A 115,343-nucleotide genomic window follows, 5' to 3' on the forward strand; every position below is an offset into this window, starting at 1 on the left:
AGGTTGATAGGTTCGGGGTGGAAGTGCCGCAAGGTATGGAGCTGACGAATACTAATCGGTCGAGGGCTTATCCAAGAATACCTTCACAAAGTGGAGAGAAGCGTTAAAGCTGACTCCGAATATCTTGTGAGGAAACCGTGAAAAATATATAGCGTTGCTCGACGCTGCTTGTTTCGGATCTAGTTTTCAGGGTGCAATACGTTACCCCACAAAGTGAAGAAGAGCGCTGAAGCGTATTCCGATTACTTTCCGGGGGCCCCGAAAAATATAAATTCCGTTTGGTGATGATGGCGGAGGGGAACCACGCGTTCCCATCTCGAACACGACCGTTAAGCCCTCCAGCGCCAATGGTACTTAGACCGCAGGGTCTTGGGAGAGTAGGACGTTGCCAAGCAAAAACCCACACAATTTTGTGTGGGTTCTGTATTATTAACGCGGGGTGGAGCAGCCCGGTAGCTCGTCGGGCTCATAACCCGAAGGCCGCAGGTTCAAATCCTGCCCCCGCAACCAATTTTCTATCATTTAACGAAACTAACTTACGCTTACATACATGTTTAAACCCAGAAGAACCCACGAAATTTTCGTGGGTTCTTTGAACATTAGGGGAAGTTTAAAATATTGCAGCACTCAAGAATGAAGTTGAAATGGACAGTTGAAGGTAACTGGAATTTCTGGAGCTAATTTTCCCTTTTTAGCCTCGGTAAGGAGTCTAACTGGAATAGCTCCATCTAATTAAAGCAATAATTAGGGATATCCTGTTAGGCGGGTGGAATTAGCGTGATGATTTCCAGTTGTTTATAGATTTGGACCCACATGGACTATAATTAACAGTATGTTTTCCCGTTAGGAGCTCATGGCTGGTTGATGCCTTTCAACATACATCGATTTTGATGTAAAGCCGATGACAGAGTTTGAAATCTTTACAGGAGAAAATCTTTATCCGACCGCTCCAATGTGCATGAATTCCTAGCGTGCGTGCGGCGTTTCATGACGATGGGTTGACAACCCCCCGCGCAGAGTAATAAACAAGCAAGGAACCCTTATTTAAGGGTTCCTTGCTTGTCAGCTTACATATCTCTGCTTGCCATGGCTTGTGAATAAGTAAATTCGTTTGATTTGGCGATAACTTTATCCTTGGAATCTTTGACTATAATTTCAACCTTCAAAGGATAATTCATTTTCTTGTTAGGCGATAATTGAGCCGTTAACTCATGATTACTGGTCCATTGTGCCGGTAACAGCTCGCCATTAATAGTTACCATACTGTTATAAGGAAGGTCTTTACCTGTAATCTTTAGAACATTTCCACTAGTTGAAGCTTCTGTTTTTACCGCATCGATTACCATTCGGCCTTGACCCAGTATATAACTGCTGTCCTTAATTTTGCTGTTCATTTCCTCGTAACCGTACTGTTTTCCAAAAATAATGTCGTACTGCAGTTTTTCATAAGTTTTAAGGTCTTCCTTGTTTATGTTCATGTCCTCATAACGGTTTTCCGGAGGAATTACCGGGATGTTCTGCGACAGCTGGTACAAATAGTCCGTGTAGTAGCTGCCAGGTCTTTGAGCTAATTTTAATAAGTATGGAGCTACAAAGGAAGGGCTCATATTGAGCGTATCCTTTTGTTTAGGCAAGTAATTATTCCATACGAGAACGGGAACCCGATACATTTTATCAAGAAAGTCGGGATCATTTTCACTTAAGTAGCCGCTCTCTTTGTACGCCTTGTAGTTTTCCCCCAGACTAGGCAGATGATCCCCAAAGAACAAGAGGATGGTAGGTTCATCGATGCTTTCATAATGAGTTATCAATCGTTTCAGCATATCATCTGCGCCCAGTAATCCTTGTGCATAAGTTTCGAGCAGACCTTTTGTCTCACCTGTGACTCCCGTCACTTCAATTGTATTTTCCTTGAATTTACCAGGGTAATAGTGGTAGTGATTCTCCATTGTATTGGCAAAAATAAAGTCCGGTCCTTCTGTAAGCGTACTGGCATCAATAATTTGCTTGGCAACTTCTCTATCGGCTATATAGGGACCTTCGTATTCGGGTTTGAAAAATTCCATAGGCACATACTTGTTAAACCCGAAGTTTTCATACACCTTTTTACTATTATAAAACCAACTGTGGAAAGCATTAATGGCAGTAGATGCATAGCCTTGTCGGGCCAAAATACTCCCTAATGAATCGACATCTTTATTAATGTACTGATTATAAGGAATGGAGCCTTGCGGTAAGAAACGCATAGAGTTTCCTGTCAGCACTTCGAACTCTACATTGGCAGTCCCTCCACCGTACTGGGGAGAAAGCATGGTGCCGCTGCTGTATTTATCCATTAACTCATGAAAGAAAGGAAGCGGATCACGACTGAAGGTAACATCCTTAATTTGTGTCGCATCCCAGAAGGATTCACTAAGAACGACAATAATGTTAGGTTTACGTTCAGCAGGTACGGGTACAGCCGGTGTTACAGAATGATAAACGGAACGAATGGATTCTTGATCATAGCCTTCGGGTTGGTTCAAAAAGAGAAACTGTAAATTCATGATCGTTGATAGAAGAAATCCGTTTGTCCGAACGTTTTCCGTCTGGTCCCATGCTAGATTTTGAATATGGGCAAGTCTTTTTAGCGACATCGATCCATCCGTATAGATCAAGGTTAATAGGAGCAGCGAAGCAATCCCCATAGCTACACGATGTTTCCAGTGAAAAATAAACGAAATTCGGGGAAGCTTATACAACAGTAGAAAGCTGATGACTACAAACGAGATGGAGCCAGAAATGACGGTGAAGTTAAGCAGGCCTTTGAGATACTGCGCCATGTCTTTGGTCTCACTTGTTAAAAGCACATCCCAGGGCAGAAAAGGGACACCTAATATCTCCAGCTTAATGCCGCTGATTAACCCCAAAGCCAAACAGGTACTGGCCACCAGCCAGAACGAGAGATGAACTCTGCCGGTAATAGCTGTTAACAAAAATAGAAAGCCCAACACGACGACTGCATTTAGAACAAGCTCTGGTATTGCATGAAACGTCCAGCTAAAGGTTTCCCCCCAACCGCCTCTACTCATTAATTCCACTAGAAATACAATCCAGATTGACCATAAAAGCAATGGCATTCGTCTGGCTGCTTTCATACCATGATTTTGAATTGCAAGCTGTAAATCCCCCATATATATCACCACATTTGTATTATTAACATCTTGTAAATGCAGTCTTAAGTATAGCACACCTAGTAGAATGAATGATATTGGAACCTTTTTGCGATTTGGGAGTGCTTGCTAGCGCCAATCAGTTTTTTTTGAACCTGTTTGAATTGGCATGAATAACAATCATTTGATGATCAGAACATATAGGGGTAGAGGGAGATGAATGCCGTGGGCGAACAATTGCAGAGGTTTATTCAAGACCTGATGGATAGGAATCAAGGAGATTTTAAAGATGGTGATTTTAAGGATTGCCAGGGAGCTGCAGCTGATATTAAAGAAATGATTCAGAAACTTGAGAGTACGGAGGTCAATTTCAGGAGAAAGCTATCCGAGATTTCAGCCAAGCAGCCACCAGACAAAGAAAAAATCATTTATCTGCAAGGCTTGGTGGATGGCATGGGGCTGGCTATAAAACCGATGGAAATCCATTACGATAATGAACGGGTATACAGAAGTGATGAATAATGGTTGGCGAATAGACACGAATAAAGCAGGAGAGGAGAGAACCCTTAAAAAATAATCGTTCTAAGCAATCCTACACGGGATGTAAGGTCTTTACAACCTAGGGCAGAATGGTACTATCGTCCTAAATAGTCAAGGGTCTAAAACCCATTGTGGAGCTTCCACAAGCATGGGTTCAATTAACGGTCATATTAGAGCTTTATTATGACTATTATTGGAGCGATGGGAAATTCAGGGCCAATAGAAGATAAGGTGGGGGCCGAAAATATTTTTCGGTCTTTCTTCCTCATCCATTGCTGCAAACCCTGTTATATCAATTGATTGCCGCAATCTATGAATCTATAAATTTTTTGTAAAAATAGTTCATTTCCACAGAAATACATCTTGTGAATGATCCAATAAATATGTCATAATAAAAATCACTTACATCAATAAAACATATGCTGCCACTTGGAGACGTGTAAACAGTGCACCAACTAACCCAACTATTTCATAGGTACAAAGATCGAGACTTTATATTCATCATACCGTTTGCTCTGCTTTCTCTGGACGTGAGATTGCAGTATTTTTTTTACCTACTTAACTCCGGTAAAGGTTTTCCACAGTCTGACGACACCCAGTGGTACATCAATTATGCGAATTCTTTGTTGTCAAATTTTCAAATTGGACTGCAAATGAACGATATTATGTATATTGGGTATAATCTCCTTCTTGCTTTGCTCCTTGGAATATTTAAGGACCCTCTTGCTGTCATCTTTATTCAAGCGGTTACTGCTGGTCTTAGTATCATTTTTGTATACAAGATCTCACGAATGTTATTCAATAAAGCAACTGCAATCATAGCCTCATTTTTTTATTATTATTATTCGTGGACAATAACCCTTTGGTCGATGTACATCCTGTCTGACAGTTTTTTCATCAGCCTTCTTCTATTAAATGTTTATTTACTCCTCAAATTTATGCAGTCCAATAAAAGCGTATACAAAGTTCTGTTTATATTATCCTCTCTTTATATACTTGTATTTAGACCGACAGGCGTAGTTTCCTTGTTCTTTATTATGATCTATATCCTAATTAACCTTGATAAACAGAAGCTGTGGGGATTTGTAAAGAAGCACCGGTTTGTAATTGGAGGTTCCTTGACTACTGGCGTTATCGCAGGTATATATTTATTTTCCGGAAGTAAATTGGACCCATTCCTATCCTCTATGCAGTTTAATGCAAAAATGGTGTTATACAACGTTTATGCAAAAGGGTGGATTTATGACAGACCATCTCCCTATGACTATTTTTTCAAGCCGGATTATACAATTAATGTGCTGAATAGCTTGATACTAAGCTTTATTTTAAACAACTGGGATCATGTTAGTGTCTTATATGGAAAACGAATTATCGCATTTATAGGGAAATGGGCTTGGGATATTAAGTTAACCGGTGTACGGAGCTATGTAAGGTTGGGGTGGTATTTACTGCCGGCCACTCTGTTTTTGATCGGGACCATTGCAGCGATAGCGAAAGGCATTTTTAGAAAAGTGTCTATTCTGTGGCTGGTCATACTTGCTGTTTTTGTTTTTTGTATTATTTTATTTATTGATGGCATGTACAGGTACAAAGCGCCTAGCTTACCGTTTATTATGATAGTGGTTGCGTATGGGCTTGAGAGAGTGCTTCACGAAGCCTTTGTGATCGGCAAAAAATTAACGCTTAAACTGTTGGCGAGGACAAGAAGGAATACGGAAGTTGAGTCCGGTATGTAAATTAATTCTTGCCATTTTACGGTTCCGTATGTAATATTTATACATTGTGATACAACTTATGCTGTGACTTGGAGCTGTGTAATTAGTGTACCAACTATATCTTAAATACAGGGATCGCGAGTTCCTATATATTATACCTCTAGTACTATTCTCCCTTGCAATGAGGCTTGGGAATTTCATCCGTATATATGCCTCAGGCAAAGGCTTTCCTGATTCTGAAGATTCGCAGTGGTATATAGAATATGCAAACGCTTTGATGACCAACTTTCAAATCGGTTTGCATATGAATGATATCTTATATCTTGGTTACAATGTTCTGCTTACGCTGCTGCTAGCTATATTCAAAGACCCCGTCGCTATTATATTCATACAAGCGCTGACGGCAGGATTGAGTGTAATTCTGGTTTATAAAATCGCACGAATGCTATTTAATAGAAGAACGGCTGTTGTAGCATCCCTTTTCTATTCCTATTCATGGAATATTACCAAATGGTCTACTTATATCCTTTCAGACAGCTTTTTTATAAGTCTGCTCCTATTATGTGTTTATTTCCTTCTCATGTCTTTAGAATCGAAAAAAAGAATCTACACGATTTTATTTGTATTGACCTCGTTGTATATGATGGTTTTTAGACCGACTGGGGTCATATCGTTAGCTTTTATTATGATTTATTTTCTGTTTAGAATTGATAAGCAAGTGCTTCTGGATTTGGCTAAAAAATACAGGCTGGTTATCGGGGCCGTTGTGGGTGCTGCAGTCGCGGTTCTTATTTATATGATTGTCGGTGACAAGCTTAATCCGCTCATAGAATCTTTACAGTATAATGCCAAGCTTGTGTTGTATAATATTTATGCACATGGCTGGATCTATGACAAGGAATCTACACATGATTATACGTTCAAACCAGATTATACTATTAACATATTTGGAAGCCTTATTTTAAGCTTTTTAATAAATAACTGGGATCATGTGTTAATATTATACGGGAGAAGGGCTATTGCCTTCCTTGGTTGGTGGGTATGGGAGACAGACTTAAGTACTTTTCGTGGGATTACCCGTTTCTTCTGGTATGTTCTGCCAACAGTATTGTTCTTGACCGGAACCATTGCTTCCATAGTTAATGGGCTGTTCAGAAAGGCTTCAATTGTATGGCTGGTTGCACTTGCTGTCTATGGGTTCTGCATTCTTATCTTTATCGACGGAGTGTACAGATATAAGGCGCCTGCCTTGCCTTTTCTCGCTATTGCGGCTGCTTATGGCGTAGACACCATTATTCACGGAGCGAAGACTATTATAAATAATTATGCGGGGAAGCTGCTATGGGCCAAGAAAAAATACTAATTGTTGTTCCTGCTTATAATGAACAGAACAACATCCAGAAGGTAATTTGGGATATCCGGGAAAGTGGAGCCGATTATGATATTTTGGTTATCAATGATTGCTCTCTCGACGGTACCTCCGTTAATGCCAGGAAGGCGGAGGGTGTTAAGGTTGTGGATTTACCCTATAACCTGGGCATTGGAGGAGCGGTGCAAACCGGATTTAAATATGCTTGGGCTAATGGTTATGATTATATGGTGCAGGTTGACGGCGATGGGCAGCATATGCCCAAAGAGGTGATCAAGCTATATGAGGCTATGGTTCAAAGCGGCAGCGATATGGTTATTGGCTCAAGGTTCCTGGACATCAAATCTTTCCAAACTACGTGGTCCAGAAGATTGGGCATTAAGGTGTTCTATTATTTGTTCAGACTTCTGATAAATACCAGAGTTACGGATAGTACATCAGGTTTTCGGATGTATAATAGAAAAAGTATACAATTATTGTCCAAATACTATCCTGATGATTATCCAGAGCCGGATGCCATTATCCTGCTGAAAAAACACGGGCTCCGTATTAGTGAAGTAGGTGTTGAAATGAAGGAACGTGAGCATGGTACGTCCTCAATAACACCGATAAAAAGTCCATATTATATGGCGAAGGTTATATTGTCCATATTCTTCTCCTATACCAGGACAAGGTGGTGAAAGCGTCATAGACAGCGGACATTTCTACAATGTACAGCTGATGGGAGTAGCCTTCAGTCTGATCATGATAATATCGGTTTTTTTAATGGTTCGAGCAAGATTGCTTAGGGAAAAATATTCTTTGGTATGGTTCCTCATTGGATTATTTACATTAGTCATGTCTATTTTCAGGGAATTGATAGATTGGTTCTCTGAGCTGATTGGCATTGATTATGGGCCATCTGCTTTTTTTGCGATACTTATCGCCAGCGCATATTTGCTGCTGCTTAATATGAGCGTAAGTATATCGGGATTGAAGATGCATAACAAAGCATTGACTCAGGAATTAGGCTTAACCAAGCTAAGGCTGGAGCAGCTTGAGAAGAAAATTAGCGAGGGTGAACAATAATTAATTATTTATTGCTTTTTGGCAGTATGACTATGACAGTGATTGCAAATACAGTACTGAAGCTGGGCAGTAAATCGGTTCCCTTCGATGGACCTTTAATGGGGATTATACTTGGTTATTTGACATCGCCGCTTATCGTATCGGGCTTTGCTCTATATGCCATGGCTGCTGTTCTATGGATCTATTGCTTGTCCAAGTTCGATTTAAGCTATGTTACTTTTGTATCCAGCGCTCAATATGTTTTGCTGATTGCCGTGTCCCTTCTCGTGTTCAATGAGCAGATCAGTATGATGAAATGGGCGGGTACCGGCTTTATTCTAGTAGGTGTATTTTTTTGGTTGAAAGGATAACTATTCATGTTCAGGTGTGTTGCATATACCGACGCCATGAAGGATGAGTGGGATAGATTTGCATGGTCGAAGGGCACGGTGTTTCATACCACTGCATTCAGACAAATTCTGGTAAGCTCATTCGGCTACAGGTGCAAATATCATGTCATTCTTAATGAGCAGAACCGTATTTGTGCGATAATTCCACTTATAGCTGGCCGTAATCTAGGTCTGAAAAAAGTCGGTGTTTCGCTTCCTTTTGTTAACTATACCGACATTTGCGCTGACAGTGAGGAATCCTTCAAGTTTACTCTGGATTCTCTGATAAAATTAAAAGACAAGCATCGTCTTAATTACATTGAGCTGCGGTTAAAGGATCAAAACCTTGATAGCTCCGAGTGGAGCTTGAATCTTCATAATCATACCTTCGTGCTGTCTCTCTCTGACACTGAGGAAGAGGTGCTGTCACAATCTACTGGCAGCAATAGAAATCATGTTCGCAAGGTATATAAAAATAACTGGTTCTCGGTATCCTTCGACCCTGCACATATGGACGCTTTTTATAAAGTGTATGTGAAACGAATGAAGCAGCTTGGTTCTCCAGCCCAGGACATCCGCTTTTTCAAGAGCTTTCTTGAGTACCTGCCTGAGCATGCTTTCTTGTTGTCGGTTCTCGATAATCAGACCGGGGAAGTGGTAGGAGGGATGATTTTGCTTGCAAGCCCTTCGAACTCAACGCTTTATTATCCGTATGGAGCCAATCTATCCGAGTATAACAATAAGTACTTGAACAACTTTATGTACTGGGAAGCTGTCCGCTTGGGCATAAGAACCGGATTGAAGTTTCTGGATCTGGGGAGATCTCAGACGGGTTCGGGAACGTACAAATACAAGGAGCAGTGGGGAGCAAAACCCGAGCAGCTCAAGTATCTGGTTTATAATGGAAGCGGCAAGGAATCGGGTCCGCCCGATAGAGAAAGCCTGAGTTTTTTTGTTCAGCTCTGGAAAGTTACTCCGAGCTTCATTACCGACAGAGTAGGTAAACAGCTGATCAAGTATTTGTTGCCTTAAGAGCTTTCCAAAGGAAAGCTTGCTTCGAAAGGATAGTCTGGGCTTTCCGAAGGAAAGCTTGCTGCGTAGCATATTTTTTCATAATCGGAGGATGCAATAACAATGAGTAGTTCTAACTGGAAGCAGTACTTTGACAAAAAGGCAGAGGTTCATGGAGCGTCTGTCAAATCATCCGACTATTTCGATGACGAAAGCTTTTTTATGCAGAGAGATAATACCTTGCGCTGGCTGGGAGAATATAAAGGTAAGGAAATTCTGGATGCCGGCTGCGGAGTTGGAGCTTTCAGTGAGCCTTTAGTTAAACAAAATACCGTATATGGCGTGGACTTTTCAGAGAAAAGCCTTGAATTTGCCGCGGGCAGAGGTCTGAAAACATCAGCTGATGATTTGACGGCTTTGCATTTTGAATCCAAGAAGTTTGATGTAGTATTATGCATCGGCGTTATACAGCTAATTGAACAATATAAGGCTGTTATTGAAGAGCTGGCAAGGGTTACCAAGCCTGGAGGAACACTTCTTATTCAGACCTTAAATAAAGGCTCCCTTCAAAGAAAAATATTAAGATTATTTGAGAAGAGCAAGAAGTTTGACAAAATGTACGCAATGGATGAACTGAAGAAGGTATTCGAAGCTCACGGATTTGAACAAATACAGTTTTTAAACATATATCATCCTTTCAAATTTGTGACGACAGGCAATGGGACAGGGCTTTTCTCGAATACGCTGAGCACCTCGTTTGCGATAAAAGGGAGAAAGAAAATTGACTAAACAGGAAGCAACATATAGCGGAGCTTCTCAAGTATCCTCACGCAATCCAAGCGTTAAAAATATGCTGACCTTTGACATTGAGGAATGGTTTCACGCCAATTATGATGATGTGAAGCCCGATCTTAGCCAACCGTCCCATTTCAGATCAAACATGGATACGCTTCTACGATTATGCAGAGAGACAGGCTGCAAGGCTACGTTTTTTGTGCTTGGCTATATCGGGGAGCATTTTCCGGATGTTGTCAAAGCGATAGCGCGGGAAGGGCATGATGTTGCATCCCATGGTTATGCTCATGAGTTAGCGTACAAGCAGAACATTCAAGAGTTTAAGGCTGATGTGAAAAAGTCCGTGGATATTCTGGAGGATATAACCGGAACTAAGGTATTAGGGTACCGTGCACCGTCATGGTCCATTGTGGAAAGCAATCTGCATTATCTTGAAGCGCTTGAGGAGCTAGGGTTAAAGTATGATGCCAGTATTTTTCCGGTAAAGACCTTTCTGTATGGAATTCCCACAGCACCAACGGAAATTCATAAGCCAAGAGTGAATGGACGAGAGCTTAATCTGTATGAAGTCCCAATGTCGGTTATGAAGCTGACTGGAAAAAATATGGGTTACTCTGGCGGTTTCTATTTCCGCTTTTTCCCAAAATTTTTTATTAAACAAGTCATTCGCTCAGCAAATCGGCAAGGTAAAAGCTCTATTGTTTATTTGCACCCGAGAGAGGTTAATGTTAACGAAGCGAAGCTGATACTTCCGCGCAAGGAGCATTTTATCCACTATTATAATATAGGCGGAACTGAAGCCAAGCTGGAAGATATCCTGAGAAGCTTTAATTTTACATCGATTTCAGAGCATCTGAAGCATAACTTTAAGCTGGAAGTTTAAGATGTGATTAAATAAATAGTAATAGAGTGCACTTATGCAAAAATGGTTATGGAAGTGACGAAAGTCGCCATTATCCAGAGGAGCAAGGTGCTTTTTTTCATGGAGAAGCAATTGCGCTATAATAGGGAGAGTACGACAAGGGGCTTTGAACAACCTCTAACAGGAGTCTATCCGGCGATTTGATTTTTGTGAATATATATTCACGGATTTGCTTCCGTCGGACAGACTCCTAGGGGAGAATAACAGCAGGAGCGGAAGGGAAGAGGTATGTGTTTGCAAGAAGGGAAAGCTTAAAACAGTACGTCCGGTTGTATCCTGTTACGACCGTTATTATTGTGATCCATTTACTTGCTATGGCTGCAATGGAATGGTATGGATCATCTAAGGATAATGCAACCTTGCTTCATTTTGGGGCCATGTTCGATCTTCCTAATCTACGTCCGGAGCCGTGGCGTTATGTGTCATCGATTTTTCTTCATATTGGATTCCAGCATTTGCTGTTTAACAGCTTCGCGTTGTATGTGTTCGCGGCACCGCTCGAACGAATGCTGGGTGCTTGGCGTTACGCACTGTTCTATCTGGCATGCGGCATTATTGGCAATATAGTCAGTGCCTGGCTGCACCCGGGATATTATATTGGAGCCGGGGCATCAGGGGCTATATACGGTGTTTACGGGGCTTACTTGTACATGTCGGTACTCCGAAAGGATCTGATCGACTATCAGACGAAACAAACGGTAAGGATTATTGTCATTATGGGCTTTGTGTATTCGCTTGTTATTCCAAATGTCGATATTTATGCACATGCAGGTGGGTTTGTCGGTGGTTTAGCAGTTATGTCCATTATGACTCTGTTTATAAAGCGGAGGCAGCTTGTTCAGAATGATGAGGAACAGACAATGTACAGAGAACCGGAAGAGTAGAACGGTATATGTTGTAAAACAGGGGAGCAGGCACGGATTTGTTGTCTGCTCCTTTGGAAAAGCTAATGGGATTATGAAAGGTTTTAAATAAAATATAGCCAAGCTGTGGATAAAAGTAATGAAACAGGGATGAAATCTTAATACAGGATCTTGTTAAAACAAAGTGACTATGCTACATTATGATATGTAAACGTTATACTATATGGCGTACAGCTAAAAGGATCGAGGAATACAGTGTGGGCTCAATAACCATCAAAGACGTTGCACAAGCAGCCGGCGTATCCACTGCAACAGTGTCTCGCGTTCTTAACAGGAACGGCTATGTCAGTAATCAGGTACGCCTTCATGTGGAGCAGGTGATGAAGGGTCTTAACTATCAACCCAATGTACTGGCGCGCAGTTTGAAGCAGGAGAAGTCACGCACGGTAGGGATTGTTCTTCCGGATATGACCAACCCGTACTTCATGGGTGTAGCCCGAATTGTGCAGCAGCGGCTGTTAGAGAAAGGCTACCATCTGATCTATATGGATTCAGTGGAGGATCCTGATAAGGAGCTTAAAGCAATACAATTGCTCCAGGGCATGCGAATTGAAGCTTTGATTTTGGCCGGAACCGGTCAAAATGCGGAGATTGTGAAGCATTTGATCCAGTCCGGGACGACTGTTGTGCTGCTTGACCGTATCATTGAAGGCGTACACACGGATCTGGTCGTAGAAGATAACTCCGGGGCTGCTGAGGAAGCGATGGGTTATTTACTTAGCAAGTATGGAAGCAGACTTGGAGTCATCGGAGGTCCGCAGCAAATCAGCACGGCCAGAGAGCGATTGGAAGGTGCTCAAAAGGCTGTAAAGCTGGCAGCCGCACAATTTTCCGAGACTAACTATTATGCTGGGGATTATTCCAGAAGATCAGGCATTTTGGCATGCAACTTCTTTATGGAATCACTAGAGCCTCCAGAGGCTATTTTCTCTTCGAACAATGAAATGACGTATGGTTTTTATTTAGGCATGAAGGAACGGGGCATGGATCTGGACTCCGTAGAAGTGATTTCTTTCGGGGAACTGGACGCTGCACCTTTATTCTCTCATCGTCTGTCCATCATATATCAGAATCCCGCTCAGATAGGGGAAGCCGTTGCAGAGCTTACGCTTAAACGTTTGGCAAGAGAAGGCACAGGCAGGGAAAAACGTATTTTTACACCGCGTTTAGAGAAGCAATTCTCATAGCGGCTTTTCTTTTTTAGCATGTGTAAACGATAACACACATATTTTTCATGTTATCGTTTACATGCATTCATAAATTATTTTATATAGGAGGAATTATTCATGAGTAATGAAAATGTAAAAAATCGATTGGTGGGCGACATGCCCAAGATTGGCATTCGTCCTGCAATTGACGGTCGTAGAGGCGGAATTCGTGAGTCTCTGGAAGAAGTAACTATGAATATGGCGAAAGCGGTTGCTGAGCTGTTAAGCAGCAAGCTAAAGCATGCTAATGGCCTTCCTGTAGAATGTGTGGTAGCCGATACGTGTATCGGTGGTGTGGCAGAGGCTGCTCAAACCGCTGCCAAATTCGAAAGAGCGGGGGTTGGTGTGTCGATAACGGTTACACCATCATGGTGTTATCCATTGGAAACCATAGATACTTCACCGCATATTCCCAAAGCCATCTGGGGATTCAACGGCACGGAGCGTCCAGGAGCGGTGTATTTGGCAGCGGCCAATTCAGCGCATAACCAGAAGGGATTGCCTGTATTCAGCATTTACGGGCGTGACGTTCAGGATATGGGAGATGGCAGTATTCCGGATGACGTTCAGAATAAACTCATCCAATTTGCCAAAGCCGGCCTTGCAGCAGCCTCGATAAGAGGGAAATCGTATTTGTCGCTTGGCTCTGTATCGATGGGGATTGCCGGATGTATCGCAGACGAATCCTTTTTTCAGCAGTATCTTGGCATGCGCAATGAGTACGTAGACATGACCGAATTCGTTCGGCGTATGGAGCGGGGCATCTATGACAAAGACGAATATGAGAGAGCTTTGAAATGGACGAAAGAAAATTGCGGTGAAGGTATTGACGTTAACCCTGAGCATTTGAAAAGGACTGCAGATGAGAAGGTTCAAGATTGGGAAACGGTCGTTCAAATGACGCTGATCGCCAGAGACTTAATGATTGGCAACCCTAAATTAGCTGAGATGGGCTATGGTGAGGAAGCGCTTGGTCACAACGCAATTGCAGCAGGCTTTCAGGGACAACGGATGTGGACCGATCACTTCCCTAACGGGGATTTCATGGAAGCGATCTTAACTTCTTCCTTTGATTGGAACGGCATTCGCGAGCCTTATATTCTCTCAACAGAAAATGATACGCTTAATGCGGTTACGATGCTGTTCGGTCATCTGTTGACCGACTCAGCCCAGATTTTTGCTGATGTGCGTACTTATTGGAGCCCGGATGCAGTAAAACGTGTAACAGGCAAGGAACTGACCGGTCCTGCACAGAACGGAATTATTCATCTGACTAACTCGGGACCTGCATCACTCGATGGTACGGGACGTCAGACGAAGGATGGAAAACCGGCAATGAAGCCTTTCTGGGAGATTACGGAAAACGAAGTGCAAGAATGCTTGAAGGCTACCGCTTGGAGTCCGGCTGTTGACTTCTTCCGTGGCGGGGGATTCTCTACGGATTATCAAACACTTGGCGGGATGCCAGTAACGATGGCGCGTATCAACCTCGTGCAAGGCTTGGGGCCGGTTCTGCAAATTGCCGAAGGCCATACCGTGGACATTCCACAAGACATTCATGATGTGCTGGATCAAAGAACGAATCCAACTTGGCCAACAACCTGGTTTGTGCCGAGCTTAACAGGAGAAGGTGTATTCCGCGACGTCTATTCCGTCATGAATGCATGGGGCTCCAACCATTGCTCACTCAGCTATGGTCATATTGGCTCCAACCTTATTACGCTGGCTTCAATTCTGCGTATTCCTGTCAGTATGCATAATGTTGCGGAAGATCGCATTTTCAGACCAAGTGTATGGACAGCATACGGGACAGCGAATCTTGAGTCGGCGGATTATCGTGCATGCTCTCAATTGGGACCGTTATATAAATAGGGTAGAGCAGGAGGCAGGAGCTTTATGAGAGAAGCCGGAATTCAAAAATATACGATAGGCGTAGACTATGGTACGGAGAGCGGAAGAGCGGTGCTTGTTGATGTAAGCACCGGAGAAGAGATGGCCGCGCATGTGACGCCATATGCTCATGGCGTCATCGACCGGCAGCTTCCCGGCTCGCAGGTGCGGCTCCCGCACGAGTGGGCGCTGCAGCATCCAGGTGATTACCTGGATGTGCTGTACCAATCCGTGCCTGCTGTGCTTCAGCAGGCAGGGGTACAGCCCGATGCCGTCATTGGCATCGGGATTGATTTCACGGCATGCACGGTGCTGCCGGTGAATGAACACGGTGTTCCTCTATGTTTCCAAGAGGAACACCGGAACGACCCCCACAGCTGGGTTAAGCTGTGGAAGCATCATGCGGCTGCACCGCAAGCCGAGCAAATGAATGAACTGGCGAAGGCGAGAGGAGAAGCATTCCTTCCGCGTTATGGGGGCAGCATATCCTCAGAATGGCTGCTGCCTAAGATTCTTGAAACAGCTGGGCAATCGCCCAGCGTGTTTCAAGCGGCACATTATTTCGCTGAGGCAGCCGATTGGGTTGTATGGCAGCTATGCGGTGAGCTAGTACGCAACAGCTGCTGTGCCGGCTACAAGGGAACATGGCATAAGTCGGATGGCTACCCTTCGACTGAGTTTATGAAGCAGCTGGATCCCCGGTTAGAGCATTTGTATGAAACCAAGCTCGCCGGGTCCATATATCCGGTCGGTATCCGTGCCGGGGGACTGGAGCCCAAGATGGCGCAGAAGCTCGGGCTTCTGCCGGGAACAGCCGTATCGACTGCCATTATCGATGCTCATGCAGCTGTGCTTGGCTGTGGAGTGACTGAACCGGCCAGCATGGTGCTAGCAATGGGAACCTCGCTATGTCACATGGTTTTAAGCGATGAAGAGAAGCTCATCGAAGGTGTTAACGGTGTTGTTGAGGATGGAATTGTGCCGGGACTGTTTGCTTATGAGGCAGGTCAACCGGCGGTAGGGGATATGTTTGCCTGGTTCGTCGAGACTTCGATATCCGGTGAGATAAAGCATCAGGCAGCTGCCGAGGGGATCAGTGTTCATAGCTGGCTGGAGAGAGAAGCGGATAAGCTGAAGCCAGGCCAATCGGGGCTCCTCGCCCTTGATTGGTGGAATGGAGGCCGATCTCCGATATTGGATCCGCAATTATCAGGCCTGATGGTCGGACTTACATTAAGTACGACCCAGGCAGAGATGTATCGTGCTTTACTGGAAGCTGCGGCTTTCGGTACGAGACGTATTGTTGAGTGCTTTGAGGCCGGCGGGGTTAAGATTGAATCATTGTATGCTTGCGGCGGGTTGCCGCAAAAAAATAATTTATTAATGCAAATTTTCGCCGATGTGCTGGGCAAGGAGATTAAACTGGCCAAGTCCAGTCAGCCTGTAGCTTTAGGAGCTGCGATTTGCGGAGCAGCTGCAGCAGGGAAGGAAGCCGGTGGTTACGACAGTTTGACCGATGCTATTCAAGCGATGGGGCAAGTACAAGAGCGATACATTCAACCGAATAAAGAGGTCAAGACCAAGTATGACCAGCTATTCGCCAATTACCGTAAGCTGCATGAATCGTTCGGATTACCGACCGGGGCATTAGGAAATGTGATGCATGATCTGAAGCAGATGCGAAACGGATAAAATAGCGAAGCACGCTTCAGATAAAACGAGGGCAGTGTAATCGGATGAACGAAGCTCATCTTGCTATAGTATGAAGAATGTTGTTTAACAAGGAAAAACATTTAATAGAATCCGTATAAAAAAGCAGCGCCCGACGGAGATCTCAAGATCTCTGTGGGGCGCTCTTTATATTAGCCAGAAAGTTTAAGTTCATAACAGCACCAAAGTACGAAGCCGGGGTATCTTTCTAAGCGGATAACATCCAGGAATGCTTGAGTCTTTATGCATTCAATGGTCCGATGAGTTTATTTTATACTCTTCGGACAACGGGAAGGCGTAGCTATGTCGCTAAAAGAACTTAAACGGAATTGAAAGTTCCGTTATTTAATCTGCCGCCTCCAATTGAAGGCGATAGCGGAAGTCGGAATTCCGCTATGTGGGGTTGATGATGAATAAAATGCACAAAAACGAGAGATAACGGAACAAGGCCTTCCGTTATCTCTCTGTTTGTTGCGCTTTCCATGCCATAGCGGAATAATTACTTCCGCTAGCTAACAGTTTGACTCATTCATTATGGGTAGCAATAGCCACTGTAAAGAAAGCACTTGCCGGGGTATTGAAGTGCCGCCGCTGTTTGGGTGCGGAGTATTTTGCCTAACGATTAATCATTATTGGCAAGCTTAAGGATTTCAAGCAGCTTGAAAAATAAGCTCAGTATAATGGCGGAGATGGTAGCCAGAGCCATCCCTTTCAATTCGAAGTGTCCTAACTTCAACGCCGCGCCGCTAAGGCCGATTACAAGAACTACAGTTGTCAGAATAAGGTTGACCGGCTTGGAATAATCCACTTTGGTTTCTACAAGCATCCGGATACCGGAGGCAGCGATTACGCCAAATAGCAGCAAGGAAACGCCGCCCATGACAGGGGTCGGAATAGTTTGAATCAGCGCAGATATTTTGCCGACAAAGGATAGCACGATCGCAAGGATCGCTGCTCCCCCAATAACCCATACGGAATATACTCGGCTAATGGCCATGACGCCAATATTTTCACCGTAGGTAGTATTTGGAGTTGAGCCGACCAATGAAGATAGCATTGTGGAAATACCATTTCCCATTAAGGATCTGCTGAGTCCAGGGTCTTTGGATAAGTCCTTTCCTACCATATTTCCCGTTACGATCAAATGACCTATATGCTCCGCAATTACGACGAGAGCGGCAGGAGCGATTATGAGAATGCTCACCCAGTCAAAGGTAGGGCTGTAGAAAGTCGGAAGCTTAAACCATTCTGCAGTCGCCAAAGTTTCTCTAATATGCACCAAGCCTAATGAAGCAGCAATTATGTAACCAACAATGATGGATACCAAAATCGGAATGACCTTCAACAGCCCTCGAAATACAACGGAGCCGACAACACCAACGAGCAATGTAATGATAGATACCGTTATAACGGTAGGATCCGGCGCCCAGCCAGCTGGAGCATCGCTAGGAGCGATAAAGCCAGCCATACCGGCAGCCGTAGGCACCAGCTCTAAGCCTATGACGGATACTATCGCTCCCATGGCGGCTGGCGGAAACACAACATCAATCCAACGTGTTCCAACAGCCCGGATCAATAACGCAACGATTGTAAATATCAATCCCACAATGAGAAATCCGCCTAATGCCGCACTATAGCCTTTTGAGCCCAGAACGATGAATACCGGAGAGAGGAAGGCGAAGCTTGACCCTAAGAAGGCGGGGATTTTCCCTTTTGTCATAAAAATGTAAAGCAATGTACCGATCCCGTTCATTAACAGGATGGTGGCTGGATCGACCTTAAATAATATAGGTACCAGCACGGTGGAGCCAAACATAGCGAATAAATGCTGCAAACTAAGCGGAATGCTTTCCCCAATTGAGGGGCGTTCATCAACCTGAATAATGCGAGACACGATGGATCCTCCTTAGATCTTAGGCTTTAGCCTTCTTTGTAAGCAATAACTGAGTTTTGATTAGAAAACCTGCCCCATAATTATGGCTTCTAATTAACTTGCCGTACGATATTTTACCATAAAATCCATTTAAGAAAAGAAGAAAATATTAATATTTCGGAATAATCTCCGATTGTAGGTGTTCATCCATACCGATTCCATACGTTTTGGAATAAAGTATGTTGATTATTAATGAATTTAAAATCTACTGTAGAAGGGTGAAAAAGCAGTGCAGAAAAAGAAGGCCATTCGAACCCTGACTAGTAAATGGACTAAAACGCTAGCGCTTTTAAAAAGCAATAAGCTTCGTAGTCATGTGCCCGAAACAAGGCTGTTTAATAAATCCAGTGTTCTTTCTTTGCTAAAGAAGTATCAGATGGTTTATGTGAAGCCTGTTAATGGTTCATTCGGGCAAGGTGTCATAAGGGTGGAACAGCAGCATACTACGACCGGAAGGAAATACCGGTATCAACATGGGACAACATCCCGGAGCTTTGACAATTATGATGCCATGTATTCCTCACTCTCGAAATCAAAATTGAAACGCAGCTACTTAGTCCAAAAAGGCATACACTTAATTAAATATAATAACCGGGTATTTGACATACGAATTATGGTCCAAAAAAACAGGGAAAGGAAATGGGAAGCAAGCGGTTATATCGGTCGAGTTGCCCATCCTAAAAAGATAGTCACCAATTTCCATAATAGTGGAAAGCCATTACCGCTGGAGACTTTGCTTGAACGTTTTGTACAAGGTGAGCAGAAGCAAAAGTATATAAGTGATCTGAAAAGACTGGGTTATCAAATTGCCGTACATCTAAACAAGCATTACCCCGGCTTTAGAGAAGTTGGAGTCGATATAGGCGTCGATAAAGAGTTGAAGCCTTGGATTCTTGAAGTGAACACGGCCCCAGACCCTTTTATATTCAATCAGTTAAAGGATAAACGGATGTTTAACCAAGTAATTCATTATGCAAGAGTAAATGGAAGGTTTCGCAAAAAGTAAGCTCTTATCCGATGGAACAGCCAGAGCCCATTCCTTTTCGCCTACAACAGCATATCATAAACCAAACTTTGCTAAGTGGAGATGAAGCTATGTCCTCTAATGGAACAAAATCAATAAGCAGCAAGACCACAATAGATATTCTGATCCCGGCGATAGAGAAGGATTTAGGAACACTTCCCTATGTTATTGATGCTGTAAGAAAAAATGTTAAACATCCGATCGGGGACTTCATGATTGTTGCTCCAAGAAAGAAAAGAATAATTGATTTATGCATAAAAAAAGGATGTAAATTTATCGATGAAAATACAGTGCTCCCTATTACAAAATCGAATATCCATTATCGCTCCAAAAGATGGGATCGCTCAGGCTGGCTGTTTCAGCAGTTGTTGAAGCTGGGTGGTGATTCCTTGTGCAAATCCAATTACTATTTGGTTATTGACGCTGATACGGTGTTAATTCGCCCGCATGTATTTAAATCCGGTAAGAAAACAGTATTTTATTGCCGGAATTGGAGCCAGCCTGAATATTTTGCAACCTATAAAAAGCTGTTAAAAAGAAAGGCGCCATCACCGACATCTTTTGTTACCCATTATATGTTGTTTGAGAAAGCGAAGGTTGCCAAGCTTAAGAGGGATATTGAATCGAAGCATCCTAATCGAAGCTGGTATTCGGCTATCATACACAGTATTAACAAGTCGAAGCAATTTGGCTTTTCGGAGTTTGAAACGTATGCTAATTATGTGTACTCCAAAAACCCGGGAGCACTTCTCTTAAAGAAAGCAAGGAACAAAAGCTTAAATATGAACGTTACACAAATCTCCAAATCAAGGATAAACCAGTTAGCCCAAAAGTATAGATCGATCTCCTTCCACAAACGTAAAGGGTATGTAATCAGAGCAAAGGCGGGAGGGCGTTGACAAATTACAAGGTTGTCTGGAAAGGTCCTGTAGAAAGAGCAAGCGGTCTGGGCATAGCCAGCAGAGAATATGTAAATGCGCTAAAACGGCAGGGAGTCGATGTTACAGTTGGAGCTGCCCGTAATAGATTGTCCAATGATGGAAGCAACAGGAAGCGTAAAATATTAATCTATCATCATTCGCCTAATACGATTAACATGAGCAAGGAAAGAAAAGCTTACGATCGCATCATCTTGAATACGGTTTGGGAAACGACAAAGATTCCTAGACGTTGGTTATCCAATATGAATAAATTCGATGCTGTGTGCGTTCCCTCGGTTCAAAACAAACATGCTATGAGAAATAGCGGCGTAAGGGTTCCCATATTCATAGTACCGCATGGAGTTCATTCCCAATCGTATAATCCCGGCAATAAGAAGCTATCTATACCTGAGGCAAAAGGAAAATTTATTTTTGTATCTGTATTTGGCTTCCAGCACCGCAAAAATCCCGAAGCTTTATTAAGAGCTTACTGGGAAGCTTTTTCCGCTAGCGATAATGTACTTTTGGTAATAAAAACGAACGGATACGCCGCCTATGAGAATGAAGCATGGATTAAGAATAGAATAAAAAATTACAAAAGCAGACTTGGTATTCGTAAGGCTACGGCACCGGTGAAGGTCATCGCACGGCATGTTAGCTCCAAGCAGCTCAGAGGCATCTATACACTTGGTGATGCATTTGTTCTACCTACACGAGGAGAAGGCGTTGGATTACCGTTTCTTGAATCGTTATCCAGCGGAGTTCCGGTTATTGCAACCGACTGGGGCGGACACAAAGATTTTCTAACTCACAGAAATTCATTCCTAGTCTCGTATAAGCTGAGGAATCCTGCAAGCAGCATGAACAGCAGGCATTCCATATCTCGCCAATTTCGCGGCTTGTTTGCTGAGAAGGGGCAGCAGTGGGCGGAAGTGAATAGGAGCAGTTTAAAAAAACAGATGAGGACCGCTTATCAGAACCCTCATCTATGCAAGCAGAAAGGACGGCAAGGCAGACAAGATGCGCTAAAGCTAACTTGGAATCGGGCAGGTTATGCCTTAAAGCAGGCTGTAGAAAAGGTCATTCAGTCGAAAAAGGGCTTGTAGAGGTTGCTCGAAAATCCATGGAAGGAGGAAAAAATCTTGCGAATCGTTCTCCTGTCAGGCGGTTCCGGAAAAAGACTTTGGCCTCTGTCTAACGAGATAAGATCAAAAGCATTTCTTAAACTGTTAAGCTCAGAGGACGGCGGAAAGGAATCGATGATACAGAGAGTTTGCAGACAATTGGATTCGGTGGGTCTGCTGCAACATACGTCTGTTGTTACACATAGTAGCCAATTTGAAATTACGCAAAACCATATCGGTGACATGATCCCGATTATATGTGAGCCATATAAACGAGGGACATTTACGGCCATTGCTCTAGCCGCTGAATATTTTCATTCCAAGCTGAATGTTGACCCAAATGAAACGATATGTGTACTGCCTGTAGATGTGTTTGTGGAAACGGCTTTCTTCCAGCTGCTCTACAAATTAAATGATGCTCTAGCTAGTTCCCAAGCTGATCTTGCCCTTATTGGAACGGTTCCCGGACATCCCTCTGACCAGTTTGGCTACATCGTTCCTCATGTAAAGAGTGACACCTTTTACAACTCTATCGCTCAGTTCGCAGAAAAGCCCGATGAGGCGATGGCGATTCACCTAATTAATCAACAAGCGCTGTGGAATTGCGGTGTATTTGCGTTTTCTTTAAATTTCATGCTTTCCTATTTGAAAAATAAAGGACTGCCCATAGATTATGATCAATTGCTTGGAAGCTATGAAAACCTTCCTGAAGCAAGCTTTGATAAAGAAGTCGTAGAAAAAACAGCACATTCCGTCGTAATTCCCTATGAGGGAGCCTGGAAGGATCTAGGCAGCTGGGATACATTAACCAATCATCTGGAAAATACAGTTATAGGCGTAGGTGAGCTATGTAATAACTCAATAAATACACATCTGGTTAATGAGCTGCCTACTCCCATTCATATCATTGATGTACCGAATGTAATCGTAGCTGCAAGCCCGGACGGTATTCTTGTGGCCAGCAAAAAAAAGTCGAGCCAAATTAAACAAAGGCTCAGTAATGATTGGGTCAGCAGTATGTATGAGGAAAAAAGCTGGGGCACTATACGGGTATTAGACTATTCGAAATCAGGTAAGGAAATAGAATGTGTAACGAAAAAAATGGAGCTGTACCCGGGTAAAGCAATAGGCAGTCATAAACATATGAGCAGGAAAGAAGTCTGGACGGTTATCTCCGGTTCGGGTGAATTTATGTTGGATGATAAGGTAGATCCGATTCAAACCGGAGCTGTACTGCAAATTCCATGTGGAGTTAGCCATGGTGTGCGAGCTATAACCGCTCTTGAAATTATTAAAGTCCAGATTAGTACACACAAAGAGGCTGCCAACTAGTAGATTTTTCTACTTGCTTGGGAGCCTCTTTTTCCAATAATTATGTATTAAGCAGCATTAAATTGGCAGCAAACTAAGGTTATCCCTTAAGCACCCGTTACCTCCAGTAGTGTGGGCATGCCGTCCTGAGCTCCGAACTTGGTGACCGATAAGGAAGCGGCTTTCACTGCAGAACGAATGGAGGATTCCAGGGATTGCTGAGAAGCGAGTCCGCAGCATAACGCTGCATTGAAGGCATCTCCTGCACCTGTTGTGTCTGCAACCTGAACCCGAATGGCAGGAATAGTCATTAGTTTATCGTCTTCCAGATAGGAGACTCCCTTTTCCCCTCTTGTGACTATCAAGGTTTGCCGGTGCAGCTTCTCCCAGTTCCGCATCCCTTCGGCAAGCTCTTCTTCATTGGCATACGTTCTTTCGGAGAGCAGCTCGAATTCGGTTTCATTTGGCGTCAAAATATTGACTAGTTCATGGATTTCATTGGGAAGGATTTTGGCAGGAGCGGGATTCAATACGGTTCGCACCCCATTGGAGTGTGCAATTTCCAAAGCTAGCTTGACTGCCGCTGTCGGTATTTCCAGCTGCAGAAGCAATATATCAGCATTACGGATTACGGATTCATGCTCAGCAACAAGCTGTTCATTCGTGTGCGCGTTAGCTCCGGGGACTACTACAATACAGTTATCCTCGGCTGTATGTAAGATAGTGGCGGTTCCTGTAGGTACCTGCTCTATGACAGAAATATGTTCAGTTTTCACACCATATTGCGTTAATTGCTGAATAATCTGGTTGCCGAACACATCGTCTCCAACGGAACCGATCATAGTTGCAACAGCCTCCAGCTTGGCGCAGCCCACGGCTTGATTGGCCCCTTTGCCTCCAGGTAAATAACGAATATGTTGTCCTTCGATAGTCTCTCCGACTCGGGGCATTCTCTCTGTAGTAACGACCAGATCCATGTTCAAGCTGCCAACAATGACAATATGAGGATGACTCATAGCAATCCCTCGTTTCTCTAATTTGGTTAGTCAATTTGGTTCAACTCATTTAACTTGGTATATCTTATCATAACTCTTGGTTACGATAAACTCGATTTTATTACTATGGCATGTTTGGTGTAACACGCTTGGACAAGCAAGAACTAAGTAACGAATATCAGATTTGCAGATCTTTAGAGGTTATCTTTTTCTGAGAGCTGTTAATGGGTTAGCCTTATTTAGGATTGTCGAAGTTTTTTCTACGGTATGCTGTCGGGCTTATGCCAAAAAAGGATGAAAATTGCTTGGAAAAATAAAGCGGATCTCGAAATCCAACGTTATCGGAAACTTCAGCTACCGATAGCGTAGTGTGAGCCAGAAGGCGTGAAGCATGCCGCAGCCTTATTTTGAGCAACGTTTCAATAATGGAATCACCTGTTGCTGCCTTGAATAAATGGGCAAACCTTGAAGGGGAAAGCAGTACTCTGGAGGCCAGTCTCTCAACTGTATGCGTCTGCTGCATATTGTTGTTTAAATACTCCAAGGTGTTCAAAACTCGGGGGTCCAGGGTGCTGCGGTGAAACTGGGAATTGTACCTCGCGAGATGAAGCAAAAGCTCTTCCATTGCATTTTGTGCCAATCGCTCCTGGATGTTATCGGGCTCGATACAGTTGCGGATAACCCGCTGGAAGGCGGCAACCACCCTCCGGTGAACGTCATTTTTCGATATGTGCAGATGGAGCAGACCATCATCCAGTCGTGGCAAGTGGAGCAAGTCTGTCCAGGTCGGATTCGGAACAAAATGCGCCCACATAAAATGCCAAATCTCGTTCTCGGCTGTCCGGTAATCATGGGGAGTTCCAGGAGAAAGTATAAGTATGTCCCCGGGAGAGCAGCTATGCTTACGGTTATTGATGCTATAAATACCACTGCCCGAAAGTGTGTAAGTAATCAGCCAATCACGTGTACCGTTGGGCCGGTAAGTGTAATATCCGTATGGGGACCGGAAGGTACTGGCCAGCAATATGCCTGGAACCGGGCTTTCCGTTATTTTCGCAGCAGAATCATCCATATTTATGACCATTCCGAACATTCCTCCTCTACTGTATAAAGCTTATAATGACAATAGGAAATATGCAATATGACAGATTAGCAATAAGCAGGATTGTAGGTATCTGCATGATTGGCTACAGGTGCTAAGAGAAGGAAAATTCATTTTATTAGGATGAGGTGAGGTTCGGATGTCATATGAATTAGCTGTGCTAACAACAGAGCAGAAACAGAAGTTTGAAACAGAAGGTTATTTAATTGTGAATGGATTATTTTCCGAAGAAGAGCTGGAAGAGATCATGGTAACTTTTGAGCAAATAAGCGGGCAAACGATTCCAGGCCACTTTGAGCCGGATAGGAGTCCGGATACAACGGATGTGCTAAAGCGTTATCCCCGGGTCATGCAGCCACATCGGTTTAATGAGACAGCTCTTAAATATATGCTTCATGAGCCTGTTCTCCAAGTCCTTCATGATTTATTCGAGGAGAGCCCGCTGGGCGCTCAAACGATGTTTTATTACAAACCACCCGGTTCTCGCGGACAGGCGCTGCATCAGGATAACTTTTATTTGAAGGTGGAACCGGGGAACTGTATAGCGGCTTGGATGGCGGTTGATCCGGCTGATGAAGAAAATGGCGGGCTGCTTGTCGTCCCTAGAACAAGTGAGCACGAAATTGTTTGTCCAGAGCTGGCGGATGACAACGAATCCTTCACCAAGCATTTGGTTAAAGTGCCGCAAGGCAAACAAATCGTTCCTGCTATTATGAAGAAGGGCGACGTTTTGTTCTTTAACGGCAATTTGATCCATGGCTCCTACCGTAACAAATCGAAGGATCGCTTTCGTCGGGCATTTATTTGTCACTATGCCGGCGAGTCGACAACCCGGATAGCTAATTTCTACAGCCCGCTGTTTCGTGCAGACGGCACCAGGGTTGATGCGGAGGCGAATCCGGACGGCGGTCCCTGCGGTGTTGAATTTGATAGTCTTTACCCGCATTGAGTGTGGGGTTCGGGCGGGTCTTGGTTTTTATTTTCCAAGTAAGTAAGACCAGGGTAGAGTTTAAGAATGTTAAGCCAAGCTTCCAAAGATACTAATGGAGGGTTGGCTTTTTTGCCCAATTGGTTCTCAATAACATCACTAGATTGACAAGATAGCCATATGAATATAGACTTTGTGTAAACGATTACATATTGATAATTGAGATACTGCGATGCATTCTGTCAATTGTTTTGAATACTTACGAGCGGGAGTGATGCCCATGCAGTCTTTGATATCGGTACTAGGCAATATGAGATTAAGACCAAAGCTAATTGTATCCTTTGCCTTACTTATTGTATTATCCGCTTTAAGCATTGGAGTGGTTTCTTATGTCATTCTAAAAAGATCCATAGTCAATGAAGTGGGACAATCCATTCAAGAAGTGCTACAGCAAACGCTGCAAAATATTGATTACAAGCTTAAAGATATTGACGATCTTTATGTGAAAATGATTATGAACAAAGAGCTGCAAAGTATTATGGACGCAAAGAACGCAGAATTGAAGCCAAATGAGAAATCCGCCTATATAAACTTGTTTTACGAAACCGTTTATCCAAGTATATTTGGCGGCCGCTCGGAGCAGTTGTTGTCCGTTAGTATTTACGGAGAGAATGGAATGAATCTGACTTATAATACGGATATGCATGCATTAAACCGAACTAAGGACGATATACAGGCTACTTCCATTTATCGGCAAGCAGATGTGGCTAAGGGAAAACCGTTATGGTTGTTTGCAGAACAGGACATCTTTAACACAGAGGCGCAGCCGCCCAAGGTTATATCCAATGTGAGAAAAGCGTTGGCCCTCCTATCGTTCAAGGACTGGGGCCTGGTGGTTCTTAATGTCCGTGAAAGCTATATTTTCGACAGCTATAAGAATAATTTGAGAAATTTGCAAGCTGTCACGTTTATGGTTGATGACAAAGGCTACATTATTTCTCATGCCAATAAGGGACTTATCTCCACGAAAGCGGATGATCTTCTTACGGAGAAGCTGTCGCAAGCCCTTCATGGCAGTTCATTATTCCGGGTCGATGGAAAGGAGTATTCACTCCATTTCGTGACATCGGAATACACGGGGTGGAAGCTTGTAACGATAGTGCCGCAATCGGCGATTAATAAAAATATCGATCTCGCTAAAAATACGATTGTCATTATCGTAGCTATTACCATTGCAGCAGCTCTCATTCTTTCCGTTGCAATCTCATCGGGAATCACTCGTCCGCTCTTGAAGCTTCTGCGGCACATTAAAAGAGTAAGAGACGGGAATATGGATACAAAAGTTAATCTTGGCACACAGGAAGAATTCGGCGAATTATCGGAAAGCTTCAATGAAATGACCGTGGAGCTCAAAAATCTCATTTCCAAGGTTAGGGAGGACGAGAAACGAATCAGAACGGCAGAGCTTAGGGCCTTGCAATCGCAAATTAATCCTCACATGCTATACAACACATTGGACTCTATTTATTGGATGACTATCACGAAGGAGTACGAAGAAATTGGGGAAATGACAACGGCGCTGGCACAATTTTTCCGATTAATTCTAAACAAGGGCAATGAGCTGACTACGATTTCCAAAGAGGTGGAGACTGTTGAGCATTATCTTCGTATTCAAAAGCTGCAATTTAAAGATAAGTTTGATTACAAAATTGAAGTAGATGCTGATATACAGAGCGAATCGTGTATAAAGCTGCTCTTACAGCCGCTTGTAGAAAATGCGATTCTGCATGGAATTAAGCCTCTTAGACATAAACGGGGTTTCATTAGGATCAAGGGGAGAAGGGAAGGGAATGTCATGGTTTTAGAGGTTGTCGATAACGGCGTCGGTATGGATGACGTTCAAATTGAGGCGCTGCTAGAGCAGCCGCTTCATGATGACGGCGGTTATGGAGCTTATAATGTGAACGAACGCATTGGGCTGGCTTACGGAACGGAGTACGGAATCCAATATGAAAGTGACCCGCATCGGGGTACTACAGTTCGGGTTCTACTGCCTGGAGGTCAAAATGTATAAATTAATTTTGGTCGATGACTCTGAACGAGTGAGACGAGGGCTCCAATTGAGCCTTGATTGGCCTAGCCATGAAATCGAGATCATAGGTGAGGCCGAGGATGGCGAAGCAGCAATGGAGCTCATTTTGGAAGGGAAGCCGGATTTGATCATATCTGATGTCCTTATGCCCCACATGAATGGGCTGGAGCTGACAGAGAATGCCCTGCGAATCGTACCGCATGCTAAGATTATTCTGCTGAGCGGCTACGATCATTTTGATTATGTTCAGACTGCTATCCGCAACGGAGCTTTTGATTATCTTCTGAAGCCGACGAAGGTGGAGGAATTGCTGAACGTAATCAATAAGGCAAAGCAGAGCATTGAACAGGAATTGGGCCTGCTGAAGGGTGTTGAGGATTTAAAAAGGCAGCTTTATCAAAGCATACCTGTGATGAAGGAAAGATACTTGCGTTATTTGCTCACCGGGCGAATGACGCTGCAGGAAATCCATGACAGCTGCGATTATTTGCAACTTTCCATTGGAGGGAATCATTATTCATGTTTGGTGCTGGAGATAGATGAACCAGCTACGGTGACAGAGCGCAACCGCTTGAACGAAAAGCAGCTTTTATTATTTGCTTTTAAAAATATAGCGGAAGAGCTATTCAGAGAGCTATTTTACGCGGAGATCATTGAAAATGTAGATAACCAGCTCGTTATGATCGTAAGCGGCAAGGAACTGCAGTCTGTAAAACGTTATGTCGAGAGCGTTCAGGCCTTGGTTAAGAAGATGAAGTATTATATTACCTACTACTACAAGGTGCCTGTTTACATCGGTATTGGTGGTGTTTATGAAACATCAGATTGGATATCGAAGTCTTACAAGGAAGCCATGGAGGCGATGGAATATCGCATCTATTCGAGGGAAGAGGGAGTCATCTTCTACAGCGACGTTGGGTATACGCGCACTCAGGAGCACATAATCTATCCGTATGATTTAGAAAAAAAGCTGTGTCTAGCATTGAAAATCGGCGATAAAGAGGGGGCTTGCTCCTATGCTCGGCAGTTTCTACAGGCGATCATCGGCGATTATCCTCCTAACCCTGAGCAGCTGCGTAATATATGCCTCCAGTTGGTGTACACGCTGCTGCGTATGTTAATGGAATGGAACATCTCGGACGGTAAAGTGATGGACTTTGCCGCATTGGATGAGCAGCTCAAGAAATGGAAAACAATTGAGCATCTCGAAACCTGGCTGATCCAATATGTGACGGGATTAACCAACATAATTGAGGAGAAGATGCTGCAGCGCAACGTGTCGATTATACAAAAAGCGGTAACATTTATGGAGCAGCATTATAACAGAGACATCTCATTGCAGGAAGTGGCAGATGCGGTGTATTTAACGCCGAACTATTTTGCCAATTTATTTAAAGAAAGAACAGGGGAAACGATGCTGAACTTTTTGTCGGACATCCGGATTAGCAAAGCCAAAGAACTATTGAAGCAACCGGATATAAAAATATACGAAGTCTCTGAGCGGGTCGGTTATACGGATGCAAAGTATTTCGGCCAGGTTTTCAAAAAAATAGTCGGTTTAACGCCCGTAGAGTACAAGAAAGCTGTAAGTTCTTAAGATCGCAATCCGATCATAAGAATTTCACCTACTACCGACCCAATGATGCCCGCATAATGGGAATTAGGGAAAGGGGGTGAATGGAATGATCCTGATGAAATCAATGCTATCAAATAAGCAAGTAATCGGCTATTTGTTTCTTTTACCGTTAATTATTGGGGTTCTGGTATTTTCGTTGTACCCGATCGGTGAGGCGTTCCGCATCAGTCTGTATCATCATAACGGAGTGAGAGGTGTATGGGCCGGTTTTAGCAATTATGAATTTATTTTAAGCGATACCTCATTCTGGAAGGCTCTTCGAAATACGATCATAATGGGCGTGATGGGACTTGGTATCGGGCTGCCGTTAAGCTTTATTGTCGCCTCACTGATTAACAGCATAGTCAGGCCAGGTATGAGCGTGTTATTTAAAGCAATTTATTTTTTACCGAATGTGACTTCGACGATTGCGGCATCCATCGTATTTTTGCTGCTGTTTTATCCAACAGAGAAAGGGATAGCCAACACGGTATTGAACCTGTTCGGATTGAAACCGCTTGGTTGGATGTCTGATCCGAACTATGCCAAAATAAGCGTGATCCTGATGGATACGTGGCATGGAGTGGGCTACTCAGTGCTGATCTGGCTGGCCGGCCTGCAGTCGATTTCGCGCGATTTGTACGAGGCTGCGGAAGTGGATGGAGCCCGTAAGCTGCAGCAATGGCTGTATATCACGATTCCCGGAATGAAACCCGTCATCTTTTTTATGGTGGTTATGGGTACCATTAACGCTTTCAAAAGGTTCGGAGAGGTCTATGTGATCGGAGGCCCTGATGGCAATCCGGGCGGTTCTTTGTTTACGCTCATGCTGTATGTGTACCGTTACGGTTTTTATACTTATGATTTCGGTAAAGCTGCCGCCGCTTCGTACGTTATTTTCATCATTATTTTGCTGTTTACTCTCTTAAACTTCAAGGCGTTTAAGAATAAAGACTAACCGGAGTTGAAGCGTATGTCAGAGATTACTACCATATCACAGGTCAAAATAAGCATTCAGTCGAGAAGAAAATCTGATTTTGTTCGAAATACGTTCGTTATGGCTTTATTGCTAGCAGGTGGAATTCTCATCATCGTACCTTTTATAGTCATGCTCTCGATCAGCTTGGATAAGGATGCAGTGTTTGAATTTCCGTTCCCGTTCAAGCTGGTACCGGACAATATTGGTTTTGATAACTTTATAATGGCTATCGCCAATACGAAAATGCTGCAGCTGTATTTGAATACGTTTATGGTAGCTGGCGGGGTCATTGTCATTAATACATTTTCCGCATTATTGGCGGGATACGCTCTATCCAAGCTAAATGTTAAGGGAGGGAAAATCATTTTATTGATGGTGCTGGCCACGTTAATGATTCCGGGCGAGGCAACGCTCATTCCCTTGTTTATGCTGTTTAAGCAGTTGCAGCTTCTTAATTCATATTGGGCTTTCTATTTACCGGCCATCTCCTATGTATTTGGAACGTTTCTGGCTAAGCAATTTATGGATGGGGTTCCGGCTGAGTTAAGAGAAGCCGCGATTATCGATGGCGCAAACGAATTCCAATGCTTTTCCAAAATTTATTTCGTTTTAAGCATGCCTATTGTTGCTACATTAATCATTCTGACGTTCTTGAGTGTGTGGAACAGCTTCCTGTTTCCGCTAATCATCCTGAACGATCCTGCGAAGTATACGATTCAACTCGGCATTGCGATGCTGAAATCACGTACGGCAAGCGGGGAAGCACCTCCGGGAATGAATATGGCAGCTACGGTTATGTCCGTCATTCCGGTGCTGATCGTTTATTTATTTTTCCAGAGGTACATTATTCAAAGCATCGCCTATTCAGGAATCAAGCAATAAATAAGCTTTTAATTATAAGGATTATGCTTACGATGCAAGTTTTTCTCACGAAGACCCAAAGGAGGTCAAGAAAATGAAGCAATCTAAAATAAAGCTTTTGTTGAGCGTAACCATTTGTACGGTCCTGCTGTTTTTGACAGCATGTGGGGGAGGGAAAGAGGGAACTCAAAATAGTGCTAACGATGGAAGCGCATCCAAAGAACTTTCCGGTGTTGTGAAGGTAGCTGTATTCAGTTTCCCTGTAGATGATGGGATTAACCCTGCAACGGGTAAACCGGCTAAAGGTATCAAGGCGTTATTCGAGCCTTTTCTCGCCAAGCATCCCAAATTAACTATCGAATATAGCGAGGTCCCTACGGATGACAGGAAAGCGAAATGGCAAGCCCTGCTGCTTAGCAACAGTGTTGACGTTGTATTTTTGGATGCGTCCATAGATTTTTACAACCAAGGCTTCTTGATGCCGCTTGACGATTATTTGGTACGGGATAACTGGAAGCAAAACTTCGTGGAAGCGCTGTGGACGGACAAGGAGCGTTTGACCAATGAAGGCGACGGCAAAGTGATGGCGATGCCGGGTGGAATACTGACGAATACGATCGTTTATGACAAACAAATCTTTGACGATTTCGGAGTACAGCCATTAAGTGAAAAGCCTACAGCGGAAGAGCTGATTGAGAAAGGCAAGAAGCTGACAGGTATTAATCCGAAAACCGGAAAGCAATCGTTCGGGCTGTTTTATGATCCAAGAAAAACAAGCCACATGATGCTTGATTATTTCTCCGGCGGTCAGGGCGTACAGTTTGGGACTATTGATTGGAAAAATTTTGGAAATAGTAAACTGAATTTCAATACTCCTGAGATTAAGAAGAGTCTTCAAACGTTAATCGACATTAATCCTTACTTACCACCGGGTTATGAAATCGGCCGTGGCTTTGAGAATTGGGGCAAAGCTGATAATAACGTCGCTATTTGCCTATGGTGCGGCAATATGGATGAGGTACTAAAAAATAAACTGGAAAAACGGTATGTAATGACCAAGGGGATTCGCGACAAGAACGACAAAACCTCCTTCGGCACAGCCCGTGTCACGGCAATGGCGAAGCAAAGCAAAAATCCGGAGGCGGCTTGGCAGGTACTGAAATACATGACAGGCCCGGAGGGGCAGAAATTCATGTATGACAACTATAAGGAACTGCCTTCCTGGAAGGGCGCCGATTGGGTGAAGAAAGAAGAGGATCCTTATGCAGAGCAACTATTGGCCGTTGTGAAGGACACGAAAAATGTGCTGTTCCCGCCAATTATGTTCTCAACCATTCGTCCATGGATGGGTGATATTATTTCAAGGGCGATTCACGGACAGAAGTACAATCTCGATACGGAGCTAGCGCAAACCCAGGACAAAGTAAATAAATGGGTGGAAGAACAAAAGGCGATTGATGCTGCAAAAAAATAAATAATGAACGCAGCCTGAAGTGCTGCAATCTATAGTCAGGAGAACTGAATGAACACGAAACCATGGGGCATCAAGGATCAAAATGAGCTGTTTACCACGGCATTAGGCGTACATGAGCCAGGCAGGGAACTGCATATCACCCGGCTGGCACCCGGTGACGGCTGCGTTCAAATCGACTGGTTGTACGCAGGGGATGTTGCTGCATCCAGTCTGGAGTACAGAGTTGAGTACAACGAAAGGAACAGCAGTGAAAAAAGCGTTCTCGTTGTGGAAGGCCCAAAAGGCTCCTTTGCGTTAACCTCCCTCGAAAACGGCTGCGATTATGAAATTCGGTTAACCGCAGTTGAGCGCGGAACTGAGCGAATCGCCGCTGATAGCCCAATAAGATTGACAAGGCCGGGGATCGTCCCCGGCTCGGTGATCAATTACATCCATCCAGATGATTATACGTATAATTTCTCAGGCCGGTCTCCTGCCAGCCCCTCAATTGTCCGGCTCCCCGATGGGCGGCTTCTGGCTTCTCATGATGTGTTCTGGGGATTAGGAGGACAAAACCTGAGTGTTATTTTCCGTTCGGAGGATGAGGGGAACACATGGCGGTTCGTAACCTATCTGTATCCGTGCTTCTGGGGCAAATTATTCGTTCACCGCGGGCGCTTGTTCATGATAGCCACCAGCACCGAATATGGAGAGCTGATGATCGGCGGTTCAGATGACGGGGGTGAGACATGGAGCTCCCCACGTACCATTCTGCCGGGCGGATCCCGTGAGAACGGCGGTCCGCATAAGGCTCCCATGCCGGTAATCGTTCATAACGGGCGCATTTGGACTGCCGTAGAGCATGGCTCCTGGACATTACGCGGCCATAAAGCCGGCGTGGTATCCGCACCGGAGGATGCGGATTTGCTTGATCCCGCCAGTTGGACGGCATCGCCGTTCATTCCCTATGACAGCAGCTGGCCTGGAACCGTTCAAGGCGGAGACGCTCCGGGGGTGTTGGAAGGAAATGTAGTGATCACGCCGGAAGGCGGGCTTGTGAACGTATTAAGATATAATACGAAGGGCGGAACGCCCGATTACGGCAGAGCCATTATGCTAAACGTAGATAAGGAGAATCCCGGGGCGTCGCTTTCGTTCCGTCAAGTCATCCGATTTGAAGGAAATATGTCCAAATTCACGATTCAATTCGATCCTGAGAGTAAGCGCTATTGGTCGCTCGTGAATCGTGTTACTTCATCGAATATTCATCAGCGAAACATACTTACATTAGTCGCTTCGGATAATTTGGAGGAATGGACCACTATTCGGGATATTCTGGACTATGAGCATAACGAGTGGACAGAGGATAATACGAAGGTAGGATTCCAGTACGTGGATTGGTTTTTTGACGGAGATGTTATTTTAGTGGCTTCCAGAACCGCCATTAATGGGGCTTACAACTATCATAATGCGAATTATATGACCTTCCATAGAATAGAAGCGTTTCGGAAATCCTGTTAATGGAAATAAAGAATCGGATTGAGAGGGAGAAATGTATGAAAAGTATAGCTGGGGGAGTATGGCCGACCATGGTCACCCCTTTTACAGTTTCCAATGAAATTGACTACGATGCGTTGGAACGGGCAATTGAATGGTACATTCACAAAGGGGTGGACGGTCTGTTTGCCGTATGCCAATCCAGTGAGATGTTTGTACTAAGCTTGGAGGAGCGAGTGGGGCTGGCGGCATTTGTCAAAGAAAAAGCTGCAGGCCGGATACCAGTTATTGCTTCGGGACATATTGCTGACCAGTATGAGGATCAAGTTATTGAGCTCAGAGCGATGGCGGATACGGGTATTGATGCACTCGTACTGATTACGAATCGGCTTGCGTCTGAGAACGAGTCGGATGCTGTGTGGATTCGCAATCTGGAAAGACTTCTGAAGGAAATACCTGAAGATATAGCCCTAGGGTTCTATGAATGTCCTTATCCATACAAAAGAATTATTTCACCGGAACTATTGAAATGGAGTGCTGAGACCGGCAGGTTTCACTTTTTAAAGGATACGAGCTGCGATATTTCGAATATGAAAGCGAAATTGGAAGCAGTGAAAGGTACGGCATTGAACATTTACAACGCTAACTCGGCAACATTACTGGAGACGCTTAAGCTTGGAGTCACCGGCTACAGCGGCGTTATGGCGAACTTTCACCCCGAATTGTATGTATGGCTCATGCGCAATTGGGCTGAGAATACGGTGGAAGCGGAGCATGTCAGCAATTTCCTCAGTATAGCGTCATTAATTGAAAGGCAGCTGTATCCAGTTAATGCGAAGTATCACCTGATGCTTGAAGATGTCTTTACAACCGATTACTGCCGCTCTAAAAATCATCGTGAATTCACCGCTACGAACCAGTTGGAAGTGCAGCAATTACACCGCCTGTCCCAATCGGTCCTTCGTTGTAGCATCAATGGAATACATCAAGCAAAACTGTCAGGAGCGGCTGGAACATGATGAGGTTGCGCAAATGATTTCCATTGCCCGCAAGTTTAGCCAGATCACGTTCTTCATCAGTTTGAGCCGGCCCAAGAAATCATAATTCAAGATAATCACTCAGGTGAGAGTGGAATGAGGTCTAGTCATCGTTTATAGACAAGAGCCTCATTCCATCCATATGTTCAAAGTGTTTAACCTAATAATCCGGATTGCTTTACTTCAGCGTAGAAGCGATTGAACTCTTCAATGTTGAGCTGCTGGGCTGCATCGGACAGTGCGGCAGCAGGGTTGGGATGCACCTCGACCATGATGCCGTCCGCTCCTGCGGCTAAGGCAGCCTTCGCGCAAGGAGCGAAGATCGCTTTGCGGCCTGTTGAATGCGTGACGTCCACAAGCACCGGCAGATGGCTTTCCTGCTTCAGTATCGGAACAGCAGATATATCGAGTGTGTTGCGCGTCGCATTCTCGTACGTGCGAATTCCACGTTCGATCAGCATCACCTGTGTATTTCCCCGGGAGAGAATGTACTCGGCAGCATGAAGGAATTCATCAATAGTAGCAGCGATGCCTCGCTTGAGCAAAATGGGTGTCCGTACTTCACCTGCCGCCTTCAGCAGCTCGAAGTTTTGCATATTTCTGGCTCCGATTTGAATGACGTCTATATATTCGCAGGCTAGTTCAATATGAGCAGGGTCCACGATTTCACTGATGGTTTTAAGACCAAACTCTTGGGAGACCTCTTTCAAAATTTTCAAGCCGTCTATTCCTAAGCCCTGAAAATCATATGGTGAGGTTCTCGGCTTAAACGCACCTCCGCGCATTACCGTAATTCCCTCTTGTTTCAGAGCTGCTGCGACTTGCCGAACTTGCTCGTAGCTCTCGACTGAGCAAGGTCCCGCGACCATTACCGGGCGACCCCCTCCTACAGCAATATCCCCGATAGTAACAACGGTGTCTTCCTTTTGCCTTTTCCGGCTGACAAGCAGTTGATTTTCTCCGATTTCTTGAGTAATCAGAGCTTTCTCAGATAACAAGTCCTTCAATTGCAGATTGATTTCATCTAATCGTTCTCTTAATTGCACAGCATGTAATTGACTCATACCCATTCAGCTCCTTCAAATAAATGAATGTTGGAAAACGCAAAAAAACTCCATCGCAAGGGACGAGGAGCCGTGGTACCACCCTTATTAGAAAATCACCCTTTAGGACAAATTGAATGGAAGGAATGCTTTTCTCACTTTGAGCCCGGTAACGTCGGGATTACGGGTACTCCTAGAAGCTGCCGGGGAAAAAGCAACTGTTCAGAGACCAGCTCAGGAGTGAACTTCGGCGGACTGTTCGTTCGGGTGCTTTCAATCGGTGGCACTCCGTCCCTGTAATGAACCTGTTCCGCGTACTCTTTCCATCATCGCTTGTTTGTTAATGTAGTTGATTAATCTGGTTTTCGTATGATTAAGATGCATTGTAATCCAAAATGAGATGAGGATGCAAGAAGCTGAATTAACGCAGGTCTGCTTTATCGCTGCGAAGCAGCTAACTCATCCATGAAGGAGACAGGGCAGCCTGTTGTCTTAGTTTAGTATATGCAGGGGTTGGCAATAATGGAATTCATAATAACTGGAATATAGGTGAATTTTTTATGAATCCTCAACGTTTTTCTTTTTTACAAATATGCACCATTCTGATGCTTTCCATCGGCATGATGAACCATGTCATTGTAATCCCGGTTCTTATGGAGGTTTCAGGTCGGGATGCCTGGATAAGCGTGCTCGCAGCAACCATTGTTTTCGTTCCCATATTTTTTTTGATAGCCTACATTATTCAAAAGACGACTGGTGATCGGAATTTATCTATTATTGAGTGGCTTCGCGAGAAGTACGGCAAATGGGTAGCTGGCTGTATCGCACTCGTACTTACTCTTACACTGTTTACGTCAGCGCTGTTCACGGGAAAGGACTTTAAAATTTGGACGAACTCCTCTTATTTACCTCAAACGCCGCCTAGTGTCATTGCAATTATTCTTGTTGGGGTGGCGTACTACATATCGCTGCAAGGGATTCGTGCTATAGCTTATAGCTCTGCTATACTTTTGCCGCTTGTTATTATATTCGGCGAATTTGTCATGGTTTCTAACTATCCCCACAAAGATTACATGATGCTGTTTCCACTTTTTGAATACGGAAAATCGCAGGCCATGAACGGCATTCTTTTTGTAGGCACAGGGTTAATCGAGGTTATGTATTTAATTTTTTTGCAGCAGCACATTAAAGCGAAGATTAAGAAACGGCATGTCGTTATTCTAGGCTTAATAATGGCGGGATTGACTATTGGACCTGTGATGGGCTCTATCGCCGCATTTGGGCCTGTTGAAGCTCAAATCCAAAGGTATCCGGCTTTTGAAGAGTGGAGGTTGGTTAAAATTGGTAATTACATCGAACATGTGGACTTTTTGTCCATTTATCAATGGGTGTGCGGTGCTTTCATCCGAATAAGTCTCGCCTTGAATATGATAGGAGAGCTAATTCCCAAGTGGAAAAAGCTTCTCTCAGCTTTAATAGCCGTTGTAATGGCCGTATTACTCGTTAGCGAAATTGGAGATATTACCTTTCTCTATATAATGAAAACCTATTATTTTCCCATCACGTTTTATACTTTGCTCGGTCTGCTAATCATTTTATTCTTATTCGTTCTGTTTGCTAAAGGAGATGAGGTGCAGAAAAATTAATGAGTCTTAATTCACTTCAACTGGAATTTAAGGATTGCTCGGATGTTATTTTCTACTGCCACCCCTTTTCTGAATACTGCAAGGTGACTTTGGTATATTGCAGTACGCTTTGTGATGCGAAGCTTATTAACGATATGGTTCTGCCGGCATTGATGCGCATCTGGAGCTCCACTACATTCGCAAACGTTGATAGTATTAACACGGCTAAAGATATTAATATGCTCTACGAAACATCAGGCTCTGCATACAGCTCCAAAGTTTTTACCGGACATGTCATGATATGGTTTAGTCATTTGGAAGCTGTCTTTAGCTTAAATATTGAAAAAATTCCTAACCGCAACACGGAAGAAACCAATATCGACGTATCCATTCGTGGAGCTAAAGACGGTTTAGTCGAAAGTTTTGATACGAATGTTGGCTTGATCCGCAAAAGATTGCCCACATCAATGCTGGCTCTGGAAAGCTACAGGATTGGTGCAGATAGCCAAACCAGGGCAGGTTTGATGTTTCTTAAAGATAAGCTTGATGCAACGATTCTGGAAACCATCCGAGAAAAGCTGGCCAAGGTGCAGCATAAGCTGGATGATCTGTCCAGCGCTACGCAGCTGGAGGAAATTATTTCGGATAAGCCCTACAGTATATTTCCACTTACGGCTTACTCCGGCAGAGCCGATTTCATAGTCTCCTGCTTGATGAAAGGAAGATTCGTGATTCTATTGGATGGTGTACCGGGGGCTATTATAGCTCCTGCTTCCTTATCGTTGCTTTTAAAAACGCCGGAGGATATGCACTTTAATTTTATATCATCGACCTTCGGACGTCTTTTGCGTATATTCAGTCTTATTTTTTCGATTTTTTTACCGAGCTTTTTTGTCGCGCTGACTGGATTTCATCAAGACCAAATACCGTTTCCTTTATTAGCGACCATTGTTATGACAAGGCTTGGCATCCCCTTATCGTCACCCATGGAGATGTTTCTCATTTTATTATTGCTGGAAACGTTTAAAGAAGCGGGCTATCGGCTTCCATCGATGATCGGACAAACCTTGACGGTGGTGGGTGGATTAATTATTGGGGATGCAGCGATAAGAGCTGGACTTACCTCGCCCTCCATGGTTGTTGTAGCGGCAATATCGATTGTGGCAGGGTCGACCTTGATCAGCCAGACCCTATCGGGAACTGTGAGCGTGTTGAGATACTTCACTCTGTTGCTGGCTTCATTTCTTGGAATGTATGGCTTTATGGTTTCCTTGCTGTTGGTCACTGTCTATTTGTCAGGTTTAACGTCTTTCGGCGTGCCTTATTTAGCTCCTGTATCGCCCATTACTTTTAAAGATATGCTAAGAGCCTTTATTATGTTGCCAAGAAAGCTGGGAGGTTTCGTTCCTGCACATCTAAGAAGAAAAGACAAAGGATAGATGACCTTGAAAAAAATGGCTTCGATAATCAAATTAAAGCTGGTCATCCTGCTGATGTTTTTGCTCTCAGGCTGCTGGGATTATAAAGAAATTCATCAAATAACCTATGTAACGACCATTGGAATTGATTATAAGGATAAAGTGTTCACGGTATACCTCCTAGCCTTGAATTTTGCCAATATTGCTCAAAGAGAAGGTGTACGTCCACCTAAGCATAATTCTTTGGTAGGAACAGGAAAAGGGGCTACGGTTACCGAAGCGATGTTTGATTTGTATAACTCGGAGCAACAGCGTGTTTATTGGGGACATGTATCAACAATGATTATAGGGGAAGCCGCGCTCAAGGAAATTACAGTCGAGCAATTGACCGATACCATTAACCGATACCGTGAAATCCGCTACAACATCTGGATATACGGAACCGATGTGCCGATTTATAAATTATTGGATATTCAGCCGAACTTCGGTTATTCTCCCTATGATTCCAAATTAATGAAGCCGGATAAAACGTATAGTCAATTCTCCACCATAAAACCCATGTATTTATATCGTTTTTTATCCGAGTATTACGAGAGGGGAGTAACAGCTATGCTGCCCAAGCTTGTATACGAAAAATCCCATTGGACGGAAAACAGTAAACCAACGCCTCATCTTGTCATTGATGGAGCTTACTTTTACTCCTATAAAAAATTCCGCGGGGAAGTCTCTTTCTCTCAAATGAATGGTAAAAGGTATTTGGACATAGAGGCGGAGCGTATGCTTATAACGATTAAGCAGAATGGGCAAGCGACCGCTACCTTTGTATTAAATCGACCGGAAATAATAACCAGGCACACTATTCAAGATGGACAAGTTTATTACGATATCGAAATTCTTTTGACAGGTTATTTGGATGAACTAATCAAAGAGATGAGCCAAGCAACGATGAATTCACTTATTCAGAAAAAGGTGGAACAGGAAGTCAGGCAAACCTTTGAGGCTGGAAAGAAAATAAAAGCAGACATATTAAATTTGAATACGCCTGTATTTCGTTTTGATTTTCCAGACTGGAACGAATTTATTTGGCCGAATCCGGACATGGATAATATTCATATCAGAAATATTGATGTCAAAGTGCTGATCAAATATACGGGGAAATATAAGGGAAGAATTGATTGATAAATTACAAAACATGGAAAAAAAAGCCCCGCAAGCCAATCTGGCCAAGGGGCTATTTTCTTATGTTGTATGTTCTACTAATGAATGTCTTTCTTCTTGAACCGTCCGCCTTTGACGTCATGGATGTTGCCAATTGCAAGAAAAGCTTTAGGATCAAGCTCGTCGACAATGGATTTAAGCTTAGCTTCCTCCAGACGGGTGATGACACTGAAGATGACTTTTTTATCATCGCCGGTAAAAGCTCCCGAACCATTCAGATAAGTTACACCGCGCCCAAGTCGGAAGGTTATTGCCTCACCGATTTTCTCATACTCATCGCTGATCAGCCAAACCGATTTGGATTGATCCAATCCTTCGATTGTAATATCAATCAATTTAAAAGCAATATAATACGCAATTAGTGAATACATGGCATGATCCCAACCAAATACAAAGCCGGCGCTGCCGAGAATGAAAAAGTTGAAGAACATGACGATCTCGCCCACTGAAAACGCAGACTTCTTGCTAACGAGAATGGCGACAATTTCTGTACCATCCAAAGAGCCGCCTGATCGGATAACGAGACCAACACCGATTCCCAGTATAATACCCCCGAATACGGCAGCGAGCAGAGGGTCGATGGTTATTGGCTTCACAGGATGAAGAAGCGTAGTTCCGATAGACATTATAATTACGGAAAACAGGGTTGAAAAGGCAAAGGTTTTGCCTATTTGCTTATACCCGATTAATAAAAAAGGCAGGTTCAGAATAACCAGAAACACACCAAGCGGTATATTAGTCAAATGAGAAATGATGATGGAAATACCGACGATCCCGCCGTCAATGATGTTGTTAGGTACAAGGAATATTTCCAAGCCTACTGAGAATAGGGCGGATCCAATAATCATTAAAAGGGTGCGACGCAAAAATTTAGCCCAGGATTGCTTGCGATGCTGGGAATGGGGCTGTTCATTTTGATATGTGCTGGATGACATGTAGGGCTCCTCTTTTCCGAATCTCATTCATTTGTATTGTAGTTTTACGTTATGGATTTGAATGAGTGCGGTATGTAATAGAGGAAAACTTAAGAATAGCGAGCAGATGCCTCTTGAGTAATTCACGAATTCTGGAATGCACAAAGTATAAGAAAAGGACAAGTAACAATAAGTAGAAATAAAATGATTCCAACGGTGAGGTTTCGTTTCTCGGTAGTAATGATTTATGTAGATATAAGGATTGTTTGGACAATGATGGCTCCAGGTGCATGAAGGTATGAGTATCATTATATTGCCCTAGTGCGCTCTGTTCATACGGGAGATGTTGAGAAATGGGAGGAGTCAACGGAAAGACGAAGAAACCAATGATGATCCAAATTAATACAATTCTATGACGTTTTCGTACATGCAAAAGTAGCCCCTCCAAACCCCGAAAATCCTAGTTGAATTGCTTGAATTGTAGCATTTTCCGATAGTGTGAGTCAAACCAGAAGAGCCTGGGATAACGGGACGACTCATTAAATCTTCAGCTAATTTTAAAGTTAAATTAATAAAGCTAGTCCATAATGGGGTCTATCAGCAGCAACGCTGAAGGAGCAAACCACATCTTAGATACTACAACTTTAGAAAGGGAGTCATACTATTGAACTACAAATTATCGAACCGTAAATGGATGATAGCTACCTTGCTATTATTTGTTGCATTAGTCGTTTATATTACTGTATATCCTCCGAAAAGTACGGCGGCAGAAACTTTGGCTGTAGTTAATGGAGTGAAGATCGACAAGGAACAGCTTTATAAAACAGTGCTTGCAAGCAGCGGCGCACAAACAGTGAACAGCATGATTGAGAAGGAGCTGATCCGGCAGGAGGCCGTGAAGGCGGGCGTTCAGGTTCAGCCTGCTGACCTGGATAAGGAGCTGGCAACCTTGAAGCTTAATTTCCCTTCTGAGGCGGAGTTTAATCAAGCCCTTGCCGCGAATGGACTTACGCTGGATAGCTTGAAAGAAGAGATGATGCCTCAAGTTATGATGCAAAAAATATTGGAACCGCAAGTGACAGTCAGCGACGATGAGATTAAGCAATATTACGATGCCAATTTGGAAACTTTAAAAATCGCAGAGCAGGTTAAAGCATCCCATATTCTAGTTGCTACTAAAGAAGAAGCAGATGCGATTTTGGCTGATTTGAAGAATGGGGCAGATTTTGCGAAGATAGCGCAAGAAAAGTCGCAGGATGAGGGCTCGAAGGGAAATGGCGGGGATCTTGGCTTTTTTGGACGCGGGACAATGGAAGCTCCTTTCGAAACTGCAGCGTTTTCCTTGAAAGTCGGCAGCTTAAGTGATGTGGTTTCTACGGATAGCGGCTTTCATATCATCAAAGTAACGGATCATAAGGATGCATCGACTCCTACCTTGGAAGATAAGAAGACGGAAATCCATGATAAGCTGGTCAGTCAGAAAGTAAGCGAAATGTCGAGCACTTGGTTGAGCCAGAAGAAATCCGAGGCTACAATTGAGAACTATTTAAGCAAGGGTGCGGCAAGCTAATTTGGGCTAACATTGGCGCACAGAGGCGTTACTTGCAGGGACTGCTTTCCAAGTCTAAGGACTTAGGGAGGCGGTCTTTTTTTTGTGATGTAAAAATGGTTTATTTGTCCAGATTTGAAACTGAAAATTTGCTGAAAGTAAGCTGAATAAAAGCTGATAGCCAATCCGAGTTTATTTTCTCAAATTTCCTGTAAAACGTAGTCACAGCAAGGCTTTAGCACTTTCAGGGTTCTTTCAGCTAGCCATCAAGTTCAATTCAGATACAACCATCATAATGAAATCATTAATAAACCAAAGAAGAAAGAGGCGCGGTACGGCTACAACATCCAAAACTAATTCGTATGAGCAATCTGTATGCTTACATAGTCACAACGATAAGGCAGGAGATAACGATGTGATTCGTGTAGGGTAACAGGATTCGGCTTGCGTGCGTAATTTGGGCGAAGGTCATTAAGTAAAAGAAAGATACTTGCGTTAGTTGAAGCCAAGTTTTAAGTTGGGGAGGCATATCGTTCATGAAGAAAAAAGGAATTATTATAGCCATAGCTGCTGTAGTAGTATGCGGTGGCGGCACCTACGCTTATTTAAATAAGGGAACGTTGTTTCAGAGCAAGCCGCAAACGGCAGTAAAGGAAACAACGTATACGGTCAAAAAGGGCAATATACGCTCGGTCATTTCAGGTACAGCCCAGCTTGAGGCACAAGAGCAGCAGACGATTGTTCCCCCCAAGGAAGGCATGATCAAAACAATCAACCTTACTCGAAATCAAACGGTGAAGAAGGGAGATTTGCTTCTCGAGCTTTCCGACTCTTCCTTGGACGAGAAGCTGGATCAAGCAAAGCTGACACTCAGCGGCTATCAATCCGATATGCAGGATTTACAAGCTCAATCGGCAGCGTTGAAGACCTTTGCGCCAGCCAGCGGTAAGCTAATCCTTTCAACTAATATCAGCGAAGGTGCATCGGTTTCCAAATCCACTAAAATTGCCACAATTGCGGATACAGATACATTGACGGTCACCCTTCCCTTTTTGCAAGAGGAAGCCGCTCAAATTCATAACGGCGATAGTGTCCAGTTAACTATTGATGGATACATGCTAACCAAATCAGGCGTGGTCAACTCGGTATCCCAATCCGTGAAGTCCGATGCGAAGGGCAATCGGTTGATTGACGTGGCCATACGTGTTGATAATGACGGATCGATGGATGCTGGCCAAACTGTGAAGGGCTCTATTACGGTCGAAGGCTTGAAGATTGAATCAAAAGGCTCAGCCGCGCTGCAATATAAAACCTCGGTTACGGTATTGGCAGGGGTAACGGGTACTGTGGATCAACTGGTAATTAAAGAAAATCAAATGGTCAATAAAGGTGATTTGATTGATACGATCATAAGCGACACACTGAAAAAGGACATTACAAATAAACAAAATCAGATCGATCAATCCCTCAAGAGCATTAAAGACATAGAGGATCAGATTGAGAAGCTGAAGGTGCTGGCGCCCTTTGACGGAGTATTCTCTACTGATTTCGTCGACCAGAAGAAAAATGTGCTGACGGCTTATCCAGTAGGAACAACCATTGCCAGCAATGTACAGCTTGGCGCTGTAGCCAATCTGGAAACGTTGCAGCTCCCGATCAAGGTAGATGAGCTTGACCTGCCCAAAATCAAAGTTGGACAGAAAGCGGAGGTTAAGGTGGATGCTGTAGCAGGCAAAGTATTTAACGGCGAAGTAACTCAGGTGTCAACCGTAGGAACGGTTACCAATGGAGTTACCTTCTATACAGCAGTAGTAACATTGAAAAATGTATCCGAGCTCAAAAACACAATGACAGCTACGGCTGATATCATTATAGAAGACAAAAAGAACGTTCTCGTATTGCCGGTGGATGCGGTTAAACAACGGGCTGGCAAACGTATCGTTACATTGAAAAATGCCGACGGAACTACCGAAGCGGATCACGAAGTGAAGATTGGCTCGAACACCAGCACGATGATGGAAATTACAGATGGCCTGAAGGAAGGCGACTCTGTCGTTGTCCAGTCAGCCAACTCAACGAAGAAGCTTTCCCAATCTGAAATTGATGCCATGAGAAATCAGTTCCAGCAAGGCGCACGTAACGGTAACACCGGTGGTGGCGCTGGTGGAGGTGGCGGTGGATTCCAGGGCGGACGTCCTCCAGGCTTCTAAATCTCCTAGGGAAGGGAAGGTGATAAGATATGAAAATGATAGAATTACAAAATATTAAAAAATCTTATTCCCGCGGAGTCGAGGAACTGATGATTCTCAAAGACATTTCTCTCTCCATAGATAAAGGAGAATTCGTAGCGATTGTCGGCCCCAGCGGATCCGGTAAATCCACTTTGATGAATACCATCGGGCTGCTGGATGTGCCCACCTCCGGGTCTTATATACTTGATGGGGTAGCAACGGAAAAAATGAAGGACGATGAGCTCGCAGGACTTCGGAATCGCAAGATCGGATTTATATTTCAACAATTTAATCTGCTACCGCGCCTCACAGCTATTGAAAATGTGGAGCTGCCGATGATCTATTACGGAACTCCGAAGAAAGATCGGAGAGAACGGTCGCAGAGCATGCTTGAAATGCTGGGGATGGGCCAACGCTCCCACCATAAACCGAGTGAATTGTCAGGCGGTCAGCAGCAGCGTGTAGCGATTGCCCGTGCTTTGGCTATTGGTCCCTCCCTTCTGTTGGCAGACGAGCCGACAGGAGCGTTAGACTCGAAGACAGGTCAAGAGGTGCTGGAGCTGATGCTTCACTTGAACGAAATCGGAAATACCATCGTATTGATCACACATGATCTGCATATCGCGGAAAATGCCAAAAGAATTGTTACGATAAGGGATGGCTTAATTGTCGGTGATCAGATCAATGAACCTCAAACGCAGAAGGCTGAAGCGGTAGAGGTGACCGTATGAGAATCATGGAACTGATGCAGATGGCGCTGAAGACCGTAAGCGCGAATTGGATGCGAACTTTGCTGACAATGCTAGGCGTTATCATAGGCGTCAGCTCAGTAGTGACGCTGGTTGCGATCGGTAAAGGCACTTCAGCGCAAATCGCCAAGCAGTACGAAAATATGGGTACCAATCTGCTGGTAGTTAATTTATTGAATCAAGGACGAGCCACGCAGCTTAATTATAGCGACATCATGACCTTTGAGCAGTTTCCTGAAATTGCTGCAATTGCTCCTACCGTCTCTTCCAGTCTGAATGTTAAATACGATACTACACAAGAGTCCTATTCCGTGTTGGGCTCCAATGAACGCTATATGAGCATCTTGAAAGCATCGATTAACAAAGGCCGTTTTATTACGGAAGCCGATCTGGATTTACGAACGAATGTGGCGGTGCTGGGTGCTACTGTATCCAAGGAGCTTTTCGGTACAACGGATCCACTGGATAAAATTATTAATATCAATGGGTTTCAGTTCACAGTTGTCGGGCTTCTCAATACTAAGGGATCCAGCATCGGTGGAACATCAGCGGATGACTCAGTCATCATTCCCCTGACCACAGCGCAACGCCAGTTGAGTCTGGGAGCCATTAGAACTACGTATGTTGAAGCTACAACAAAGGAAGATATCACCACGGCTCAAAGCACTTTAACATCCTTTTTGACTTACAAGTTTAAAAGCTCTTCCGGATTTCGTTTTACCAACCAGGATCAATTGCTTTCGGCGAGCACGGAGGCTTCCAATACTTTAACAAGCCAACTCGTGAGCGTTGCTTGTATCTCGTTGCTGGTTGGCGGTATTGGGATTATGAATATTATGCTAGTTACGGTAAGTGAACGGACCCGAGAGATTGGTATCCGTAAGTCGATAGGTGCCAAGCGGAAAAATATTCTTCTGCAATTTCTGTTCGAAGCTGTCGTAATAAGTGGATTAGGCGGGCTTATCGGGCTATTGATAGGAGTAGGGCTTGCCAAGGCGTGGCCATATTTCAATCCTAAGCAAATGACGGTCGTTTCTTTCGATATCAGTATGTACGCATTTCTGTTCTCTGTTCTTGTTGGTGTTATTTTCGGACTGTATCCGGCTAACAAAGCATCCAAGCTGCGGCCTATCGATGCTTTGCGCACTGATTAATCCATTTGTCAAACCCAAGTTCTTCTTCGAAAAACCAGCAAACTGCTTACGAAGTAAGTTTTGCTACAGCAAAACTCCAAGGAGGTACATCCTATGATTATTAACCGACTACGCGAGGCGGCTTCTTCACGAATCGTCCGTATAACGGCCATCCTGTTTACTGCACTTTGCATCGCTTTCTCCGCTTGGACATCGGGGATTTCGTTTGCAGGAAAAGAAGGCGTGTTTATTAACAGCTCCGTCTATTTCACCTTGGAGAATGTTTCTATTTCCAAAGGCTCCAGCAATCAAACGATGCAATTTCAACTCCAGTTAAATAATGATGGAGATTCCATCCTGGATTACAACTATTACGGTGTGAAAGTAACCTCGACTTCGGGGGGCAGCTATTATGCTCAGCTGAGCAAGCAGGCGAATGCTCAAGTGCCTGGTCATACTGCTGTAAGCTACTACTATGTGTCAACTATTCCAGCAGGTTTAGATGCCTCACAGCTGCAGGTAACGGTATTTGAACGCAATGGAAATGGTTCCAGCGTACGGGATATTGGTTCGCTTTCGGTAGCAAATGCACAATCCATTGGACAAACCAATAACCAGCTGCTTGTAAATTTATCGGATGTGGATACGGCTGTCACAACCAATTCCTTTGTATCTTATCAAGCCGTCAAAGCCGTTACTCTTCCCCAGGACGGCAAATGGACGCTGCTTGTGGATGCAATGGTAACTCCTACCGGAACGGAAACGATAACTTTACCATCAGGCATCAAATATTTACTGCATGATGGACAGGGCAGAACCTTAACCTTATCGTCCAATGCCGTTCAAGGCACTTCCATTAATGCGGGTCAATCGAAGCATATTTTGTTGACTACGACTATGGATACATTGCCTTCAACAGATGCCATGACCCTCGATCTGTCGCTTGACAGCGCCGGTATCACATCCTTGGGCAAGCTATCCTTGGCGCCGCTGTTCCAATTAGCCAAAATGGGGGAACGAGTTCCTTATGTTCTTAATGGGCGCGAAGGAATTACCATCGAGCTGCAAAAGGCTGAGGCTCAGGAGATAAACAACAAGAATGGCGCGCTCCTTACCGCTGTGCTGCATAATGACAGCAAGAGCACCATTAAAGCTCCTACGCTTCAAGGCGTATTGATTTCTAAAGAAGCAACCCTTTCCGTAAATACTTCTGCAGTGGTTGTGCCGGAAACGTATCTGGCTCCCGGCGAATCAGGATCCTACAGGTTCGCGGCGCAGCTGCCTGAAGGCACTGCTGCTGAGAAGCTTCAATTTCTAGTATCCGAAGCGGTAACAGATGTTTCCGCATCCAATAAGACGAATACGAACACCAATACAGGTACAAATACAAATACATCAGCCTCAACTGGCAGCAACACTACAGCTAATTCAACTACGACAGGTTCAAATGCTTCATCCGGCGGAACCCAGAACAGTACAGAAGCCGGTGCGATTCCGATATTGGCGGCAAGTCTGTCAGAAGGTCTGTCTGCTGGCTCTAACATGAACAATATTCCACAATATGAGCTGGGACAATCCATTGTGTTCGATTCGAGCAGCGAGCTGATTGATCCTAATCTGAAGGTTTCATTGATAGAGCTTAATGGCCATACCGATTCAGAGAACGGATACCAAACCGTTGTTGCCAAATTCAAGCTTATGAATAATAGCAATGAAACGCTGAAAATTCCGAATTTCGGTACTTCCTTGACCGATTCGAGCGGTACGACTTATCCGGGTGCCCGCCAAACGACTACTTTGCAGGAGCTTATCCCGAATACAGCTTACGTTTACAGCTATTCCTATATGCTTCCTCCAGCTGCTACAGGCCAATTTAAGCTTAGCATAACGGATGCTTCCAATACTTCGAGTATTAAAGTGCCGATTGCTAACTATAAGGTGAGCGTGGCTCAAACAGGAGAAGAAGATCCGCAAGCAGTAGCCAAAAAGCTATCGCTCTATCCATTCGATGTAACATTGGATTACTGGGCTATTAACGCACAGTACAGCAGTGGCAGCTATACCTATACGCTCAAAGGAAACTTTGACATTAAGAAGTCAGAACAAGTCATTGTAGACGATTCCTTCTCTACACTGGAATTTGAAGTGGTTGACGCCACTAATCGTATACTTGGCAGCACGACTAACAAGCTGCAGGGAACGGGCAAGCTGATCAGCGGGCTACAAACCATTACATTTGCCAATGTAAAATCAGAGCAGCTTGAATATCCGGTAACCATCCGGGCCTACGAGGTCATCACGACTTCTACAGGTACAGCGAAACGACTGCTTGCTACTTTAACACAATAATTATTTTTATAGCTGTGAGTTTACGAAATTCAACGTTTTAAACATAAAAGTGCTCTATTGCAGAACTATTGCAGTAGAGCCTTTTGTCGTAAGAAAATGGAAATTTTCAGCAAATCTTCAGCTTCCTCTAAAGAAACGTTCAGTTTTCCCTCAGCATGGATTCAGGCATGAAGCTTATGATTGTAATGTATTCAGGTATAAACAATAGCGGAGCGCTGAGTTGAGCGGATATCGCTTTATAGACGATAAGGAAAAGGTTAGTTTTACAAAAAAAAGAATTGTGAAAGTGTAGATGAAGTACATATCGATGGAGGCTGATGGATGAACATTTCAAGCAGCGGTTATTTCAGGTCTCGCCATTCAGGAATGAGAATTTGATAATAATTCTTGTCGGTTTAAGTGTGTTTTTTCATATAAATCAGTATAATATAGATCACAAAGACTACTATAAGGCGGTAGATCCATATGCAACAATTAAAAGGAATAAAAATATTGCTCGTAGATGACGAGCCCAATATCGTTCAGTTCCTGGAGCTTGGCTTACAAAATGAAGGCTTTGAAGTACAGACAGCTAACGATGGTATGACCGCTATTAGCATGATGAAGCAATTTCAGCCTCATGTCGCTATTCTTGATGTGATGATGCCGGGAATGGATGGCTTCGAGGTGTGCCGGATGATCAAAAAAACAGAAAATGTAGCCGTAATAATGTTGACCGCCAAGGATGAGGTAGATGACCGAGTGAAGGGGTTAACGCTAGGTGCGGATGATTATATGATAAAGCCGTTCAGCTTTGAAGAGCTGCTTGCGAGAATTTATGCGAGAGTCCGCAACCAGTTTCCGAACCTGTTCGGGGAGGTTGTTATCGGAAAATTTAATATTGATGACCGGCGTAAAGAGATCAAGCTGGAAAATCGGGTGCTGGAGCTCTCACCGACCGAATATGAGCTGCTTAAATTTTTAGTCGTCAATCATGGCTTGGTTCTAAGTAAAACGGTTATTTTGGATAAAGTTTGGGGTTATGATTTTGGAGGGGAAGAAAATATTGTAGAGGTGTACATTCGTGCTTTAAGGGATAAATTAAATGACAAGAACCATCAAATCATACGAACCCTGCGAGGGCTAGGATACCGAGTTGATCTGGTATGAAGGAAGCTCTTAAAACCATTTTCTCTCCCAATTCACTCCGGTTTCAACTATTATCCCGTTCCTTATTGATTCTTGCCTGCTTGCTTGTCCTCATCGGTCTTGTTCAATATGCTTTTATGCGGGAGAACATTTATAGAAATAAAGCTACCAGTATTCAAAGCCAGATTCTGTCAATCCCACCAAATGCCTGGCAGCAGTTTGGCGCAAATTCCAACAATAATAATAATAATAGTAATGGTAGCGGTATTGGAAATAATAGCGGTGGCGAGAATCGTACTGAAAATCGTGCTGAAAATCGTCTTGATAATCGAAATGATAACCGTCCGCCAGATAATCGTAATGATAATAAAGTCGACAATAAAACTGATAACAAGCCCGAAAATAAAACGGACAATAAACCCGAAAATAATCGTCAAGATAACCGGCCTGGTAACAGGTCGCCTTTCTTTTTCATTCCTGAGGCCAATCTGGCCTACATCGATTCGAACGGCAATCATACCGTATTGACGAATGGACCTAGTGATACGGTTCCTCCTGAGCTTGCTACCCAAGAGTATTTGGATGTGCTGGCGCAGGGCAAACCTAAATTAAACTACAGAGTCATTAATTCGGGTGGTCACGAACAACTGATGGTTCTGCAAGCGGTTGGCTCGGCATCAAGACAAACACTGGGGCTTGTTCAGGTTAGCACGATGACAGGTCCCCTGAGGGAGCTGCTCATTCGGCAGCTGCTTACCTTCTTGTTTCTTGCTGTCGTTGCTATGCTGTTTGGATTGTTAGGCTTTCTGCCGGTGCTTAGAAAAACATTAGTCCCCTTATTCAACATGGTCAAAACCGTGGAGAAGATTAATGCAGGGAATTTGGAGACACGCTTCCCAACTCGGCAGGGCCAGATGGAAATAGACCGGTTATCCGAATCGTTTAACGGAATGTTAATGCGCTTGGAAGCTTCCTTTGAAGCGGAGAAAGAGACTAAAGAGCAGATGCGCCGATTTATAGCCGATGCTTCTCATGAGCTTCGTACACCATTAACGTCTATCAATGGATTTCTGGAAGTATTGCTCCGCGGCGCGGCCAGCCAGCCGGACCAGCTGCATAAAGCATTAACAAGCATGCACAGTGAGTCGGAGCGTCTCAATAAGCTAGTCCATGATTTGCTGGTGCTGGCTAAGCTGGATAAATCTCCTCACATCCAGCTGTCTGATGGTATGTTGGATTCAGTTGTCCGGGATATGGAAGCACAGCTTCGCATATTGGCGGGCAACAGACAGCTAAGCTTCAAGATTTCACCCAACATGAAGTGCAAATTTGACTCGGATAAAATGAAGCAAGTGATACTGAATTTATTCCAAAATGCGGTACAGCATACGGATAATGATAAGGGGCATATTGAAGTTTCGTTATCATGGCAGGACCATGGAATTTTATTATCAGTTAAAGATAATGGTCATGGGATTTCCGAGGAGCATTTGCCGCATGTGTTTGACAGATTCTACAGAAGCGATTCCTCAAGGACGCGAAAATATGGAGGGGCAGGCTTAGGCTTAGCTATTACCCAGTCCATTGTGGACATTCATGGAGGTACCATTCGTGTCGAAAGCCGAGAGGGGGAAGGCTGTACATTTTTGGTATGGATTCCCGAGTAAGCTGCAAGGCTGTTAATCCAATCAAGCCAGCTCCGATAGAACGCATCTCCAGAGGGCAAGCCTAACCTAAGCCTAAGGTAAGCCTTGGTGAGTGAATCTCAAATAAATGTGAAGAAACCTTCGAACCCGCTTTAAATATCGGGTTCGAAGGTTTTTTTCTGCCAATGGTTCGGATAAGGTCAAGACTGAAGCTTTCTAAATAGGAGGTTAACTGGAATTTCTGGAGCTAATTCCGGCATTACACGACTGGTTAGGTGACTAACTGGAATTGCTCCTTCTAATCAAGCGCTCAGTGAGAAAAAGTATCTTATAACATGGAATTAACGGGATGTTTTCCTGTTATATCCTCAGTTTTGACCCTCTTGGCTAATATTAACTGGAGGATTTCCAGGTATTCTTACGGGGACTTATAGCTGCCGCTGTGTACTATTGGCACTCATCTTTTGTGATTCATTGTGTACTTATTCATTTTCAGCCCGCATTCAGCAACTATTCAATTAATGCTCAGTTAGCGTTAAGGGACGATTCAGATTGAGGGACTATGATGAAGGTACAGGAGGAGAGGCCGTATGAGTACTCAATATTCCATCATCGTTCCGGTCTTTAATGAAGAGGGAGTCATTTATACAACTTATCGATGTTTGAAACAGGTTATGGAGCAGATAGGCGAGGCCTATGAGCTGCTGTTTGTTAATGATGGAAGCCGTGACAACACTGCTTTTCTGCTCAACAGCTACAGTGAATGGGACGAAACCGTCAAGCTAATTAATTTCTCTCGTCATTATGGTCATCAGATTGCGATTACAGCCGGCATGGACTATGCGGTTGGAGAAGCCGTGGTGATTATTGACTCTAATATGCAAAGCTCATCAATAGAGCTAATTCCAGATATGATCGCAAAGTGGAAAGAAGGCTTTGACGTTGTATATATGAAACGAGCTGCACAAAAAGAAGCTACGTTGCTTAAGAAGCAAATAGCTGGGTTGTTCTCCCGTATTCTGCGGACATCAACGGATAGCATCATAGCATTGGATTCAAGTGAATTCCGTTTATTGGACCGCAAGGTTTATGAGGAATTGAGACAATTTTCAGGTAAAAACCACTTGCTTGATGGTATGGTCAGCTGGGTGGGCTACAGTCAAACGATCATAGTAGATGAACAAGGGGAACAGGAGGCGGAAAAGCCGCAGCTCCCTTTTAAAAAGCTGCTGAAGCTTTGTCTGAATGTTATTACAGCCTACTCCTTCAAGCCGTTGAAGATTGTAGGCTATTTGGGAGGAGTTCTCTCAAGCGTTGGCCTCCTTTATCTCGGGGCGTTTGTGTATTTCAAACTCTTTACAGATACGGCACTTCCGATGTGGCATTCGCTTGCTGCTTTTCAGCTGTTTTCAACCGGTTTTATTTTGATGATCATGGGTATTCTCGGGGTGTATATCGGTCGTATTTATGCTGCGGCTAAAAGTCGTCCCCTATACATGGTGCGTGATTCCAGCCGTGTTGCGATAAAGGAAACCAGAATGAAGGGTGTGAGCTAATGCGTAAAACTCATACCAAAATCCTTCTTTTGAAATCCGGTTTGGTAGGAGGAGCGAATGCATGCATTGACTTTGCTCTGTTTGCCCTCCTTACTTATGCTGGAATTCCGTATTTGGCTTCCCAATATATGTCCTCCATATTCAGTGGAATCAACAGCTTCCATCTTAATCGAAGATGGACCTTCCAAAGTACTGGAAACACAAATGGAGGCGAAATTGTTAAATTTCTGGTGCTTAATATTTTGAGCTTGCTGCTCACTTCGGGACTGCTAATTCTTTTTCACCAATATATGGGTTGGCCTGTCGTTGTGAGTAAATGCTTTTCGATGGGATTTGGATGGTTATTGAATTTCTGGGGTAATCGCCTATGGGTATTTGAACAATCTCATCAATCGTATGCCAGGTATCTGTTCAACTCAGATCAACCAAATGATTCTTCAGATAAGCTCGACGGTTATTTATGAATTGAATAATATATTCGGTTTCCATGTCAAAACTTGAAATATCCTTACTTTTAAATGGATCCAAAAGAATGTAGGGACGAATCATGCTTTGTAAGGAGAATATATGTGGTTCTAAGTAACTAGCATTAAATTTGGTTTCCAAGATGTTTTCAAGAAGAGATTTGTACTTTTGACGAAACTCAGGCACATCAATTAGTCGAGAGATTAAGGTGTTATATCCTTGGATAGGAACATAATCGTACTCCATGACTTTACCATGTATATCTCTTCCCCAGGTTGCATCGTAATCCCAAGGAATAATCTCAAATAGCCCAGACTCTCCGCTTCGGTAAAGGGCATAGTTTTGGATGAAACCATCATAATTTTGCGTGCAGACAATTCCAACCAGCCATAGTAAAAATTTATTCACATCTATCAAGTTGGAGATTTCATTTTTAAATTCAGACTGAGGGACCGTATTTATTTTATAAATAAGTTCCCGTATATATCGATAATCCTCTTTGAGTCCGACTTTTAGGCTATAGCCTGCTTCAAGGGATTGTTTGATTTTATTTTCAGGTGTTATTAAAGAAAAGTTAGCATCATCATTGCTTGCATAAAAAATGTGTCCGGGTTGTAAGCCTCTTTTTTTTAGAAATAGGTCATCTACTGATTCTAATTGTAAATAGACTCCTACAGTAGAACCGTTCAGCTTTAATAGAATGTGTTCCGCGGCAGGTGCTAGATTTCCAATATCTTTAAAAAAATCAAAGGAAAGTTTACTGCGTATCATCGAGGGGTCTAAATACTCGGCATTTAAATGATATTCTCTAGCACCTAGAAATAATTTTGGTGAGTGAATAGTGAGTCGTAATGATTTTTTCTTTAGTTTTCGAATGTGGTATCCACGGTAAGCAACACCAATGTCATATTGCTTTTGGTTAGCTTTTAGTTTTGCAGGGACGGGGTCTTCGCTCCACATATGATCTCGAAGGGTTTTATATTCATTTTTTTTTATGAAAATTTGATAAATAGGAACTTCTTTGGGCAAATCCACTATATCACCTGCCTTTATTTTTAAATTAGAATATGCGGAGTTTCAATATTTCGTGACTTTGCCTAGATCAACAATAGTACACTCGCATAAAATATTTTACTCCCGTCTTATAGGGAAAACGATAAGTGAGGTGGTTTTGTTGGTAGCCCTAACAGAGCACGAAATACAAGAATTGGTTCATGAAACTATAGGCACTGAGCTTGAGAAGTTTTTAAAACAAAATCCAAAGGAACCTGAATTACGCAAAAACTCTAAGGGATCCAAAGACTCTGAAAGTTCGAAGGGTTCGAAAGGTTCTGGAGGTTCGAAAGGTTCTAAGGGCTCTGGAGGCTCGAAGGGTTCGAAAGGCTCTGAGGGCTCGAAGGGTTCGAAAGGCTCTGAAGGCTCGAAAGGCCAAAAAGGACCGAAAGGTCCGAAAGGTCCGTTAGGAGGTCCGCTAGGAGGTCCGAAAGGTCCGAAGGGATCGAAAGGCTCGAAGGGCTCTGGAGGCTCGAAAAGCTCTGGAGGCTCGAAAGGCTCGAAAGGCTCGAAAGGCTCTGGGGGCTCGAAAGGCTCGAAAGGCTCTAAAGGCTCAAAGGATGAGAAAGGCTCGAAAGGCTCGAAGGATGCGAAAAGCTCGAAGGGCTCGAAGGATGCGAAAAGCTCGAAGGGCTCGAAGGATGCGAAAAGCTCGAAGGGCTCGAAGGATGCGAAAAGCTCGAAGGGCTCGAAGGATGCGAAAAGCTCGAAGGGCTCGAAGGATGCGAAAAGCTCGAAGGGCTCGAAGGATGCGAAAAGCTCGAAAGGCTCGAAGGATGCGAAAAGCTCGAAAGGCTCGAAGGATGCGAAAAGCTCGAAAGGCTCGAAGGATGCGAAAGGCTCGAAGGGCTCGAAGGATGCGAAAAGCTCGAAAGGCTCGAAGGATGCGAAAGGCTCGAAAGGCTCGAAAGGCTCGAAAGGCTCGAAAGATGCGAAGGGCTCGAAGGGGTCCAAAGACTCTGAAGGAACAAAAGGGTCTAAAGACAAGGAGGGTCCGAAGGGGAAGAGGTAGTGAAATTAGTGGATTGAAATCAGGGCTTTTCCCAATCATTATGACTGAGGGAAAGCTCTTTATTTTTAGAGTAAAGAAAGTGCGACTTCCCTAAATTGGATTGTTCATCCCAATAAATGTAAAAATATAGAAATTATGCCCTGATCATCACTTGATTATAGGGGTATTGGCGGAAAAATAAAGATACTGGGTACATGTACCATTCACTAAGGCACAGAATTTAATATATATGAGGTGTAACCCATTAATCAAAGAGATGAGGGATTGAGTTCTATGGATAAAGAAAGTCTTAGTTTAATGATAGGTAGAACTGTACGTATCAACAGGGGAGGACCTGAGTCCAAAAAGGGTAAACTGTACTCCGCCAAGGATGACCACATCGTAGTAGACATTGAAAATGAAGGAATGCTCTACTGCAAGATGGATCATATTAAAAGCCTAACCTTAGATGCTCGTGACGTTTCAGACCTTACAGAAGTGCCACCTGCCCCTGTTGAAGAACAAGTTGTGCTGCCTAAGTATATCGATGCGGAAGATTTTTATTCGGTCATGGAAAACATGAAATATCGTTGGGTTCAGATCAACCGCGGGGGTCCCGAGAAAACCGAAGGCGTGTTGGTCGAAACTACTGCTGATCAAATAAGAATGGTAGTAGGCAATGAAGTTGTTCATATTTTACCGTTTCATATCCGGAATATCAGCTATGGTTTGAAGAAAAATGATCAAGATAATAACAAAGATAAACAGGATGGAAACAAAGATTCAAAAGACGGGAACAAGGATGCAAAAGACGGTAACAAAGATGCAAAAAAATAAAAGATTCAGTAACATGCGGGATCTGCAGGGAACTATAAAAAGAATTGAATTACAAAGTATTAAATAGTCGCCTTATCGCGGCTATTTTTTAATCCAAATGTTGTAACAAATTTGCAGAGATATTTATCTTGCCAAGGGCAGTTTCACTATGCATCTGTAAGGCTTGGTGCATATATATGGGATAAACTATCCATTCCATGATGTTAGAAGGGGGATGTTATATGCAGCCTGTAAATTCAGATGGCCTCAAGCGGCTGGTTGAAAAAGTTGTGTGTATTAATAGGAATGGGCCCGAATCTAAAAAAGGATGGCTCGCTACTGTTAAAGATGATCATCTGGTGTTACAAACTGAAGAGCAGTGTTTATATTATCAAACGAATCACGTAAAGAGCATAACTTTTGATAGTATTGAACCTTTAGGAGCAGTAGCTCCTTTCAATAAAAAGTTGGTTTATTTGGATGCTGTAAACTTTAAAGGTATTCTGGAGAAAATGATCTTTAGGAGGGTTCAAATTAACCAAGGTGGTCCTGAATGCATAAACGGGATATTAAGCCGTTTGTTTGATGACCATGTTGATCTTGTTCAAGGGCACGAGGTAATTAAAATCGCGACACCACATATTAAGAATGTAAGTTATACCCTCAGTAATCAAGGTGCAAATTCGAATTCAAATGCAAATTCAAATTCGAATAAGGACTCACAAACGAAAGTGGTTGTAGATGACAAAACTAATGACCTATCCCAGCAGACAGAATTGAAAGAACAGACAATAGTGGAAGAGACAAAACCGGCAGAAGTGGAGCAAAAAACACAGATCCGTAGGAGGAAGCGCTCGGAAAAGAGAAAAATGCGACTCGTTCAAGAGTCTAAACCAATTACTGTGGAAATACCGCCCGACCAAGAGTCGAAACCCATGATTATGGAAATACCGCCTGTTCAAGAGTTGAAACCAATGATTATGGAGATACCGCCCGTTCAAGAGTTGAAACCGATGATTATGGAGATACCGGCCGTCCAAGAGTCGAAATCCATGATTGTGGAAATACCTTCTATCCAAGAGTCGAAACTCATTGATCCTGTGAATATAGATCCGTCTCAAGCTCCTGATTCCATTAAGGCAGATGAATTTACGGATACCCAACCTGTAATTGCAAACGATCAAAGTCAGGTTACCACAGAGCAAATAGTCGTAACCCCTAGCCAGGAAAGTTCGTTCATTCATAACCCGGTCTCCAATAATTCTGATTTATTATTTCATCTTCCTGTTGTTGAGCAAACTGCTAAGAAGGCTGGAAGAATACGTTCTCGTATATCAAAGCTTATTAAACGGAAGCGTAAAGCTATCCAACCAACAGTACCTCAAAGAAAAAGACAAGTGATCGAGCCTAAATTGCCAAGAATTTTAAAGACCACGAAGAAAATCAAAAAGATTAAAGTTGCAAGGAGAATTAAGGTTGCAAGAAGAATTAATGCTGCAAGAAGAATTAAGGTTACAAAAAGAACTAAGGTTACAAAAAGAACTAAGGTTACAAAAATAGTTAAGGTTACAAAAGGAATTAATGTTACAAAAAGATGGTTACTTTTGAGCAATAAGCGGCAGCCTTTGAAGGCTGTAGTACTTGGTTCAGTATGGCTTGCTCCAAGTATAAAAAAACATTTCCCTCGGTAATAACATTATGAAAGTAGGGGGATTAATTCAAAGACAGCAACCCCCTATCAGTGATCATGATAGTGAATCCATAATTTAATATATGTATTAGGAAAAGGAAAGTACTGGTTATCAATCTATTCTTTTAAAAGTCCACTTCTAACTATCCAAGCAATACAAGTACTTGAAAGATTCAATTTATATGATTCGCATCTTTCCAAAGGCTGCTTAGCATAGACCAAAAAGTGAAGCCCCCATTCCGCTCAGCAGTGGTTTTGGGGGCATTTGGGTGTTAGAGAAAATGATTCATCTTGACATGTATACAAGGATACAAGTATATTTCAAGTAGCAGTGAATGAACTATTTAATTCTAAAATTTATCATTTTGGGGAGAATGAGCGGATGAAAATGGTGTTTAGATGGTATGGTGAGGGTAACGATACGGTAACTTTACCGCAAATCAAACAAATACCTGGGGTGGAGGGTATAGTTTGGGCTCTACATGATTTGCCTGCAGGGGAAGTGTGGCCGTTGGATCGAATTATCGAAGTCAAAGAGCTTGCAGACAAACACGGCTTCCATGTTGAGGTTGTTGAAAGTGTTAATATTCATGAGGACATTAAGCTCGGTTTACCGACAAGGGATGTCTATATTGCGAATTATAAAAAGACGATTGAACATTTAGGCAAGATTGGCGTTAAGGTCATTTGTTATAATTTCATGCCTGTTTTCGATTGGATTCGGACTGATCTGTTTAAGGAATTGGAAGACGGCTCTACAGCTCTTTTCTATGAAAAGTCGAAGGTTGACAGTATGGATCCAATGGAGCTTGTTGGCAAAATTGCCGCTAATCCGGACTTTACAATGCCTGGCTGGGAGCCTGCGAGATTGAAGCATCTTTCCCGTTTTTTTGAAGCCTATAAGCATGTGTCGGAAGAAGATTTATGGAATAACCTGCAGTATTTTTTGGAGCAAATAATACCTGTAGCCGAAATCAACGATATCAAAATGGCGATACATCCGGATGACCCGCCATGGTCCATTTTTGGCCTGCCGAGAATTATGACGAACCAGGCCAATATTCGCAGGCTCTTGAAGCTAGTGGATAACCCTTATAACGGCGTAACCTTGTGCAGCGGGTCGCTAGGCGTCAATCCAGACAATGACATCATAGCGATGGTAAGGGAGTTCGCGGACCGGATTCCATTTGCCCATATTCGAAACGTAAGGCTTTATGAGAATGGCGATTTTATCGAGACCTCCCATAGAGCCTCTGACGGCACGGTAGATATTTGCGGTATAGTGAAGGCTTATCATGAGAATGGTTTTACAGGTTACGCTAGACCGGATCACGGCAGACATCTGTGGAATGAGCAATGCAGACCAGGCTACGGGCTTTATGATCGGGCGCTCGGGATTATGTATTTGTGGGGCGTTTGGGATTCACTAGAAAGAAGTAAACAGGAGGTAACCTCATGATAACCCTTAATGAGAATTTAAAAGGAAAAGTAGCCGTAATTACCGGTGGAAGCGGAGTTCTTTGTTCAGCGATGGCCAAGGAGCTTGGCAGACATGGGGTAAAGGTTGCTATTTTAAATAGAACTGTTGAAAAAGGCGAACAAGTAGCTAATGAGATTAGAGAAGCTGGCGGGGAGGCCATTGCCGTTGCCTGCGACGTGCTGAATGTGGAGAGTGTTAAGGCAGCGGAAAAAATGGTTGCGGAAAAGCTCGGTATTTGTGATATCTTAGTAAATGGGGCTGGCGGCAATCATCCGAAAGGCAGTACAACGAATGAAACTCTGAAGTTGGATGATTTAGCCAATAAAGAGATTACTACGTTTTATGACCTGAGTGCTGAAGGTATTGGCTATGTTTTTAATTTGAATTTTTTAGGTACGCTCATCCCCACACAGGTTTTCTCCAAAGCAATGATTAACCGGCAGGGCGCAGTAGTTATTAATATGTCCTCGATGAGCGCACCAAGTCCGATGACCAAGGTGCCAGCGTACAGCGCAGCCAAAGCGGCAATTGATAATTTCACACAATGGCTGGCTGTTCATATGGCGGATGCTGGAATCAGAGTGAATGCGATTGCTCCGGGTTTTTTCTTAACGGAACAAAATCGTAGGCTGCTGACCCATGAAGACGGGTCTTTAACCGAGCGGTCTCACAAAATTATTACTCATACCCCAATGCGAAGATTCGGCAAGCCGGATGATTTGCTCGGTACGTTAATATGGCTGGCTGACGATACGATGTCCGGCTTCGTAACCGGCATTACGGTTCCGGTTGACGGTGGTTTTATGGCCTACTCGGGTGTGTAGCTTAAAGAACGGATTAGGAGTGAAGGGATCACATGCTGTTTGATGAGAAATTGGATGAAGCCTATGCAGAAGGTAATGAGAAATGGAAGATCGACTTTTATGTTCCTGAGGCACCTAGAGAAGAAGTAGCCTTGCTGTTTATTCATGGTGGAGGATGGGCAAAAGGCAGTAAAGAACAGTGGAGCGATGTTGCCAAGCATTTCGCTCAATTGGGTTATATGTCTGCTTCCGCGGGCTACCGATTAACGGATATGGCGGTGTATCCAGCCCAATTGGAAGATGTACATAACGCCATGCAATATATGAAAAAGCAGTCCTCCAGATTCGGCTTCGATCCGGAACGGATTGTCGTTATCGGCTCATCGGCGGGCGGCTACTTAGCTGCAATGTTAGCATTGGATGCTGCGTACAAGGAGTCATATCCGCAGGCCGTCATTCTTTATTGCCCTGTGACAACCTTGGAAATGAACGGGGATTTCATTCCTCAATTTATGGGTTGTCCATGGGAAGGCAATGAAGAGCTGTATCGTGAAGCCTCCCCGTATAACCGAATTACGGGAACAGAGCTGCCATTCCTGATTATTCAGGGGGATGCGGATGTGACGACGCCGTATGAACAAGTGGCATCTTTTCATGAAGCTCTGCTTGAGAGTGGAGTACATTCGGAGTTAGAGGTTCTGGAAGGAGTAGGCCATGGCTTCGGATATGGCGTTGCTACTCCTGCGCAGCAAAAGTCAATCCAAACAATAGAAGCTTTCTTGAAAGCTCATTTTTCTGCTTGAGTATTGTTCTGTTAGATTGAAAGGGTAGGAGGGAGTTGCAATAATAGCTTTTGGACAATTGCTGCTAGAAAAGCAAAACCCTCCTGTTCATTATTAGCTTAAAGCTCCAGCTTGCCAACTGCAGTATGCAGCCGTCTATTATCCTCGCATTTCCATGAATTAACATTTTCCGCTGTCATTGCTGCGCGGCCGTTTTCACGAAAAGATCCAGGATTCGATTCTTCCTCTCCTATGATGTCACGATTTCCTCATTCCTCTTACAGCAGGAAGTAGGTTTAACAACTAATTGGTTCATCTTCAGTAATAAAAAAATAGCAGGGAGGAAGTTTGATGGTCAAACATTCTTGGCTGAGCTGGAGCAGCGGCATGTTCATCCTGCTTCTCATATGCACCATAGGTGCAGGTTGTACGCTCGTATCTACACCGGAGATCCAAACGGATACAACGAAAGGCGGAGCGGACGGTAAAAATAAGATCGTGCTTACCGTTTGGCATGATTGGATGGGACAAGACTCGACCTCCGAAACGATGCGCAAGCTGCTGGAGCGATTCCAGAAGGACAATCCGCATGTAGAGCTGCGCGCTCAGCCCATCATTAGGGATGTTTACAGATCACGCCTAAAGACGATGGCATCCGCCGGAGAGCTCCCGGATGTGTTCCTCATTTGGCCTGATTCCATGACACGCGAATTTGTCAGAGGAGGATTAATCCAGCCCATTGATGATTTGTTAAAAGCCAAGCCCGATTGGACAGCCGGATTTATGCCGCAATCCTTCGATTCGTTTACTGTCGATGGCAGTAAATATTCGGTTCCCATGTCGATGGCGCCATCTTCCTTCATCTTCTACAATCAAGCAATCTTCGATCAATACGGCGTTAAAGTACCCGAAACATGGGAGGAGCTGCTGAGCGCTATCCGCATATTCAACCGTCAAGGGATTATCCCGATTGCACTGGGCAACAAATCATCTTGGGTTGCGCAGTCTGCTATTTTCAGTACGCTGGCTAACAGAGTGACCGGGACTGGATGGTTTATGGATGTTCTGGGGCAGAACGGTGCAAGATTTACAGATCCGATATTTGTGAATGCGCTTTCTCGAATGCAGGAGCTTGCCAAGGCACAGGCATTTCAAAGCAACTTCAACTATATCGATCATATTCAGATGGAGCAGCTGTATTATCAGAAGCAAGCTGCCATGTTTATTGAAGGCGGATCTGCTGTCAGCAATCTGATTGCCGGAGCGCCTAAGGACGTCCTTGAGACTACGCACATTACGTTGTTTCCTACTGTAGCCGGAGGAAAAGGCTTGCCTCTTTCAACTTCTGGTGTTGTGGGAAATGGGTTTGCTGTCAACAGGCAGCTGCAAGGAGAGCAGAGGGAAGCGGCATTCAAGCTTATTTACACATTGTCCGACCGTGAAGCGCAAAGAAGCATATTAAACAGCAACACCTTGGTAAGCTATCAGCTTGAAGTGGACCGGAAAAAAGCTCATCCATTATTTGTGGAGCTTCATCAGCTGACCAATAAGGTGACGCTGCTGCCTGCTTATGAAACCCAATTAACAACAGCGGCAGTCGAAGCTTTGAGCAACGGAATTCAAGAGCTGCTGAAGGGCGGATCTCCTGACGAATTGGCCAAGAAGCTGCAGGACACACAAGCTAATGTACTCGGAAAATTTCGATGAACGGATGAAAGGGAGGATCCAATGAGGCGTTTTTTCAGCACTTCCCTGCAAGGCAAGCTGTCTGTGATGATGCTTATATCGACGGTTATTCCTCTATTTTTTCTGGGGGCGTTCTCTTATACAACTTCTGCACGGGTGAATGAGGAGAAAACGAAGCAAACCGGGATTGATTCCTTGCGAAGAATTCAGGCGACGCTTCAATTTATAGCGCAAGATGTGGAAGGCATGTCCATATTTCTGACAGGGGATAAAGATGTGCAGCAGTATATGAGCGGTTTTGACTTCGATTCTCCTGAGCGATCGCGAATATTAGCTATGACGAGCAACCTGATTCAATCCAAAGAGTATATATCCAATATTACGATCTACTCCAAAAACAAAACGATGCCACTGCATACACAAAGCATTTACTTTTCCAATTTATCGAAGGTGATCGAGGATTGGGATTTAAGCGGAAAAAGATGGACTTCTTTGTATGAAAATCAGACTATTCATGGATCCGAGCATGTATTTTCTTTTCTGCGTGCCGTCAAGAGCGGAGAGAATTATGATCAGCTTGGCTTTATCTCGATCAGCCTTAATGAAGCGGTGCTGTCACGCTATTTGGGAAGCCCTAATTTTGGCGTCGGGCAGGGTGATATCATGCTTTTAAATCGTCAAGATGCTGTTATTTCAGGCAATAAAAAGGAATGGCTCACGCAGCAGTGGGAATCCTTGTTTCCGGACTCACTCTTATCAGGAATGACCCAGCCGGACGGTTTTTTCAATTATGGGCAAGGTCATGAGAAGAAAACGGTGCTGTATAACCGGATACCTGGCTTGGATTGGACGCTCATAGGCTTGGTGCCTTACGAGCTGTACAGTAAAGAAAACCAATATATATGGCTGCTTACCGGTACTTCGGTCAGTTTGGCAGCTGTGTTGACGTCAGGCTTAATTTTATTTGTTGTACGCCATGTTACCAAACCGTTGAAGGTACTGCGGCGTCACTTGGTCCGCTTTGATCCGAACGAGCCTATGCCGTTATACCAATTCGAATCTCCGGATGAGGTTGGCCAGCTGGTTGGCAGCTATAACAAGCTGGGAGAGCATATCAAGAGGCTTAAGGAGCAGCTGATTATGCTGGAAACGCGGAAAAAAGAAGCGGATATCCGTGCTCTGCAAGCGCAAATTAACCCTCATTTTTTATATAATACACTTTCATCGATCCATTGGATTGCGCTGATGAGTAAAGAACAGCGGATCGCCGATATGGTGGGAGCGCTTAGTGATTTTCTGCGGTTCAGCCTGAATAAAGGAAAGGATTACTGCACAGTGGAGCAGGAAATCAATCATGTGAAAAACTATGCCTTGATTCAATCCATCCGGTACCCCCAAAGATTCGATATTCAGTTCCACATTGATCCCAAAGTAGCAGCTGTTCCCATGCTGAAATTGCTGCTGCAGCCATTAGTTGAAAATGCGATGATTCATGGTCTGAAGAAAAGTAAACGGGGAGGCACGATTTATATTAGTACCGTGCAAGAGCCGAGGGGCATGAGGTTTATGGTCCATGATGATGGGGTTGGCATGGCGGAGGAGAAGCTCTCCAAGCTGTCGGTGGAGCTGCTGCAGCCGCTGAGCGGCAGCACGGCGGATCAATCGGGAAGCTATGGATTGCGCAATGTGAATGAGCGGCTGCTGCTTCACTACGGCCGTTCCTCCCAATTGCAGCTGGAAAGCCAGGAGAGTCAAGGTACACGGGTTTCATTTATCATTCCGATAAAGGAGCATGAAGATGAAGATTATGATCGTGGATGATGAAGTGATTATTAGAGAAGGTCTGTCTACGGTAATTGATTGGAAGCAGCTGGGCTTTCAATTTCTTGAGCCTGCTGAATCTGCAGAGGAGGCGCTGGAACGGATTCCGTTAGAGAAGCCGGATTTGTTGTTGACGGACATTCGGATGGAAGAAATGGATGGACTCACTTTAGCAAAAGAGGCTAAAGCGATGTTCCCCGATCTGGAGATTATCATGCTGTCGGGCTATGACGATTTTAGCTATATGCAGCAAGCGATTCGCAACGATGTAAGTGATTATTTGCTCAAGACGAGCCGTCCCGGCGACATTATACAAGCGGTGCTTCGAGCAGCCCAGCGTATCCGTTCCAAGTGGAACTCCAACAGCAAGGTGTATCATAAGGAAAAAGAAATGAGGAAGCATTGGTTTGAGAAAATATTGGCCGGAGACGGTGGAGTGGATAAGCAAGTGCTGGGCGAATATTTCCCATTGTTCAAGGACTCAGACAATGTGGGTAAGCGAAGCTGTTATCAAGCGGTATTGATAAAGGCGGAGGGCTGGGGAAATGCCGATGGCAGCGGACTTCTGCTGCAATTCGCTGTAGAGAATATGCTGCGTGAGATCGTTTCCTGTGAGACGTTGGCAGGTAAGCGGTATCTGGTGGCAGTCATGAAATATGACGAGGGTTTAAGGGAAAAGGAGTGTTACTGTGAGCTGTTTCCGGAAATCGAGAGGCTATTGAAATGCACGCTGTATTGCGCTTCCGGACCGTCAGTGGGAACGATTGAAGAGCTTAGCCTCTCTTACAATAAAGCTTTACAGACTGCAAAGTACTGGGAAATATTTATGCAAGAACGAATATTGAGCTACGAACGTATCGGAGAGCGGAAGGGCTGGAGAACGGTTAGCTCGCGTCAGGAGGAAGCTGAATTATCGCAGCTGCTATTAGCTAACGACTCTATCAGGCTTAACCAATGGATCGGTACTCGTGTTTCCGAGCATTTTGAGCATCCCGAGGTCACGTATGAATCGTACTCCTCCTATATCCAATCTCTTGCCTTGTCAGGGTTTCGTTGGCTGGAGAGAATGGCCGCAGAGCTGGAAGCGTTAAAGGAAGGTATCGCTGATTATTCCTCATTCGGCGAGAAGGGCGATGTGGCTCTGCGCGACAAGCTGCAGCAATATTTGGAAACCATTATGAACGCTTATCATTTAAATGTCTCCAAAGGCCCAGCGGTTTATGTTCAGCAGGCTATCGCTTATATACAGCAAAACATCGGAAACCAGAAGCTGAGTCTTCATGAAGCGGCACGCTACGTTCACCTCCATCCCGGACATTTCAGTGAGGTGTTTAAACGTGTGACTGGAACTACCTTTGGAGACTATCTGATACAAGAGAAATTGGAGCTCGCCAAAGAGATGCTTATAGATCCGTCCGTCAAAATCAGCGAAATCGCCCGCTCGGTGGGGTATGAGGATGTCAAATATTTTAGCCAGCAATTTAAAAGATATTACTCGCAAACCCCTTCGGAATATCGAGATGAGCTGTTTGGCAAATAGATCCAGCCAAGGCTGTGGCATATCATAAGTTCAATTTCCCGAACATTCTCTAACCTGAATCTGAGGATACTCTCCTTTATCAAAAGCCGCGATCTTCTTACAATAAGTACTACGAGGACAATTTGGCAAAGTCAAAATGAAATCGTTTGCAGGAAAAAATAGGGAGGTTGAATCATGAAAAAAGCAGTAACATCATTGACGCTTTCGTCCATGCTTTTATTGGCAGCTTGTGGCGGCGGAGCACCGGCAACTACTTCAGCTGGCAAAACGGATACCCCTACTAACAATGACAAGAAGCCGGCTGAGACTAAAGCAGCGGATGCAAGTAAGGCCGGAGAGAAAAAGACATTGGAATTTTGGTATATCGACCCGGGCGATAAGGAAAAGGTGTATTTGGAAGCCGTTGAACGCTTTAAGAAAAAACATCCGAATGTTGAAGTAAAGGCATTACAAACCCCTAATGATACCTACAAACAAAAGTTCGCTGTTGCCATGTCGGGCGGCAATCCTCCTGATGTGTTCCATTCCTGGGGCGGAGGCTGGTTAAAGGAGTTCGTTACTCAAGGCAATGTACTGGACATCACCGGCAAAATCGATGCCAATTCATATGTAAAGACAGTGCTGGATAACGCTACATTTAACGGAAAAAATTATGGAGTTCCATTGGGCCTCTCCGTTACTATGGTTTGGTATAACAAAGATATATTTGCCAAATACGGCATCAAGCAGCCTGCTACATGGGAAGAGTTTATGACCGTGATTGATACATTGAAGCAAAATAAATTAATACCATTCACTTTGGCTAACCAGCCTAAATGGCCGGGAGCTTACTATTTCATGTATTTGGCCGATCGCGTTGCAGGACCTGAATTGTTCAAAAGCGCCCTTGGACGTACCGGCAAAACCTTTGATGACGATGGATATGTACAAGCTGGAAAACTGATTCAAGATTTGGTGAAGAGAGATGCCTTCAACAAAGGCTTTAACGGAGTTCCATGGGATGCGGGGCAGGGCAGACAAATTCTTTATACAGAGCAAGCCGCTATGCTCGTTATGTCTAATTCTATAGTGAATAATGTAAGGACGGAAGCTCCTACATTTGAGAAGAAGCTTGATTTCTTCCCATTCCCAACAGTTCCAGGAGGTAAGGGCGATCCATCTGACATTGGTGGAGCATCCGCACCGGTGTGGTCTGTATCCGCTAAAACTAAAAACCCGGATCTGGCCATCGAGCTTATTAAAGAGCTGTCAAGTCAAGAAACGGCACAAAACTACTCGGATCGTACCGGATCTCCTGTCGGTGTAAAAGGTGTTACTTACAAGGATGAATTCGCGAAACGCCTCGGGGTATACGTTGACAAGGCCAAGGATATTCACTGGCCGTATGACCAGACACTGCCGCCTGACCTGGCTGAGCTGCACAAGGATACAACGCAGGCTATTTTCGGATTGTCCATGACTCCGGAAGAAGCGGCTAAGAAGATGGAAGAGAAAGCGAAGCAAATTCTTAAATAAGAATAGCAGCCTTAGGTGGATAAAGAGAGGGAATCTCCTCTCTTTATCCTGATGGCATGGAGGATGTGATAGTCATGGATACAACGGTTGCTACCCTAGCCAAAGTAACACAAACGCAGATGAGAAGAAAAAGAGTCCTGACCAAAAGAGTAACCGTGGCCTTATTTATAGCTCCTGCTTTGCTGGTCTATTTGCTCTATATGGTGTATCCGATTATCGGAACGCTTCAATACAGCTTCTATGATTGGAAGGGCGGGCCTGACAAAACGTTTGTAGGCTTGAATAACTATGCCAAGCTGTTTGCTGACTCAGTTTTTTGGAGCTCTCTAGGCAATAACCTGAAAGTGGTGCTGGCTTCCGTATTTCTGCAAATTCCTCTAGGGCTGCTTATGGCGCTTCTGCTGTTCGCTCCGATTAAGGGAATGCGTTTTTTTCAAACGGTTTACTTCATGCCCTTCTTGATGTCAACCGTAGCAATCGGCCTACTCTGGGTATTTATGTTCGATCCGTTGAACGGCTCCATCAATCGATTAATAGGTCTGTTTGGCATTGAAAATGTAGCATGGTTGAGTGAAGCAAAGACAGCTATGGCTTCTATATTGCTTGTAGTTGTATGGCAATATGCTCCTTTTTATATGATATTGTTCAAAGCGGCTATAGTTGGGATATCGGAGGAATTATATGAAGCTGCATCGATTGATGGAGCTGGACCATGGACACGTTTTTCACGGATTACTTTCCCTATGCTGGTTCCAACGATTGTAACATCTTCTATATTAGCGATAGTCGGTTCTCTTAAAGCATTCGATATTTTCTACATAATGACTGGTGGCGGTCCCAACAACAGCACGGAATTGCTAGGCATTTATATGTATAAACAAGCCTTCGTCCATTTCAATATGGGATTTGCGAGCGCAGTTGCCTTTATGATGTTCTTGCTTGCCTTTCTCGTCGCTGGAATTATTCAATATATGGAATATAACCGGAAGAAGAAGGGGGCGGTCTAATGGCGCTGAGAACCTTCAAGACCATTCCTTTATATATCCTGTCACTAATTTTACTAGTCTTTACCGGATACCCATTCTTGTACATGGTATTGACCTCATTTAAAACGCAGGAAATGTTTTTTATGGATCCTTTTTCTTTATTCGTGCCGGTTCAGTTCAGCAACTATGTGATGGCATTTGAGAAAGGCTTGACCAGCTATTTTGTAAACAGCTTTTACGTTACAGCCATTTCGGTTTTGCTAATCGTCCTGTTTGCAGCCTTGGCGAGCTATCCGTTAAGCCGAATTCGATTTCGCATGAGCAAGGTGCTGTTTATGCTATTTGTATCAGGTATGATGCTGCCTATCCATTCCACATTAATTCCTATATTCAAGCTGACTCAGGATATGGGGCTGTATGATTCGCTGATGGCGCTGCTTGGACCCTACATTGCGTTCAGCTTGCCGATTTCGATCTTTATCCTTACTCAGTTTATGTCAGAGCTGCCCCGTGAAATTGAAGAAGCTGCTGAGATTGATGGCTGTACGCATGCGCGAATCTTTTGGAATATCATTCTGCCAATGATTACTCCTGCGCTATCCACCATCGTTATTTATAATTTTATTCATATTTGGACTGAATTTATATTTGCGCTTGTATTGATCACCAGTCCTGAGAATATGACGCTTCCTCTCGGCATGCAAAAATATTATGGCGAGCTGACAGTTAATGTTCCTGCTTTAATGGCCGCTTTAACAATGGCAAGCATGCCGATTTTGCTGGTTTACTTCTTTGCCCAGGAAAAAATCGTCAAAGGCTTGACAGGCGGAGCCGTTAAGTAAACCGTTATGGAGATCCAAACCAAACTAAATCAGCCATGCCGCAAACGCTGCGGACATGGCTGATTTGGTTTGGTTTGGAATATTTTTATTATCCCAGCATGACACGGTCATCGGATAATTTGCTGCCGCTAATTTTCTCGAATTCGCCAAGCAACTGCTCGATAGTTAAATCCTTTTTCCGCTGTTCGTTTACATCCAGAATGATTCGGCCTTTATCCATCATGATCAGGCGGTTGCCAAGACGAATAGCTTGCTCCATATTATGAGTAACCATAAGGGTAGTCAGCTTCATTTCACAAACTATATCCTTGGTCAATTGTGTTATTAATTCCGCTCTGGCCGGGTCAAGCGCAGCTGTATGCTCATCGAGCAGCAATATTTGCGGTCTCGTGAAGGTAGCCATCAAGAGGCTTAGAGCTTGTCTTTCTCCACCGGATAATAATCCAACCTTAGCCCGAAGCCTGTTCTCCAGACCGATACCCAGTCGCTGCAGCTGTTCATGGAAGTAGGAGCGTTTACTCGAAGTAACTCCAAAACCAAGCCCTCGTTGTTTCCCGCGAGCATAAGCCATTGCAAGATTCTCTTCAATGGTCATACGAGGCGCCGTACCAGCCATCGGATCCTGAAAGACACGCCCAATCCAGCGGCTGCGCTTGTATTCAGGAAGCTGGTGGATTGTATTTCCCTCAATCCGAACCTCACCCGTATCCGGAGTCATGACGCCGGAGATGATGTTCATTAATGTTGATTTACCTGCACCGTTGCTGCCTATAACGGTAATGAAGTCGCCTGGATTCAGCATCAAGTTGATATCGATTAAGGCGATCTTCTCGTCGGCTGTTCCGGGATTAAATAACTTGGAAACATTGGAGAGCTGCAGCATCAGCGTTCACCTCCCGTTTTTTGACCCAGGGTGAAGGCAATCAACTCGGCAGAGCGTTTCTTGGCCAAAGCACGTTGCTTGATAGTGCGCCGTAGAGAGGGAAGCACTAAAGCAACAATAACTATAATGGCGGTGATGAGCTTAAGGTCGGATGTTTTTAACCATTCTACTTGGAGAGCGAGTGCAACGACAATACGATAGACGATAGAACCAAGCACCGCAGCAAGCGTAGCGAAAAAGACGGTACGCGCTCCAAAGATAGCTTCACCGATAATAACGGAGGCTAATCCGATAACAATCATGCCGATTCCCATTGATATATCTGCAAACCCGGATTGCTGGGCAATGAGTGCACCTGAAAGTGCTACCAGTCCATTGGATAGGCTAACTCCCAGAATGGTAGTGGTATCAGTGTTGGCACCGAGGCTTCGTATCATCCTGGAATTATCACCGGTAGCTCTAAGAGCCAGCCCTAAATCAGTATGGAGAAATGCATCGAGCATCAGCTTGACAACAATTACGATGATCAGCATGAGAGCAAAGGGGGAAATATTAATGAACAGGGTGTCAGAGCCGAGCAAGGAAATATTCGGCTTGCCCATAATTCGCAAATTAATCGAATAAAGCGCTATCATCATTAAAATTCCGGATAGCAATCCGTTGATTTTACCTTTTGTATGCAATAGTCCTGTACATGCGCCAGCCGCGAGACCGCCAACGAAAGCTGCTAAACAGGCAATTACAGGAGCATAGCCGTTGGATATCATGATGGCCGCAATAGCTCCGCCCGTTGTGAAGCTGCCGTCCACAGTCAAATCGGGGAAATCCAGGATGCGGAATGTGATATAAACGCCAAGCGCCATCAAGGCATACAGCAGGCCTAATTCAACCGCGCCGTATAGCGATTCAAACATAATGAATACCTCCTGAGAGTTTTCGTACAAAGCTTGCCATAAGCTTTAATCAAAACAGGAGTGAACGAACAAGACGTTCACTCCCGTAATCAATTTTACTTACTGGATGATGTTTTTTTCTTTATCCTTAACAACAGCTTTCATAGCTTCAGTAACTTCAATGCCCTGATCTTTAGCTGCCTTTAAATTTAGAATAAGGTCCAGCTTATCTGGAACCGTTACTTTCATATCAGCCGTTTTTTTGCCGTTTTTTAGAATATCAACAGCCAGCTGTCCGACTTGATATCCATGATCGTAATATTTGAAGCCAAATGTAGCAAAAGCACCTTTTTCAACCGTATCACGATCGCTGGAGAAGAAAGGAATATGCTTATCTTTTGCAATTTGCAGTAAAGTATCCACTCCGCTTACTACTGTGTTGTCTAATGTGATGTAGAGAGCGTCAACCCGACCGGCTAATGATTGCGCCGCCTGCTTAACCTCTGAGGTATTAGTTACTGGAGCTTTAATCAGCTTGATACCGTGCTTAGAAAGTGCTTCCTCGGCTTTATTCCCCATAACAACCGCATTGGATTCACCTTCATTAATGACTAGACCCACCGCTTTTACCTTAGGAAAATTGCTTGCTATGAAATCCATCAGCCGTGTAATGGCTTCCGGATTTGTATCGGATGCCCCGGAGACGTTGCCGCCCGGCTTGTCCACATTGCTAACAACTTTGGCAGCGACAGGATCGGTCACAGCTGCGAATAAGACAGGAGATTTTTTTACTTGCTGTACGACAGCCTGGGCCGAAGGTGTTGCAATAGCGAACACCAGATCATTATCAGCAGAAGCTAGCTTCTGAGCGATAGATAAATTATTGGTTTGATCACCCTGAGCGTTATTGTAATCGAGCTTCAAATTGCTGCCCTCTGTTATTCCAGCATCCTTTAATGCTGCCAGGAAGCCTTGTCTTGTGGCATCCAGTGACGGGTGCTCGACGATTTGTGAGATGGCAACTTTATACGTCTTTTGTTCAGGTTTGGCGGAACCATTGGCTGCTGGAGCTTCTGTATTACCTGCTCCCGGTTTTTGCCCACAGCCTACAGCGGTTAATAGGACTGCTGCCAATACTAGCGATACCCAAGTTTTCTTTTTCAAAAATAATTCCCCTCTCGATAAGTTAAGTAAGTTTGCTTGTGCATGTTTATCGTAGGGACATCGGAATATGATCCTGCTATTTAATCGGGAAAAGCGCTAAAGCGAAGATCGATCAAAAGGACCCACGGATGCGCAAGCATATTTAACCATAGTTTAATTCTACATCCTAGTTTCGTCAAATAATTTCACTTAAAACAGCCTATTATGGAACAAATTGTATGGAATGGATCATTTTATTTATGTAATATAATGGTAATTATTTTTGGTTGATAAAGCTGGTTCCGCAAGGTGCATAGAAATAAATTCAAGAGCAGTTATTTTAGAAATAACCGTCAAATACATTATTCAGTAGATGATTATGAGAAAGGCGGTTGGTACCATGTATTACAATCAAGCCTTGCCCCCGGCTCCTATGATGAATAGTCAGACCCTAATGAATAATCGTCCTACTATAGAAGTCACTGGTGAAGGGACGGTTTCTGCGGCTCCTGACAAGGCAGTTGTAGAACTGGGTGTAATAACGGAGAATCTAAGCCTATCTGCAGCCCAAAAGAAAAATGCCGAAGCTATGGCTAAGGTAATAGATTCACTGCTAAAACTCAGCATTCCACAAGAGAATATTCAAACCTTCGATTACCGAATAGATATGGAATATAACTATGAGGAGGGAAAACAAACCTTTCGGGGGTATAAGGTGACGCATCTGCTCCAGGTTATTATTAATAAAATTGACCAAACCGGCATTGTTATTGATACAGCAGTTAACAACGGTGCGAATTCAGTATCAAACATACAGTTTACTGTGGCGCACCCGGAAGCTTACTACAACCAGGCTCTAGCATTAGCTGTTAAAAATGGTGAACGCAAGGCACTAACTATCGCTAGTACTTTAGGTGTGACTCTGAATAAATTTCCAGGTAAAGTTGAAGAAGTATCTCCATCGGTGGCTCCCTCTCCCTATCAGGCCAAACTGTTTGCTCAAGCTGCTGCAACCCCGATTCAACCGGGCGAGTTGAAAATTGCCGCTTCCGTAAGGTCACAATATTTTTATTATTAGTTGCGAAGTACTACGATGAAAATATGACATGTTTCTGAACGTCATTTCTTTGGGATTCGTGCATGATATACTTATATGAAAAAAAGACTTGGGTGGATAACCATGTACCAGTATATAGATCAATCTTACGAAGGAAAAGATTTCAGCCATGCTGACCAAAGAGATGGCGAGCTCATTAGATGTACGTTTACACGCTGCAGCTTTAGCCATACCAATTTGCAAGAGGTGAGCACAAGCAGCTGCCGTTTTATCGAATGTAATTTTAAAGGCGCTTCACTTAATGCCTCAACACATGCGGAAACCGCATTTTTAAACTGCAACTTCTATGGTGCGAATCTGTTTGTGGCTGCTTTCACGGAATGTAAAATGACAGGCTCTGATTTCAACACGGCGCAGCTGGACGGGATTACGATTCGTGGGGGAGACTGGTCGTATACGAATCTCAGGAATGTAAACTTGGCGAAGCAAAATTTGCGCGGGGTTCGTTTTTTTGAGGCTGATCTGAATGGCTGCAGTATGGAGAAAGCTGATTTAAGAGACGCTGATTTATCCAGAACACAGCTTGGAAAGGTGAAGCTTCAAGGTGCTGATCTGAGAGGGGCTATAATGGAGGGTGTCGACATGAAGGCGATGGATGTCAAAGGAGTTCGTATGGATGCCTTGCAGGCAGTTGCATTTTTGCGTTCCTTTGGTGCGAAGATTGATTAATGGATTTGCATCCGTAAGCAGACAAATTATAAAGCCTGCTTACGGTCTTGGGACACCTTGCCGGCCCACCGCAGTAGTATAGGGGACAGTATAACCAAGAAGCATAGTGAGCCAACGACTCGGGCCGAACCGAGCAGGGTCATACAGGCTTCGTAGGTTACATGGGAATACAGCTGCATACCGACGATGGGCGCAAAGATGGCAGAAACTTGGGTTAGCGTGGTGTAAACGGCTATAGCTCTCTGACGTCTGGAGTCTGTTACAATTTCCAGCAGACGGTTAAATATAGATTGTTGAAAGCCTGCTGTAGCAATGCCGCCGATAAAATCGTAGACATAAACCCAGTTCATATTAGGAACATGCAGCCAGAAGTAGGGTGTGATAGCAAGCATCAACGCTGATCCGAACAAAGTCCACCCTGTTCCCCTACGATCTGCTATACGCGCGCACAATTGGAAGCCCAACAAAGCTCCGATAGCACCGATGATAGTATCTATACTCATCATAGTATTGGTAGCGAGCAAAGTGTCTACTTTGACTTTGGTAAAAATCGGCCAAACCGCTTGCCAGGAAAAGATGAATATGATGGCACTTAAGCAAAATAAATAATAGGCTCTTCCATGGTTTAAGTTGTACCGCTCCATCCATTTGACAGAAGTATCCTGGCGCTTGGCCTGTAATTGCAAATCTGATTCTGGCTCCGTCCCCTTAATTTCCTCGCTTGGAATACGCAGCTTCATAAAATACCAAGTTTCCACTATAGCCGCGGCAAAGCCGATGCAAAATGCAATCTGATAGCCGTAAGGAAAGGGGAGCAGGTCAATTCCCCAGCCCGCGACAAATGCAATGATCATTCCGCAAAATCCGGTCCAAATATTACGCTGCGCTAATACGCGATTGCGGTAAGAGGCTGGAAGTATCTCTCCCATCATCGATTGCCAAGCTACAGCGATAACTGAATTGAAGGCATTATATAAGCCGACCAATAAAATTAAGGCCATGATTGGCGAAACATTGAGATAAGGAACGAAGATCAAGAGAAAATAAAAAAAACGGCATAATAGAATTAAACCGCCAACGATACGTTTCTGCTTGCGGAAGCGGGAGATAATCATAGATGCCGGCAAGGTCAGCAATAAGGTCAGCAAGGCTGGAATGGAGGACAAAAGTGCGTAATCGCTATTAGTAGCTCCAAGACGTGACGCTAGCACACCGATAAAAGGCGTGACAAAATTAAAGCCAATGGACCAGAAGATACCATTCCACAAGTTATTTCTTATGTTGTCCCTAAGAACCTTATACTCCGACTTCATCCGTGTCACCTGAATTCCTCTTGATGGTATTTTACGTTGCCCCTCCCTATTGTATATGAAGCCATAGACTCCTTCCATCATAAAATTTCCAGGCTTGCCTAAATAGGAAGCTCTTTCCACTTAAACGCGTATATAGGATCCAGGGAATTGAAGTAGTCATCGCGGCAGCTTTGGCTTTCTGTTATAATAGGTATTACGAATCATGATTACGTTTTCATACGTATATTTAATACTGCTAGAGTAGGAGCTGTCTTACATTGCCTAAATACTTGTATCGATTGCTTGTGTTCACCTTATTGCTCGTATTCATACCTGTTGCTTCTATTGGGTCTGTTTCATACTATATCGCATCACAGGATATTGAGTTGAAAGTTAATAAAGGAAATGAACAAATTCTTTTGCAAAATCAAATGCGAATCGAGCAAGTATTAAAAAGTGTGGAATTGGCGGCTGTGCAATATTTGAATTCCACTATGGTATTGGATTCACTTTATAGTAATTTGACGAGTGAAGATTTTGGTCCCATAACTGACCTCGCCAGAGGCTTGTACCATGTGCAGTCCCTATCGGGAGTATCAGGAACTTATCTGATCAATTTAGAGCAGGATTGGATGATCAGCAACAGCGGTTTTACCCCGGCCTCAAGCTTTGCTAATCAAGAGGCACTTGTTGAATACGGGAAGTATTCCAAAAATTTATTCTGGATTGCCTCAGACCCCGCCAAAGAGAAGCCTCCGGCTAACGGAGATAAACTAGCCATGGATACAATCCGGCTGGTCGTTAAGCTTCCCATAGTAACTGCCAGCTCCAAACCTAGAGCGTTATTGATAATTAACATGTCATACAGTGTCTTGGAAAGCTATTTGACCCAAAACGCTCAATTGGGAAGAATTTATGTATTGAATGCTGAGCGAGAGCCGTTTCTGGCTAGCTACAGCTCTCCACCCCTGGATCAAGACATAATAAATAACTTGAAGCTTGCGTCCACGACAACAGGTTTGTTTAAAGGCGACGATTTAGCCGTCAATTTCAAGGTTGCCCAATACAATAATTGGTCTTACGTTTCGGTTGCTTCCATAGATGAAATAACTAAGGAATCGAAGAAAATTGCTCTCATAACTTTGAACGCTTGCTTGGTAATTATTATTTTATTCGCTGCCGCGGCTTTCTATGGAAGCCGGAAAATGTATACACCGATCCGTAAATTGTTCGTTACTATGGAAAAGATGGAAGGCGAATCTACAGACCTGAGGCAGAAGGATGAATTTGCTTATTTGGAGGATCGCTTCAATAATTTATTCAGCACCCGTAAGGAGCTTCAACAGCTCCATAATGTTCAGCTGCCTCAGATGAAGGAATTTTTCCTGCTCAAGCTATTTATGGGGCAAATTACGGAAAGCGAATTTACATTCAAATGCGAAACCTATGGCTTCACGAACCAAAAGAAAGCTTTAGGAGTGTTAACTCTGCAGATCGATACGCTGCAGGATACGCGGTATTTGGAGCGGGACAAGGAGCTGCTGCTATTTGCTATCAATAACATAGTGGGTGAGCTGATCCCCGCAGAGCGGATGCTGGGTACGCTGTTGCTGGACCAATCGCAGGTGTCGCTGCTGGCGAGTGACACAGAAGATCCGGAAGAGCTAAAGGCAATCTTCTATGAGACGTCCGAGCTGATCAAGACAAAGGTACATGAGCTGCTGCAGTTGGATATTAGCATTGGCATCAGTCGTCCTTTCTACAAATACACCGATGCTATGGATGCTTATACGGAAGCATTGGAAGCCTTGAAGCGAAGAATCAGTCTGGGCAATGATATCATTCTTCAATATGATGATATTGATTCGGTGAACGGGAATAAGGGAAGCGCCATCGCTTCTCTGAACCATATAGAGGAGTACTTTATTAATGCGCTTAAAGTAGGGGACGATCTTTCAGCTTTCGAGCATTATGATAAGTATGTGGCTTCGATCATGGAACGGGGCGTCAAGTTCAACGATTATCAAATATTAATGCTCCAACTGATTACTCGAATCTATCAGCTGGTTCAGCAGCAAGGGGGATCGTTGGACAGCTTAATCGGTACCAATTCAATCGTTAGCCAATTTATGAAGCTGAATACAGCACAAGGCATATCGGCTTGGTTCAAAAAGGAGCTGCTACCTCCAACCCTTGCGTTCGTGAAACAGCGCGTTGAGTCACAGTACCTGAATACAGCTCATCAAATGGTTCAATTGATCCATGAGCAGTATGATCAAGACATATCATTGGAATCATGTGCAGATCAGCTCAAATTTCATCCTGTTTATTTAAGCAGAGTATTTAAGAAAGAAATCGGCGTTACTTTTATTGATTACTTGACGGATTATCGTGTTAATATGGCCAAGAAGCTGCTGGAAACAACTAATCTTAAAATTTCTGAAATCGCCGAACGCCTCAACTATAATAGCTCGACTGGCTTTATCCGAACCTTCCGCAAGATTACGGGAGTGACCCCGGGTCAATACAGGGAAAGCCAAACGAAACTATAACATAGCCTTAATCTGCCGGTATTCCTTTGTAAAGGAATGGCCGGTTTTTTTGTATCCACTGAAAGCTAAATCAATTCTGATAATTTACAAAAAATTAAAATATTTTTCCACACTTTGGTAATTTTCTGCTATAATAAGACGAATTTCGCACCAGAGAGGGGTTTGGAGCTATGCCGTTGATTGAAGTGAACCAAGTAAGGAAGGTATTCGAAACGACTGTCAGAAGAAAAGGCCGCTTCGGAATGCTAAGCAGTTTGATAAGTCCCGAAAAGCGGGAGGTTGTGGCTGTAGAAGGGATTAGCTTCTCCATTGAAAAAGGGGAAAGCGTCGCTTATCTGGGACCCAATGGTGCGGGGAAATCGACTACGATCAAGATGCTCACAGGCATTCTGGAGCCGAGTGGAGGAAGTATTCTGGTAGCCGGCATGCCGCCGCATAAAAATCGTAAGCTGAGCAGCTATCAAGTCGGAGTTGTGTTCGGTCAACGCAGCCAGCTGTTATTTGATTTGCCGGTCAAAGACTCCTATGACCTGCTGAGGTATATGTACAGTATTTCGTGGGAGAACTACAATAGAAATTTACAGGAGTTTACTGAGATTTTGGAAGTAGAGCATCTTCTTGAACGTCCGGTGAGAACGTTGTCATTGGGACAACGAATGCGATGTGAAATTTTAGCAGCATTGCTGCATGATCCTGATATCTTATTTCTCGATGAACCCACCATTGGGCTGGATGTAGTTGCCAAGGAACGAATCAGAGCCTTTATTGAAAAGATCAACCGGGAAAAAGGAGTCACCCTTCTTTTAACAACACATGATATGAACGATATTGAAAGACTTTGTCACAGGACCATGATAATTGATAAAGGACAGCTTATCTATGATGGCAGCCTACAGTATATTAAGGATAACTTTGCGACGGAGCGGCAAATTAGAGCGGTTTTCCATGAGCCGTATACGGCAGCGGCAGCCGCCAAAGTATTTGCAAATAAACTGGGAGTTAGTGTTCAGGTTGAAGAACTGGTTCTAAGAATTACATACGATCAGAATTTGACCGATACATCCGAGTTATTGAAGCTGCTGCTGGACAAATATAATCCTCGTGACTTGACGATGCAAGATGAGAGTGTGGATGCACTGATCAGCAGGATCTACCGGGAAGGATTAGAAGGCAGTCCGAAGAAGCAGCGCCAACTGACCCTTGAGGGGGCTGTTAACTGATGCTGCAAGCTGTACAGCGCCTAACAGGTATGTCACGGATTGCGGTTCGCCAACGGATGCAATTCAGGTTCGACTTTATTATGACCTTGGTTTCAACGCTCATGTTCAGTGTTCTATACTTCATGTTATGGAAAGCCATCTATCAGTATTCAACGGATGCCGTGATGCCGTGGCAGCAGCTTATCACTTATGTGATGGTGGGGCAAGCCATTAACTTTGCCAGATGGTCACCGGCAGAACGTGCACCTACCTATGAAGTTGCCAGGAGGGTTAGATCGGGAGATATAGCACTTGATTTGATCCGTCCTGTAGATTTTCAATTGCAGCGATTTGTGGAAGCGGCGGGTTTCTTCGTCGTAGAGATGCTGTGGGTAAATGTACCGGCTATGCTGCTGCTTATTTTTATTTTGGGCATATCGCCACCAGCGGATCTGTATGCGGCGCTTGGCTTCATGGTCAGTTTAGTCATTGGCTTTCTGGTAGCTTTTAGCTTGAACTCCATTGTGATGATGATATCGTTCTTAACGACGAATACGTTCGGAGTTCAGATAGCCAAAAGAGCTATGGTTGATATTTTTGCCGGCACCCTGATTCCATTTGAATTTTTCCCGGCTGCCATGCGAACCGTGCTGGAATATTTACCGTTTCAAGCTATGGCATACATTCCTCTTTCCATATATACAGGGCGCTTGTCCGGCTGGCATATGGTTGAATCCTTATTTGAGCAGCTTGCTTGGGCTATTGTGATGATTATCATCAGCAGGCTTCTCTGGATGAAAGCAGCCAAACGCTTGACAATTAATGGGGGGTGATACTTGTGTTAGCGCCAAGACGGAATATGTTTCAGCAGATGATGTACTTGATTGGTTTGTATGGACAATATTTAAAAGTTTACGTAAAAACATTAATCGAATACCGCGCTGATACGATGATAGCCGTAGCTGCTGGAATTGTCGCCCAAGGAAGCACATTATTATTTTTAACTGTTATATTTCAACGCATCCCGAAGCTGGCGGATTGGAGCTTCTATGAGATGGTGTTTATATTCGGTCTCGCGGCGACAGCCAAGGCGCTGAATCAAGCTTTGTTCAATGCTCCGTTTTCACTGACAGGTTTAATTCGCAGAGGGCAGATGGATGTGATGATGGTCCGCCCTGTAGGTGCGCTATTTCAAGCGATAGGCAATTCGCAGGAATTGAATGGAGTAGGGCAATTGGTAACGGGAATCGCTATTATGATCTATTCGGCAGGACACCTGGAGATGGACTGGACGGTATGGTCGCTGCTGTATGCCGTTATAGCCCTGTTCAGCAGCGCAGTCATTCAATTCGCCATATTGCTGACGATTAGTGTATTGACCTTCTGGGTTCTTGAAATTCGGTCGCTCATTTATCCTATCAACTGGTTGTATGATTTTACGCGGTATCCGCTAGAAATCTTTCATCCGGTGCTGCGGGTATTATTGACCTATGTGATTCCTTACGCACTCGGCAGCTTTTTCCCGGCAGCTTTCCTGCTCCGTTCCCATCAGTATGAGTGGGCAGCTTGGGGAGTGCCTGCTACGGCAGTAGTAGTAATGACGCTTGCTTATTGGCTGTGGTCTGCGGGACTTAGGCGCTATTCGAGCGTTGCTGGTTAAAATTGTTGAGATTTTTACGTATTAAATCATCAGGTGAGTTCCTCTTTATATTCAGTTAGCGGGGAAGTAGCTATGTACTCTGAAGGTGCTGAACGGAACTGAAATTCCGCTATGCAGGGCGAATGATGAATACTATGCACAAAAACGAGAGATAACGGAATTAGTTCTTCCGGTATCTCTCTGTTTTTTTTGTACTTTCCAAGTTATAACGGAACGAACACGTATGCTAAAGCTTCGACTCATTTGTATCCGGAATATGACCAGACGAATAACAGCTTTTCTTACCGGCTCCTATTGCGCCTTTTTTTCCATAACGGTATCATTATTGGGAACAAAGAGTGGGGAGCGGAATAGGCGAATGATGCAGCAGATAAGGAAATGGGTGAAAATGTTGTCAGCAGATAGCAAGCTGCATTTGAATATAGTGAAGTATTTATTGCAATGGGCACTAATAGCGAGTGTGGTCGGATTATTAGCCGGCTCCGCATCGGCGTTATTCCTATATTGCCTGGATGTGGCTACGGAGGCAAGAATGAATGCTCCTTGGCTGCTGTATTTGCTCCCGCTAGGTGGTGCCTTAGTGAGCTGGGTATATTGGAAATACGGCAAAAGCAGCTCCAAGGGAAATAACCTCATTCTGGAGCAAATCCATCACGGAAGTGAGACCATTCCGTTTCGTATGGCTCCGCTTGTATTGGGTGGCACGGTGCTGACGCATTTATTCGGCGGCTCGGCAGGTCGTGAGGGGACCGCGGTACAGATGGGGGTAAGCCTGTCTGAATGGCTAGGAAAGCTCATCCGCATCGGTCCCATTGATCGTAAAATCCTGCTAATGTGCGGCATTAGCGCCGGGTTTGGCTCCGTGTTCGGCACGCCGCTCGCCGGTACAGTTTTCGGCTTGGAGGTGTTAGCCATCGGCCTTATCCGCTACGAGGCTCTGCTGCCTTGCTTCATCGCAAGCCTTGTTGCGAACAGTGTTACGACTGCATGGGGAATCAACCATATGCATTATGTAATGGGGCCAGTTCCTGAGCTAACTGCAGGGGTGCTCCTGAAGGTAACGGCAGCATCGATCGTATTCGGCTTGGTCAGTTTATGCTTCAGCGAGTTGACTCATAAACTAAAACAATGGTTTACAGGTGTTATTCACAATCCGGTTGCCAAAAGCTTTATCGGAGGTTGTATCATCATCATCCTGACCTATGCGATTGGCACGAGAGACTATCTTGGCTTGGGGCTGCCACTGCTTAAGGAATCTTTTGAAGGAACAGTAACAACTTTCGCTTTTCTAGGGAAGCTGGTTTTTACAGCCGTTACATTAGGTACAGGATTTCAGGGGGGCGAAGTCACACCGCTGTTTGTTATTGGGGCAACATTAGGCAATGCCTTGGCGCCAATGCTGGGGTTATATATGCCGTTTCTCGCTGCTCTTGGGTTAATTGCGGTCTTTAGTGGGGCGACGAACACACCGCTTGCCTGTTTTGTACTCGGTATTGAGCTGTTCGGCTCAGAGGGTGCCATCTATATGTTACTCGCCTGTATCATCAGCTACTTATTCTCGGGACATACCGGAATTTATACTTCCCAAAGACTGGGAGTATCCAAGAGCCGCGGCTTCGACTTTCCAGAAAACATGACCCTTGGCTCATTGAAAAAGAAAAAATAAAGCTGTGAAATAATGAAAATAAGCACAGTCAGCTTCCGCAGGGCGGTCTGATTGTGCTTATTTTCATATGCTGGAAGTCAGCGTGCGATCCTTTAGAGTTACCTTTCAGGCGGCAGAAAATTCTCAGTATGTATTCAGCTTTTCCTCATCCTTACTTTACCCTGCCGTGATCAGCTTCTTTTCTTCGCTATCCTCTTTTTTAGCCTCAGCTTCAGACTTTTTGCCCGAGCTGTCTCCGGGCGCTGTTTTAAGTTCTTTCGAATGCTCAATCGGAGTTTTCACAGAGGCTTCAAGCTTCTGTTCAGCTTCCTGGAGCATGGACGAATCTTTTTCACCAGTGAGGCGAGGGGTATCTGTATGTTCCAGTATTTCACTCTCTATTTTACCCTCTAATGAAGATATGCCTTCCAGGACCGATTTGTTATCCTCATTAATATGTTCCGCATTTATAGAATCCGAATTCATTTCGTCCAAGTCACCAATTTGGAATTTATTAATCTCCTCGAACAGCTTCTGCGATAACATAAGGATATCGTCGGCTTGGGCGGCGATTTGGTGAATGGCGCTATCCTGCTGGGAGGCTGCTGCGCTAACCTCTTCCACTCCAGCAGCCGTCTCCTGAGCGATAGCAGCCACATATTGCACAGATTCAACAAGCTGGCCGTTCTTCGACTTTGCTTGTGTGATCTGCTCTTGAATATGGTCGATTTGAACGGATAGCTCGTCCATCGAACCACGGATTTGTCCGAAAGCTTCCATACTTTCACCCATCTTGCTGTTTTGTTGATCAAATGACTTTCTTGCATCGCCAAAATAAGATTCCAAATCCTTGGTTTGCGCTAAAAGTGAGCTGATAATAGAAGAAATCATCTTGGATGATTCATTGGTTTGTGCAGACAAATGTCTTACTTCTTCGGCAATGACGGAGAAGCCTCGGCCATGAACGCCTGCACGCGCTGCTTCTATAGCTGCATTAATAGCGAGCACGTTGGTCTGATGCGATATATCGCTTATTGTATTTACGATTTTATTAATTTGAGTAGTACTCGACGAAAGGCCTTCCATAGCGCGATAGACTTTCTCAAGGATGGACTCTGACGTTCCAGAGGCTAGCTTCAATGCTTCCATAGAAGTCGAACCGGCATGAGTGTTGAATGCTGCTTCACGACTGCGGTTCTGAACGATTTGAATAAATTCGGAAATAATTATGATTTCTTGCTCCAACTCCGCGATGATATAAGAGCTTTGTTCCGATTGTGAAGCCTGCTGGTCAGCACCATTCGAGATTTCTTTAATGGCACGGAGGATGTCTGCATTAGCCGTGGCAGTTGAACCTGAGAAGCTGCGGAATGTGTTGGAATGCTCAGTCAAGTAGGAGGCAATGCCTTGTGTGTTAGCGAGCATGCTGCGGACTTGATCAATCATCTGATCGAAGCTGCTGCTTAGCGATCCTAATTCATCCTTGGAGCTACTATTGATTTTGAACCTCAAATCACCAGCTGCAATTGACTGTACCGCCTGCTGCAATCTTTTAATAGGAGAGATGAAGGAACGGATTAACAGTAATGCAATTGCAAGTGAGAAAAAGATAACAAATACAGAAGCAATCAGCATGACTGTTACCGTGCTATTCAATAAGTCTTGTGTGCTGGCCACTGCGAGCTCTGCGTCATGGGAGTAGGCCACGTAAAATTGATCTACATTAATGAAGATGTCTCCCATTAGCTTTTGCGATTCGTTATATAAATACTCCATATTGGTGTCCAAATCTTTGGGAGGCAGGTTGTTTTCTTGAATCAATTTAGCTGCAACATCGAAAGTATTCGTGTAGTCACCGGTTAGTGAGATTAGCTTGCTGCGCCACTTGGCTTGCTCGGGTGTCGTTGCTGTTTCTCCAATTCGTTTAATCATCCCATCGTAAATTTTTCTTTTTTCATTATATTTAGGTATGTATTCAACCTTTTTGGAAATCTCCAAGCCAGAGGCGATGATATTAAGCTCCTGTACCATTTCCTTAAGTTCCAAAGCCATCAGCTTGAGCTCTACCTTATCGTTTTGCTGATTCAGATGCTCTTTAATATTATGCACTTGCTGTAAGTTGTACAAGGCCACAGCCAGAAAGAGGATCAGCATACCGGAAAAACCAAGCAAAAGCTTCATCCTCAATGTCATGCTGGGTCTTTTGGACATCTTCCTTAATAGTGTGTTCATTGTTTGTATCAATTAAAACCCCTCCATCCTTCTCATAAATTTAGATGAGACAAGAATCTACTTTTTTCTCTTTATTTCTCTCATTATATGGAAGGATTATTAAGCCTGAGTCTGTTTTTTGTAAAAGAAGAGTTAAAATCCGACAGATTAAAAGTTTTACATTCCGTTAACGTTTTGTGGGTTCATACTTTACAATCGCTTGATAAGATAACCAAGTAAACAAAAAACAGAAGGTTAAAGGGAGGACATACAGAGATGTTGAAGCAGTTTTCGAAAAAAGGGTTCGGTTTTGTACTTATGGCGATTTTAATGATGGGGGTCCTTGCAGCTTGCGGAACCACAGCAGCACCTGATACGAAAACACCAGCAGCACCAGCACCAGCACCGGCAGCAACACCTGATAAGAAGCCTGAGCCAGCTAAAGAAATTAGCGGCACAGTAACAGCTTCTGGTTCCAGCGCACTACTTCCATTAGTTAAACAAGCAGCTACTGAGTTTATGGAGAAAAATCCTAAAGTAACTGTGAATGTAACTGCAGGCGGTTCAGGCACAGGCTTGAAAAACGTAGCTGACGGTACTTCCGATATTGGTAACTCCGACATTGAAGCAGGTCCTGAATATAAAGACAAAGGTTTGGTTGACCACGTTGCAGCTATCGCTCCTTTCGCATTGATTGTTAATAAAGATGTAAATATCGATAACCTTACTAAAGCTCAGGCTGCTGATATTTTCATGGGCAAAATCACTAACTGGAAAGAAGTTGGCGGCAATGACGAGAAAATTGTTGTTGTTCACCGTCCTGATAGCTCAGGCTCCAAAGCATTAGTTAAACAAATCGTTCTTGATGGTAAAGAATTTACTAAAGACGGCGTTACTCAAGAGTCCAGCGGTGCAGTTGCAACTACAGTTGGTTCAACTAAAGGTTCTGTTGGTTATGTAGATACACCTTACCTGAACGACACTATTAAAGCTTTGAAATTCGAAGGCGTTGCTTTCAGCAAAGATACAATTAAAGACGGTAAATATCCATTGTACGGTGTTGAGCATATGTATACTAAAGGCGAGGCAAAAGATGCGGTTAAAGCATTCCTTGATTATGTAACAAGTGCTGATTTCCAAGGTAAAAGAGTAGAAGAGCTTAAATTCTTACCAGCAAATCTATTGAAAAAGTAATAGAAGCATTGCACTACAAAGGCATGGTTTATATAACCATGTCTTTTTTTGTATGTACATAGGTCGTCAAAAATGGAAAATGTCATCTTTTGAGTAAATTTTACATTCCCTTAACAATTCATTTGTATGGTGTTTACAATCGTCCACTATGATGAATAAAGCAAGTAAGTGAACTTCGATTCATAACGCAGCTGAGCGCGGTCGCAATTTATCGTGATTCAGTTGATTACAATAAGGGGGCAATGGTTGTGAATTCTTTTGCTGATAAACTCACTGAAAGAGAAAAGGTTAATAAAAAGGTAAGCCTATGGACTAAAAGGCAAAACCGTACGGATCAAGTGATGAAGTGGATTTTTGTCAGCAGCGCGATTATGGTATCGGCAATTATTTTCTCCATCATTTCTTTCGTAGGGATTCAAGGCGTTAAAACATTCAGTGATGTATCACCGTGGACATTTTTCTTTTCAACGGAATGGACACCTACCAAGGGTGAATTTGGTATCTTCGCGTTTCTATACAGCACGTTGCTGCTTACGCTTTTATCTGTTGTACTTTCCGTGCCATTGGCATTATCTGGTGCCGTGTTCATGGCAAAAATCGCTCCTAATTGGGTGCGCGAGATTATGAGGCCTGCAACTGATTTGTTCGTAGGTATTCCATCCGTTGTATATGGCTTAATTGGTTTGACTGTCATTGTACCTGCTTTGGCTAAGATGACAGGAACTATCGGTTATGGAATTTTGCCGGCCGCTATCATTTTGGCCATTATGATATTGCCAACGATATTATCCATTTCAGAGGATGCAATTCGTGCTCTGCCTGGCCGCTTGGAGGAAGCTTCGTTAGCACTTGGAGCGACACGCTGGCAAACGATCTGGAGGGTGCTTGTTCCAGCCGCACGGCCGGGAATTATAACAGGCATCATTCTGGGGATGGGCAGAGCAATCGGTGAAACGATGGCGGTGTTTATGGTTATTGGTAACTCTCCGCAAATGCCAGGATCGTTATTGGAATCGACCACTGTGCTTACGACAGCGATTGTTAAGGACATGGGGAATACAAACTATGGGACAGCCTGGAATAACTCCTTGTACTTAATGGCGTTAGTGCTTCTGTTGATTTCATTGACTATGATTCTAGCGATTCGAATTGTTTCCAAGAGGAGTGAAGTGAAGTGACAAGTAAAAGTACGGATCGCATCGCTACCCTATATTTTTGGGCAGTCGGCATCGTTATTATATTACTGTTAGCGTGGTTCTTGATTCGAATATTGGGTGATGGACTTCCGCAGCTATCCTGGAATTTCATTACAGGTAAGCCGCAGGAAATTGTGGCAGGCGGCGGCGTTGGACCAATGCTATTCAACTCTTTCTATATTTTATTCCTATCCTTGCTATTTTCCGTTCCAATCGGAATTGGATCAGGCGTATACTTAACTATTTATGCTAAACAAAATCGTTTTACTGATTTCATCCGTATCTCTGTAGAAGCCTTATCCTCAGTTCCGTCCATCGTTTTTGGTTTGTTCGGTTTTCTATTGTTTGTAAACCTGATGGGGCTGAAATTTTCAATCATTGGCGGGGCTGCAACCTTATCCTTGCTGAATTTGCCTGTCCTGGTGAGGGTTACAGAGGAATCTTTGCGCTCTGTGCCGGATTCGTACTGGGAAGCTTCGCTTGCACTTGGCTCAACCCGCTGGCAGGCGATACGTAAGGTGCTCTTGCCAGCAGCATTGCCTACCTTAATTACCGGTATAACACTGGTTGCAGGACGGGCTCTAGGGGAATCCGCTATTTTGATATATACAGCCGGTTTGTCCGTTTCCAGGTATTTTCCGGATTGGAATCCTCTGGCGATGGGAGAAACTTTGGCTACTCATCTATGGTACGTACAGTCTGAAGCTATTGTTCCTGATGCCAAAAAAATTGCTCAAGGAAGCGCCGCGCTTCTCCTGATCGTCGTTCTAATCTTCAACTTGTTAATTGGCATTCCTAGCCGAATGCTGCAAAAAAGACTGACCGGGGGGAAATAATCATGATAGAAAAACATAAGATTAAAGTAGAGAAGCTTAATTTGTACTACGGTGACAATCAAGCGTTAATTAATATTGGCTTGGAGATCAGGAATCATTCTATCGTGGCGTTGATTGGCCCTTCGGGCTGCGGAAAGTCGACCTTTCTAAGAACGTTAAACCGTATGAATGATCTTATTGATATTGTTAAGATTGACGGCAAAATTTATGTGGATGGTCAAAATATTTATGATCAAGAGACGGATGTCGTTTCACTCCGCAAAAAAGTCGGCATGGTGTTTCAGCGTCCTAATCCGTTTCCAATGAGTATTTATGATAATATTGCTTACGGTCCTCGAATTCATGGGATCAAGAAAAAAGCGATGCTGGATGAAATTGTGGAAAAAAGCTTGAAGCAAGCTGCATTATGGGATGAGGTTAAGGATCGTTTGAATAAATCTGCTTTGGGACTGTCCGGCGGTCAGCAGCAGCGTTTATGCATCGCTCGCCTGTTGGCGGTAGAGCCTGATGTTCTCTTGATGGATGAGCCTACCTCTGCGTTGGATCCTATCTCCACATTGAAGGTTGAGGAGCTTACACAAACGTTAAAAGAAAAATATACGATTATTATTGTAACGCACAATATGCAGCAGGCAGCCAGAATTTCGGACTATACTTCCTTTTTCCTGAATGGAGAATTAATTGAATCCGACCAAACGGATAAGATTTTCACAGCCCCAACAGATCAAAGAACGGAAGATTATATTACGGGACGTTTCGGATAATAAACAGGTCAATAGAAAGGGTGTATATATGGATACCAGGATTATTTTTCATCAATCCGTTGATGAACTGAAGAAAGCGCTGCTGCGCATGGGAGGGCTTGTAGAAGAGTCCATATCCAAGGCTGTCGAATCATTGTCTGCATTGGATGAAGGGCTTGCCAGAGAGATCGTGGCCAAGGATGATGTTATCGATGAGTTGATGTTAGGCGTTGAGGAGAGCTGCCTGCGTTTGATTGCATTGCAGCAGCCAATGGCTAGTGATCTAAGATTAATCGGTATGGCATTAAAGATTGCCACGGATTTGGAGCGTATTGGAGATCATGCAGTTGATATTGCAAAAGTTACGATTCGCCTGTCAGGCGAAGAATTGATCAAGCCGCTTGAGGATATACCGAGAATGGCGCTGCTTGTCAAAAACATGCTTCATGAAAGCTTGCTGGCATTTACTGAAGGCGATATACATCGTGCAGCAGCTTTGGCTGAGAAGGATGACGAGGTAGATAAGCTATACAGTATCCTTATGACGGAAATCATCGGCTTAATGAGCCAAGATCTTATTCGGAACAGACAGCTGTCTCATCTCATGTTTGTAGCGCATTATCTGGAGCGGGTGGCGGATCATGCAACTAATATTGGTGAGGGCGTCATCTATATGGTAACGGGCAAGCGCAAGGATTTGAATATTTAAAAGACAAGAGCCGGGAGACCGGCTCTTTTTGCTGCTAAGAAACGAATGTATCTTCATCGATGGGCTTCGAATAGAAGCTTTTCTTATCGAATAATATCAGCAAGCCGCTTGCTGGAATGTTTACGGTATGCTACCGTCCACAATATAGCTGCGCCGATGAACCCATAAAATACAAAATTCGAAACAATTAAGAATTGTGCGGTCGATAGCTCGTAAACCAATATTACTCTCACGGCTGCTTCTGCAAGCAGAATAAATCCCCAAACGAGTGTCATCAGCCTCAATACATAGCGAAAGTAAGCATAATTCCATCTTGCTGCAAAAGCTTGTTGGGCCTGAGGATCTTTTTTCACATTAAACCTCATGGCTAGATGAAAAATAAGCGGTCTAGGGAACAACAAGGAGATTATAAACAGAAGACCTACCGCTGCGGTGATGAATGATTCTCGAATCAGCAGCAGCTTTTCATCGCCGCCCATGGCTATCAAGCCGATTCCAAGCAGGAAGGTGAAGAGCATAATAGCGGCGAATACATCCATTTTCTTATGGCGAATCAGATGAATTAGATTATCACTCATAGGTATGACAGTAGCTATCGATAGGGCGGCAAAGCCGGACATATGAGGTTCAAGAATTAAGTAGACAATGAAAGGAGCGGCGCCGTTAATAAGGATTGTGAACAGTAATCCACGAATCAATGGGGACATAGGTTTCCTCCAGCTGAGTTCTATAAACTCGGTTATTGTTGTTTTAGGGTAGTCATGATCATATGGTATAAATATGCAGAATCTATAGCTGTAGACGTGGGAGCTATTATATTTTGGACGCGTAAGCCGTACGTAAATATAAGGAAAAGATCTGCCATTTTAGCCGGATCGACGGAATGGGGAATAGCCTTCTCCTGCTGACCCGATTTAATCCATTGGATTGTAGTCTCTCTGGAGTACTGCTGCAGCTGCGCTAATATTTTAGCGATTGCAGGGTTCTCCTTTTGACTGAGCAGGTAAATAAAAATGCTGTTGTATGCGCTGCTTTCTTTGCTGGATTCATGTAGTCCCTGGGCTACAGCAAGAAAGGGGGCATTGGAATCGTTGCTTTTCATGGCTCGCGCTATGGCTTCTTGGAAGCTATCGTTCATGGCTTTGACTTTGGATTGAAGAATGAGTCCGAACAGCTCATCCTTGCTGGAAACATAATGATAAATGGCTCCCTTGGACAGTCCCGTTTTATTAATAATATCTTGCAAAGTTGTAGCGCGGCAGCCTTTTTCACGAATCAGCTCTTCTGCGGCTGCCAGCAGCAGCAGTAAGCTCGGATTGGTATTGTTTGAATCGATAATCCTCAGCATCCCTTCTTTACTCCATACCGACCGACGGTCTGTGTTATTTCCTATAGTATACAAACCGACCCGCGGTATGTCAAGGGGCGACAGCGGTAAACTTTATATAAATTATGGCTCAACCTCAAAATCAGTCTTGATCCTCATTGAGCGACAAGTCCGCATAATCATCCAGCCACAAGCCCTCACAAAATCCTGCAAAAACGCAGTTATTTACCTACTGGAATTGCTGTAGAGAGAACAAAGCTGCAAAAGTACATCCATTTTCATGGAAAACGGTCCGCTTCAGCTATAAATAAAAAAATAAATGCACATTTGCATGAATTCAATAAGACATCGGATATACCGGCACAAAGACTGTATAGATGCAGGTTTTTGGGAGAAGGCAATAGTTTCGAATCGAATAAATTTGGAATAAAGTCGTGTGCGCTGTCACTATCGTTCTTAAGTTTTGTCCAGGGCTAGGCTGGACATGGAGACAAAATCGAATGACTTCGTCAAGCGCTGATTTTGGTTTTGAGCCTAAATTATTAGAATTTTTATTTACAAAACCTCAACTTTAGTATATAAGTAAGTAGTTATATAATAATGTATATGAAATGCAAGGCGTTTGAAATGCTCTTGTAAGCAGGTATAGAAAGGAGAGAACCTCATGAGTGTAGTTGAAATTGAACAGATGGCTAACGTGCTGAAGCTGTTGGGGGATAAGACAAGACTTACTATTATCTCTTTGTTAATTGAGAAGGAGCTATGTGTATGTGAAATTGTCGATGTATTGCAAACCAGCCAACCTAATATTAGCCAGCATATGCGAAAGCTGAAGGATGGCGGACTTGTTAGAGAAAGCAAGAGGGGGCAGTGGGTGTATTACTCACTATCCGTTCAAGATAAACCTTATATGGCTGAGCTGCTGGCTCATCTTCCTTCTCAGCAGGATTCGCTAGGGAAACTGACTGGCAAAGATAATGAATGCTGTAATTAAACGGAGGACTGATGTTAAATGTTTCGCGAATGCGAAACACAGTGTGGATGTTAATGAACACAGTTTTTGCTTACTTCAAGATTTTCGGGAGGTCGTATGCTTTACGCAGCTTGCATTATTTTTCTCATCACGTTGGTATTTGTAATTTGGCAGCCTAAGGGTTTGAATATTGGGTGGTCTGCTATGGGCGGCGCCGCTCTGGCATTAATATTTGGGGTTGTAAGTTTCAGTGATGTTTGGCTTGTTACCTCCATAGTGTGGAATGCTACTTTAACTTTTGTAGGTATCATTCTCATTTCGCTTATTTTAGATGAAATTGGTGTATTTGAATGGGCAGCGTTACATATGGCGCGAATAGCTAAGGGGAATGGCTTGTTAATGTTTATTTATGTCATTCTGCTCGGTGCCGTTGTAGCTGCCTTGCTCGCTAATGATGGAGCAGCTCTGATTTTAACCCCAATTGTTTTGGTGATGGTTCAGGCACTTAAATTTGAGGAGCGTATGGTTCTGCCTTTTAAATGGCTAGCGGTTTTATAGCGGGTACAACCTCGCTTCCTTTCATTATCAGTAATTTAGTGAATATCGTTTCGGCAGACTATTTTGGAATTGGATTTGTGGAATACGCGAGCCGAATGATTGTGCCCAGTTTATTTTCGCTAGCTGCCAGTATCTTGGTGTTATATCTTTTGTTTCGTAAAAAAATTCTCAAAAACTATGATATGGAGCAGCTGAAGAAGCCGGCTGAAGCAATTAAAGACCTCAAGCTGTTTAAAATGTCCTGGTTCATTTTAGCCATTCTATTAGTCGCATATGTCTTAAGTGAGTTTATTTCAATACCAGTATCCCTTATTGCAGGTGCAGCGGCTTTTAGTTTCATTATAATGGCGAGAAAAAGTGAGGTTATCGAAACGAAACAGGTCATCAAGAATACACCTTGGGCAATCGTTGTGTTTTCTATAGGTATGTATGTGGTTGTATATGGTTTGCAGAACGTGGGGCTTACAGATAAGCTGGGCGAGGTCATACAAATTATGGCGGGCTTCGGTCTGTATGCTTCAACGCTAGGGATGGGATTCATCGCAGCGATCCTATCTTCAGTTATGAACAATTTGCCCACCGTGATGATTGATGCTTTAGCAATTAAGGGCACACAAACGAATGGTGCCATTCGTGAAGCTCTGATTTATGCGAATGTCATTGGCTCGGATTTGGGCCCCAAAATGACTCCAATAGGCTCATTGGCCACTTTACTGTGGCTTCATGTCTTATCCCGCAAAGGGGTGAACATTACATGGGGCTATTATTTTAAAATAGGGATCGTCTTGACGGTGCCAACGCTGTTTATTACGTTAACCGGGTTGTACTTGTGGCTGCGGTTAATCTCATAAATTCATTATGAAATGAAAAGAGGGAATTACATGAACAAACCACTGATTTATTTTTTGTGTACAGGCAACTCCTGCCGCAGCCAGATGGCGGATGGATTTTTTCGGGCATTAGGCTCAGATCGTTATGAAGTAAAAAGCGCAGGACTTGAAGCACACGGACTGAATCCGCGAGCAGTTATAGTAATGAAGGAGATAGGTGTCGATATTAGCAGCCATAGCTCTGATGTCATTGATCCGGAGATTTTGAACCGTGCTGATTATGTAATTACTTTGTGCGGTCATGCGGATGAGCATTGTCCGGTTATTTCGAATAATAATGTGGTGAAATGGCATTGGGGATTTGACGACCCCGCTAAAGCAACGGGAACAGAAGACGAAATAATGACACATTTCAGAAGCGTTCGTGATGATATCAAAAAACGAATAGAGCAGTTCTTACACGAAGGGAAGTAAGACGAGCATTCCAAGGGAGATATTTTAAAGGTAAAACGTATGCATGTCCTGTAAACTGTAAGGATTTAGTTAGTCGATAGCTTTCTGCAAAAGTGTTTTGGAGTGGAGTCTGCAAAAATCCAAGACATTTACGCAAAATTTGAACTCGATGATTCTTCATTGCATTTTTCATTGAACATTCGTCCCTTTGAAAAAGACGGTGTTTTAAATCACTTGGGCTTTCAGGTCACCGATACTTAGGATGTTCTTGCTATTGGGGAAAGGCTGCGTCAATCGGGCTTATAATTGGTTTGCGGCGAAGCTGGTATGTGCCATGGAGGATTTGAAAGGAACTAAGAGTTCCGTTATTCCGTCTGCCGACTTCAGATTTAGATGGTAGCGGAAGTCGGAATTCCTTTATTTGGGGGAATCGAAGAACTAAGCACAAAAAACAGAGTGATAAAGGAACAAACTGTTCCCGTATCTCTCTGTTTTTTGTGCTTTTCGGGTGATAAAGGAACGAGCGCTTCCGTTATTGTTCTTCACTTTATTAATTGCAGTGGTGTTGCCTTTAAGAATCGAATGTATCTTCATTGAGAGGGTATCGAATAGCAGTTTTTATTATTTTTCATTAACATAAACTTAACAAAAGGCAAGGGGGACATTTAACACTGGGATGAATTTCCTGTGCTATAGTTAACACTATCAAGCATTTTACTGGAGTAGGGATGAAAATGGCGACTGACAAATCGATGATAAGTATGGGCGAAGACGGTGCTTTTTACCGGGAGCAATTCCAACAAATTCTTCAGCATAGATTGATCCACTCCGTTTATCAGCCGATCGTTTCCCTGAAAGACGGTGCAATTGCAGGTTATGAGGCGTTGACCCGCGGGCCAGAGAATAGTCCTTTTCAATCGCCTGTAAGATTGTTTGAGTATGCAGAAAGAGAAGGTATGCTATATCCACTGGACTGGCTCGCCCGTGAAATGGCCATTAGAGGCTCGTTTTTTTCCAAAGGTCAGGAGCTGCTGTTTATCAACATTCCTGCCGCCATTTTACAGGATCCGCAGTTTGCTTCAGGTAAAACGATGGAATTGCTGCATGCCCGTGGACTCACCCCAGGCAATGTAGTGTTTGAAATCACAGAGCGCAGCTCGATTGATGATTTCTCCATGGCTAAGCAGGTGCTGGAGCACTATCGTAGTCAAGGCTATCGCATTGCCATTGATGATGCTGGTGCGGGGTATTCTTCCTTACAAGCGATTGCGGAGCTTCAGCCGGATTTTATAAAAGTTGACCGCTCTTTGGTCCAAGACATTCATTTGCATAAAACTAAGGAATATATAATGGAAACCTTCGTGACCTTTGCCAAAAAGCTTCATATTGAGGTTATTGCCGAGGGAATCGAGTGTATCGAAGAGCTGCTTCATTTGACCCGAATGGGCGTCCATTATGGACAAGGCTTCTTGCTAGGAAGGCCAGGCTTGGAAAAGCTGTCGGTTGATACCGAAATGGTTAAACAAATTGTGCAGCATCGAAAAATTCATGATTCTGTTGGCAGTACATGGGCTATTGGCGATCTGACAGCACCCATTCAGGAATTTGATTCCAAGTCCCTTATTTCTGAGGTGGCCAATTATTTCAAGAAAAACGGTAATGCAGTTGGAGCTGTTGTTGTATCCGATAAGATTCCAGTAGGCTTGATTATGAGGGAACGGCTGTTCCAGCAGTTGGCTGGTCAGTATGGATTCTCTCTATTCTGGAACCGGACCATCGATCAGGCTATGGATTCGAACCCTCTAATCGTAGAGAAGAATACACCGGTTGAAACCGTATCCCAGTTGGCGACCTCGCGAAATACGAACTTATATGATTTGGTGATCATTACAAGCGAAGGCAGAATGGCGGGCGCCGCTTCCATTAGATCGATTCTGGAATGTATAACAAACGCTCGTATGGAGACAGCCAAGGTAGCTAGCCCGTTGACCGGACTTCCGGGCAACATTCAGATTCACAGGGAAATGAATAAACGTCTCTTGGAGAAGAGAAAATTTTCCGTAATTTATGCGGATTTGGATTATTTCAAGTGGTTTAATGATAGATACGGGTTTCAAAAAGGTGATCAGCTGATCCAGTATACGGCAGATGTCATTCAGCAATCCATAGTCGTATGCGGCATGCCTTTTGATTTTGTCGGTCATATCGGAGGGGATGATTTTATCGCGCTTACCTCCACGGATATACCTGAGAAGCTGTGTGTAGAACTAATTCGCCGCTTTGACCAAGGAGTAAGAATGTTTTATGAAGGCGACGATTGGTCTTATGTTGAGGATCGCAGCGGCAACCGTATTGATACGAGTGGTGTTACGATATCTTTATCTCTTATCGTTTGCGAGAATGAAGCAGCCGTTACGCTGGAGGAAATATCGCAGGCGGCGGCTAAGCTCAAGAAGCAGTCCAAGTCGAAGCTGGGCAGCGTATTTGTAAGCGAGCGAATAGGATTGCCTTCAATTGCGGAGGAACAGATTAATGAGATTGTCTACGAAAACAGCTCTAACAGCTGATCCATCTGCTGAATACAGAATACATTCCGTTTCCCGAGCTTTTGCTGGGAAATTTTTTTTGTTGATCCATCGGTATGCCGCTGTATCCATACGGCATCCATACCGGATTTAACCGCCCCATATACATCGTGCTTCCAAGAATTTCCGACCATAACCGCTTGCCGCGGAGACAGGTCCAATGTGCGTACGGCCGTTTTGAAAAGCGGAGTACCAGGCTTCTTGTCTGCATGCTTAACCGCTGTAAAGATACGCTCGTTGGGGAAAAAAGGATGAAGTCCAAACCTGTCCAGCAGGTGAATGACCTCGCTGCGCGGACTGTTGCTAATAATCGCCAGCTTGTAGTGGGGTGAGAGTTCACGAAGCGTATCCACTACACCTGGAGCGAGCGATTTGGCAGCTAGTCGGTGATTGCGGACCATGCGGAAGAAATCGATGGGAAAGTGCTGATGCACCGGGATTTCCAATTCCTTAAGAGCGTCCATCAGGCATTTCTGCTGCAATTCATCGAGCTGCAGCTTAACGCCCTTGAGTTTTTTCTGCTGCTGCCAGTTAGCTTGATAAGCCTCCCATAGTCCAACAGCCCGAGGGGGTTCGTCGTCTCGTGACCAACGGGCGGAATACTCGTTCCATACGGTAAGGAATGCCTGCTCAAAATGAACACCCTGATAAATAAGGGTTTGATTAACGTCGAAGCAAATGGCTTTCTTGTCATGTGTTCGGTGTTGAATACTCATGATCGACTACCTCCGTTCGTGCTTGCGTTTTACCTGATAGTTATGTTTATGCGCAAGCTGGAGGTGTCACCCCCTTGGACAGGAGTAGAAGCTTATGCTTTTTTTATAATATCAGATTTTGTAGGTTTCCAGCGGAGCTGAACAAGTCTAATATTGCAAGAAAAGTTACTGCTAAGACCAATGAGAAGCTACGAGCATCCTTATATCTTTATGAATGGAAATCGAATAGTTTTTCTAATTGCATTATCCTATGCTATCATAGAGTTAGTATGGAAAATGAGGTGTAATCATGTCTAAATTAGTAGTGATCGATGGCAATAGTATTGCTTACCGCGCTTTTTTTGCGCTCCCGTTACTGAGTAATTCGAGCGGTTTACACACGAATGCAGTATACGGATTTACAACGATGCTGTTAAGGCTGCTGGACGAACAGAAGCCGACCCATTTTCTGGTAGCATTCGACGCCGGGAAAGCAACCTTTCGACATAAGGATTATGCAGAATATAAAGGTGGGCGGGCCAAGACTCCTCCGGAGCTGTCCGAGCAGTTTCCATTATTGAAGGAATTGATTAAAGCTTTCGGTATTTCCCAGTTCGAGCTTGACGGGTACGAAGCTGACGATATTATAGGTACATTGACCAGAATGGCTGATGAAAAAGGCGGCATGGAAGTAGTTGTTGTAAGTGGAGATAAGGATATGCTGCAGCTGGCATCCGATCAAGTTAAAATCGCTTTGACGCGCAAAGGCATCAGCGAGGTTGAGCTGTACGATCCTCCTTATATTAAGGAGAAATACGGTCTAACTCCGAATCAAATTATTGATTTGAAGGGCTTGATGGGAGATACGAGCGATAATATTCCGGGGATTCCAGGAGTAGGGGAGAAAACAGCGCTTAAGCTTCTGCACGAGTTCGAATCCGTGGAAGGCGTTCTGGCCAATACAGATCAAATTAAGGGCAAGATGAAGGAAAAGATCATAGAGCATGCGGAAGACGCTCGGATGAGCAAGGGGCTGGCGACCATATTCCGCGAGGTGCCTCTTACCTCTACATGGGATGAATTAGCTTATACAGGCTATGAAGGACAAGCTCTAGCCCAAATGTTCCGCAAGCTGGAGTTCAAATCGCTGCTGGATAAAATGGATTTCGGTGGTGCGGATACATCATTGGACTCTGAACAGTCTCCACAGGAAGAAATCCAGACGGTTGCTATAGACCGGGAGCGCATGCCGGAGCTGCTTGAAGCACTGCCTCAAGTGAAAGCACTGCATGTTGAAGTGGTGGGGGATAATCCACATACCGGGTATGTGCTTGGTTTAGCGTTAGCTTCGCAGGATACTTGCTACTATGTGCCGTTTGAGCTGCTGCGCGAAGGAGGAACTCATTCAGAGGCTCTAAGAGCATGGGTGGAATCTCCGGATAAATCTTTAGCCATCTACGATCAACATCGGGCTGAAGTGGCTTTGGGCTGGCAAGGACTTAGTCTGTGCGGATCGTCCTTTGATGTGCTGCTTGCTGCCTATCTGCTTGATCCAACGGAGTCGTCTTTAACTTTGAACGGCCTAACGGCTAAATATGGCTTGTCTTCCTTGAAGGCGGACGAGGATGTATTCGGCAAAGGCGCCAAATTTCAAATTCCCGCGGCCGAAGTCATCTGTGAGCATTTGTGCCGGAAAGTAACGGCTGTTCAACAATTGATGGAGCCGATGCAAATCGATCTGGAGAGCAATGGTATGCATCAGCTGTTCTACGAGCTGGAGCTTCCTTTGGCCAGTGTTCTTGCATCGATGGAGAAAAAGGGAATCAAGGTAGATGTTGAAGGTCTGAAGCAGTACGGTTCAGAGCTCGCGGTTCAGCTGGAATCCATCATGAAATCCATTTATGAAGCGGCAGGAACGGAGTTCAACATTAACTCGCCTAAGCAGCTTGGAGAAATATTGTTTGAAAAGCTGCAGCTGCCTGCTGTGAAGAAAACGAAAACAGGCTACTCCACTGATGCTGAAGTGCTTGAAAAGCTGGAGCCTTATCACCCGGCTATCGGCCATATTCTCAATTACCGGACATTGGCTAAGCTTCAGTCCACTTATGTGGAAGGACTATTGAAAGAGGTTCGCGGTGAAACAGGCAAAGTACACACGTATTTCAAACAGACGATTGCCGCGACTGGTCGTTTGAGCAGTCAGTACCCGAATTTGCAAAATATCCCGATCCGTCTGGAGGAAGGCCGTAAAATCCGCAAGGTATTCGTACCTTCCAGGCCTGACTGGTCGATATTAACCGCTGACTATTCGCAGATTGAACTTCGTGTGCTAGCCCATATTTCGCAGGATGAGAGGCTGATGGAAGCATTCCTGAAGGATATGGATATTCATACGAAAACGGCGATGGATGTGTTTGGTGTGCCTGAATCAGCAGTCGATTCCAATATGCGCCGGCAGGCCAAAGCCGTTAACTTCGGTATTGTGTATGGCATCAGTGATTACGGCTTATCGCAAAACTTGAACATTACCCGTAAGGAAGCGTCTGCTTTTATTGAACAGTATTTTTTCGTATTCCAAGGGGTTCGCCAATATATGGATGACATTGTAAAAAAAGCGCGTCAGGACGGATATGTAACGACTTTGCTCCAGCGTCGACGTTATTTGCCTGAGATTACGGCTTCCAATTTCAACCTGCGCTCATTTGCTGAACGGACAGCGATGAATACACCTATACAGGGCACCGCTGCTGACATTATCAAGCTGGCCATGGTACAAATGGATAAACGGATGAAGCAGGACGGCTTGCAGAGCCGTATGCTGCTTCAGGTGCACGATGAATTGGTATTCGAGGTTCCTAAAGAAGAAATTGAAATTATGAAAGCAACTGTAAAAGATGTTATGGAAAATGCGCTATCACTAGACGTTCCATTGAAAGCCGATGTCGATACCGGATCAAACTGGTATGAAGCGAAGTAAGGTAGTCCCCCACCCAAACCATGCATCCCCACCCAAACCCTCCCCGCCGGGAGGGCTCCAAGGGCTACGCCCTCTGGACACCCGTAAGAGAACGGTTATACTTGGATACCGTGATAGGGGATCGCTGTTGTCCCTGCGGGACAAGCTTTACAGTAGTTCTCTCTATTAACGTTTCGGATGTACAAGGTGAGGAAAATTCGCGAGTCACTGCTGCATGGTCGGCCAAAACAACACAGCGGTTCGCTTCAATGCCGCTGTGCAAAATTAATAATGTTTATTGAGGTGAAATCATCATGCCGGAATTACCAGAGGTTGAAACGGTACGAAGGACCTTGAACGAATTAGTTTTACAAAAGAAGATTGACCACGTTACGGTTCATTTGAACCGAATAATACTGCTGCCGGAGGAGCCGCTGGAATTTTGCTTGCTGCTCGCCGGACAGACCATTCAAAACGTTGAGCGCAGAGGCAAGTTTCTTTGCTTTATGATGGATGACTTCACCCTGGTGTCCCATCTGCGGATGGAAGGCAGGTATGGGTTATATGATCAGTTGGACCCATTGGAGCCTCATACGCATGTCGTATTCCATTTTACAGACGACAGCGAGCTTCGTTATAAAGATGTTCGTCAATTCGGGACTATGCATCTTTTCCCAAAGGGACGTGAATTAGAGGAAAATCCGCTGAAAAAGCTCGGGCTCGAGCCATTGGATGATAACTTCACCTTAGCCGCTTTTAGCAGCAAGCTATCGGGTCGATCAACCAAGATCAAACCTCTGCTGCTTAATCAGGAATATATCGTCGGTATAGGGAATATTTATGTGGATGAGTCCCTTTTCTTGGCAGGTATTCACCCGGAACGTGAAGCTGATACATTGACCAAGCGGGAGCTTGCCGCTCTATTCGAGGCGATAGTGAAGACGCTGCAGGAAGCGGTAGCCGCGGGAGGCTCATCGATCAAATCCTATGTGAACGGACAAGGTGAGATTGGATTGTTCCAGCACCAGCTCAAAATGTACGGCCGCAAGGGAGAGTCCTGCTACACCTGTGGCCAGCCAATTGAAAAGAGTGTTGTTGCAGGTCGTGGAACCCACTTTTGCCCCAAATGCCAACCGCTTAAATCGAAGCAGAAACGTGTAAAGAAGGTTAGGGTTTAATCAGTTGTGCACCCTCCGCCCATTTTTTCATATAGTAGGGGTAAAGCGATCGGGAGGGGAAAATTAATGCTGCTGCCTGTTATATCTTTATTGATTTTGGCTTTGGCTGTTAGTCTGGATGGTTTCGGTGTAGGAGTCATGTACGGCTTACGCAAAATTCGGATACCCTTATTATCTGTAGCCATCATTTCTGTATGTTCTGGGCTTATTATTTATATGTCAATGCAGATTGGCGTTTTTATAAGCAGGTTTGTAGACCCGGACGTTGCAAAAGGAATTGGTGGGATCATCCTGATTGGAATCGGAATATGGGCTTTATATCAGGTTGTGACACAGAAAAAGGATTCAGCGGAGCAAGAAGAAAATATCGATCAGCCGAATGCTTTCGCGGCAGCAGGTATCCAGGACGAGGCGGCTGTTCAAAGCGCCAAAGAAATTATGTATATAGAGCTTAAGAGGCTTGGGTTAGTCATTCAAATATTACGTACGCCCTCTATAGCTGACAGGGACCGTTCAGGCAACATATCTGCATCTGAGGCTGTGTTGCTAGGGGTGGCTCTTTCCCTGGATGCCTTTGGCGCTGGTATTGGGGCAGCTTTAATCGGATTTACTCCATGGCTTACTTCAGCTGTAATAGCATTTGCGAGCGGGGCATTTCTGGCTACAGGATTGCGGATAGGCTACAAGTATTCGGAGCTGGTATGGATTCGAAGGCTATCTGTTTTTCCGGGATTCGTTTTAATTTTTATGGGAATTATGAAACTGTTGTAATATAATGCTTACAAGCTGAGGAGAATTACTATGAACATCGGTTTGACCGGAGGCATCGCCTGTGGCAAAAGCACCGTTTCTAACATGCTGGTGCAGCGCGGGGTGATGCTGGTTGACGCCGACCGTATAGCTAGAGAGGTTGTCGAACCGGGCAGCCCTGTGCTGGAACAAATAGCAGAACGGTTTGGCCAGGAAGTGCTGCTTGAGGATGGGACATTAAATCGCAAAAAGCTGGGTGAAATGGTTTTTGGAAACCAAGCAGCTTTGAAGGATTTGCAGGATATGATGCATCCTTCTATCAGGGCTTTAATGCGGCAAAGAATGAAGGATTACGAACAGCAGCATCCGGATAAGCTGGTAGTAGTAGATGTGCCGCTATTGTACGAATCCGGACTGCAATCAATGTTTGAAGAGGTAATGGTCGTTTATATTCCCCGAAATGTGCAGATGGACAGGCTTGTTCTACGCGATGGTTTGTCATTGGAGCAGGCTGAGAAAAGACTGCAGGCCCAAATGGATATCGAGCAGAAGAAAGCATTGGCTGATATTCTCATCAACAATGAGGGCTCCTTACCGCAAACAGAAGAGCAAGTAGAACAATTCCTGAGAAAGAGAGGGCTTCTATGAGCTTTGGCTTTTGGCGAAGGAAGCGGGTATTTGCACTTTTCTTAATTGCATTTATCATATTTTTGTTTTTAAGCAGCAGTATGGTGGGCCGATTACTTTATCCGATTCAATATAAGGATGAAATACTGCTTAATGGTGATAAATATGGTTTAGATCCGTTTTTGATCGCAGCCATTATTCGTGTAGAATCTAACTTCAAAGTGGATATCGAATCGAAAAAGGGCGCTTTTGGGCTAATGCAGCTTATGCCCGACACTTCAGATTGGATTGTGGAGATGGGGCGTTTCTCGTCTACTCATAAAGAAAATTTACATAATCCTACGGTCAGTATACAATTAGGATCATGGTACTTAAGCTGGCTGCACAAGCAGTATAAAGGCAATACAGTGGCGGCCATAGCCGGATATAACGCAGGACAGGGAAATGTAAACCGTTGGCTGCAAAATCAGGAGTGGGATGGTACACTGGAAAAGGTGAATTCGATCCCATTTGGTGAAACAAGGCATTACATTCAGCGCGTTTTATATTATTATAATAAATATCATAAGCTTTATGCAGAAGAGTGGGGAGTTTCGCCTCAAATGCAAAGAAGCATTGGACAAGCTCCCTGAGGAGCAATTGTCCAACACTTCTTCTTCCTAAAATGATTACTTAAATTGTCCAGCTAGTTGTTGTTCAGCGATTTGTACCAAGCGACGGGTAATGTGTCCACCGATCGCACCTGTATCACGAGTAGCCATGTTACCGTAGTAACCGTCTTGAGGAATGGAGATACCCAATTCCTGTGCTACCTCGTATTTCAGTTGATCCAACGCTGCGTTCGCTTGAGGAACTACAAGTACGTTGCTGCTCCGAGATTGTCCTGCACCCATGTCTGTTCACCTCCTTGTAGTTGGTAAACCTATTATGTGCGTTTATCGGAAGTTCATAACAGGGATTCGTTGGCAATCCCTTGGATTAGTTCGCAAGGGATATTCCCGGCAAAAGGAGTGTTAGAAGATGAAATGCCCATACTGCGATTACCTTGGAACTAAAGTGCTGGATTCCCGCGCAGCCAATGAGAACAAATCCATTCGCCGCCGCAGGGAATGTGAGAGATGCACCAAGCGATTTACGACGTTTGAAATGGTGGAGGAAACCCCGCTTATCGTTATTAAAAAAGATGGCAGCCGTGAGGAATTCAGCCGGGAAAAGATGCTCCGCGGTCTAATACGAGCCTGTGAGAAGCGCCCAGTGTCGGTAGAGCAGCTAGATAAAATCGTCTCTGAGGTGGAAAAGCAGGTCCGCAATACGGCGCATGCAGAAGTAGACAGCCGCAACATCGGTGAAATTGTAATGGAACAGCTGTACCCAGTAGATGAAGTTGCCTATATTCGGTTTGCATCCGTCTATCGTCAATTCAAAGATATCAATATGTTTATGCGCGAGCTCAATGACATTCTCTCCAAGCATGGCGTTGGCGAAGATAATAAATAGGCCGCAGGTGTGTGTTGTCATTTTTTGTTGACAACCTTTAAGCACCTGTGGTATTATCATTTTTGTCGCTACAGAGCTTTAGCTCAGCTGGAATTCCATGCTGGCCCGCGACAATGTTCCGAAAGTAACATGGGAAAATGAAACTTGTTTCCTTGATTGCGAATATATGGGGAATTAGCTCAGCTGGGAGAGCGCATCGCTGGCAGCGATGAGGTCAGGGGTTCGATCCCCCTATTTTCCACCAATATCTAACACAAACGACAGAAATGTCGTTTTTTTGTGTTTTGGGGCTTCCGGCAAATTATCTGAATCAACTTCGAAGCAAGACCCCACTTTCTAGGGATATTTTGTATTGTTTTTAGCCTAGTGTTCGTGCATTGTTGAAAAAAACGTATCGTTATTAGCGGAGGATGGCACATTATGAAAGGTGATGAATATGGCTCGTGTTTTGCTGATCAATGGAGGTTCCGAAGGACATATCAATCCAACCCTCGGTGTTGTTCAAGAACTTATCCGTCGTGGAGAAGAGGTAGTTTACTTTATAGCTGAACAGTTTCGTGATCGCGTCGAGCCAACGGGCGCAGAGGTGATCACATTCGATGGCAGCAAATTTATTGAGGCATTCCTTGCCGGAGGAAGAAATCCTTGGGGTCGAGTAGGCGGACTATTGCGCACCGCCGACATTATCATTCCCAGTCTTCTTGAGCAAACAAAAGGAGAACGTTTTGATTACATCATTCACGACTCGATGTTCGGCTGTGGGCGTTTACTTGCACAAATACTCGACCTGCCTGCAATCAATTCGTGTACGAGTTTTGCAATCCAAGAAAACAGTTTTGACAGTATGCAAGACCACCTCTCCAGTCATTTTCCAGCAGATGTGAATGAACGTGAACAACAAGACTTTCAACAACTGGTTAATAACGTGCAAGCGAAATACAATGTGCAAGTTGGCTCCGCCTACGAGGTTTTTTGCAATCCCGCCCCATTGACCATCGTCTACACATCGAAACGCTTTCAGCCTGATGGGGAAAGCTTCGATGAAACGTTTAAGTTTGTTGGACCCTCTTTCGTGCCGCACGCTCATGATCAATTTGATTTTTCTAATTTGGATACGGATCACCTGATTTACATATCACTCGGCACTGTTTTCAATCAAGCCGTGGATTTTTACAAGCTCTGTTTTGCCGCGTTCGCTGAAACGAAGTATACCGTGATTTTATCCGTCGGCAAACAAACCCAGATAGCGGACTTGGGAGACATTCCTGCGAATTTTATCGTACGCAACTACGTACCGCAAATCGAAGTACTGCAACACGCCAAATTGTTTATCACACATGGCGGCATGAACAGCACCAGTGAAGGTATGTATTATGGTGTGCCGTTGATTGTACTTCCCCAAAGCGCCGACCAACCTGTTGTGGCGCGACGTGTGGCTCAACTCGGTGTAGGCATTCAGCTCAATCAAGAAGGCTTAACCGCACAAGATCTCAGAGAGGCAGCGGAAAGCGTACTAAAGGATGCGTCAATTCCAAAGCAATGCGTTGAAATTGGCGATTCGTTCCGAGCTGCAGGCGGGTATCATAGAGCTGTCGAGGAGATATTCGTGTTTAAACGAAGTCTGGGCATGACTAAATAATCGAGTTGCCTCCAAGGGGCTTGCCGAAACGTTGGCACGTTTAGAAATGCCCTCTATGATGGGGAGTAATGCGGTAAAGTACGGATATAAACAATTGTATAAGGAATATGAAGTGGAATTCGACAGGTCCTAATGAATGGAGGAATTCAAATGAATAACTTGACGAAAATGGAGATTCGAAAACCTGCTTATGACGTTTTTGAAGCTTTTGTCAATCCTGAAAAGATTGGAAATTTTTGGTTTTCGTCCAGCTCGGAGAGATGGGAAAAAAGCAAAACAGTCACGTTGAGGTACGAAGAGTACAAAGCTCAAGGGGATATTCACGTGATCGAAATGATTGAAAATCGAAAGATTGTATTTGAATGGGGGGCGGAAGACGGGGGGCCGCACCTTGTGACAATAACGCTCAAGGATACGGATCAAGCAAGTACCATCGTAGAAGTGAACGAAGATGGATTTGACGAGAATGATCCTGATTTAATAGCAAAATTGGTGGACAATAAAGAAGGATGGGTCTATATGCTGACTTGTCTAAAAGGTTATTTGGAATTTGGAGTGAACCGATTGAGGAGCGCGTTGGTAAAATGATTGGAATTTAAAAATGCGTAACGCTTTGGTTTTCGAGCGTTGTGCATTTGCTCGCATATTAAAAAGAAGACAACTTTCCAGTTGCTCTGGATTCGTGTAAAATAAAAGATTATGACAACGATCAACTTTAACGTTTTGCCTCCTCCTCCAGCTTTAAGCCGGGATATCGAGTGCCTGCGAATCTCAACTCACTTAGGAGATCAACCACTCGAGGTTAAGGTTTGTCCAAGCGGTTACCCGGGTATCGTCTTCCAGCTTGCCGCAGATCAAAACGCAGCGATAGAAAGTATTGCAATCCGTTCCGAACAAACATCCAATATTCCGTTCTTATTTCTGCATGGACAAGGTTCGGAACCGAGCATCATGCGTTTTAGAGGTACACCTTATACGACGATCCAATTGGTTTTTAAGCCCCACGCACTATACAGCTTGTTTGGCTGGGACGCGGCAGCTCATAACCAAGGCCTCTTGGCTCCGGATCAATTCGATGCGGTGGAACTCGAGAGGCAGCTTTTGTCCGCGAACTCGACTGACGAACGGGTTTATTTGCTCAATCACTTTTTACTGACTGCTTTAAAGCAGACGAATAGGCGTGACGAGCTCATCGAGTTGACACTCGAATATATTCGCAAACATATCGCAAGTATTACAGTGCAAGATCTGGTTGCCGTATTTCATATTTCTGAGCGGCAATTTCAGAAACGTTTCGCCCGTGTCGTAGGCATGCCGCCGCATCTGTACATCAGAGTAAGACGCATAAATGAAGCATTGCGGTTGATGCATTCAGGGCAGTACGATCGATTGTCCGACGTCGCTTATGCGCTGAACTATTATGATCAGTCTCATTTTATACGCGATATGAAATTGTTCTCCTGGGTAAGTCCGAAACATATAGCGATGAAGGTTAGTGAATTTCATAGCGACCTGGCAGGGTCCTCCTATTTATAATAAAGGACGGGTTTGTCCAATTTTTTTATCGTAGTTCCGGGTATGATCAAGTTATTCCAATAGGAATTAATGATTCAAGAACCGAGGAGTGGTAGGCTATGAACAAAATTAAAATGCTGAATCGAATATCGATCGATGGCTATTTTGCCAGCTTAAATGAAGCGACTTTTGGTATGGATTGGTTTATTCATGACCCGGAGGTTGACAAAGCGGCACATGCTATCGGCGGCAAGATGAACATCCTTATTTTGGGAAGCACGACTTTCCGCGGATTTGAACGCTATTGGGTGCCAGTGCTCCATAATCCGGATGCGCCCAGTCATTTGAAAGAGATAGCTCAAGAACTGACTGACATGACCAAAATCGTTTTCTCCAAAACAATCAATGAGACTGAGTGGGACAACACCCAAATTTATAATGACAACCTGATCGAAGTGGTACGACAATTGAAACGAGACGCTAGTTGTGACATTCTTGTGCTGGGCAGTGGCTCCATCGTACAGCAGCTTGCCGAGGAAGGTTTGATTGATGAGTATATCTTTATTGTCAGTCCTGTTGTGGCGGGTAAAGGTAAACCTTTGTTTGATCACGTCAGCCAATTTGCACTCACTCCGGTAGAGGCGAGTACGTTCGAATCTGGAAACGTTGTGCTTCATTATGTGAAACCTTCTTCCACAGGGTTTTCCTCCGAATAGCTAAAACTAAATAGTAACGGGCTATACTGCTGACGAAAGAAAATGGCGAGTCATCCCCAAAAATTCCAATGAGAAAGCCTCCAAAACCACTGTCAAAGTGGAACTGGAGGCTTTTTTCTTGCGGAGTTTAAGCGGGAGTGGATGATTCTTGTTAAACAAATTAGAGCTTTAGATCTTTAATGCATCCCATGACCAAGGAGGATTTTATAGGGAGAGCGGCGATGAGCTCTGGAGGATTTTGTACGGAACAGATAGTTCCGCTAATCCATCAGCCGTCTCCAATCTGGGGCGATAGCGGAAGTGGGAATTCCGTTATGTTGGCCGAATTGGTGCATGTGTGCACAAAAACAGAGCAATAACGGAACTGGCTGTTCCCGTATCCCTCTGATTTTTGGACTTTTTAAGTGATAACGGAACAATTACTTCCGCATTGCCCTTCACTTCCTTGGAAGCAGTACTGATGGCTTCAATAGCGGCCGTAATCCCACACTCATCTCTCCAAAGCACACAAACGTAGATCACTCGTTTGCTTTTGGCACAGATTGTTGCAGCTCGAAGGCATGCTGAGAAAGGACACAAAAGGGATATAGAGCTAAACTGTCGAAAATAATAATATTCATATCTTGCCGCTGCAATTGGCGGCATAGAACGGTGGTTAGTATGTCCACACCTATTGTATTCACTAAACTATTTATCCCTCCGCCGCGGCCTAACGTTGTTATCCGCCCTCGTTTGATCGATTGCTTGAACGAAGGTATGCAGCGCAAGCTGACACTCATCTCCGCTTTTGCTGGATGCGGTAAAACTACGCTTGTCAGCGAATGGCTCGCAGGCTGCTCTCAACCAGCTGCATGGCTGTCACTTGAAGAGGGGGATAACGACCCTGCATGCTTTCTGACATACCTCTTTGCTGCTGTGCAGACGATTGCCCCGGATATTGGAAAAGGTGTGTTTGCTTTGCTTCGATCCCCGCAGCTCCCGCCAATCGAATCGATTATAACAGCCTTGCTCAATGAAATCACCGCCATTCCGGACCATTTTGTACTCGTTCTTGACGATTACCACGTTATTGATTCCAGAGCGATTGACAAGGCTATCGCCTTTCTGCTTGAGCACATGCCGCAACAGATGCATCTGGTCATCTCCACCCGCGAGGATCCACGTCTACCCTTGGCACGGCTACGAGTCAGGGATCAATTGACTGAAGTGCGTGGGGCAGACCTACGTTTTACCTCCACTGAAGCAGCCGAATTTCTAGGCAGCGTGATGGGGCTAAACCTTTCTCCTGAAAATATCGCCTTGCTTGAATCGCGCACAGAAGGCTGGATAGCCGGTCTGCAATTAGCCGCGCTTTCCATGCAGGGACATGAAGATCCCGCAAGCTTAATCCAAACTTTCACCGGCAGTCACCATTTCGTACTGGACTATCTGATTGAAGAGGTGCTGCAGCTGCGACCCGAAAGCATTCAAACTTTCTTGCTGCATACATCAATCCTCGATCGGATGTGCGGCCCTCTTTGTGATGCGGTTCTTTGCAGGAAAGCCGGGGAACAACAAGCCCCTTCTGCTTCAGGGCAAGAAACCTTGGAATATCTCGAACGTGCCAATCTATTCATCGTTCCGCTGGACAACGAACGGCGTTGGTATCGCTATCACCATCTTTTTGCTGATTTACTGCGGAAACGGCTGCACCAAAGTGTAACCTCGAAAATAAGGGATATTGAGAGGGACGTGGCTGAATTACATATACGTGCCAGCACTTGGTATGAAGACAATGGACTGGAGATTGAAGCTTTTCACCATGCCGCAGCGGCCAATGATATTCAGCGTGCAGCTCGCCTAGTGGAGGGAAAGGGGATGCCCCTGCTATTTCGTGGAGCGGTAGCCCCTGTACTGAATTGGCTGGATTCAATGCGCAACGAGGATCTGGATGCAAGGCCCTCGTTGTGGGTAATGTATGCTTCTGCATTGCTGATGGCGGGTCAAATGACCCGAGTCGAACAGAAGCTGCAAGCTGCTGAGAAGGCACTGCAAGGTGCTGAACAAGATGATAAGATACGAGATTTAATCGGACATATTGCCGCTATACGCGCTACTCTGGCTGTTAGCAAGCATCAGGCAGAAACCATCATTGCCGAATCGCGTCGTGCTCTGGACTATTTGCATCCGGACAATCTGCCTGTCCGCACAGCCACCACCTGGACGCTGGGATATGCTTATCAGCTCCAGGGAGATCGTGCTTCTGCTGGCAAGGCCTACGCCGAAGCATTATCGATCAGTCAGATGATCGGACATGTCATAATCAACATTATGGCTGCACTGGGCCTTGGGAACATATATGAAGCTGAAAATCAGCTTTGTGAGGCGGCTGAGACCTATCGGCAAGTTCTGAATATGGCAGGTGATTCACCGCTGCCTGCTGTGTGTGAAGCTCATCTGGGCTTAGCTCGTATATGTTATGAATGGAACAACCTGGATGCCGCTATGCAGCATGGTCAACGGAGCGTCCAACTGGCGAAGCAGTTTGAACAATCGGACAGAGTTGTTGCAGGTGATGTGTTCCTTGCCCGCTTGAAGCTTGCGAAGGGAGAGGTGAGCGGCGCGGCGGCTATTTTAGCCAAGGCGGAACCTATCGCCCGTTTGCAAAATTTCGCGAGCCAGCTGCCGCATATTGCCGCTGCTCAAGTGCTTGTGATGCTTCATCAGCATCAGGGCAATCTGGCGGCAGCCGCTCATTTGGCTCAGAAGCACGAGCTTTACATGAGTCAGGCTCGGATACATCTGGCACAGGGAGACGCGTCTGCAGCACTCGCGTTGCTGGAGCAGGCGGAGACAAAGGGATGGGCAGATGAACGGCTTAAGGTAATGGTTCTGCAAGCGGTTGCTCTGCACGAGCATGGCGAAAAGTTCAAGGCTGTGCAAATGCTGGCAGACGCTTTGACAATGGCCGAGCCTGGCGGCTTCATCCGAATCTTTCTAGACGAAGGTATCCCGATGCTTAGGTTATTGCTTGAAGCCGCTGCTGCCCATGAAGTTATGCCGAGCTATCTAGGTAAATTGCTGACCGAATTTGAAGCTGAAGAACCCAAAAATGGAACCAAATTTAGTCAGCAGCTAGCGCAGCCTGCCAAGTTCCTAATGGAGCCGCTGAGCAGGCGGGAGTTGGAAGTTTTGCAGCTCATAGCCCAAGGACTCTCGAATCGTGAGATTAGCGAACGGCTTTTTATTGCGCTAACTACAGTTAAAGGGCATAACCGGATTATTTTTGATAAACTGCAAGTAAAACGTCGCACCGAAGCTGTAGCATGTGCCCGCAAGCTAGGTCTCTTGTGAGTTTACCCTCTTACATTCGGAACAAATTTTAAAACAATACTTTAGTATCTATATGTCAATACCGTATTACAGCTATACTAATTGCAAATTGAGGCTTGGAGGAGACCCATGAAAGCAATTATATGCACAAAATACGGATCACCGGATGTATTGAAGCTCAAAGAGGTAGAAAAAGTTATTCCGAAGGACAATGAAATATTGGTAAAAGTTTATGCGACAACTGTAACTTCAGGTGACTGCAGGGTTCGAAGCTTTAACAGTCCTCTCACGTACTGGATCCCAATGCGAATATTTTTAGGCCTCAGAAAACCAAGAAAACCTATACTCGGCGTGGAGTTATCAGGTGAAATAGAAGAAGTGGGAAAAAACGTTAAAAAATTTAAGAAGGGTGACCAAATTTTTTGCATTTACGGGGATGCGATTTGGTGCTTATGCCGAGTATATCTGTTTGTCTGAAGATGGATTGGTAGCTATAAAACCAGCCAATGCGACCTATGAGGAAGCGGCCGCTGTTCTTTTTGGGGGGAATACAGCATTGCATTTTCTTAGAAAAGGAAATATCCAGAGCGGGAAAAAAATTGTTATCTATGGAGCTTCCGGAGCGGTAGGTACTTCCGCGGTACAGCTTGCCAAATATTTTGGGGCAGAAGTTACTGGGGTATGCAGTACTGCAAATATAGAATTGGTGAAATCTCTGGGGGCCGATAAAGTCATTGATTACACGAAAGAGGATTTTACAAAAAGAGATGAGCGTTATGATATCATCTTTGATGCTGTTGGGAAAAATACAAAATCAAATTGCAAGAAAGCACTGGCTCCGAACGGGATTTATGTGACAGTTGAAGGGCAAGGGATTGCAAAGGAACGTATTGAAGATTTAATTTTCCTCAAAGAACTTATTGAGACGGGGAAAATAAAATCGGTCATAGATAGATTTTATCCGCTGGAACAAATTCCTGAAGCTCATCGATATGTAGAAAAAGGGCATAAAAAAGGGAATGTGGTCATCACGGTGAAGCATGATAACTAGCTCTAGTAAGCATTGGGCTCATGCTTGGAGGTTCAGTCATTTTGGAAGATTCTATCTACCATATTATCCTGAATATTAGGGTCACCAAAGAACCCTCAAATCCAACTTTGATTAAAGGTGGGTTTGAAGGTTCTTTTGCACATTTTATGGGATTCACTCAATAGGTTTTCGGTTGTGAAAGCCAAAATACTCATCAAAAAGCTCCTTGAATTTCAAGCTGTCAATTTTCACTTTTGTTAATGTACCTTGATTCCATTGGGTAAATGAAGTGTCGGTTAAAGTTATGCTGCCTTCATCTGTAATTTTTGTTATTAATGGATGCTTATTAAAAGAAGAAGCGGGATGTTCTACAACAATCTTTTGAACGGCATTACATTCTGAGAAGTCAGCTATAGGTCTCATGGAATCAAAGGTGTATCCAATTCTCCAGTCGGAATCCTTATGTTTCAACTTCATTTCAAGAACATAATCTCCAAATTCACCGGCCCTTTTTTGGATTCGAAACTGTCCATTGCTTGAGGTTATGGTTTCTCCGGATAAAGGAACAGGTTTTAATGGGAGATTTCCTCCAAACCCCGTATCTAGTATATAGATTTGTTTCTCGTGATTGAGAAGGATGGTTACATGTGTTCTCCCTAGCGTGAAAAAAGCTTGAGTATCGTTATTATAGACCACCCCACGTGTTAGAACAGCGTCAAATCCATTCTCAATTAAGAAAAGATAGAGCAGCGCGTTTAATTCGTAGCATAGCCCACCTTCGTTAGCAACTAAAAGTTTGTTGACCAAATGTTCTTTAGAAATAACGCCGATTCTTTTTTCAATTATACATAAATTTTCAAAAGGAACGGTTTTCGCCATTTTTTCAAGTACATCAGCCAGGCCTTCAAAAGTAATAGTATCGGTTTCCGGGAGATTCATTCTATTTCGAAATAAAGTATTAAGTTCACTCATCGATCATTCCTCCATTATCTTTTAAATTCACCTTCATATCATCCGGCATGCACCGCTGTCTATAGATGGCCTCGGCGTTCAAATTAACCTCAAGGTTTCGTTACTTAAAAGGATACGGCGAAATTATAACCCGAACAATAGCGAATTAACTAAACTGTATCGATACAGTTGGCAATTCGTATATAATAATTAGAGAAAAGCGACGGGGAATGATAGTGAAAAAATATTTGTTTATTCTTTCCGATATAGAACAGAAAATATTAGACGGACAATACCGTCCGGGTCAAAAGCTGCCTTCCGTTCGCGGAGCTGCGGAGCTATACGGATGCAGCATTAGTACGATCACACGGGCATATGCAGAGCTGGAGAAGCGGCACGCCATTTACTCGATTTCACAAAGCGGCTATTACGTGGTCGGAAAAACGGAAGATTGGTCTGACGACAAGGAGGACAAAACGATAGATTTCGCTTCGGTGCTGCCGGATGTAGATGTGTTTCCTTATTTGGATTTCCAGCATTGCTTGAACAAGGCGATTGATATATACAAACACCAACTGTTTACGTATGGCGATTCTTCGGGTCTGGAGAAGCTTCGCCATACACTTGCTTCCCACCTGGCCGGATATCAAGTATTCGCGAATATGGAACGGATTGTGGTGACTTCTGGCGCGCAGCAGCCGTTGGAGCTATTGGCTAAAATGCCGTTTCCGAACGGGAATTCGATCATTCTGGTCGAACAGCCGAGCTACGATATATATTTGCGATTTCTTGAGAAAGAAGGAATTCCGGTTAGCGGAATTGCCCGTACAGCAAAAGGGCTCGATTTGCGCCAATTGGAGGATACGTTCAAAACGGGCAGGATTAAATTTTTTTACACAATGTCAAGATATCACAATCCGCTAGGCACCTCGTATAGCGCAGATCAGAGGAAAGCAATCGCCGGTTTGGCCAGCAAATACAACGTATACGTCGTAGAGGATGATTATATGGCCGACTTGGGTGTAGAACAAGGATTTGATCCTATTTACGCCTACAACCGAACTTCACATGTCGTTTATTTGAAGAGCTTCTCAAAAATCATTTTTCCGGGCTTGCGATTGGGTGTAGCTGTATTGCCTGAAACTTTGCTTGAGACGTTTCACGCATACAAAGGATATTCCGATACATCGCTGCTATCCCAAGCTGCACTCGAGGTGTATATCAAAAACGGCATGTAT

At 44.1% G+C, this 115,343-nt stretch carries 93 protein-coding genes, 2 tRNA genes, 1 rRNA gene and 2 pseudogenes (1 of these 98 running past the window's edge); 81 read left to right on the plus strand and 17 right to left on the minus strand.

Annotation, left to right across the window (positions count from 1 at the left end):
- Positions 1-277: 277 nt before the first annotated feature.
- Positions 278-394 (plus strand): 5S ribosomal RNA (rrf, locus tag ACFQ0C_RS13740).
- A gap of 39 nt (positions 395-433) precedes the next feature.
- Positions 434-510: transfer RNA gene (locus tag ACFQ0C_RS13745), tRNA-Met, on the plus strand.
- Positions 511-1,067: 557 nt separating this feature from the next.
- Here ACFQ0C_RS13745 and ACFQ0C_RS13750 read toward each other — a convergent pair.
- A complete protein-coding gene (locus ACFQ0C_RS13750; RefSeq protein WP_379367648.1) occupies positions 1,068-3,173 on the minus strand; it encodes an LTA synthase family protein in 2,106 nt (701 codons plus the stop codon).
- Positions 3,174-3,377: 204 nt separating this feature from the next.
- On the opposite strand from ACFQ0C_RS13750, the gene ACFQ0C_RS13755 reads away from it, so the two are divergent.
- The 13 genes from ACFQ0C_RS13755 (at position 3,378) to ACFQ0C_RS13815 (ending at position 16,653) form a co-directional block, all read left to right on the plus strand.
- Entirely contained in the window at positions 3,378-3,674 is a 297-nt protein-coding gene (locus ACFQ0C_RS13755) for a hypothetical protein (RefSeq protein ID WP_379367650.1), read from the plus strand.
- 644 nt (positions 3,675-4,318) lie between these two features.
- On the plus strand, positions 4,319-5,428 hold the full coding sequence (locus ACFQ0C_RS13760) for a glycosyltransferase family 39 protein (RefSeq protein ID WP_379367652.1): 1,110 nt from the start codon (positions 4,319-4,321) through the stop codon (positions 5,426-5,428).
- An 85-nt stretch (positions 5,429-5,513) separates the two neighbouring features.
- Complete coding sequence (locus ACFQ0C_RS13765; RefSeq protein WP_379367654.1) at positions 5,514-6,770, plus strand: glycosyltransferase family 39 protein; 1,257 nt, start codon at positions 5,514-5,516, stop codon at positions 6,768-6,770.
- The gene (locus ACFQ0C_RS13770; RefSeq protein ID WP_379367656.1) at positions 6,749-7,456 is read left to right on the plus strand and encodes a glycosyltransferase family 2 protein; all 708 of its coding nucleotides are present in this window, start codon (positions 6,749-6,751) and stop codon (positions 7,454-7,456) included. Before ACFQ0C_RS13765 ends, ACFQ0C_RS13770 begins: the two co-directional genes overlap by 22 nt.
- Positions 7,457-7,496: 40 nt before the next feature.
- Entirely contained in the window at positions 7,497-7,844 is a 348-nt protein-coding gene (locus tag ACFQ0C_RS13775) for a DUF2304 domain-containing protein (protein WP_258218240.1), read from the plus strand.
- A 32-nt stretch (positions 7,845-7,876) separates the two neighbouring features.
- Positions 7,877-8,194 carry an EamA family transporter gene (locus ACFQ0C_RS13780; protein WP_258218241.1) on the plus strand — a complete coding sequence of 106 codons (318 nt, stop codon included), beginning with the start codon at positions 7,877-7,879 and terminating at the stop codon, positions 8,192-8,194.
- A 6-nt stretch (positions 8,195-8,200) separates the two neighbouring features.
- Positions 8,201-9,244: a GNAT family N-acetyltransferase gene (locus tag ACFQ0C_RS13785; protein WP_379367658.1), complete on the plus strand. Its 1,044-nt coding sequence runs from the start codon at positions 8,201-8,203 to the stop codon at positions 9,242-9,244.
- A 102-nt stretch (positions 9,245-9,346) separates the two neighbouring features.
- On the plus strand, positions 9,347-10,012 hold the full coding sequence (locus ACFQ0C_RS13790; RefSeq protein ID WP_258218243.1) for a class I SAM-dependent methyltransferase: 666 nt from the start codon (positions 9,347-9,349) through the stop codon (positions 10,010-10,012).
- Positions 10,005-10,901, plus strand: coding sequence for a polysaccharide deacetylase family protein (locus ACFQ0C_RS13795; RefSeq protein WP_379367660.1), 897 nt, complete (start codon positions 10,005-10,007; stop codon positions 10,899-10,901). Before ACFQ0C_RS13790 ends, ACFQ0C_RS13795 begins: the two co-directional genes overlap by 8 nt.
- A 269-nt stretch (positions 10,902-11,170) precedes the next feature.
- Positions 11,171-11,824, plus strand: coding sequence for a rhomboid family intramembrane serine protease (locus tag ACFQ0C_RS13800; protein WP_379367662.1), 654 nt, complete (start codon positions 11,171-11,173; stop codon positions 11,822-11,824).
- A 236-nt stretch (positions 11,825-12,060) separates the two neighbouring features.
- Positions 12,061-13,050, plus strand: a complete 990-nt coding sequence (locus ACFQ0C_RS13805; protein WP_379367664.1) for a LacI family DNA-binding transcriptional regulator — start codon at positions 12,061-12,063, stop codon at positions 13,048-13,050.
- Positions 13,051-13,149: 99 nt separating this feature from the next.
- Positions 13,150-14,943: an L-fucose isomerase gene (locus ACFQ0C_RS13810; protein WP_379367666.1), complete on the plus strand. Its 1,794-nt coding sequence runs from the start codon at positions 13,150-13,152 to the stop codon at positions 14,941-14,943.
- Positions 14,944-14,967: 24 nt separating this feature from the next.
- Positions 14,968-16,653 (plus strand): ribulokinase, encoded by a 1,686-nt coding sequence (locus ACFQ0C_RS13815; RefSeq protein WP_379367668.1) that lies wholly within the window; start codon positions 14,968-14,970, stop codon positions 16,651-16,653.
- Positions 16,654-17,293: 640 nt separating this feature from the next.
- On the opposite strand, the gene uraA is transcribed toward ACFQ0C_RS13815, so the two are convergent.
- Positions 17,294-18,565 carry a uracil permease gene (gene uraA / locus ACFQ0C_RS13820; RefSeq protein ID WP_258218249.1) on the minus strand — a complete coding sequence of 424 codons (1,272 nt, stop codon included), beginning with the start codon at positions 18,563-18,565 and terminating at the stop codon, positions 17,294-17,296.
- A gap of 268 nt (positions 18,566-18,833) precedes the next feature.
- Here uraA and ACFQ0C_RS13825 point away from each other — a divergent pair, with 268 nt between their 5' ends.
- The 4 genes from ACFQ0C_RS13825 (at position 18,834) to ACFQ0C_RS13840 (ending at position 23,004) form a co-directional block, all read left to right on the plus strand.
- Positions 18,834-19,610: a YheC/YheD family protein gene (locus ACFQ0C_RS13825; protein WP_379367671.1), complete on the plus strand. Its 777-nt coding sequence runs from the start codon at positions 18,834-18,836 to the stop codon at positions 19,608-19,610.
- 89 nt (positions 19,611-19,699) lie between these two features.
- A complete protein-coding gene (locus ACFQ0C_RS13830; protein WP_379367673.1) occupies positions 19,700-20,527 on the plus strand; it encodes a DUF6492 family protein in 828 nt (275 codons plus the stop codon).
- Positions 20,524-21,654, plus strand: a complete 1,131-nt coding sequence (locus ACFQ0C_RS13835) for a glycosyltransferase family 4 protein (protein WP_379367675.1) — start codon at positions 20,524-20,526, stop codon at positions 21,652-21,654. The genes ACFQ0C_RS13830 and ACFQ0C_RS13835 overlap by 4 nt, the downstream gene beginning before the upstream one ends.
- A 36-nt stretch (positions 21,655-21,690) precedes the next feature.
- Complete coding sequence (locus tag ACFQ0C_RS13840; RefSeq protein WP_379367678.1) at positions 21,691-23,004, plus strand: sugar phosphate nucleotidyltransferase; 1,314 nt, start codon at positions 21,691-21,693, stop codon at positions 23,002-23,004.
- 86 nt (positions 23,005-23,090) lie between these two features.
- Here ACFQ0C_RS13840 and rbsK read toward each other — a convergent pair whose 3' ends face one another.
- Complete coding sequence (rbsK, locus tag ACFQ0C_RS13845; RefSeq protein ID WP_379367680.1) at positions 23,091-23,999, minus strand: ribokinase; 909 nt, start codon at positions 23,997-23,999, stop codon at positions 23,091-23,093.
- A 214-nt stretch (positions 24,000-24,213) separates the two neighbouring features.
- A complete protein-coding gene (locus ACFQ0C_RS13850) occupies positions 24,214-25,062 on the minus strand; it encodes a helix-turn-helix domain-containing protein (protein WP_379367682.1) in 849 nt (282 codons plus the stop codon).
- A gap of 157 nt (positions 25,063-25,219) precedes the next feature.
- Between ACFQ0C_RS13850 and ACFQ0C_RS13855 the strand changes: the two genes are divergently transcribed.
- From ACFQ0C_RS13855 to ACFQ0C_RS13890, 8 genes are all read left to right on the plus strand, one after another.
- Entirely contained in the window at positions 25,220-26,029 is an 810-nt protein-coding gene (locus ACFQ0C_RS13855; protein WP_379367684.1) for a phytanoyl-CoA dioxygenase family protein, read from the plus strand.
- Between the two features lie 259 nt (positions 26,030-26,288).
- Positions 26,289-28,082 (plus strand): sensor histidine kinase, encoded by a 1,794-nt coding sequence (locus ACFQ0C_RS13860; RefSeq protein WP_379367686.1) that lies wholly within the window; start codon positions 26,289-26,291, stop codon positions 28,080-28,082.
- On the plus strand, positions 28,075-29,697 hold the full coding sequence (locus tag ACFQ0C_RS13865) for a response regulator (RefSeq protein ID WP_379367688.1): 1,623 nt from the start codon (positions 28,075-28,077) through the stop codon (positions 29,695-29,697). Before ACFQ0C_RS13860 ends, ACFQ0C_RS13865 begins: the two co-directional genes overlap by 8 nt.
- 85 nt (positions 29,698-29,782) lie before the next feature.
- A complete protein-coding gene (locus ACFQ0C_RS13870; RefSeq protein WP_379367690.1) occupies positions 29,783-30,673 on the plus strand; it encodes a carbohydrate ABC transporter permease in 891 nt (296 codons plus the stop codon).
- A 15-nt stretch (positions 30,674-30,688) separates the two neighbouring features.
- On the plus strand, positions 30,689-31,576 hold the full coding sequence (locus ACFQ0C_RS13875) for a carbohydrate ABC transporter permease (RefSeq protein ID WP_379367692.1): 888 nt from the start codon (positions 30,689-30,691) through the stop codon (positions 31,574-31,576).
- Positions 31,577-31,649: 73 nt separating this feature from the next.
- Positions 31,650-33,029, plus strand: coding sequence for an ABC transporter substrate-binding protein (locus ACFQ0C_RS13880; RefSeq protein ID WP_379367694.1), 1,380 nt, complete (start codon positions 31,650-31,652; stop codon positions 33,027-33,029).
- 48 nt (positions 33,030-33,077) lie between these two features.
- A complete protein-coding gene (locus ACFQ0C_RS13885; protein ID WP_379367696.1) occupies positions 33,078-34,529 on the plus strand; it encodes a fibronectin type III domain-containing protein in 1,452 nt (483 codons plus the stop codon).
- A gap of 35 nt (positions 34,530-34,564) precedes the next feature.
- On the plus strand, positions 34,565-35,524 hold the full coding sequence (locus tag ACFQ0C_RS13890) for a dihydrodipicolinate synthase family protein (protein ID WP_379367698.1): 960 nt from the start codon (positions 34,565-34,567) through the stop codon (positions 35,522-35,524).
- 173 nt (positions 35,525-35,697) lie between these two features.
- Here ACFQ0C_RS13890 and ACFQ0C_RS13895 read toward each other — a convergent pair whose 3' ends face one another.
- A complete protein-coding gene (locus ACFQ0C_RS13895; RefSeq protein WP_379367700.1) occupies positions 35,698-36,606 on the minus strand; it encodes a bifunctional 3-deoxy-7-phosphoheptulonate synthase/chorismate mutase in 909 nt (302 codons plus the stop codon).
- 539 nt (positions 36,607-37,145) lie between these two features.
- Between ACFQ0C_RS13895 and ACFQ0C_RS13900 the strand changes: the two genes are divergently transcribed.
- From ACFQ0C_RS13900 to ACFQ0C_RS13910, 3 genes are read left to right on the plus strand one after another with little or no spacing between them, the layout of a single operon-like run.
- Positions 37,146-38,231 carry a GerAB/ArcD/ProY family transporter gene (locus ACFQ0C_RS13900; RefSeq protein ID WP_379367702.1) on the plus strand — a complete coding sequence of 362 codons (1,086 nt, stop codon included), beginning with the start codon at positions 37,146-37,148 and terminating at the stop codon, positions 38,229-38,231.
- A complete protein-coding gene (locus ACFQ0C_RS13905; protein ID WP_379367704.1) occupies positions 38,231-39,649 on the plus strand; it encodes a spore germination protein in 1,419 nt (472 codons plus the stop codon). Before ACFQ0C_RS13900 ends, ACFQ0C_RS13905 begins: the two co-directional genes overlap by 1 nt.
- Positions 39,650-39,664: 15 nt before the next feature.
- Positions 39,665-40,807, plus strand: a complete 1,143-nt coding sequence (locus tag ACFQ0C_RS13910; RefSeq protein ID WP_379367954.1) for a Ger(x)C family spore germination protein — start codon at positions 39,665-39,667, stop codon at positions 40,805-40,807.
- A gap of 77 nt (positions 40,808-40,884) precedes the next feature.
- Here the strand turns inward: ACFQ0C_RS13910 and ACFQ0C_RS13915 are convergent, their stop codons facing one another.
- Positions 40,885-41,781, minus strand: coding sequence for a YitT family protein (locus ACFQ0C_RS13915; protein ID WP_258212503.1), 897 nt, complete (start codon positions 41,779-41,781; stop codon positions 40,885-40,887).
- 643 nt (positions 41,782-42,424) lie between these two features.
- Here ACFQ0C_RS13915 and ACFQ0C_RS13920 point away from each other — a divergent pair.
- The 9 genes from ACFQ0C_RS13920 to ACFQ0C_RS13960 all read left to right on the plus strand — a co-directional run bounded on the left by ACFQ0C_RS13920 (position 42,425) and on the right by ACFQ0C_RS13960 (position 54,565).
- Positions 42,425-43,330: a peptidylprolyl isomerase gene (locus ACFQ0C_RS13920; RefSeq protein WP_379367707.1), complete on the plus strand. Its 906-nt coding sequence runs from the start codon at positions 42,425-42,427 to the stop codon at positions 43,328-43,330.
- 515 nt (positions 43,331-43,845) lie between these two features.
- Entirely contained in the window at positions 43,846-45,519 is a 1,674-nt protein-coding gene (locus ACFQ0C_RS13925; RefSeq protein WP_379367709.1) for a permuted SH3 domain-containing protein, read from the plus strand.
- A gap of 29 nt (positions 45,520-45,548) precedes the next feature.
- A complete protein-coding gene (locus ACFQ0C_RS13930) occupies positions 45,549-46,271 on the plus strand; it encodes an ABC transporter ATP-binding protein (protein WP_379367712.1) in 723 nt (240 codons plus the stop codon).
- On the plus strand, positions 46,268-47,443 hold the full coding sequence (locus tag ACFQ0C_RS13935) for an ABC transporter permease (protein ID WP_379367714.1): 1,176 nt from the start codon (positions 46,268-46,270) through the stop codon (positions 47,441-47,443). Before ACFQ0C_RS13930 ends, ACFQ0C_RS13935 begins: the two co-directional genes overlap by 4 nt.
- A gap of 93 nt (positions 47,444-47,536) precedes the next feature.
- Positions 47,537-49,771 carry a hypothetical protein gene (locus tag ACFQ0C_RS13940; RefSeq protein ID WP_379367716.1) on the plus strand — a complete coding sequence of 745 codons (2,235 nt, stop codon included), beginning with the start codon at positions 47,537-47,539 and terminating at the stop codon, positions 49,769-49,771.
- Between the two features lie 465 nt (positions 49,772-50,236).
- Entirely contained in the window at positions 50,237-50,920 is a 684-nt protein-coding gene (locus ACFQ0C_RS13945; RefSeq protein WP_258212508.1) for a response regulator transcription factor, read from the plus strand.
- Positions 50,917-52,566, plus strand: coding sequence for a sensor histidine kinase (locus tag ACFQ0C_RS13950; protein ID WP_379367719.1), 1,650 nt, complete (start codon positions 50,917-50,919; stop codon positions 52,564-52,566). Before ACFQ0C_RS13945 ends, ACFQ0C_RS13950 begins: the two co-directional genes overlap by 4 nt.
- Positions 52,567-53,135: 569 nt before the next feature.
- The gene (locus ACFQ0C_RS13955; RefSeq protein WP_379367721.1) at positions 53,136-54,101 is read left to right on the plus strand and encodes a glycosyltransferase family 2 protein; all 966 of its coding nucleotides are present in this window, start codon (positions 53,136-53,138) and stop codon (positions 54,099-54,101) included.
- Positions 54,101-54,565 carry a GtrA family protein gene (locus ACFQ0C_RS13960; protein WP_379367723.1) on the plus strand — a complete coding sequence of 155 codons (465 nt, stop codon included), beginning with the start codon at positions 54,101-54,103 and terminating at the stop codon, positions 54,563-54,565. The genes ACFQ0C_RS13955 and ACFQ0C_RS13960 overlap by 1 nt, the downstream gene beginning before the upstream one ends.
- Here ACFQ0C_RS13960 and ACFQ0C_RS13965 read toward each other — a convergent pair.
- The gene (locus ACFQ0C_RS13965) at positions 54,513-55,601 is read right to left on the minus strand and encodes a CotH kinase family protein (RefSeq protein WP_379367725.1); all 1,089 of its coding nucleotides are present in this window, start codon (positions 55,599-55,601) and stop codon (positions 54,513-54,515) included. The two genes, ACFQ0C_RS13960 and ACFQ0C_RS13965, sit on opposite strands and share 53 nt — an antisense overlap.
- A gap of 139 nt (positions 55,602-55,740) precedes the next feature.
- Between ACFQ0C_RS13965 and ACFQ0C_RS13970 the strand changes: the two genes are divergently transcribed.
- The 12 genes from ACFQ0C_RS13970 (at position 55,741) to ACFQ0C_RS14025 (ending at position 70,571) form a co-directional block, all read left to right on the plus strand.
- Complete coding sequence (locus ACFQ0C_RS13970) at positions 55,741-56,631, plus strand: hypothetical protein (protein ID WP_379367727.1); 891 nt, start codon at positions 55,741-55,743, stop codon at positions 56,629-56,631.
- 273 nt (positions 56,632-56,904) lie between these two features.
- A complete protein-coding gene (locus tag ACFQ0C_RS13975) occupies positions 56,905-57,447 on the plus strand; it encodes a spore coat protein (protein WP_379367729.1) in 543 nt (180 codons plus the stop codon).
- 221 nt (positions 57,448-57,668) lie between these two features.
- A complete protein-coding gene (locus ACFQ0C_RS13980; protein WP_379367731.1) occupies positions 57,669-59,117 on the plus strand; it encodes a hypothetical protein in 1,449 nt (482 codons plus the stop codon).
- Between the two features lie 381 nt (positions 59,118-59,498).
- Positions 59,499-60,575 (plus strand): mannonate dehydratase, encoded by a 1,077-nt coding sequence (uxuA, locus tag ACFQ0C_RS13985; protein ID WP_379367733.1) that lies wholly within the window; start codon positions 59,499-59,501, stop codon positions 60,573-60,575.
- On the plus strand, positions 60,572-61,420 hold the full coding sequence (locus ACFQ0C_RS13990) for an SDR family oxidoreductase (protein ID WP_379367735.1): 849 nt from the start codon (positions 60,572-60,574) through the stop codon (positions 61,418-61,420). The genes uxuA and ACFQ0C_RS13990 overlap by 4 nt, the downstream gene beginning before the upstream one ends.
- A 32-nt stretch (positions 61,421-61,452) precedes the next feature.
- Positions 61,453-62,202: an alpha/beta hydrolase gene (locus ACFQ0C_RS13995; RefSeq protein WP_379367737.1), complete on the plus strand. Its 750-nt coding sequence runs from the start codon at positions 61,453-61,455 to the stop codon at positions 62,200-62,202.
- 330 nt (positions 62,203-62,532) lie between these two features.
- Positions 62,533-63,888 carry an extracellular solute-binding protein gene (locus ACFQ0C_RS14000; protein WP_379367739.1) on the plus strand — a complete coding sequence of 452 codons (1,356 nt, stop codon included), beginning with the start codon at positions 62,533-62,535 and terminating at the stop codon, positions 63,886-63,888.
- A gap of 21 nt (positions 63,889-63,909) precedes the next feature.
- Positions 63,910-65,688 (plus strand): sensor histidine kinase, encoded by a 1,779-nt coding sequence (locus tag ACFQ0C_RS14005; RefSeq protein WP_379367742.1) that lies wholly within the window; start codon positions 63,910-63,912, stop codon positions 65,686-65,688.
- The gene (locus ACFQ0C_RS14010; protein ID WP_379367744.1) at positions 65,666-67,228 is read left to right on the plus strand and encodes a response regulator transcription factor; all 1,563 of its coding nucleotides are present in this window, start codon (positions 65,666-65,668) and stop codon (positions 67,226-67,228) included. The genes ACFQ0C_RS14005 and ACFQ0C_RS14010 overlap by 23 nt, the downstream gene beginning before the upstream one ends.
- Positions 67,229-67,402: 174 nt before the next feature.
- Complete coding sequence (locus ACFQ0C_RS14015; RefSeq protein ID WP_379367746.1) at positions 67,403-68,743, plus strand: extracellular solute-binding protein; 1,341 nt, start codon at positions 67,403-67,405, stop codon at positions 68,741-68,743.
- A gap of 74 nt (positions 68,744-68,817) precedes the next feature.
- Entirely contained in the window at positions 68,818-69,750 is a 933-nt protein-coding gene (locus ACFQ0C_RS14020; RefSeq protein ID WP_379367747.1) for a carbohydrate ABC transporter permease, read from the plus strand.
- Positions 69,750-70,571 carry a carbohydrate ABC transporter permease gene (locus tag ACFQ0C_RS14025; RefSeq protein ID WP_379367748.1) on the plus strand — a complete coding sequence of 274 codons (822 nt, stop codon included), beginning with the start codon at positions 69,750-69,752 and terminating at the stop codon, positions 70,569-70,571. Before ACFQ0C_RS14020 ends, ACFQ0C_RS14025 begins: the two co-directional genes overlap by 1 nt.
- Positions 70,572-70,659: 88 nt before the next feature.
- Here ACFQ0C_RS14025 and ACFQ0C_RS14030 read toward each other — a convergent pair whose 3' ends face one another.
- The 3 genes from ACFQ0C_RS14030 to ACFQ0C_RS14040 all read right to left on the minus strand — a co-directional run bounded on the left by ACFQ0C_RS14030 (position 70,660) and on the right by ACFQ0C_RS14040 (position 73,511).
- Positions 70,660-71,454, minus strand: coding sequence for an ABC transporter ATP-binding protein (locus ACFQ0C_RS14030; RefSeq protein ID WP_379367749.1), 795 nt, complete (start codon positions 71,452-71,454; stop codon positions 70,660-70,662).
- A complete protein-coding gene (locus ACFQ0C_RS14035) occupies positions 71,454-72,368 on the minus strand; it encodes an ABC transporter permease (RefSeq protein WP_379367750.1) in 915 nt (304 codons plus the stop codon). Before ACFQ0C_RS14035 ends, ACFQ0C_RS14030 begins: the two co-directional genes overlap by 1 nt.
- A gap of 99 nt (positions 72,369-72,467) precedes the next feature.
- On the minus strand, positions 72,468-73,511 hold the full coding sequence (locus ACFQ0C_RS14040; protein WP_379367751.1) for an ABC transporter substrate-binding protein: 1,044 nt from the start codon (positions 73,509-73,511) through the stop codon (positions 72,468-72,470).
- 379 nt (positions 73,512-73,890) lie between these two features.
- Between ACFQ0C_RS14040 and ACFQ0C_RS14045 the strand changes: the two genes are divergently transcribed.
- Both ACFQ0C_RS14045 and ACFQ0C_RS14050 read left to right on the plus strand, forming a co-directional pair.
- Complete coding sequence (locus ACFQ0C_RS14045) at positions 73,891-74,568, plus strand: SIMPL domain-containing protein (RefSeq protein ID WP_379367752.1); 678 nt, start codon at positions 73,891-73,893, stop codon at positions 74,566-74,568.
- A 102-nt stretch (positions 74,569-74,670) separates the two neighbouring features.
- Positions 74,671-75,276 (plus strand): pentapeptide repeat-containing protein, encoded by a 606-nt coding sequence (locus ACFQ0C_RS14050; protein WP_379367753.1) that lies wholly within the window; start codon positions 74,671-74,673, stop codon positions 75,274-75,276.
- A 26-nt stretch (positions 75,277-75,302) separates the two neighbouring features.
- Here the strand turns inward: ACFQ0C_RS14050 and ACFQ0C_RS14055 are convergent, their stop codons facing one another.
- Positions 75,303-76,589, minus strand: coding sequence for an MFS transporter (locus ACFQ0C_RS14055; RefSeq protein WP_379367955.1), 1,287 nt, complete (start codon positions 76,587-76,589; stop codon positions 75,303-75,305).
- 257 nt (positions 76,590-76,846) lie between these two features.
- Between ACFQ0C_RS14055 and ACFQ0C_RS14060 the strand changes: the two genes are divergently transcribed.
- From ACFQ0C_RS14060 to ACFQ0C_RS14080, 5 genes are all read left to right on the plus strand, one after another.
- Positions 76,847-79,120 (plus strand): helix-turn-helix domain-containing protein, encoded by a 2,274-nt coding sequence (locus tag ACFQ0C_RS14060; RefSeq protein ID WP_379367754.1) that lies wholly within the window; start codon positions 76,847-76,849, stop codon positions 79,118-79,120.
- Positions 79,121-79,290: 170 nt separating this feature from the next.
- Positions 79,291-80,340: an ABC transporter ATP-binding protein gene (locus ACFQ0C_RS14065; RefSeq protein WP_379367755.1), complete on the plus strand. Its 1,050-nt coding sequence runs from the start codon at positions 79,291-79,293 to the stop codon at positions 80,338-80,340.
- The gene (locus ACFQ0C_RS14070; protein ID WP_379367756.1) at positions 80,340-81,152 is read left to right on the plus strand and encodes an ABC transporter permease; all 813 of its coding nucleotides are present in this window, start codon (positions 80,340-80,342) and stop codon (positions 81,150-81,152) included. Before ACFQ0C_RS14065 ends, ACFQ0C_RS14070 begins: the two co-directional genes overlap by 1 nt.
- Positions 81,153-81,157: 5 nt before the next feature.
- Entirely contained in the window at positions 81,158-81,979 is an 822-nt protein-coding gene (locus ACFQ0C_RS14075; RefSeq protein WP_379367757.1) for an ABC transporter permease, read from the plus strand.
- A 361-nt stretch (positions 81,980-82,340) separates the two neighbouring features.
- A complete protein-coding gene (locus tag ACFQ0C_RS14080; RefSeq protein ID WP_379367956.1) occupies positions 82,341-83,645 on the plus strand; it encodes a voltage-gated chloride channel family protein in 1,305 nt (434 codons plus the stop codon).
- 156 nt (positions 83,646-83,801) lie between these two features.
- Here the strand turns inward: ACFQ0C_RS14080 and ACFQ0C_RS14085 are convergent, their stop codons facing one another.
- Positions 83,802-85,868: a methyl-accepting chemotaxis protein gene (locus ACFQ0C_RS14085; protein ID WP_379367758.1), complete on the minus strand. Its 2,067-nt coding sequence runs from the start codon at positions 85,866-85,868 to the stop codon at positions 83,802-83,804.
- A 243-nt stretch (positions 85,869-86,111) separates the two neighbouring features.
- Between ACFQ0C_RS14085 and ACFQ0C_RS14090 the strand changes: the two genes are divergently transcribed.
- The 5 genes from ACFQ0C_RS14090 to phoU all read left to right on the plus strand — a co-directional run bounded on the left by ACFQ0C_RS14090 (position 86,112) and on the right by phoU (position 90,513).
- Positions 86,112-87,029, plus strand: coding sequence for a phosphate ABC transporter substrate-binding protein (locus tag ACFQ0C_RS14090; protein ID WP_379367759.1), 918 nt, complete (start codon positions 86,112-86,114; stop codon positions 87,027-87,029).
- Between the two features lie 248 nt (positions 87,030-87,277).
- On the plus strand, positions 87,278-88,207 hold the full coding sequence (pstC, locus tag ACFQ0C_RS14095; protein ID WP_379367760.1) for a phosphate ABC transporter permease subunit PstC: 930 nt from the start codon (positions 87,278-87,280) through the stop codon (positions 88,205-88,207).
- The gene (pstA, locus tag ACFQ0C_RS14100; RefSeq protein ID WP_258212538.1) at positions 88,204-89,061 is read left to right on the plus strand and encodes a phosphate ABC transporter permease PstA; all 858 of its coding nucleotides are present in this window, start codon (positions 88,204-88,206) and stop codon (positions 89,059-89,061) included. The genes pstC and pstA overlap by 4 nt, the downstream gene beginning before the upstream one ends.
- A gap of 2 nt (positions 89,062-89,063) precedes the next feature.
- Positions 89,064-89,825: a phosphate ABC transporter ATP-binding protein PstB gene (pstB, locus tag ACFQ0C_RS14105; RefSeq protein WP_258212539.1), complete on the plus strand. Its 762-nt coding sequence runs from the start codon at positions 89,064-89,066 to the stop codon at positions 89,823-89,825.
- A 28-nt stretch (positions 89,826-89,853) separates the two neighbouring features.
- On the plus strand, positions 89,854-90,513 hold the full coding sequence (phoU, locus tag ACFQ0C_RS14110) for a phosphate signaling complex protein PhoU (protein WP_379367761.1): 660 nt from the start codon (positions 89,854-89,856) through the stop codon (positions 90,511-90,513).
- An 83-nt stretch (positions 90,514-90,596) separates the two neighbouring features.
- Here the strand turns inward: phoU and ACFQ0C_RS14115 are convergent, their stop codons facing one another.
- Both ACFQ0C_RS14115 and ACFQ0C_RS14120 read right to left on the minus strand, forming a co-directional pair.
- The gene (locus ACFQ0C_RS14115; protein WP_379367762.1) at positions 90,597-91,220 is read right to left on the minus strand and encodes a VC0807 family protein; all 624 of its coding nucleotides are present in this window, start codon (positions 91,218-91,220) and stop codon (positions 90,597-90,599) included.
- Positions 91,221-91,252: 32 nt separating this feature from the next.
- Positions 91,253-91,861: a TetR/AcrR family transcriptional regulator gene (locus ACFQ0C_RS14120; protein ID WP_379367763.1), complete on the minus strand. Its 609-nt coding sequence runs from the start codon at positions 91,859-91,861 to the stop codon at positions 91,253-91,255.
- 643 nt (positions 91,862-92,504) lie between these two features.
- On the opposite strand from ACFQ0C_RS14120, the gene ACFQ0C_RS14125 reads away from it, so the two are divergent.
- From ACFQ0C_RS14125 to ACFQ0C_RS14140, 4 genes and pseudogenes are all read left to right on the plus strand, one after another.
- Positions 92,505-92,834, plus strand: coding sequence for an ArsR/SmtB family transcription factor (locus ACFQ0C_RS14125; RefSeq protein ID WP_379367764.1), 330 nt, complete (start codon positions 92,505-92,507; stop codon positions 92,832-92,834).
- 96 nt (positions 92,835-92,930) lie between these two features.
- Positions 92,931-94,222: pseudogene (locus ACFQ0C_RS14130) on the plus strand (arsenic transporter).
- A 30-nt stretch (positions 94,223-94,252) separates the two neighbouring features.
- Positions 94,253-94,675, plus strand: coding sequence for an arsenate reductase (thioredoxin) (gene arsC, locus ACFQ0C_RS14135; protein WP_379367765.1), 423 nt, complete (start codon positions 94,253-94,255; stop codon positions 94,673-94,675).
- A gap of 713 nt (positions 94,676-95,388) precedes the next feature.
- Entirely contained in the window at positions 95,389-97,221 is a 1,833-nt protein-coding gene (locus ACFQ0C_RS14140; protein ID WP_379367766.1) for a GGDEF domain-containing protein, read from the plus strand.
- On the opposite strand, the gene ACFQ0C_RS14145 is transcribed toward ACFQ0C_RS14140, so the two are convergent.
- The gene (locus ACFQ0C_RS14145) at positions 97,197-97,955 is read right to left on the minus strand and encodes an HAD family hydrolase (RefSeq protein WP_379367767.1); all 759 of its coding nucleotides are present in this window, start codon (positions 97,953-97,955) and stop codon (positions 97,197-97,199) included. The two genes, ACFQ0C_RS14140 and ACFQ0C_RS14145, sit on opposite strands and share 25 nt — an antisense overlap.
- A gap of 289 nt (positions 97,956-98,244) precedes the next feature.
- Here ACFQ0C_RS14145 and polA point away from each other — a divergent pair, with 289 nt between their 5' ends.
- From polA to ACFQ0C_RS14170, 5 genes are all read left to right on the plus strand, one after another.
- Positions 98,245-100,911: a DNA polymerase I gene (gene polA / locus ACFQ0C_RS14150; protein ID WP_379367768.1), complete on the plus strand. Its 2,667-nt coding sequence runs from the start codon at positions 98,245-98,247 to the stop codon at positions 100,909-100,911.
- Between the two features lie 293 nt (positions 100,912-101,204).
- Positions 101,205-102,068, plus strand: coding sequence for a DNA-formamidopyrimidine glycosylase (mutM, locus tag ACFQ0C_RS14155; protein WP_379367769.1), 864 nt, complete (start codon positions 101,205-101,207; stop codon positions 102,066-102,068).
- Between the two features lie 69 nt (positions 102,069-102,137).
- Positions 102,138-102,839: an MntP/YtaF family protein gene (locus ACFQ0C_RS14160; protein ID WP_379367957.1), complete on the plus strand. Its 702-nt coding sequence runs from the start codon at positions 102,138-102,140 to the stop codon at positions 102,837-102,839.
- 30 nt (positions 102,840-102,869) lie between these two features.
- Positions 102,870-103,466, plus strand: a complete 597-nt coding sequence (coaE, locus tag ACFQ0C_RS14165; protein ID WP_379367770.1) for a dephospho-CoA kinase — start codon at positions 102,870-102,872, stop codon at positions 103,464-103,466.
- Positions 103,463-104,077 carry a lytic transglycosylase domain-containing protein gene (locus ACFQ0C_RS14170; RefSeq protein WP_379367771.1) on the plus strand — a complete coding sequence of 205 codons (615 nt, stop codon included), beginning with the start codon at positions 103,463-103,465 and terminating at the stop codon, positions 104,075-104,077. The genes coaE and ACFQ0C_RS14170 overlap by 4 nt, the downstream gene beginning before the upstream one ends.
- Positions 104,078-104,113: 36 nt before the next feature.
- On the opposite strand, the gene ACFQ0C_RS14175 is transcribed toward ACFQ0C_RS14170, so the two are convergent.
- Positions 104,114-104,338: an alpha/beta-type small acid-soluble spore protein gene (locus tag ACFQ0C_RS14175; protein ID WP_258212552.1), complete on the minus strand. Its 225-nt coding sequence runs from the start codon at positions 104,336-104,338 to the stop codon at positions 104,114-104,116.
- Positions 104,339-104,465: 127 nt separating this feature from the next.
- Here ACFQ0C_RS14175 and nrdR point away from each other — a divergent pair, with 127 nt between their 5' ends.
- From nrdR to ACFQ0C_RS14215, 8 genes and pseudogenes are all read left to right on the plus strand, one after another.
- Complete coding sequence (gene nrdR, locus ACFQ0C_RS14180) at positions 104,466-104,942, plus strand: transcriptional regulator NrdR (RefSeq protein ID WP_258212553.1); 477 nt, start codon at positions 104,466-104,468, stop codon at positions 104,940-104,942.
- 168 nt (positions 104,943-105,110) lie between these two features.
- Positions 105,111-105,186 (plus strand) — tRNA-Ala (locus ACFQ0C_RS14185).
- A 192-nt stretch (positions 105,187-105,378) separates the two neighbouring features.
- Positions 105,379-106,581, plus strand: coding sequence for a macrolide family glycosyltransferase (locus tag ACFQ0C_RS14190; protein WP_379367772.1), 1,203 nt, complete (start codon positions 105,379-105,381; stop codon positions 106,579-106,581).
- 150 nt (positions 106,582-106,731) lie between these two features.
- A complete protein-coding gene (locus tag ACFQ0C_RS14195) occupies positions 106,732-107,169 on the plus strand; it encodes an SRPBCC family protein (RefSeq protein WP_379367773.1) in 438 nt (145 codons plus the stop codon).
- A 111-nt stretch (positions 107,170-107,280) separates the two neighbouring features.
- Positions 107,281-108,117, plus strand: coding sequence for a helix-turn-helix domain-containing protein (locus tag ACFQ0C_RS14200; protein WP_379367774.1), 837 nt, complete (start codon positions 107,281-107,283; stop codon positions 108,115-108,117).
- Positions 108,118-108,215: 98 nt separating this feature from the next.
- Positions 108,216-108,812 carry a dihydrofolate reductase family protein gene (locus ACFQ0C_RS14205; RefSeq protein ID WP_379367775.1) on the plus strand — a complete coding sequence of 199 codons (597 nt, stop codon included), beginning with the start codon at positions 108,216-108,218 and terminating at the stop codon, positions 108,810-108,812.
- Positions 108,813-109,472: 660 nt separating this feature from the next.
- Entirely contained in the window at positions 109,473-112,145 is a 2,673-nt protein-coding gene (locus ACFQ0C_RS14210) for a winged helix-turn-helix domain-containing protein (protein ID WP_379367776.1), read from the plus strand.
- A gap of 108 nt (positions 112,146-112,253) precedes the next feature.
- Positions 112,254-113,175 (plus strand): annotated as a pseudogene (locus ACFQ0C_RS14215) (NAD(P)-dependent alcohol dehydrogenase).
- 153 nt (positions 113,176-113,328) lie between these two features.
- Here the strand turns inward: ACFQ0C_RS14215 and ACFQ0C_RS14220 are convergent.
- The gene (locus ACFQ0C_RS14220) at positions 113,329-114,126 is read right to left on the minus strand and encodes an arylamine N-acetyltransferase family protein (protein WP_379367777.1); all 798 of its coding nucleotides are present in this window, start codon (positions 114,124-114,126) and stop codon (positions 113,329-113,331) included.
- A 215-nt stretch (positions 114,127-114,341) separates the two neighbouring features.
- Here ACFQ0C_RS14220 and ACFQ0C_RS14225 point away from each other — a divergent pair, with 215 nt between their 5' ends.
- Positions 114,342-115,343, plus strand: partial view of an aminotransferase-like domain-containing protein gene (locus ACFQ0C_RS14225; protein ID WP_379367778.1) — the 5' portion only. 366 nt of this gene lie beyond the right edge of the window; only the first 1,002 of its 1,368 coding nucleotides appear in the window; its start codon is at positions 114,342-114,344; the stop codon falls past the right edge of the window.

Source organism: Paenibacillus sp. GCM10027630, from assembly GCF_042676305.1.
Lineage (GTDB): Bacteria > Bacillota > Bacilli > Paenibacillales > NBRC-103111 > Paenibacillus_S.

Excerpts from the sequence above, each read along its gene's own strand:
- ACFQ0C_RS13750 (WP_379367648.1), bottom strand. The coding sequence starts at position 3,173 with ATGGGGGATTTACAGCTTGCAATTCAAAATCATGGTATGAAAGCAGCC.
- ACFQ0C_RS13770 (WP_379367656.1), top strand. The coding sequence starts at position 6,749 with ATGGGCCAAGAAAAAATACTAATTGTTGTTCCTGCTTATAATGAACAG.
- ACFQ0C_RS13775 (WP_258218240.1), top strand. The coding sequence starts at position 7,497 with ATGGGAGTAGCCTTCAGTCTGATCATGATAATATCGGTTTTTTTAATG.
- ACFQ0C_RS13780 (WP_258218241.1), top strand. The coding sequence starts at position 7,877 with ATGACAGTGATTGCAAATACAGTACTGAAGCTGGGCAGTAAATCGGTT.
- ACFQ0C_RS13785 (WP_379367658.1), top strand. The coding sequence starts at position 8,201 with ATGTTCAGGTGTGTTGCATATACCGACGCCATGAAGGATGAGTGGGAT.
- ACFQ0C_RS13790 (WP_258218243.1), top strand. The coding sequence starts at position 9,347 with ATGAGTAGTTCTAACTGGAAGCAGTACTTTGACAAAAAGGCAGAGGTT.
- ACFQ0C_RS13810 (WP_379367666.1), top strand. The coding sequence starts at position 13,150 with ATGAGTAATGAAAATGTAAAAAATCGATTGGTGGGCGACATGCCCAAG.
- ACFQ0C_RS13815 (WP_379367668.1), top strand. The coding sequence starts at position 14,968 with ATGAGAGAAGCCGGAATTCAAAAATATACGATAGGCGTAGACTATGGT.
- ACFQ0C_RS13830 (WP_379367673.1), top strand. The coding sequence starts at position 19,700 with ATGTCCTCTAATGGAACAAAATCAATAAGCAGCAAGACCACAATAGAT.
- rbsK (WP_379367680.1), bottom strand. The coding sequence starts at position 23,999 with ATGAGTCATCCTCATATTGTCATTGTTGGCAGCTTGAACATGGATCTG.
- ACFQ0C_RS13850 (WP_379367682.1), bottom strand. The coding sequence starts at position 25,062 with ATGGTCATAAATATGGATGATTCTGCTGCGAAAATAACGGAAAGCCCG.
- ACFQ0C_RS13855 (WP_379367684.1), top strand. The coding sequence starts at position 25,220 with ATGTCATATGAATTAGCTGTGCTAACAACAGAGCAGAAACAGAAGTTT.
- ACFQ0C_RS13860 (WP_379367686.1), top strand. The coding sequence starts at position 26,289 with ATGCAGTCTTTGATATCGGTACTAGGCAATATGAGATTAAGACCAAAG.
- ACFQ0C_RS13865 (WP_379367688.1), top strand. The coding sequence starts at position 28,075 with ATGTATAAATTAATTTTGGTCGATGACTCTGAACGAGTGAGACGAGGG.
- ACFQ0C_RS13870 (WP_379367690.1), top strand. The coding sequence starts at position 29,783 with ATGATCCTGATGAAATCAATGCTATCAAATAAGCAAGTAATCGGCTAT.
- ACFQ0C_RS13875 (WP_379367692.1), top strand. The coding sequence starts at position 30,689 with ATGTCAGAGATTACTACCATATCACAGGTCAAAATAAGCATTCAGTCG.
- ACFQ0C_RS13880 (WP_379367694.1), top strand. The coding sequence starts at position 31,650 with ATGAAGCAATCTAAAATAAAGCTTTTGTTGAGCGTAACCATTTGTACG.
- ACFQ0C_RS13885 (WP_379367696.1), top strand. The coding sequence starts at position 33,078 with ATGAACACGAAACCATGGGGCATCAAGGATCAAAATGAGCTGTTTACC.
- ACFQ0C_RS13890 (WP_379367698.1), top strand. The coding sequence starts at position 34,565 with ATGAAAAGTATAGCTGGGGGAGTATGGCCGACCATGGTCACCCCTTTT.
- ACFQ0C_RS13895 (WP_379367700.1), bottom strand. The coding sequence starts at position 36,606 with ATGAGTCAATTACATGCTGTGCAATTAAGAGAACGATTAGATGAAATC.
- ACFQ0C_RS13900 (WP_379367702.1), top strand. The coding sequence starts at position 37,146 with ATGAATCCTCAACGTTTTTCTTTTTTACAAATATGCACCATTCTGATG.
- ACFQ0C_RS13905 (WP_379367704.1), top strand. The coding sequence starts at position 38,231 with ATGAGTCTTAATTCACTTCAACTGGAATTTAAGGATTGCTCGGATGTT.
- ACFQ0C_RS13910 (WP_379367954.1), top strand. The coding sequence starts at position 39,665 with ATGGCTTCGATAATCAAATTAAAGCTGGTCATCCTGCTGATGTTTTTG.
- ACFQ0C_RS13915 (WP_258212503.1), bottom strand. The coding sequence starts at position 41,781 with ATGTCATCCAGCACATATCAAAATGAACAGCCCCATTCCCAGCATCGC.
- ACFQ0C_RS13925 (WP_379367709.1), top strand. The coding sequence starts at position 43,846 with ATGAAGAAAAAAGGAATTATTATAGCCATAGCTGCTGTAGTAGTATGC.
- ACFQ0C_RS13930 (WP_379367712.1), top strand. The coding sequence starts at position 45,549 with ATGAAAATGATAGAATTACAAAATATTAAAAAATCTTATTCCCGCGGA.
- ACFQ0C_RS13935 (WP_379367714.1), top strand. The coding sequence starts at position 46,268 with ATGAGAATCATGGAACTGATGCAGATGGCGCTGAAGACCGTAAGCGCG.
- ACFQ0C_RS13940 (WP_379367716.1), top strand. The coding sequence starts at position 47,537 with ATGATTATTAACCGACTACGCGAGGCGGCTTCTTCACGAATCGTCCGT.
- ACFQ0C_RS13945 (WP_258212508.1), top strand. The coding sequence starts at position 50,237 with ATGCAACAATTAAAAGGAATAAAAATATTGCTCGTAGATGACGAGCCC.
- ACFQ0C_RS13950 (WP_379367719.1), top strand. The coding sequence starts at position 50,917 with ATGAAGGAAGCTCTTAAAACCATTTTCTCTCCCAATTCACTCCGGTTT.
- ACFQ0C_RS13955 (WP_379367721.1), top strand. The coding sequence starts at position 53,136 with ATGAGTACTCAATATTCCATCATCGTTCCGGTCTTTAATGAAGAGGGA.
- ACFQ0C_RS13960 (WP_379367723.1), top strand. The coding sequence starts at position 54,101 with ATGCGTAAAACTCATACCAAAATCCTTCTTTTGAAATCCGGTTTGGTA.
- ACFQ0C_RS13975 (WP_379367729.1), top strand. The coding sequence starts at position 56,905 with ATGGATAAAGAAAGTCTTAGTTTAATGATAGGTAGAACTGTACGTATC.
- ACFQ0C_RS13980 (WP_379367731.1), top strand. The coding sequence starts at position 57,669 with ATGCAGCCTGTAAATTCAGATGGCCTCAAGCGGCTGGTTGAAAAAGTT.
- uxuA (WP_379367733.1), top strand. The coding sequence starts at position 59,499 with ATGAAAATGGTGTTTAGATGGTATGGTGAGGGTAACGATACGGTAACT.
- ACFQ0C_RS13990 (WP_379367735.1), top strand. The coding sequence starts at position 60,572 with ATGATAACCCTTAATGAGAATTTAAAAGGAAAAGTAGCCGTAATTACC.
- ACFQ0C_RS13995 (WP_379367737.1), top strand. The coding sequence starts at position 61,453 with ATGCTGTTTGATGAGAAATTGGATGAAGCCTATGCAGAAGGTAATGAG.
- ACFQ0C_RS14000 (WP_379367739.1), top strand. The coding sequence starts at position 62,533 with ATGGTCAAACATTCTTGGCTGAGCTGGAGCAGCGGCATGTTCATCCTG.
- ACFQ0C_RS14005 (WP_379367742.1), top strand. The coding sequence starts at position 63,910 with ATGAGGCGTTTTTTCAGCACTTCCCTGCAAGGCAAGCTGTCTGTGATG.
- ACFQ0C_RS14010 (WP_379367744.1), top strand. The coding sequence starts at position 65,666 with ATGAAGATTATGATCGTGGATGATGAAGTGATTATTAGAGAAGGTCTG.
- ACFQ0C_RS14015 (WP_379367746.1), top strand. The coding sequence starts at position 67,403 with ATGAAAAAAGCAGTAACATCATTGACGCTTTCGTCCATGCTTTTATTG.
- ACFQ0C_RS14020 (WP_379367747.1), top strand. The coding sequence starts at position 68,818 with ATGGATACAACGGTTGCTACCCTAGCCAAAGTAACACAAACGCAGATG.
- ACFQ0C_RS14025 (WP_379367748.1), top strand. The coding sequence starts at position 69,750 with ATGGCGCTGAGAACCTTCAAGACCATTCCTTTATATATCCTGTCACTA.
- ACFQ0C_RS14030 (WP_379367749.1), bottom strand. The coding sequence starts at position 71,454 with ATGCTGCAGCTCTCCAATGTTTCCAAGTTATTTAATCCCGGAACAGCC.
- ACFQ0C_RS14035 (WP_379367750.1), bottom strand. The coding sequence starts at position 72,368 with ATGTTTGAATCGCTATACGGCGCGGTTGAATTAGGCCTGCTGTATGCC.
- ACFQ0C_RS14045 (WP_379367752.1), top strand. The coding sequence starts at position 73,891 with ATGTATTACAATCAAGCCTTGCCCCCGGCTCCTATGATGAATAGTCAG.
- ACFQ0C_RS14050 (WP_379367753.1), top strand. The coding sequence starts at position 74,671 with ATGTACCAGTATATAGATCAATCTTACGAAGGAAAAGATTTCAGCCAT.
- ACFQ0C_RS14055 (WP_379367955.1), bottom strand. The coding sequence starts at position 76,589 with ATGAAGTCGGAGTATAAGGTTCTTAGGGACAACATAAGAAATAACTTG.
- ACFQ0C_RS14065 (WP_379367755.1), top strand. The coding sequence starts at position 79,291 with ATGCCGTTGATTGAAGTGAACCAAGTAAGGAAGGTATTCGAAACGACT.
- ACFQ0C_RS14070 (WP_379367756.1), top strand. The coding sequence starts at position 80,340 with ATGCTGCAAGCTGTACAGCGCCTAACAGGTATGTCACGGATTGCGGTT.
- ACFQ0C_RS14080 (WP_379367956.1), top strand. The coding sequence starts at position 82,341 with ATGCAGCAGATAAGGAAATGGGTGAAAATGTTGTCAGCAGATAGCAAG.
- ACFQ0C_RS14090 (WP_379367759.1), top strand. The coding sequence starts at position 86,112 with ATGTTGAAGCAGTTTTCGAAAAAAGGGTTCGGTTTTGTACTTATGGCG.
- pstB (WP_258212539.1), top strand. The coding sequence starts at position 89,064 with ATGATAGAAAAACATAAGATTAAAGTAGAGAAGCTTAATTTGTACTAC.
- phoU (WP_379367761.1), top strand. The coding sequence starts at position 89,854 with ATGGATACCAGGATTATTTTTCATCAATCCGTTGATGAACTGAAGAAA.
- ACFQ0C_RS14115 (WP_379367762.1), bottom strand. The coding sequence starts at position 91,220 with ATGTCCCCATTGATTCGTGGATTACTGTTCACAATCCTTATTAACGGC.
- ACFQ0C_RS14120 (WP_379367763.1), bottom strand. The coding sequence starts at position 91,861 with ATGCTGAGGATTATCGATTCAAACAATACCAATCCGAGCTTACTGCTG.
- ACFQ0C_RS14125 (WP_379367764.1), top strand. The coding sequence starts at position 92,505 with ATGAGTGTAGTTGAAATTGAACAGATGGCTAACGTGCTGAAGCTGTTG.
- arsC (WP_379367765.1), top strand. The coding sequence starts at position 94,253 with ATGAACAAACCACTGATTTATTTTTTGTGTACAGGCAACTCCTGCCGC.
- ACFQ0C_RS14140 (WP_379367766.1), top strand. The coding sequence starts at position 95,389 with ATGGCGACTGACAAATCGATGATAAGTATGGGCGAAGACGGTGCTTTT.
- ACFQ0C_RS14145 (WP_379367767.1), bottom strand. The coding sequence starts at position 97,955 with ATGAGTATTCAACACCGAACACATGACAAGAAAGCCATTTGCTTCGAC.
- polA (WP_379367768.1), top strand. The coding sequence starts at position 98,245 with ATGTCTAAATTAGTAGTGATCGATGGCAATAGTATTGCTTACCGCGCT.
- mutM (WP_379367769.1), top strand. The coding sequence starts at position 101,205 with ATGCCGGAATTACCAGAGGTTGAAACGGTACGAAGGACCTTGAACGAA.
- coaE (WP_379367770.1), top strand. The coding sequence starts at position 102,870 with ATGAACATCGGTTTGACCGGAGGCATCGCCTGTGGCAAAAGCACCGTT.
- ACFQ0C_RS14170 (WP_379367771.1), top strand. The coding sequence starts at position 103,463 with ATGAGCTTTGGCTTTTGGCGAAGGAAGCGGGTATTTGCACTTTTCTTA.
- ACFQ0C_RS14175 (WP_258212552.1), bottom strand. The coding sequence starts at position 104,338 with ATGGGTGCAGGACAATCTCGGAGCAGCAACGTACTTGTAGTTCCTCAA.
- nrdR (WP_258212553.1), top strand. The coding sequence starts at position 104,466 with ATGAAATGCCCATACTGCGATTACCTTGGAACTAAAGTGCTGGATTCC.
- ACFQ0C_RS14190 (WP_379367772.1), top strand. The coding sequence starts at position 105,379 with ATGGCTCGTGTTTTGCTGATCAATGGAGGTTCCGAAGGACATATCAAT.
- ACFQ0C_RS14195 (WP_379367773.1), top strand. The coding sequence starts at position 106,732 with ATGAATAACTTGACGAAAATGGAGATTCGAAAACCTGCTTATGACGTT.
- ACFQ0C_RS14200 (WP_379367774.1), top strand. The coding sequence starts at position 107,281 with ATGACAACGATCAACTTTAACGTTTTGCCTCCTCCTCCAGCTTTAAGC.
- ACFQ0C_RS14205 (WP_379367775.1), top strand. The coding sequence starts at position 108,216 with ATGAACAAAATTAAAATGCTGAATCGAATATCGATCGATGGCTATTTT.
- ACFQ0C_RS14210 (WP_379367776.1), top strand. The coding sequence starts at position 109,473 with ATGTCCACACCTATTGTATTCACTAAACTATTTATCCCTCCGCCGCGG.
- ACFQ0C_RS14220 (WP_379367777.1), bottom strand. The coding sequence starts at position 114,126 with ATGAGTGAACTTAATACTTTATTTCGAAATAGAATGAATCTCCCGGAA.